This is a genomic window from Caballeronia sp. A2-2 (genome assembly GCF_057612605.2).
In genome coordinates this window covers 287,462-402,135 of sequence record NZ_CM172588.1, presented here as the reverse complement: position 1 = coordinate 402,135, position 114,674 = coordinate 287,462, and the positions used below count along the sequence as shown (strand labels likewise).

The 114,674-nt window shown below is 62.6% G+C and carries 97 protein-coding genes (2 of these 97 running past the window's edge); 38 read left to right on the top strand and 59 right to left on the bottom strand.

The genetic code is table 11. The annotated features are described in order from the left end of the window. On the bottom strand, window positions 1-1,190 hold the 5' portion of the coding sequence (locus ACZCWR_RS18060; protein WP_487304354.1) for an allantoate amidohydrolase. Its footprint begins 100 nt before the window's first position; only the first 1,190 of its 1,290 coding nucleotides appear in the window; its start codon is at window positions 1,188-1,190; the stop codon falls past the left edge of the window. 274 nt (window positions 1,191-1,464) lie between these two features. Here ACZCWR_RS18060 and ACZCWR_RS18055 point away from each other — a divergent pair, with 274 nt between their 5' ends. Further along, entirely contained in the window at window positions 1,465-2,157 is a 693-nt protein-coding gene (locus ACZCWR_RS18055) for a TetR family transcriptional regulator C-terminal domain-containing protein (RefSeq protein ID WP_487304353.1), read from the top strand. Window positions 2,158-2,288: 131 nt separating this feature from the next. Here ACZCWR_RS18055 and ACZCWR_RS18050 read toward each other — a convergent pair whose 3' ends face one another. From ACZCWR_RS18050 to ACZCWR_RS17995, 12 genes are all read right to left on the bottom strand, one after another. Continuing rightward, window positions 2,289-2,612 carry a DUF4148 domain-containing protein gene (locus ACZCWR_RS18050; protein WP_487304352.1) on the bottom strand — a complete coding sequence of 108 codons (324 nt, stop codon included), beginning with the start codon at window positions 2,610-2,612 and terminating at the stop codon, window positions 2,289-2,291. A gap of 400 nt (window positions 2,613-3,012) precedes the next feature. Beyond that, window positions 3,013-3,708 (bottom strand): histidine utilization transcriptional repressor HutC, encoded by a 696-nt coding sequence (gene hutC / locus ACZCWR_RS18045; RefSeq protein WP_487304351.1) that lies wholly within the window; start codon window positions 3,706-3,708, stop codon window positions 3,013-3,015. Next, window positions 3,705-5,243, bottom strand: a complete 1,539-nt coding sequence (gene hutH / locus ACZCWR_RS18040) for a histidine ammonia-lyase (protein ID WP_487304350.1) — start codon at window positions 5,241-5,243, stop codon at window positions 3,705-3,707. Before hutH ends, hutC begins: the two co-directional genes overlap by 4 nt. 125 nt (window positions 5,244-5,368) lie before the next feature. Continuing rightward, window positions 5,369-5,839 carry a GNAT family N-acetyltransferase gene (locus ACZCWR_RS18035; RefSeq protein ID WP_487304349.1) on the bottom strand — a complete coding sequence of 157 codons (471 nt, stop codon included), beginning with the start codon at window positions 5,837-5,839 and terminating at the stop codon, window positions 5,369-5,371. Between the two features lie 119 nt (window positions 5,840-5,958). Continuing rightward, window positions 5,959-6,336, bottom strand: coding sequence for a fluoride efflux transporter CrcB (gene crcB, locus ACZCWR_RS18030; protein WP_487304348.1), 378 nt, complete (start codon window positions 6,334-6,336; stop codon window positions 5,959-5,961). Window positions 6,337-6,373: 37 nt separating this feature from the next. Next, window positions 6,374-7,414, bottom strand: a complete 1,041-nt coding sequence (locus ACZCWR_RS18025) for a DmpA family aminopeptidase (RefSeq protein ID WP_487304347.1) — start codon at window positions 7,412-7,414, stop codon at window positions 6,374-6,376. After that, on the bottom strand, window positions 7,411-8,301 hold the full coding sequence (gsiD, locus tag ACZCWR_RS18020; protein ID WP_487304346.1) for a glutathione ABC transporter permease GsiD: 891 nt from the start codon (window positions 8,299-8,301) through the stop codon (window positions 7,411-7,413). Before gsiD ends, ACZCWR_RS18025 begins: the two co-directional genes overlap by 4 nt. A gap of 15 nt (window positions 8,302-8,316) precedes the next feature. Then, on the bottom strand, window positions 8,317-9,237 hold the full coding sequence (gsiC, locus tag ACZCWR_RS18015) for a glutathione ABC transporter permease GsiC (RefSeq protein ID WP_487304345.1): 921 nt from the start codon (window positions 9,235-9,237) through the stop codon (window positions 8,317-8,319). Between the two features lie 9 nt (window positions 9,238-9,246). Then, entirely contained in the window at window positions 9,247-10,788 is a 1,542-nt protein-coding gene (gene gsiB, locus ACZCWR_RS18010; protein ID WP_487304344.1) for a glutathione ABC transporter substrate-binding protein GsiB, read from the bottom strand. A 44-nt stretch (window positions 10,789-10,832) separates the two neighbouring features. After that, a complete protein-coding gene (locus tag ACZCWR_RS18005; RefSeq protein ID WP_487304343.1) occupies window positions 10,833-12,737 on the bottom strand; it encodes a dipeptide ABC transporter ATP-binding protein in 1,905 nt (634 codons plus the stop codon). Next, window positions 12,734-13,705, bottom strand: a complete 972-nt coding sequence (locus ACZCWR_RS18000) for an isoaspartyl peptidase/L-asparaginase family protein (RefSeq protein ID WP_487304342.1) — start codon at window positions 13,703-13,705, stop codon at window positions 12,734-12,736. The genes ACZCWR_RS18005 and ACZCWR_RS18000 overlap by 4 nt, the downstream gene beginning before the upstream one ends. Further along, entirely contained in the window at window positions 13,702-14,622 is a 921-nt protein-coding gene (locus ACZCWR_RS17995) for a MurR/RpiR family transcriptional regulator (RefSeq protein ID WP_487304341.1), read from the bottom strand. Before ACZCWR_RS17995 ends, ACZCWR_RS18000 begins: the two co-directional genes overlap by 4 nt. A gap of 190 nt (window positions 14,623-14,812) precedes the next feature. Between ACZCWR_RS17995 and ACZCWR_RS17990 the strand changes: the two genes are divergently transcribed. Next, window positions 14,813-16,078 carry a mechanosensitive ion channel family protein gene (locus tag ACZCWR_RS17990; RefSeq protein ID WP_487304340.1) on the top strand — a complete coding sequence of 422 codons (1,266 nt, stop codon included), beginning with the start codon at window positions 14,813-14,815 and terminating at the stop codon, window positions 16,076-16,078. A 162-nt stretch (window positions 16,079-16,240) separates the two neighbouring features. Then, entirely contained in the window at window positions 16,241-17,251 is a 1,011-nt protein-coding gene (locus ACZCWR_RS17985) for a LysR family transcriptional regulator (protein ID WP_487304339.1), read from the top strand. A 6-nt stretch (window positions 17,252-17,257) separates the two neighbouring features. Here the strand turns inward: ACZCWR_RS17985 and ACZCWR_RS17980 are convergent, their stop codons facing one another. After that, on the bottom strand, window positions 17,258-17,554 hold the full coding sequence (locus ACZCWR_RS17980) for a YciI-like protein (protein ID WP_487304338.1): 297 nt from the start codon (window positions 17,552-17,554) through the stop codon (window positions 17,258-17,260). A gap of 110 nt (window positions 17,555-17,664) precedes the next feature. On the opposite strand from ACZCWR_RS17980, the gene ACZCWR_RS17975 reads away from it, so the two are divergent. Then, entirely contained in the window at window positions 17,665-17,901 is a 237-nt protein-coding gene (locus tag ACZCWR_RS17975; RefSeq protein WP_487304337.1) for a hypothetical protein, read from the top strand. Window positions 17,902-18,071: 170 nt separating this feature from the next. Then, window positions 18,072-19,910: an OmpA family protein gene (locus ACZCWR_RS17970; RefSeq protein ID WP_487304336.1), complete on the top strand. Its 1,839-nt coding sequence runs from the start codon at window positions 18,072-18,074 to the stop codon at window positions 19,908-19,910. 72 nt (window positions 19,911-19,982) lie between these two features. Here the strand turns inward: ACZCWR_RS17970 and ACZCWR_RS17965 are convergent, their stop codons facing one another. Beyond that, window positions 19,983-20,471, bottom strand: coding sequence for a hypothetical protein (locus tag ACZCWR_RS17965; RefSeq protein WP_487304335.1), 489 nt, complete (start codon window positions 20,469-20,471; stop codon window positions 19,983-19,985). A gap of 130 nt (window positions 20,472-20,601) precedes the next feature. Between ACZCWR_RS17965 and ACZCWR_RS17960 the strand changes: the two genes are divergently transcribed. Continuing rightward, window positions 20,602-20,856, top strand: a complete 255-nt coding sequence (locus tag ACZCWR_RS17960; RefSeq protein ID WP_487304334.1) for a GlsB/YeaQ/YmgE family stress response membrane protein — start codon at window positions 20,602-20,604, stop codon at window positions 20,854-20,856. Between the two features lie 162 nt (window positions 20,857-21,018). On the opposite strand, the gene ACZCWR_RS17955 is transcribed toward ACZCWR_RS17960, so the two are convergent. Continuing rightward, window positions 21,019-22,233, bottom strand: a complete 1,215-nt coding sequence (locus ACZCWR_RS17955; RefSeq protein ID WP_487304333.1) for an ROK family protein — start codon at window positions 22,231-22,233, stop codon at window positions 21,019-21,021. A 243-nt stretch (window positions 22,234-22,476) separates the two neighbouring features. On the opposite strand from ACZCWR_RS17955, the gene ACZCWR_RS17950 reads away from it, so the two are divergent. Next, a complete protein-coding gene (locus ACZCWR_RS17950; protein ID WP_487304332.1) occupies window positions 22,477-22,692 on the top strand; it encodes a hypothetical protein in 216 nt (71 codons plus the stop codon). 13 nt (window positions 22,693-22,705) lie between these two features. On the opposite strand, the gene ACZCWR_RS17945 is transcribed toward ACZCWR_RS17950, so the two are convergent. From ACZCWR_RS17945 to ACZCWR_RS17935, 3 genes are all read right to left on the bottom strand, one after another. Continuing rightward, the gene (locus ACZCWR_RS17945; protein ID WP_487304331.1) at window positions 22,706-25,675 is read right to left on the bottom strand and encodes a putative bifunctional diguanylate cyclase/phosphodiesterase; all 2,970 of its coding nucleotides are present in this window, start codon (window positions 25,673-25,675) and stop codon (window positions 22,706-22,708) included. Between the two features lie 157 nt (window positions 25,676-25,832). Beyond that, a complete protein-coding gene (locus ACZCWR_RS17940; RefSeq protein ID WP_487304330.1) occupies window positions 25,833-26,618 on the bottom strand; it encodes an N-acyl amino acid synthase FeeM domain-containing protein in 786 nt (261 codons plus the stop codon). Window positions 26,619-27,149: 531 nt separating this feature from the next. Next, window positions 27,150-27,572, bottom strand: coding sequence for a hypothetical protein (locus ACZCWR_RS17935; RefSeq protein ID WP_487304329.1), 423 nt, complete (start codon window positions 27,570-27,572; stop codon window positions 27,150-27,152). Window positions 27,573-27,771: 199 nt separating this feature from the next. On the opposite strand from ACZCWR_RS17935, the gene ACZCWR_RS17930 reads away from it, so the two are divergent. Beyond that, on the top strand, window positions 27,772-29,076 hold the full coding sequence (locus ACZCWR_RS17930) for an EAL domain-containing protein (RefSeq protein WP_487304328.1): 1,305 nt from the start codon (window positions 27,772-27,774) through the stop codon (window positions 29,074-29,076). Between the two features lie 9 nt (window positions 29,077-29,085). On the opposite strand, the gene pip is transcribed toward ACZCWR_RS17930, so the two are convergent. Beyond that, window positions 29,086-30,084 carry a prolyl aminopeptidase gene (pip, locus tag ACZCWR_RS17925; protein WP_487304327.1) on the bottom strand — a complete coding sequence of 333 codons (999 nt, stop codon included), beginning with the start codon at window positions 30,082-30,084 and terminating at the stop codon, window positions 29,086-29,088. A gap of 169 nt (window positions 30,085-30,253) precedes the next feature. Here pip and ACZCWR_RS17920 point away from each other — a divergent pair, with 169 nt between their 5' ends. Further along, on the top strand, window positions 30,254-30,967 hold the full coding sequence (locus tag ACZCWR_RS17920) for a lysophospholipid acyltransferase family protein (protein ID WP_487304326.1): 714 nt from the start codon (window positions 30,254-30,256) through the stop codon (window positions 30,965-30,967). A gap of 10 nt (window positions 30,968-30,977) precedes the next feature. On the opposite strand, the gene ACZCWR_RS17915 is transcribed toward ACZCWR_RS17920, so the two are convergent. Continuing rightward, complete coding sequence (locus tag ACZCWR_RS17915; RefSeq protein ID WP_487304325.1) at window positions 30,978-31,757, bottom strand: SDR family NAD(P)-dependent oxidoreductase; 780 nt, start codon at window positions 31,755-31,757, stop codon at window positions 30,978-30,980. A gap of 104 nt (window positions 31,758-31,861) precedes the next feature. Here ACZCWR_RS17915 and gcvA point away from each other — a divergent pair, with 104 nt between their 5' ends. After that, complete coding sequence (gcvA, locus tag ACZCWR_RS17910) at window positions 31,862-32,773, top strand: transcriptional regulator GcvA (protein ID WP_487304324.1); 912 nt, start codon at window positions 31,862-31,864, stop codon at window positions 32,771-32,773. On the opposite strand, the gene ACZCWR_RS17905 is transcribed toward gcvA, so the two are convergent. Both ACZCWR_RS17905 and pcaQ read right to left on the bottom strand, forming a co-directional pair. After that, entirely contained in the window at window positions 32,767-33,123 is a 357-nt protein-coding gene (locus ACZCWR_RS17905; RefSeq protein ID WP_487304323.1) for a response regulator, read from the bottom strand. The genes gcvA and ACZCWR_RS17905 overlap by 7 nt on opposite strands. Before the next feature lie 241 nt (window positions 33,124-33,364). Continuing rightward, window positions 33,365-34,303 (bottom strand): pca operon transcription factor PcaQ, encoded by a 939-nt coding sequence (gene pcaQ / locus ACZCWR_RS17900; RefSeq protein ID WP_487304322.1) that lies wholly within the window; start codon window positions 34,301-34,303, stop codon window positions 33,365-33,367. Window positions 34,304-34,418: 115 nt separating this feature from the next. Between pcaQ and pcaH the strand changes: the two genes are divergently transcribed. The 3 genes from pcaH to ACZCWR_RS17885 all read left to right on the top strand — a co-directional run bounded on the left by pcaH (window position 34,419) and on the right by ACZCWR_RS17885 (window position 36,112). Then, entirely contained in the window at window positions 34,419-35,120 is a 702-nt protein-coding gene (gene pcaH / locus ACZCWR_RS17895) for a protocatechuate 3,4-dioxygenase subunit beta (RefSeq protein ID WP_487304321.1), read from the top strand. A gap of 5 nt (window positions 35,121-35,125) precedes the next feature. Next, entirely contained in the window at window positions 35,126-35,734 is a 609-nt protein-coding gene (gene pcaG / locus ACZCWR_RS17890) for a protocatechuate 3,4-dioxygenase subunit alpha (RefSeq protein WP_487304320.1), read from the top strand. Window positions 35,735-35,809: 75 nt separating this feature from the next. Next, window positions 35,810-36,112, top strand: a complete 303-nt coding sequence (locus tag ACZCWR_RS17885; protein WP_487304319.1) for a DUF2288 domain-containing protein — start codon at window positions 35,810-35,812, stop codon at window positions 36,110-36,112. Here ACZCWR_RS17885 and prpR read toward each other — a convergent pair whose 3' ends face one another. After that, window positions 36,113-37,996 carry a propionate catabolism operon regulatory protein PrpR gene (gene prpR, locus ACZCWR_RS17880; protein WP_487304318.1) on the bottom strand — a complete coding sequence of 628 codons (1,884 nt, stop codon included), beginning with the start codon at window positions 37,994-37,996 and terminating at the stop codon, window positions 36,113-36,115. Between the two features lie 148 nt (window positions 37,997-38,144). Here prpR and prpB point away from each other — a divergent pair, with 148 nt between their 5' ends. The 3 genes from prpB to ACZCWR_RS17865 are packed head-to-tail and all read left to right on the top strand — an operon-like array spanning window position 38,145 to window position 41,702. Next, window positions 38,145-39,026, top strand: a complete 882-nt coding sequence (gene prpB / locus ACZCWR_RS17875; protein WP_487304317.1) for a methylisocitrate lyase — start codon at window positions 38,145-38,147, stop codon at window positions 39,024-39,026. 22 nt (window positions 39,027-39,048) lie between these two features. Continuing rightward, window positions 39,049-40,218, top strand: coding sequence for a bifunctional 2-methylcitrate synthase/citrate synthase (gene prpC / locus ACZCWR_RS17870; protein WP_487304316.1), 1,170 nt, complete (start codon window positions 39,049-39,051; stop codon window positions 40,216-40,218). 32 nt (window positions 40,219-40,250) lie between these two features. Continuing rightward, complete coding sequence (locus ACZCWR_RS17865; protein WP_487304315.1) at window positions 40,251-41,702, top strand: bifunctional 2-methylcitrate dehydratase/aconitate hydratase; 1,452 nt, start codon at window positions 40,251-40,253, stop codon at window positions 41,700-41,702. A gap of 22 nt (window positions 41,703-41,724) precedes the next feature. On the opposite strand, the gene ACZCWR_RS17860 is transcribed toward ACZCWR_RS17865, so the two are convergent. Continuing rightward, window positions 41,725-42,813 (bottom strand): AI-2E family transporter, encoded by a 1,089-nt coding sequence (locus ACZCWR_RS17860; protein WP_487304314.1) that lies wholly within the window; start codon window positions 42,811-42,813, stop codon window positions 41,725-41,727. 191 nt (window positions 42,814-43,004) lie between these two features. On the opposite strand from ACZCWR_RS17860, the gene ACZCWR_RS17855 reads away from it, so the two are divergent. Beyond that, a complete protein-coding gene (locus ACZCWR_RS17855) occupies window positions 43,005-43,532 on the top strand; it encodes an OmpA family protein (RefSeq protein WP_487304313.1) in 528 nt (175 codons plus the stop codon). 1 nt (window position 43,533) lies between these two features. On the opposite strand, the gene ACZCWR_RS17850 is transcribed toward ACZCWR_RS17855, so the two are convergent. From ACZCWR_RS17850 to ACZCWR_RS17840, 3 genes are read right to left on the bottom strand one after another with little or no spacing between them, the layout of a single operon-like run. After that, window positions 43,534-45,528: an acetyl/propionyl/methylcrotonyl-CoA carboxylase subunit alpha gene (locus ACZCWR_RS17850; RefSeq protein WP_487304312.1), complete on the bottom strand. Its 1,995-nt coding sequence runs from the start codon at window positions 45,526-45,528 to the stop codon at window positions 43,534-43,536. 3 nt (window positions 45,529-45,531) lie between these two features. Continuing rightward, a complete protein-coding gene (locus ACZCWR_RS17845; protein WP_487304311.1) occupies window positions 45,532-47,139 on the bottom strand; it encodes a carboxyl transferase domain-containing protein in 1,608 nt (535 codons plus the stop codon). Between the two features lie 10 nt (window positions 47,140-47,149). Beyond that, on the bottom strand, window positions 47,150-48,331 hold the full coding sequence (locus ACZCWR_RS17840; RefSeq protein ID WP_487304310.1) for an isovaleryl-CoA dehydrogenase: 1,182 nt from the start codon (window positions 48,329-48,331) through the stop codon (window positions 47,150-47,152). Window positions 48,332-48,504: 173 nt separating this feature from the next. On the opposite strand from ACZCWR_RS17840, the gene ACZCWR_RS17835 reads away from it, so the two are divergent. Beyond that, entirely contained in the window at window positions 48,505-49,233 is a 729-nt protein-coding gene (locus tag ACZCWR_RS17835; protein ID WP_487304309.1) for a TetR/AcrR family transcriptional regulator, read from the top strand. A gap of 7 nt (window positions 49,234-49,240) precedes the next feature. Here ACZCWR_RS17835 and ACZCWR_RS17830 read toward each other — a convergent pair whose 3' ends face one another. Continuing rightward, window positions 49,241-50,137, bottom strand: a complete 897-nt coding sequence (locus ACZCWR_RS17830) for a ferritin-like domain-containing protein (protein ID WP_487304736.1) — start codon at window positions 50,135-50,137, stop codon at window positions 49,241-49,243. A gap of 120 nt (window positions 50,138-50,257) precedes the next feature. Continuing rightward, window positions 50,258-51,685 (bottom strand): MFS transporter, encoded by a 1,428-nt coding sequence (locus ACZCWR_RS17825; RefSeq protein WP_487304308.1) that lies wholly within the window; start codon window positions 51,683-51,685, stop codon window positions 50,258-50,260. Window positions 51,686-51,771: 86 nt separating this feature from the next. On the opposite strand from ACZCWR_RS17825, the gene ACZCWR_RS17820 reads away from it, so the two are divergent. Then, window positions 51,772-52,071 carry an XRE family transcriptional regulator gene (locus ACZCWR_RS17820; protein WP_487304307.1) on the top strand — a complete coding sequence of 100 codons (300 nt, stop codon included), beginning with the start codon at window positions 51,772-51,774 and terminating at the stop codon, window positions 52,069-52,071. Between the two features lie 892 nt (window positions 52,072-52,963). Here ACZCWR_RS17820 and ACZCWR_RS17815 read toward each other — a convergent pair. Continuing rightward, window positions 52,964-53,626 carry a TetR/AcrR family transcriptional regulator gene (locus ACZCWR_RS17815; RefSeq protein WP_487304306.1) on the bottom strand — a complete coding sequence of 221 codons (663 nt, stop codon included), beginning with the start codon at window positions 53,624-53,626 and terminating at the stop codon, window positions 52,964-52,966. Between the two features lie 123 nt (window positions 53,627-53,749). On the opposite strand from ACZCWR_RS17815, the gene ACZCWR_RS17810 reads away from it, so the two are divergent. From ACZCWR_RS17810 to ACZCWR_RS17800, 3 genes are all read left to right on the top strand, one after another. Continuing rightward, complete coding sequence (locus ACZCWR_RS17810) at window positions 53,750-55,255, top strand: MDR family MFS transporter (RefSeq protein WP_487304305.1); 1,506 nt, start codon at window positions 53,750-53,752, stop codon at window positions 55,253-55,255. A 244-nt stretch (window positions 55,256-55,499) separates the two neighbouring features. Continuing rightward, the gene (locus ACZCWR_RS17805; RefSeq protein ID WP_487304304.1) at window positions 55,500-56,294 is read left to right on the top strand and encodes an ABC transporter substrate-binding protein; all 795 of its coding nucleotides are present in this window, start codon (window positions 55,500-55,502) and stop codon (window positions 56,292-56,294) included. Window positions 56,295-56,495: 201 nt separating this feature from the next. After that, window positions 56,496-57,611 carry a succinylglutamate desuccinylase/aspartoacylase family protein gene (locus ACZCWR_RS17800; protein ID WP_487304303.1) on the top strand — a complete coding sequence of 372 codons (1,116 nt, stop codon included), beginning with the start codon at window positions 56,496-56,498 and terminating at the stop codon, window positions 57,609-57,611. A 7-nt stretch (window positions 57,612-57,618) separates the two neighbouring features. On the opposite strand, the gene ACZCWR_RS17795 is transcribed toward ACZCWR_RS17800, so the two are convergent. Then, window positions 57,619-57,987 carry a nuclear transport factor 2 family protein gene (locus tag ACZCWR_RS17795; RefSeq protein WP_487304302.1) on the bottom strand — a complete coding sequence of 123 codons (369 nt, stop codon included), beginning with the start codon at window positions 57,985-57,987 and terminating at the stop codon, window positions 57,619-57,621. 51 nt (window positions 57,988-58,038) lie between these two features. After that, window positions 58,039-59,331 carry a pyridoxal-dependent decarboxylase gene (locus tag ACZCWR_RS17790; RefSeq protein ID WP_487304301.1) on the bottom strand — a complete coding sequence of 431 codons (1,293 nt, stop codon included), beginning with the start codon at window positions 59,329-59,331 and terminating at the stop codon, window positions 58,039-58,041. A 463-nt stretch (window positions 59,332-59,794) separates the two neighbouring features. On the opposite strand from ACZCWR_RS17790, the gene ACZCWR_RS17785 reads away from it, so the two are divergent. Further along, on the top strand, window positions 59,795-60,958 hold the full coding sequence (locus ACZCWR_RS17785) for a porin (RefSeq protein ID WP_487304300.1): 1,164 nt from the start codon (window positions 59,795-59,797) through the stop codon (window positions 60,956-60,958). A 67-nt stretch (window positions 60,959-61,025) separates the two neighbouring features. On the opposite strand, the gene ACZCWR_RS17780 is transcribed toward ACZCWR_RS17785, so the two are convergent. The 6 genes from ACZCWR_RS17780 to ACZCWR_RS17755 all read right to left on the bottom strand — a co-directional run bounded on the left by ACZCWR_RS17780 (window position 61,026) and on the right by ACZCWR_RS17755 (window position 69,917). Then, window positions 61,026-62,669 (bottom strand): bifunctional aspartate transaminase/aspartate 4-decarboxylase, encoded by a 1,644-nt coding sequence (locus ACZCWR_RS17780; RefSeq protein WP_487304299.1) that lies wholly within the window; start codon window positions 62,667-62,669, stop codon window positions 61,026-61,028. 53 nt (window positions 62,670-62,722) lie between these two features. Continuing rightward, on the bottom strand, window positions 62,723-64,420 hold the full coding sequence (gene aspT / locus ACZCWR_RS17775; RefSeq protein WP_487304298.1) for an aspartate-alanine antiporter: 1,698 nt from the start codon (window positions 64,418-64,420) through the stop codon (window positions 62,723-62,725). Between the two features lie 395 nt (window positions 64,421-64,815). Further along, entirely contained in the window at window positions 64,816-66,579 is a 1,764-nt protein-coding gene (locus ACZCWR_RS17770; protein WP_487304735.1) for a type VI secretion system Vgr family protein, read from the bottom strand. A 37-nt stretch (window positions 66,580-66,616) separates the two neighbouring features. After that, the gene (tssF, locus tag ACZCWR_RS17765; RefSeq protein ID WP_487304734.1) at window positions 66,617-68,179 is read right to left on the bottom strand and encodes a type VI secretion system baseplate subunit TssF; all 1,563 of its coding nucleotides are present in this window, start codon (window positions 68,177-68,179) and stop codon (window positions 66,617-66,619) included. A 328-nt stretch (window positions 68,180-68,507) separates the two neighbouring features. After that, window positions 68,508-69,569 (bottom strand): alkene reductase, encoded by a 1,062-nt coding sequence (locus tag ACZCWR_RS17760; protein ID WP_487304297.1) that lies wholly within the window; start codon window positions 69,567-69,569, stop codon window positions 68,508-68,510. Between the two features lie 54 nt (window positions 69,570-69,623). Then, window positions 69,624-69,917: an ArsR/SmtB family transcription factor gene (locus tag ACZCWR_RS17755; protein WP_487304296.1), complete on the bottom strand. Its 294-nt coding sequence runs from the start codon at window positions 69,915-69,917 to the stop codon at window positions 69,624-69,626. Between the two features lie 186 nt (window positions 69,918-70,103). Between ACZCWR_RS17755 and ACZCWR_RS17750 the strand changes: the two genes are divergently transcribed. Further along, window positions 70,104-70,505, top strand: coding sequence for a DUF6232 family protein (locus ACZCWR_RS17750; protein WP_487304295.1), 402 nt, complete (start codon window positions 70,104-70,106; stop codon window positions 70,503-70,505). Window positions 70,506-70,553: 48 nt separating this feature from the next. On the opposite strand, the gene ACZCWR_RS17745 is transcribed toward ACZCWR_RS17750, so the two are convergent. The 5 genes from ACZCWR_RS17745 to phnS all read right to left on the bottom strand — a co-directional run bounded on the left by ACZCWR_RS17745 (window position 70,554) and on the right by phnS (window position 77,136). Further along, window positions 70,554-73,007: a glycogen/starch/alpha-glucan phosphorylase gene (locus ACZCWR_RS17745; RefSeq protein WP_487304294.1), complete on the bottom strand. Its 2,454-nt coding sequence runs from the start codon at window positions 73,005-73,007 to the stop codon at window positions 70,554-70,556. Between the two features lie 253 nt (window positions 73,008-73,260). Next, window positions 73,261-74,037 (bottom strand): 2-aminoethylphosphonate ABC transport system, membrane component PhnV, encoded by a 777-nt coding sequence (gene phnV / locus ACZCWR_RS17740; RefSeq protein WP_487304733.1) that lies wholly within the window; start codon window positions 74,035-74,037, stop codon window positions 73,261-73,263. A 37-nt stretch (window positions 74,038-74,074) separates the two neighbouring features. Beyond that, on the bottom strand, window positions 74,075-75,007 hold the full coding sequence (gene phnU / locus ACZCWR_RS17735; RefSeq protein ID WP_487304293.1) for a 2-aminoethylphosphonate ABC transporter permease subunit: 933 nt from the start codon (window positions 75,005-75,007) through the stop codon (window positions 74,075-74,077). After that, the gene (gene phnT / locus ACZCWR_RS17730) at window positions 74,985-76,055 is read right to left on the bottom strand and encodes a 2-aminoethylphosphonate ABC transport system ATP-binding subunit PhnT (RefSeq protein WP_487304292.1); all 1,071 of its coding nucleotides are present in this window, start codon (window positions 76,053-76,055) and stop codon (window positions 74,985-74,987) included. The genes phnU and phnT overlap by 23 nt, the downstream gene beginning before the upstream one ends. 1 nt (window position 76,056) lies before the next feature. Then, window positions 76,057-77,136 carry a 2-aminoethylphosphonate ABC transporter substrate-binding protein gene (gene phnS / locus ACZCWR_RS17725; RefSeq protein ID WP_487304291.1) on the bottom strand — a complete coding sequence of 360 codons (1,080 nt, stop codon included), beginning with the start codon at window positions 77,134-77,136 and terminating at the stop codon, window positions 76,057-76,059. Window positions 77,137-78,284: 1,148 nt separating this feature from the next. Between phnS and ACZCWR_RS17720 the strand changes: the two genes are divergently transcribed. Continuing rightward, the gene (locus ACZCWR_RS17720; RefSeq protein ID WP_487304290.1) at window positions 78,285-79,997 is read left to right on the top strand and encodes a SulP family inorganic anion transporter; all 1,713 of its coding nucleotides are present in this window, start codon (window positions 78,285-78,287) and stop codon (window positions 79,995-79,997) included. A 9-nt stretch (window positions 79,998-80,006) separates the two neighbouring features. On the opposite strand, the gene ACZCWR_RS17715 is transcribed toward ACZCWR_RS17720, so the two are convergent. Then, on the bottom strand, window positions 80,007-80,762 hold the full coding sequence (locus ACZCWR_RS17715) for a DeoR/GlpR family DNA-binding transcription regulator (protein ID WP_487304289.1): 756 nt from the start codon (window positions 80,760-80,762) through the stop codon (window positions 80,007-80,009). Between the two features lie 155 nt (window positions 80,763-80,917). Here ACZCWR_RS17715 and ACZCWR_RS17710 point away from each other — a divergent pair, with 155 nt between their 5' ends. Beyond that, window positions 80,918-81,802 (top strand): DMT family transporter, encoded by an 885-nt coding sequence (locus tag ACZCWR_RS17710; RefSeq protein WP_487304732.1) that lies wholly within the window; start codon window positions 80,918-80,920, stop codon window positions 81,800-81,802. 12 nt (window positions 81,803-81,814) lie between these two features. Here ACZCWR_RS17710 and ACZCWR_RS17705 read toward each other — a convergent pair whose 3' ends face one another. From ACZCWR_RS17705 to ACZCWR_RS17670, 8 genes are all read right to left on the bottom strand, one after another. Then, window positions 81,815-82,897 carry a L,D-transpeptidase gene (locus ACZCWR_RS17705; protein WP_487304288.1) on the bottom strand — a complete coding sequence of 361 codons (1,083 nt, stop codon included), beginning with the start codon at window positions 82,895-82,897 and terminating at the stop codon, window positions 81,815-81,817. A gap of 81 nt (window positions 82,898-82,978) precedes the next feature. After that, complete coding sequence (locus ACZCWR_RS17700; RefSeq protein WP_487304287.1) at window positions 82,979-83,245, bottom strand: RNA-binding protein; 267 nt, start codon at window positions 83,243-83,245, stop codon at window positions 82,979-82,981. 278 nt (window positions 83,246-83,523) lie between these two features. After that, window positions 83,524-84,003 carry a hypothetical protein gene (locus ACZCWR_RS17695; protein WP_487304286.1) on the bottom strand — a complete coding sequence of 160 codons (480 nt, stop codon included), beginning with the start codon at window positions 84,001-84,003 and terminating at the stop codon, window positions 83,524-83,526. 131 nt (window positions 84,004-84,134) lie between these two features. After that, window positions 84,135-87,164 (bottom strand): ATP-binding protein, encoded by a 3,030-nt coding sequence (locus tag ACZCWR_RS17690; RefSeq protein ID WP_487304285.1) that lies wholly within the window; start codon window positions 87,162-87,164, stop codon window positions 84,135-84,137. A 216-nt stretch (window positions 87,165-87,380) separates the two neighbouring features. Next, the gene (gene katE, locus ACZCWR_RS17685; RefSeq protein ID WP_487304284.1) at window positions 87,381-89,504 is read right to left on the bottom strand and encodes a catalase HPII; all 2,124 of its coding nucleotides are present in this window, start codon (window positions 89,502-89,504) and stop codon (window positions 87,381-87,383) included. A gap of 87 nt (window positions 89,505-89,591) precedes the next feature. Continuing rightward, window positions 89,592-91,376, bottom strand: coding sequence for a S10 family peptidase (locus tag ACZCWR_RS17680; protein WP_487304283.1), 1,785 nt, complete (start codon window positions 91,374-91,376; stop codon window positions 89,592-89,594). 55 nt (window positions 91,377-91,431) lie between these two features. After that, window positions 91,432-93,102 carry a S53 family peptidase gene (locus tag ACZCWR_RS17675; RefSeq protein ID WP_487304282.1) on the bottom strand — a complete coding sequence of 557 codons (1,671 nt, stop codon included), beginning with the start codon at window positions 93,100-93,102 and terminating at the stop codon, window positions 91,432-91,434. Between the two features lie 272 nt (window positions 93,103-93,374). Continuing rightward, window positions 93,375-93,779, bottom strand: a complete 405-nt coding sequence (locus ACZCWR_RS17670; protein ID WP_487304281.1) for a GFA family protein — start codon at window positions 93,777-93,779, stop codon at window positions 93,375-93,377. Window positions 93,780-93,866: 87 nt separating this feature from the next. On the opposite strand from ACZCWR_RS17670, the gene ACZCWR_RS17665 reads away from it, so the two are divergent. Further along, window positions 93,867-95,189 (top strand): inositol monophosphatase, encoded by a 1,323-nt coding sequence (locus tag ACZCWR_RS17665; protein WP_487304280.1) that lies wholly within the window; start codon window positions 93,867-93,869, stop codon window positions 95,187-95,189. A gap of 131 nt (window positions 95,190-95,320) precedes the next feature. Continuing rightward, window positions 95,321-96,103 carry a transporter substrate-binding domain-containing protein gene (locus ACZCWR_RS17660; protein WP_487304279.1) on the top strand — a complete coding sequence of 261 codons (783 nt, stop codon included), beginning with the start codon at window positions 95,321-95,323 and terminating at the stop codon, window positions 96,101-96,103. 49 nt (window positions 96,104-96,152) lie between these two features. Here ACZCWR_RS17660 and ACZCWR_RS17655 read toward each other — a convergent pair whose 3' ends face one another. Further along, window positions 96,153-98,219, bottom strand: coding sequence for a tetratricopeptide repeat protein (locus ACZCWR_RS17655; protein ID WP_487304278.1), 2,067 nt, complete (start codon window positions 98,217-98,219; stop codon window positions 96,153-96,155). Window positions 98,220-98,506: 287 nt separating this feature from the next. Between ACZCWR_RS17655 and ACZCWR_RS17650 the strand changes: the two genes are divergently transcribed. From ACZCWR_RS17650 to ACZCWR_RS17635, 4 genes are all read left to right on the top strand, one after another. After that, a complete protein-coding gene (locus ACZCWR_RS17650; RefSeq protein WP_487304277.1) occupies window positions 98,507-99,196 on the top strand; it encodes a 2Fe-2S iron-sulfur cluster-binding protein in 690 nt (229 codons plus the stop codon). A gap of 11 nt (window positions 99,197-99,207) precedes the next feature. After that, on the top strand, window positions 99,208-100,197 hold the full coding sequence (locus ACZCWR_RS17645; protein ID WP_487304276.1) for an FAD binding domain-containing protein: 990 nt from the start codon (window positions 99,208-99,210) through the stop codon (window positions 100,195-100,197). Then, window positions 100,194-102,419: a xanthine dehydrogenase family protein molybdopterin-binding subunit gene (locus ACZCWR_RS17640; protein ID WP_487304275.1), complete on the top strand. Its 2,226-nt coding sequence runs from the start codon at window positions 100,194-100,196 to the stop codon at window positions 102,417-102,419. The genes ACZCWR_RS17645 and ACZCWR_RS17640 overlap by 4 nt, the downstream gene beginning before the upstream one ends. Window positions 102,420-102,519: 100 nt before the next feature. Next, entirely contained in the window at window positions 102,520-103,107 is a 588-nt protein-coding gene (locus ACZCWR_RS17635; protein WP_487304274.1) for a nucleotidyltransferase family protein, read from the top strand. A gap of 832 nt (window positions 103,108-103,939) precedes the next feature. Here ACZCWR_RS17635 and ACZCWR_RS17630 read toward each other — a convergent pair. Continuing rightward, on the bottom strand, window positions 103,940-104,644 hold the full coding sequence (locus ACZCWR_RS17630) for a glycosyltransferase family 2 protein (protein ID WP_487304273.1): 705 nt from the start codon (window positions 104,642-104,644) through the stop codon (window positions 103,940-103,942). Window positions 104,645-104,885: 241 nt separating this feature from the next. Here ACZCWR_RS17630 and ACZCWR_RS17625 point away from each other — a divergent pair, with 241 nt between their 5' ends. The 5 genes from ACZCWR_RS17625 to ACZCWR_RS17605 all read left to right on the top strand — a co-directional run bounded on the left by ACZCWR_RS17625 (window position 104,886) and on the right by ACZCWR_RS17605 (window position 109,705). After that, complete coding sequence (locus ACZCWR_RS17625) at window positions 104,886-106,391, top strand: UdgX family uracil-DNA binding protein (protein WP_487304272.1); 1,506 nt, start codon at window positions 104,886-104,888, stop codon at window positions 106,389-106,391. Between the two features lie 142 nt (window positions 106,392-106,533). Next, window positions 106,534-107,019: a hypothetical protein gene (locus ACZCWR_RS17620; protein WP_487304271.1), complete on the top strand. Its 486-nt coding sequence runs from the start codon at window positions 106,534-106,536 to the stop codon at window positions 107,017-107,019. A 243-nt stretch (window positions 107,020-107,262) separates the two neighbouring features. Beyond that, window positions 107,263-107,832 (top strand): glycosyltransferase family 9 protein, encoded by a 570-nt coding sequence (locus ACZCWR_RS17615; RefSeq protein ID WP_487304270.1) that lies wholly within the window; start codon window positions 107,263-107,265, stop codon window positions 107,830-107,832. A 38-nt stretch (window positions 107,833-107,870) separates the two neighbouring features. Then, window positions 107,871-108,032: a hypothetical protein gene (locus ACZCWR_RS17610; protein ID WP_487304269.1), complete on the top strand. Its 162-nt coding sequence runs from the start codon at window positions 107,871-107,873 to the stop codon at window positions 108,030-108,032. 131 nt (window positions 108,033-108,163) lie between these two features. Next, entirely contained in the window at window positions 108,164-109,705 is a 1,542-nt protein-coding gene (locus tag ACZCWR_RS17605; RefSeq protein ID WP_487304731.1) for a methyl-accepting chemotaxis protein, read from the top strand. A gap of 55 nt (window positions 109,706-109,760) precedes the next feature. Here ACZCWR_RS17605 and ACZCWR_RS17600 read toward each other — a convergent pair whose 3' ends face one another. After that, window positions 109,761-110,948 carry a M20 aminoacylase family protein gene (locus tag ACZCWR_RS17600; protein WP_487304268.1) on the bottom strand — a complete coding sequence of 396 codons (1,188 nt, stop codon included), beginning with the start codon at window positions 110,946-110,948 and terminating at the stop codon, window positions 109,761-109,763. A gap of 278 nt (window positions 110,949-111,226) precedes the next feature. Here ACZCWR_RS17600 and ACZCWR_RS17595 point away from each other — a divergent pair, with 278 nt between their 5' ends. Further along, window positions 111,227-112,381, top strand: a complete 1,155-nt coding sequence (locus ACZCWR_RS17595) for a metallophosphoesterase (RefSeq protein WP_487304267.1) — start codon at window positions 111,227-111,229, stop codon at window positions 112,379-112,381. Window positions 112,382-112,581: 200 nt separating this feature from the next. On the opposite strand, the gene ACZCWR_RS17590 is transcribed toward ACZCWR_RS17595, so the two are convergent. From ACZCWR_RS17590 to ACZCWR_RS17580, 3 genes are all read right to left on the bottom strand, one after another. Continuing rightward, window positions 112,582-113,091, bottom strand: a complete 510-nt coding sequence (locus ACZCWR_RS17590) for a hypothetical protein (RefSeq protein ID WP_487304266.1) — start codon at window positions 113,089-113,091, stop codon at window positions 112,582-112,584. Window positions 113,092-113,220: 129 nt separating this feature from the next. Continuing rightward, entirely contained in the window at window positions 113,221-114,267 is a 1,047-nt protein-coding gene (locus tag ACZCWR_RS17585) for a patatin-like phospholipase family protein (protein ID WP_487304265.1), read from the bottom strand. Between the two features lie 52 nt (window positions 114,268-114,319). Beyond that, window positions 114,320-114,674 carry the 3' portion of a hydrolase gene (locus ACZCWR_RS17580; protein ID WP_487304264.1) on the bottom strand. 230 nt of this gene lie beyond the right edge of the window, so only the last 355 of its 585 coding nucleotides appear in the window; its start codon lies beyond the right edge, outside the window; its stop codon occupies window positions 114,320-114,322.

The following is a 114,674-nucleotide window of genomic DNA, read 5'->3' as shown; positions in this document are numbered from 1 at the left end:
CTGATGCCATCGACGCACGGCACGAACACCATCGACGTGGGCGCGACTTGCGAGAGATAGCACGCGTCATGGCCCGCACCGGACACCATGTCGCGATGCGAATAGCCAAAGCGCTGCGCCGCCGCCCGCACGGACGCAACGCACGCGCTATCGAACTTGATCGGCGCGTAATAGAAGATTTGTTCCAGTTCGGTCTGCAAACCAATCTCGCCTGCGATGCGCGCCACGCCATCACGCAAGGCGGCGTCCATCTGCGCGAGCACGGCATCGTCGGGATGACGGAAATCGACGGTGAAGAACACGCGGCCCGGAATCACGTTGCGCGAGTTCGGGTACACCTGCATCATGCCGACCGTCGCGCACGCGAGCGGCGCATGATTCAGCCCGATGCGATTCACCAGATCGACCACGCGCGATGCGCCAAGCAACGCGTCCTTGCGACGCGGCATGGGCGTGGGGCCCGCGTGCGCCTCTTGTCCGGTCAGCGTGATTTCATACCAGCGCTGACCCTGCGCATCTGTGACCACGCCGACCGTCTTGTCCTCGGCTTCGAGAATCGGCCCCTGCTCGATATGCAGTTCGAATGCCGCGTGTAACTTGCGTCCACCGCACGGCACATCGCCCGCATAGCCAATACGCTTGAGTTCCTCGCCGATGGTCTTGCCATCCACGTCCTTGCGCGAAAGGCCGTAATCGAGCGAGAACACGCCTGCGAATACGCCGGACGCCACCATCGCGGGCGCGAATCGCGAGCCTTCTTCGTTGGTCCAGATCACGACTTCCACCGGATGCTCGGTCTCGATGCCCTGATCGTTAAGCGTCCGAATCACTTCGAGACCGCCCAGCACGCCGTAGATGCCATCGAAACGTCCGCCCGTAGGCTGCGAATCCGCGTGCGATCCGGTCATGACGGGCAGCGCGTCGGGATTGCGTCCCGCGCGGCGCATGAACACGTTGCCCATCTGATCGACGCTCACCGTGCAACCCGCTTCCTTCGCCCAACTAACGATAAGATCGCGTCCGTCCCGATCCAGATCGGTCAGCGCCAGACGGCACACACCGCCTTTGGGCGTGGCGCCGATCTTCGCCATCGTCATGAGACTGTCCCACAGGCGCTGGCCATTGACCTTGAGAGCGGTATCGAGCCCAGCCTTCTCGATTTCCCTGAGTGCATCCGATGCCACGTTCATGCGTCTCGCTCCTTACAAAAGGACTTCGAGTGTGGGGGACTGCTTTTTAAGGTGCTTTTTATTTTTAGAGCGTCGTGCAAAACTTGTCCGACTGGACAGGTTTTAGCCGATCAAAATAAGCAAATCAATGACTTTTTGAATTCGCCGCGAACGAGCGCACGCAGGAACCGGCATGCCATTGCGATGCAGCATGACAGGCTCTCACGAACAAAGCCGCGTGCATAAAGCGCGCGATTCAGGCACGATGCGCCACACAAGGCATTCGGACGACACGATGAGACACGACGAAGCGGCGGCACGCATCGCCGAACATGAGAACGCTGCCCCGCCTTTGCGGCGGCGCAAGGCCCAGATTCGCGAGACCAACGAAGCGCAACTTCTCGCCTGCGCCGAAGCGGTTTTCGCGGAAAAAGGCCTCGAAGGCGCGAGCACCGCGTTGATTGCCGAACGCGCGGGACTGCCGAAAGCCAATCTGCATTACTACTTTCCGACGAAACTCGCGCTTTACCGGCGCGTGCTCGAAGACCTGTTCGAGGACTGGCATCGCGCGGCGGATACCTTCGAATGCAGCGACGATCCGGTGGAAGCGATCGGCGGTTATGTGCGCGCGAAGATGGAGTTGTCGCGGCGGCGTCCGCTCGGCTCGAAGGTGTGGGCGAGCGAGATCATCCAGGGCGCGAATCACATGCAGGACATTCTCACGGAACGCGTGAAGCCGTGGCTGGATACGCGCGTGATCGTCATCGAAAACTGGATCGTGCGCGGCCTGCTTGCCCCGGTCGATGCGCAGACCTTCATGTTCATGATCTGGGCGATCACGCAGCACTATGCCGATTTCGACGCGCAGATTCGCGCGATCAAGGGCAAGCGCGCGCTCACAAACAAGGCCTATGAAGCGCAAACGGAAGAGGTCGTGCGGCTGGTAATTCGTGCCTGTGGAGCCGTGTCGCCGCGCAAGGAGGGCTGATCGGCTCCATCGATCGCATAAAAAAACGCCAACTGCCCGAAGGCCGTTGGCGTTTTCTTTACTGCACACTGCGCTTCTCGCAACTTACTTCACTTCCTGCTGCACCTCTACTGCGCCCTGCCAAATATTGCTTAGTGGCCGAAGTAGACCGAGCCACGATCGGACATCGAGATATTCGAGCGCGCCGAACCCGAAGCCGACGAACCTGCCGTCGAACCGCCGTAGCTCGAATCGCCTTGCTGAGCATGCACGCGCGCTTCGGCGGCCTGAATGTTCTTTGGGTAATCCACGCGATCCGTCGACGGGTTGTAGCCCGCTTGTTCGAGTCGAACCAGATCCGCGCGCACTTCGGCGCGGGTCACCGGGCCGTTGTTGTCTTGCGACTGTGCGAAAGCGAAAGTCGGAGCGGCCAAAGCCGAAGCGATGACGAGTGCGGGAACGAATGCCTTGATCATGATGAACCTCCAGAAATCTTGTTTTGAGAGATCGAAGCCGGAATCGGGAATCGCTTTGTTTTTAAGCGCTTTCTGATTTCGCTTCGGTTGAAAACAAGTTTAGGAGGCGAAGGACATCGGGGAAACCCTAATTTGCACGAAACTTAATTGTTCCGGTTGCAATAATCAAATTCGCGGGGTAGGTGGATTTCGATCTGGTTGTTTTTTGCTTAACTTATTGTTTATACGCGATTTTTAACGCTCAGTGCGAGAGAAGTGGCTCCGCCGACCACCGTGGATTGCAGCTACGCCAGACAATTGTCATCGGCGCGTCAGAAACGACTCGTGCCGTTCGGCGCCCGCGCTTTCTCCCGCCGCACCATCACGTTGAAAATCGATCCGCCTCAAATAATCGTCGTCATCAAAAGTGGCCGGTGAACTGATAACGGTCGCCCGGATGCCAAAGATTGGCGACTGATGCCACCGCATCCCGCGACCATGTCCGACGATGCAGCAGCAGACACGGCGCATGTTCCTTCATGGCAAGCGCCTGGCGAATCGCGTCAGGCGGCACAGAAGCCTCGATCCGGTATTCGACGCGCTGCAACGGCGCGGCCACCATCAAATACTGATTCGGCGTGATGCTCGTGAAATCCTGCCGCGCATATTCCGGCGCGAGCGCGGGGTTCACGTGGCGATCTTCCATCTGCACCGGCTCATCGTTCTCGAAGTGCAGCACGCGCGAATGAAACACCGGACTGCCGAGCGCAAGTTGCATTTCGGCAGCCAGCGTTTCCTCGACGATGGTCGCGCCCAGAAGCAGCACCTCCGCGCGATAAACATGACCGCGTGCCGCGATTTCATCGGAAATGCTGCGAATTTCGACGAGCGTGGATGCGTATTTAGGCTGCGCGACGAACGTGCCCGCGCCTTGCACGCGTGTAAGCACTTGTTCGGCAGTCAACTCGCGTAGCGCGCGGTTCACGGTCATGCGCGCGACCTTGAACTCGCGCGACAGTTCGTTCTCGGAGGGCACCTGATCGCCCTCCTTCCACTCGCCACCGTGGATGCGTCGCAGGATGTAGTCCTTGATCTCCTGGTACGCGGGCGTGCTCATGCCTGCGCTTCCGACGCTTCCGACTCGAACGCGAACGGACTATGCCGCGCGATCTCGCCCTGTTGCACGAGCGTGGCGACAGCGGCGATATCCGGCGCGAAGTAGCGGTCCAGATCGTAATGCGGCACCTGCGCGCGCAGCGTCTCCATCACATTCGCGAGCGGCGCGCTGGTCCGGTGCGGCGCGCGCAAATCCACGCCCTGCGACGCAGCGAGCAATTCGATGGCGAGAATATTCGCCGTGTTGCTGGCGATGTCGCCGAGCTTGCGCGCCGCGAAGGTCGCCATCGACACGTGATCTTCCTGATTCGCCGAAGTCGGCAGCGAATCCACCGAGGCCGGATGCGCCAGCGTCTTGTTCTCGGAGGCCAGCGCCGCCGCCGTCACATGCGCGATCATGAAGCCCGAATTGACGCCGCCATCGCGCACGAGGAACGGCGGCAGACCGGAGAGCGTGGCATCGATCAGCAACGCGATGCGGCGCTCCGCCAGCGCGCCGATTTCCGCCGCCGCGAGCGCGAGATTGTCGGCGGCGAAAGCAACCGGCTCCGCATGAAAGTTGCCGCCGGACAGCACTTCGCCCGTGTCCGGGAAGATCAGCGGATTGTCGGACACGGCGTTCGCTTCGATCAGCAGCACGCTCGCCGCATGACGCATCTGGTCGAGGCATGCGCCCATGACTTGCGGCTGGCAACGCAGGCTGTACGGGTCCTGCACTTTCTCGCAATCGGCATGCGACAGATTGATGCCCGAGCCTTTCAACAACGCGCGGTAGGCAGCGGCGGCATCGATCTGACCGCGATGGCCGCGCAGTTCATGAATGCGCGCATCGAAAGGGACGACGGAACCGGCGGCGGCATCGACCGACAACGCGCCCGCGACCAGCCCGGTGCGGAACAGGTCTTCGATCGCGGAGAGGTTGTACAGCGCGAGCGCGGCCGATGCCTGCGTGCCGTTGAGCAGCGCCAGCCCTTCCTTCGCCTGCAAGGTGAGCGGCTTGAGGCCGGCGACAGCGAGCCCGTCCGATGCGCTGGCCCGTTCGCCGCGAATGGTGACTTCGCCGAGACCGAGCAGCACGGTGGACATATGCGCGAGCGGCGCAAGATCGCCGGATGCGCCGACCGAACCCTTGACCGGGATGATCGGCAGGACATCGGCATTGAACAGCGTGACGAGCGCGTCGATGACCTCGCGCCGGATGCCCGAATGACCGCGCCCGAGACTCGACAGCTTGAGCGCCATCAAAAGACGCACGACCGGACGCGACATCGGCTCGCCCACGCCCACCGCGTGCGAGAGCACCAGATTGCGCTGCAGGAGTTCGAGCTGGTCGGCCGGAATATGCGTATTGGCCAAACGCCCGAAACCCGTGTTGATGCCGTAGGCCGGATCACCCTTCGCGGCGATCGCGGCCACCGCCTGCGCGCTGGCATCGATGGCGGCGAAGCTGGCCGGGTCGAGCCGCAAGGAATCTGCGCCGCGCGCGATGCGGCGCAATTGCGGCAGCGTGAGCTTGCCGGGCGTGAGCGTGATCATGGTTCATCCTGTCTATACAAGTCAGACCTCAGTCTAAACGGGCAAGACAGCCGAAACAAGAGGCTTTAAGGGATTCTCCTAGGCCACGCATCACGACCTTGTCTAGACAAATCGAGGGTGGGACATCAGATCTTTTTCTCCATCACGAACTGGACAAACTGCTCGCCGCGCACCGTCACCGTCCGGCCCAGCAGCGTGATGTAACCGCACCGCTCGAAGAACGGTTGCGCGGTCGTGCTTGCGTAGGTGTGAAGCACGGTGACTTCCGCCTCGGCGGCCTCGGCCTCAAGTCGCGCAAGCAACGCGGTGGCCACGCCACGCCGCTGATGTTCCGGAAGCACATACAGCATGTCGATCAGTCCGTTGACGTGGAGATCGATAAAGCCCACCACCTTACCCTCGTGCATGGCGACCCAGGTCGGCCGGTTTTCACGTTCCTGCACCCATTTCTCGTAATCGATGTCTGCCCAGGCCTCGATCTGATCCGGATTGTATTGAGACTTCGTTTCGCGCACTGAACGAAGGAACACTTCCGTCACGCTGTCGAGGTCTTCGGGTTCATACAGCCTGACATCGTTAAACGGGAGTCCGCGCATTTCATCACCTTCTTTATTGCGTTGATGCATTGAGAATAGAACCGCGTGAAAAAGAAAGATTATGCGCGAAAGATGACCCGCGTCTTTCGGTATGCCAATGAATTAGGACAAAACCACATTCAGGTCAGGATAGCCACCGTCGCAATGCCGAGCGCCGTCATCAAAAGTGACGAGCAAACATGGATGGCGATTTCCCCGAGCGCCCAGCCGGTGCGGCCTTGCTGGAGGTGCGCGACCACTTCGGCGGAGAAAGTCGAGAAGGTCGAAAGACCGCCCATCAGGCCGGTGATGACGAACAGCCGCCATTCGACCGGCAGCGCCGGCATGCGCGCGAAGAACGCTACTGCCACGCCGATGATGTAACCGGCAATGATATTCGACGCCAATGTGCCGAGTGGCAAGTTTGGGAAGACGGCGTTCAGGCGCAACCCGAGCACCCATCTGAGCAGCGAGCCCAACCCGCCGCCGACGCCCACCGCGATGATCGACAAATACATGAATTCAGACCGTCTTCTTTTGAATTGAACGATGACCTCAGTTCGGCATTTTACCGGTATCGCCTGCGTTCACCACGGCTTGCGCGTCCTTGAGCGAAAGGCGCCGGTGCCCGTTGCGTCCCGTGACTGAACCCGCGCTATAAAGCGCATCGACGATGGCCTGTTCGACGCAATCCGCCGCCGACTGAAACACGGGATCGAGCCGCGCATCGGCGACGAGCGGCGGAAGTGTGACGAAGGCGGCATCGTGCGGCACGGTGTAGGCGGTCGAGAACGCCAGCGCGATATCGCCGCTGCCATGCCCGAAACACGAACCGGTGCGCGCGAGACCGGCGGCGGCGCGCATCGCGAGACGGCGAAGCTGACGCGCGTCGAGCGGCGCATCGGTGGCGAGGATCATGATGATGGAGCCTTGCTCGGGTGCGTGCGATTCGCGCGCGGCTTGCAGACGGCGGCCGATGGCATCGCCTGCGATCGTGAGTTGCGGCAAGCGCCCGAAGTTCGCCAGCACGAGCGCGCCCGTCATGTATGCATGTTCGCCGATGCGCGCCACACGCGAAGCCGTGCCGATCCCGCCTTTCAGTTCGAAGCACGACATGCCGCGCCCCGCGCCCACTGCGCCGCGTGCGAAGTCGGCGCTGCAAGCATCGAATGCTTCAGTGTAATGACGCGCTTCGACCGCGAACGCCTGCATGTCGTTTAGATAGCCATCGTTGCATTCGAACACGAGCGGATTGACGCTCGGCCAGTCGCGCCCGATCAGCGGGTTCGCATCGATGGCGGCGCGAATCTGCGCATTCGCCACCGTCCCCACAGCGAACGTATTGGTCAGCGCAATCGGCGTTTCCAGCACGCCGAGTTCATCGGTCTGCACCAGCCCCACGCTCTTGCCGAAGCCATTGATCACGCACGCGCCCGCAGGCACTTTCGCGCGATACACATCGTCGCCGTGCGGACGGATAACGGTGATGCCGGTCTGCACGTCATCGTGCGCGAGCGTGCAATGGCCGACCGTCACGCCCGCGATATCCGCGATGCTGCCGCGCGGACCGGCATCGAGCAAGCCGATATGCGTCATGGGCGGTCGAGTTTCGGGTCCAGCGCGTCGCGCAGGCCGTCGCCGAGCAGGTTGAAGGCAAGCACCGTGAAGAAGATCGCAAGGCTCGGAAAGATGGCGACGTGCGGCGCGGTCGCCATGTCGGCGCGCGCTTCGTTGAGCATGGCGCCCCACTCGGGCGTGGGCGGCTGCGCGCCGAGTCCGAGAAACGACAGGCTCGCCGCCGTGATGATCGAGGTGCCGATGCGCATCGTGAAGTACACCACGACCGACGAGATCGTTCCCGGCAGAATGTGCCGCGCGATGATCGTCCAGTCCGATGCCCCGATGCTGCGCGCCGCCTCGATATAGGTCAGATGCTTCAGCGCCAGCGTATTGCCGCGCACGAGCCGCGCAAAGGCAGGAATGCTGAAGATCGCCACCGCGCACACCACGTTGACCATGCCGTTGCCGAGAATCGCGACCACGCCGATGGCGAGCAAAATCCCCGGAAACGCGAACAGCACGTCCGAAATACGCATGACGATACGATCCCACCAGCCCTCGTAATAGCCCGCAAGCAATCCGAAGAACGTGCCAATCACCGCGCCGATCACGACCGATAACAGACCCGCCGAAAGCGAAATACGGCTGCCCACGAGTATGCGGCTCAAAATATCGCGGCCCAGCGAATCCACGCCGAACCAGTGCGCGGCGGATGGGCCTGCGTTGAGGGCATCGTAATCGAAGAAGTTTTCCGGATCGTACGGCGCGATATATGGTGCGATCACCGCGACGATAATCAGCAGTACGACGAACACGCCCGCCGCCAGCGCCACCGGTTGCTGCCTGAACTTGCGCCAGAACTCGGTCCACGGCGTGCGGATTTTGGGTGCATCGTCCACCGTGGTTTCTATTGTCGCGCTCATGACGTTCTCACTTTCTCACTTGAAGCGGATGGTGGGATTGATGACCGCATACAGCACATCCACGATCAGATTGATGACGATGAACTCCAGCGAGAACAACAGCACTTCCGCCTGAATCACCGGATAGTCGCGCATTTCGACGGCATCCACGAGCAGGCGGCCGAGGCCCGGCCAATTGAACACCTTCTCAACGACAATCGAGCCGCCGAGCAGAAAGCCGAACTGAAGGCCCATCATGGTGACGACGGGAATCATCGCGTTGCGCAGGCAATGCTTGAGAATGACCATCGGCTCATGCACGCCCTTGGCGCGCGCGGTGCGCACGAAGTCCTCGCCCAGCACTTCCACGAACGATGCTCGCGTGAAGCGCGCCATCACCGCCGCGACGGCCGCGCCCAACGTGAGCGAAGGCAGCACGTAACCCTTCCATGTGCCGTCGCTCACGATAGGCAGCCAGCCGAGCTTGACCGAAAATATCTCCATCAGCAGCATGCCGAGCGCGAAGGCGGGAAACGAAATACCCGACACCGCGAGCGTCATGCCGAGCCGGTCCGGCCAGCGGTTACGCCACACTGCAGAAGCGATCCCGATCGCCATGCCGAACACCACCGCCCACGCCATGCTCGCGAGCGTGAGCCACAGCGTCGGCATGAAGCGCTCGCCGATTTCGGTGGACACGGGCCGCTTGCTGCGCGTCGAATTGCCGAAGTCGAAGTGCAGCGCGTGGCCGAAGAAACTCACCAGTTGTTGCGGCAAGGGCTTGTCCAGTCCGAGATCGGCACGCACGAGCGCGACTGTTGCTTCGTCCGCTTCGGGACCGGCAGCCAGACGCGCGGGATCGCCCGGTAACAGATGCACGAACAGAAACACCAGCACCGCGACGATCACGAGCGTCGGTAAAAGGCCAAGCAGGCGTTTGGCGAGGAAGTTAAACATCGCGTCGATTTACTTGATGGCGATCTCGTCGAAATTGAAGGAGCCATCGGGCATGACGTAAGCGCCGGAAAGACGCTTGCTGCGCGCATACACGACCTTTTCCGTGACGAGGAAGATCCACGGTGCATCGGCCCAGATACGTTTTTGTGCGTCTGCGTAGAGCTGGGTCTTTTCGTTGCGGTCGGTCGTGGCGAGCGCTTTTTGAAGGTCGGCATCCACTTCATCGTTTTTGTAGTAGGCCGTATTAAACAGCTTCGGCGGGAACGATGCACCCGACAGCAAGGGCGAAAGCGCCCAGTCCGCTTCGCCCGTCGATGACGACCAGCCGATATAGAACATGCGCACCGGCGCGGTCTTCGGATCGGGCGCGCTTTCCACGCGTTGCACACGTTGCCCGGATTCGAGCGCTTCCACGCTTGCCTTGATACCGACTTGCGCCAGTTGTTGCTGCACGAACTGAATGATCTTCTGCGCCGTCGTGTAGTTATAGCCCGACCACAACACGGTCTCGAAGCCGTTCGGATAGCCCGCTTCCTTGAGCAGTTCGCGCGCCTTCGCGGGATCGTATTTCCACGGGCCGAGCTTGGTCGCGAAGTCCACGCCCGGCGGCACGACGCCTTCCGCTGGCGTCGCGTAGCCCGCGAATGCCACCTTCACCAGCGCCTCTTTGTTGACCGCGTAATTGAGCGCCTCGCGCACCTTCGGATTGTCGAACGGCTTCTGCTGCATGTTCAGGCTGATATAGCGCTGAATGATCGAAGGCGCGGCGATCAGATCGACCTTCGGACTGGATGCCAGCGTCGCGGCCTGTTCGAACGGCACCTGAAACGCGAAATCGGCTTCGCCGGTTTGCATCAAGGCCGCGCGCGTGTTGTTGTCCACCACCGGCTTCCAGTCGATCATGTCGATCCTCGGCAAGCCCTTTTGCCAGTAGCCCGCGAACTTCTTCACCTTCATGTCGTCCGTCTGCTTCCATTCGACGAACTCGAACGGACCCGTGCCCACCGGATGAAACGCGATGTCCTTGCCATACTTCTGCAACGCCGTGGGCGAGATCATCACCGCCGACGGATGCGCCAGCACATTGATGAACGCCGAGAACGGGAACTTGAGCGTGATCTTCACCGTGTACGGATCGATCACTTCGGTCTTCTCGATCTTGTTGAACAGGTTGTAGCGCTTGAGATGGTTATTCGGATCGGTCACGCGATCGAACACGGCTTTCACGGCGTCAGCGTTGAAGTCGGTGCCGTCGTGAAACTTCACGCCCTGGCGCAAGTGGATCGTGTAGACCTTGGCATCGGTGCTGGCTTCGTAACCCGTCGCGAGCACGGGATGAATCTTCATGTCCTTGTCGAAGCCATACAAGCCCTGATAGAACGACTTGCAGACGGCCTGCGAGAGCGTGTCGTTGGCGTCGTACGGGTCCATTGTCGTGAAGGTCGAGGCGACGGCCATCACGGCGGTGCTTTGTGCGAATGCAGCGACCGGCGACAGCGCGGCGATGGCGCTCGCCGCGATCAGCGCGCGCAGGGTGGAAGAAATCGGCATCGTTCAACTCCTTTGACGTTGTGGTTTCTTCTTCGGCTTCAATATCAATAAGCGCCGCCGACATGATGCTCGGCAACGTAATGGTCCGGTCCGACAGCAACGAGCTTCGCGACGACAGGCTCATCGCCGAGCATGCGAATGGGGCTCGGAATCTCGTCGGCAGCGAGCATGCGCGCGGCGTGACGGCGCGATGGATCGGCGACCGGCACGGCACTCATCAGCTTTCTCGTGTATGGATGACGCGGCGCTTCGAACACGGATGCACGCGGCCCGATCTCCACGATCTGCCCGAGATACATCACCGCCACGCGATGACTCACGCGCTCCACCACGGCCATGTCATGCGAGATGAACAGATACGCCACGCCCAGTTCGCTTTGCAAATCGAGCATGAGATTGACGATCTGCGCACGCACGGATACATCGAGCGCGGAGACGGATTCATCCGCGATCACGACCTTGGGATTCAACGCCAGCGCACGCGCAATCGCGATACGTTGCCGCTGTCCGCCCGAGAATTCATGTGGATAACGTTGCGCGGCTTCGGGCGGCAAGCCGACTTTATCGAGCAGCCAGTCCACGCGCGCCTGTGCTTCCTTGCCGCTTGCGACCTTGTGTACGAGCAGCGGTTCCATCACCGAAAATCCCACGGTCAAACGCGGATTGAGCGAGGCAAACGGGTCCTGAAAAATGAACTGGATATTGCGCCGCAACGCCTGCAATTCAGGGCCTTGCAACTTGCTGATATCGCGTCCGTCGAATTCGATGGAACCGCTCTGGCTTTCCACGAGCCTTAGCAACGAACGACCTGTCGTCGATTTGCCGCAACCTGATTCGCCAACGAGCGCAAGCGTTTCGCCGCGACGAAGATCGAAGCTCACTTGCTCGACCGCATGCACGGCAGCGGTCGTGCGTCCGAACAAGCCGCTTTTAACGGGAAAGCGCGTGACGAGATCGCGCACGCGCAGAATGGGCGCGCTGTTTTGATCGACCTCGGGCTGGCGCTCGTGCTCGACGGCTTCGGAGGGACGCAGGGCGCTGGCATCGTCGGGAGCCAGTACGGCAGGCTCTACTTCGAGGATGGGAAATTTCGCGGGAGACGCGGTGCCGCGCATCGCGCCGAGCGTGGGAACCGCGGCAAGCAGCGCCTTCGTATAGCTATGCTTCGGGTTCCCGAACAATTCGTCCGAGGCCGCTTCTTCCACCTTCTCCCCGCGATACATCACCAGCACGCGGTCTGCCACTTCGGCAACCACGCCCATGTCATGCGTGATGAAGATCACGCCCATGTTCATCTCGTTCTGCAAGCCGCGTATAAGCTGCAGAATCTGCGCCTGAATGGTCACATCGAGCGCGGTGGTCGGTTCGTCGGCGATCAGCAGCGCGGGCTTGCACGAGAGCGCCATCGCGATCATCACGCGTTGACGCATGCCGCCTGACAACTGATGCGGATAACGCCCGAACACGCGCCGCGCCTCGGGAATGCGCACGAGATCGAGCAGGCGCAGCACTTCGTTGCGTGCTTCCGCGCGGCTCTTGCCCTGATGCAGCGCGATCGCCTCGGCAATCTGATCGCCCACGGTGAAGACCGGATTCAACGATGTCATCGGCTCCTGAAAGATCATGGCGATGTCCGCGCCGCGCACGCCGCGCATCGTGGCCGTGGATGCGCGCGCGAGATCGAGCACCTGCCCGCCGCGTCGCCTGAACGCGATGCTGCCCGATGCAATCGCGCCGCCGCCGTGCTCGACGAGCCGCATCAATGCAAGCGAAGTCACGGACTTGCCCGACCCGGATTCGCCGACGATGGCGAGCGTCTCGCCGCGATCCACCGAAAACGACATGCCGCGCACGGCTTCCACGGTGCGAGAACGCGTGCGGAACGCGACCGACAGATCGCGCACGTCGATCACGCGGGATTCGGGCAGCGTGAGCGCGGAGTTCGTCATCGATAGATTGCGGTGACGGGGACTTCGCCCACGCGCGCGTAGCCGCGATACATGCCTTCGGTGTTGAACGGCAGCGCGATGTTGCCGCGCGCATCGACCGCGATCAACCCGCCGCGTCCCGCGATGCGCGGCAGCTTGTTCATCACGACATCGTTCGAGGCTTCTTCCAGCGGCACACCGCGATATTCCATCTGCGCGGAGACGTCATACGCGGCGAGCATGCGGATGAACATCTCGCCGGTGCCGGTGGTCGAGACGGCGCAGGTCGCATCGTTCGCGTAGCAGCCCGCGCCGATCAATGGCGCATCGCCGACGCGTCCGGCCTGCTTGTTGGTGATGCCGCCCGTCGATGTCGCGGCGGCGAGATGGCCGTGCGCATCGAGCGCGACGGCGCCTACGGTGCCGAATTTTTTCGTCGGATCCAAAGGGTCGTCTTCGCCTTTGAACGCGAAACGCGTCGCGGCATCGTGATCGAGGATGATCCCTTTCGTGCCGCGCGCATCGAGCCATTGCCGGTGACGCGCTTCGGTATGAAAGTACGATGGCTTTACTAATTCCAGCCCTTGCGCCTGCGCGAAGGCTTCCGCGCCCGCCGCCGTGAACATGACGTGTTCGCTTACGTCGAGCACGCGGCGCGCAGCCAGCACGGGGTTTTTCACGCGCATGACGCAGCAGACGGAACCGGCATCGAGCGTTGCGCCGTCCATCACTGAGGCGTCGAGTTCGTGCGTGCCTGCCGCCGTGTAGACCGCGCCGTGGCCCGCGTTGAACAGCGGGCAATCTTCGAGCAGACGCACGGCTTCGGTGACGGCATCGAGCGCGCTGCCGCCTTCGGCCAGCAAGCGCTCGCCCGCACGCAGAATGTCGGTGAGCGCGGTTTGATAGCGCGCTTCGGCATCCGCGCTCGACGCGCTTCGCAGGATGGTGCCCGCGCCGCCGTGAATGGCGATGACTGGCTTGATGCTCATTCGCGCGACTCCTTTTGATGTTTGCCATCCGTCACCGGCGCGACGAGCCACGGCAGCACGCATGCAGCGAGACCTGAAGCCGCTTCGACCGGAGCTTGCGCGCGATGCGCCACTGCATCGCACAGGGCTTCGATGACGGCGAGCACGGCGGTATCGCAATTCGCCGCGAGCCGGCGTTCGGCACGCACCGGCAACACGAGGTCCGCCACCTGCGCGAGCGGCGATTGCGCGCTGTCGGTCAGCGCCAGCACGCGCACGCCATGATCGCGCGCCTGCCGCGCCAGCGCGATGGTGTCATCGACATAACGCGGAAACGCAATCGCAATCAGCACATCGCCCGCCGATGCCGTGAACAAGCGCCGCGCCGCATGCGATGGCCCGCCCAGCAGCGCAAGCGATTGCACGTTGGAACAATACGGCGTCAGGCCGTGCTCCATGAGTCCCGCGAGATACGCGCTCGCGCCGTAGCCGAGCACGAACACGCGGCGCGCGGCCAGCACGGCATCGACGAGCGCTTCGGCCTTCGCGCCATGCACGGAGGTCTGCGCGAGTTGCAGATTGGCGCACGCCTGCGCCAGCGATGCATCGAACACTTCGGCACCGCTCGCCGGCGTTTCGAGCGCCGAACGCAGACGTTCGACCGGCGCGATGGTCGCCTCGAACCCGCGCACAAGCGCCTCGCGAAACGCCGGATAGCCCGAGAAACCGAGCGTGCGCGCGAAACGATTCGCCGTGGCGACGGACGCGCCGACCGCATCGGCCAGTTCGTCGATGCGCATGGTCGCCGAGCGGAACAGATTGGCGAGCACGAACGCGCCCATGCGCCGGTGGATCGGCGTGAGACGCGGCATGGCCGCCGCGATGCGCGCGGCGATCGGCACTTCATCGGCGAAAAGATTAGGCGTGGAACGGGACATGAACGCTTTCCGGCTCGCGAAGCCAATCGTAATGAAACTATATTTACTCAAAAGCCCCGCCAGAAAAAATTCATTTTCATGGTGTCCGGGTTTTCGATGATCCGGCGAACGTCCGGCCGATACGCACGATTCGGGTGCGCGTCATGCACAATACGATGCCCGCGAACTTTTCCGTCCCAACATTCCGAGCATGAATTTCGATTTTCTGGCCGACCAGTTGCAGGACCATCTGCCCACGCATGCATGGGCGCAACTGCTGCTCGGCCTGTTCACGCTGGCGCTCGTCGCGCTGTTCCTGCAATGGGTGGTCGCGCGCATCGTGCTCGGCTTCGCGCATCGGCTGCTGGTGCTGGCCGGTCATACGGCGTGGGATCAGGGCTTCATCCGGCGGCGCGCTTACCATCGCTTGTGGTACGCGGTGCCGTTCGCGACCGTGGCGCTGGGCATCGACGAAGTGCCGCATATCGGCCGCTGGGCCGAGCCGATCGAACGCGTGGCGCATGCGGCCGCTTGGATGTGCCTGTTCTTTGCGATCGGCAGCGTGTTGTCTGCGTGGCAGGACGTTTATGCATCGAGCAAGGAAGCGCAGACGCGTTCCATCAAAGGCTATATCCAGATCGGCAAGCTCGCGCTCGTGCTGGTGTGCAGCGTGCTCGTGCTGTCGATCCTCATCGACCGGTCGCCTTTATGGATGCTCTCGGGACTCGGCGCGCTGTCCGCGGTGCTGCTGCTCGTGTTCAAGGACACGCTGCTGTCGTTGGTCGCGAGCACGCAGTTGACTTCGAACGACATGCTGCGAATAGGCGACTGGATCGAGATGCCGCAGGCCAGCGCCGATGGCTTCGTGAAAGACATCGCGCTGCATACGGTGAAGGTGCAGAACTGGGACAACACGGTCACCACGGTGCCTACGTACAAGCTCTTTTCCGAGAGTTATCGCAACTATCGGCATATGTTCGAATCGGGCGGAAGACGCATCAAGCGCACGTTGCGCATCGACGCGCAATGCGTGCGTTTCTTAAGCGACGAAGAAACCGAACGGCTGATGCGCTTTCGCCTGCTGCACGATTATCTGGAGCAGAAGCAGACCGAAGTGGAACAGGCGAACCGCAATCTCGGCGAACTGGCGAACGAGCCGGCGAATCGTAGAAGGCTCACGAATATCGGCACGTTTCGCGCGTATGGGCTGGCTTATTTGCAGCGGCATCCCGAGATTCGGCAAGACATGGCGATCATGGTGCGCATGATGGAGCCGCAATCGGAAGGCATTCCGGTCGAGGTCTATTGCTTCACGGCCACCACGGCGTGGACACAATACGAACGCATTCAGGGCGATGTCTTCGATCATCTGCTGTCCATTCTTCCTGAGATGGGCCTGCGGCTTTATCAGGCGCCTTCGGGGACGGACTTTTCGGGCATCGCCGGGCGCTTGCGCGGTGACATGCCGACGCTGTGATTCGCAGCGTCGCACGAGCGCCAAAAAGAATCAGGCAAGAATCCGCCAGTTTTGTGTATTCACGTTGACACCTCCAGTCCTTACGATCTAACCATCGCCGATGCGCCTGTTATTCACGCGCCGCGCATCGCCTCTCATCGTCAGAACCAAGGAAAACTCAACGTGCTAGATCGCGTCCATGCCATGCGTGTCTTTACGCGTGTCGTCGATACGAACAGCTTCACGCGTGCAGCCGAATCGCTCGGCATGCCGCGTGCGAGTGTCTCGACGACCGTGCAGCAACTCGAAGCGCTGATCGGTGTGCAATTGCTCGCCCGCACCACGCGGCGTCTGAATCTCACTGTCGATGGCGCTGCTTACTATGAGCGCTGCTCGCAAATCCTCGCCGATATCGACGAGCTGGAATCCGGCTTCAGTGCGGGCGAGGAGCGCCTGCGCGGGCGCTTGCGCGTGGAAATGCCGGATACGGTGGCGACGAGCATCGTCGTGCCCGCGCTGCCGGAGTTTCACGCGCGTTATCCGCAGATCGAACTGTCGCTCGGAATCGGCAGCCGGAATATGGATCTCGTAGGCGAAGGCGTCGATTGCAGCGTGCAACTCGGCGAATTGCCCGATTCCGGTCTGATCGCGAGACGCCTCGGCGTGCTCGAACAAGTGACGTGCGCGAGTCCGGCGTATCTGGAAAAGCACGGCATGCCTGCATCGCTCGATGAACTGACGCAGCATGTCGCGGTGAATTGCGTATGCGAGAAAGGCGGCCGTCCCGCCGATTTCGAATTCGACGTGGACGGCGACCCCATCGCGATGCGCATGCGCGGCTTCGTGCAGGTCACCGACGAACACGCGTATCTCGCCTGCGGTCTCGAAGGACTCGGATTGATTCAGCCGCTACGGATCGCGGCGCAACCGTTCCTGCGTTCGGGGCAATTGCGCGAAGTGTTGCCGGAGTGGCAATCGCCGCCGCTCAAGGTATCGGTCGCGTTTCTGAAAAGCCGTCAGGCGACGCCGCGTGTTTCGGCGTTCGTCGACTGGCTGGCGGATCTGTTCGAGCGCTCGCAGCAGATGGACGACACGCTGGAGAGCTTTTACCGCGCGGCGCAACGCCGTGTGCCGACACAAGGCAAGCGTCCGTCCGACGATCAGCAGCCCACCGAGGAAACCGCCGACGCCTGAAGCCGCTCAGCGCACCGGCGTCGATGCGTCCTCGCCCACCACCGTGTTCCACTTGCGCACCTCCCAACGCGTGACGAGCCCGTTCGTCACGTAAGGGTCGGTGCGCGCGAAGGCTTCCGCGCGCTCGGGGGAATCGCCCGTGAAAAGGAGCATGGCGCGGTCGGCGGGCGAATCGAGCGCACCGGCCAGCACGATGTCCCCACGCTCGACGGCCTGCCACGCCAGCCCGAGATGCGCGTCGCGAAATTGCGCGCGGCGTTCGAGGTAATCGCTGCTCAGTTCGTAGATCAACAGATAGTGCATGCCGTCTCCTTCCATGTGCGACGCGAAATTAAGAATTCAATACGACTTGTCTGATCGTCTAAAACGGGCGGATCGAACATGATGCGCGGGTACTCACTGGACTCCCCACCATGCACCGCGATCAACCGCCCTGTAACACCTGCGCCCGGCACGACTGCCGCACTTGCGCCTGGACTTCCCCGCTCGATGCATCGTATCGCAACTTCATTCACTCGCAATCGCTGCTCACGCTGTTCGCCATGAGCGTGACGCGCCGTGAGCAAATGCCTGCGGAACCTTCGTGGTTCGTGCTTGCAGGCAAGCGTATCGCCAAATTCTTTGCTAACGCGACCGTGCGCGCGCGTTAAAAACTTGCCTTCGCGCAGCATCGACACCGCCGACATCGTGCGTTCGTTGATGCATCCGCGCTGAATTCGTCAATAAGTTTGTCACCGCCTTTTTAGGATAACTGTGCATATAGAATGCGCGGCAAACTTGCGCCCGCGTTCGGCGCATCTGTAATAAAGGATCAATAGCGATGAGTATCAATCTGGTCCAGGCGATCGAAGCCGCCATGTCGGACAAATCCGCGGAACATCTCGCGCAGCAATTCGGCATTCCGGCTCATATCGTCCGGCAACTTGCTTCACGTAGCGCGCCGGGCCTGGTTGCCGCGTTGATGGAACGGGCGTCGCTCTCCTCGGGTGCGCGTGCGCTGTACTCGATGGTGATGCTGCCCGAAACCAATGCCTATATCGTGGATCAGTTCGATAAGCTGATCTCGACCACGGGCGGCCTCAAGCATCTTGAATCGAACGGTCACGCGCTGTTCGCGCATGCCACCGGCCAGCGCATGGACATGCTGACCGATGCCGTCTCTGCCGAAACCGGCGTGCCGACGCAGGCCACTTCCGCGCTTGCGGGCATTGTCGCGGGCGTGCTGTTTGGTATCGTCAAGCGTCACTTCCTGCTGGCGCAGTGGACCACGCCGCAATTGCCTGCGCTGCTGCGCGATCAGATCGGCGAGATGAAGACATCGCTGACGAACGGCGTGGCGGCGGCGATCGGCGTCGGCAGCACGGAAGGTTTCGTCAACACCGTCGCCGCGCGTCTGGACGCCGTCACGGCCACGTTGGAAGAGCGCGATGAAACCACGGTGCTGAGCGCCGCCGCCGCAAGCGTCCCCGCTATCGGTGCACGTCCCGCGCCGGAACCAGCGCCCGCGCCCGCAGCACCTGCGCCGGCCAACGCGCCCCGGAAAGTGTCGCCGCCCATGCCGCCGCGTCCGCCTGCACGCAAGCCGGTGAAGAAGAAATCGAACAAGTGGATCTGGCTGCTGTTCGCGGTGCTCGCCGCCATTCTCGCAGCGGTCTACTACCGTGGGTTCACGCAACAAAACAATATCGATCTGAATCCGTCGGCTGCTACTTCGCCGGCGACCGCGCCGGTCGAGCCTGCATCGTCGGCGGCAGCGGAGCCGGTAATGGCATCCGATGCCGCCTTGCCGCTGACTGCTTCGGCGAGTTCGGCGGATGCATCGTCGGCGGCTTCGGCACCGGTTGCTTCGGCACCGGTCGCGTCAACGGCCGACTGGAAAGACGCGCAACTGCTGTTCAACGTGAGCGCGGCGGGCGTGCCGTCCGTTCAGGCGACCGTCGGCACGGAAGCGGAAAAGCAAAGCATCATCCAGGCGCTGGAACATCGTTTCGGCAAGGGCTACAGCGCGGACATTTCCGTGGTGCGTGAAACGCGTCCGGCCACGTGGCTTTCGCGTCTCAAGGACCTCATGCCGCTGATGTCCGTGCCCGGCGCGGAAGTCAAATTGAATGGTTCGAAGGTCGAACTGAGCGGCGCGGCGGCCGATGGCAAGCTCGGCTGGGTGGATCGCCTGAAGACGGCGTTCGGCGGTGCGTTCCAGGTCGGTTCGTTCGATGTCGATGGCGCCGTCGCCAGCGCCGCGCAATCGTTCCGCGCCAGCATGAAGACGCTGCTTGCCGCCGACGATGCCTGCTCGGGCGACAAGCTCACCAAGGTGCTGGACATGCAGGTCGTCAATTTCGCGCGTTCGAGTGCGACGGTTCCCGAAACGGCCTACTCCACGCTCGGCCAGACGGCTGAACTGCTGAAGAGCTGCGCGGCCAAGGGTTCGATGGTCAAGCTCGAAGTCGCTGGCTATTCGGATTCGACGGGTCAGGCGCCCGCGAAACTTGAAATGTCGAAGGAGCGTGCTCAGGCCGTGCGCGGCTTCCTGGTTCGCGAAGGCGTGCCGCCGCAATCGCTGACGGCCACGGGCTTCGGCGACGCCAACCCGATCGCCGACAACGCGACGGAAAGCGGCCGCTTCACCAATCGCCGGATCGCGTTCGTGGTCAGGTAAGCGCGCTTCATCGTCGCGAAAAAAATGCCGCCGTGTGAGAGCACGGCGGCATTTTTTATTTCCACGCCCGGATCAATTCGGCTTGGCGAAACCGTTCTCGGCCCATCGTTCGGCGCTGGCCTTGCTGAGCTTGAATGCAGGCGACACCCGCACGTGCGCGAGTTGCGTGCCGTAGGCATCGAAGGCCTTCAGGTCGGCGTAGGGATCGTCGTCATCGGGAACGATATCGAGCGTGACCGTTACATCGTCGCCATTCGTTTCGATGACGAGATTCTTGTGCAGCAACGCATGACGCTGCTGTTCATGACGGCGCAATACTTCGGACGCGGTCTTGACCAGCGTGCGAAACGCGTTGGCATCGAGCGGCTTGGGGTTCTTCTTGTCGCGGCCCATCGTCCACGGGCCGACCAGCGCGGGTTCCGCTTCGCCCGCCTGAATCATCTCGACGGCCCAGCCGTCGTCGTCCTCGTTCTTGATGACGCGCGCGGTCCAGCCGTCGTCGCGCCAGAGGCGGTCTTCGTGAATGGCGTCGTCGGGCGACGCGAGATCGGGTTCGGTCATCTGTAGCAGGAATGCGGGGGTGAAGGACTCGTCGATTCTACCTTGCGCGTCCGCGCGTTCGCCGTGTCACACCCAAACGCATCGCGGCGTGCTACTTTGCGCCTACGGAATAACGAGAAGGAGTGATCCCATGTTTTCATTCATCGGTACTTTGATCGTCGGCCTCGTCGTCGGGCTGATCGCGCGCGCCATCAAGCCGGGCGACGACAGCATGGGCTGGATCATGACGATCGTGCTGGGCATCGCGGGTTCGCTGATCGCGGGGTATGTCGGGCGCGCGCTCGGTTGGTATCAGCCGGGGCAGCCCGCAGGATGGATTGCGTCGGTCGTTGGAGCGATCGTGCTGCTGGTCATCGTGGGGATGATTCGCAAGCGGAGCGTGTAACGGTTGCGTCATCCGACGGAACATCGAAAAGCCTCGTTCTCATCGAACGAGGCTTTTTTTATCAACCTACATTCATCCTTCGCCATCTGACGGATGTTGTTGCCATAGTCGAAGGCCGGCACGCCCTCTCCTGGTTCCGCGCCTGTATGAACAGCGCGCGAATCAAGATTCCGGCGGCTTCAGGAACAACTCATGTTTCGGCGCGAAATGCGCGTACAGTGGGAGAATTGCGCCGCCCATCGCGCGGGCATCGGGGCCGATGCGGCCTTCCGCTAAACGCGGGCGCGCCATGCCTTGCCAGTCGTAGCCGCCGAGCGCATCGTCCGTTCGGCCGATGACTTCGTGCAGCAGCGCGCGATCGATCTCGCCATCGATGACGACCGCTTCCAGATCGAGCAACGCCGCCGCGCACGCGATGCTCATGGCAATGGCCGGACACGCATCGCTCATCCACGCTTCGGAGAGATGACGCCATTCCGGCGAGCACGCGCGCGCATCGTGTGCGGCGGCGGCGGGTGCGCCCGCTGCGGCCAGCGCCTTTTCCAGCACGTACACCGATGCGGTATTCAAAAGCTGGCCACGCTGACCGGAAAGCGGCAGCGATCCAATCGCGCCCGCGTTGCCGCCGGGACCAACGTGCAACCGTCCATCGACGACCAATCCACCGCCGATGAACGTCCCGATGAACACATAAAGAAAGTTGCGCAGCCCGCGCCCTTCGCCCATCACGAGTTCGGCGGCACAAGCGGCGGTCGTGTCCTTGGCGAACTCGACGGGCAAATCCGTCATCGCTTCGATGCGCGCGCGGATATCGATGTCGTTCCACGCGTCCAACACACCGGGCGGCGTATCGAAGAAATCGCGCCAGCCGCCGAGCCACAAAGGCGCGGCCACGCCGATGCCCGCGATCCTGCTCGCATCGTCGCCGAGCGCGGCAACCGCGCGCGCCAGCCGTTCTTCGAGCGCGGGAAACAGCGTGGCCGGATCGGGGTATGCATAGTCGAGCGTTTCGCGCGTGCGCACGCTGCCGGCGAAGTCCATCGCGAGCACATCGAGGCTGCGTCGTCCGACCTTCACGCCGATGGAAAACGCGCCATCCGCACGCAGCGAGATCGGCACCGATGGCTGACCGATACGCCCACGCACGCGCGTGCGTGGATCGCGCGCAAGCAGGCCATCCTCGATCAGATGATCGACGATCAGCGAAACGGTCTGCATGGACAGCCGCGTGTGCCGCGCGATATCGGCCTTGGGCAACGCGCCGTGCAAGCGGATGGCCTGAAGCACGATCCGCTCGTTGAATTGCCGCATGCCGAGTTGATTGGAACCGATGGAATGCGAATGCGGAGAAATGGCGCGTGCGGCTTTGTCAGTCATGCCGGCGCGCCCGTGAAGCGGCGTTCATGTTGCTCATCCCCGTGATTGGTCTGCCCGGACCGGAAGGCGATTAAATCCGGCGCTTTTATTTAGTAAAGACGTCCGCGCCGATTTTAGCAAGCTGCTTTCGCCCGCCTTTCGGCAGTTGATCACGAAGAAAAGATGCGCGACTCACGCAGTGCAATATTTTTCCGGATTTTTGGCGGCGTAAGTTTGCGGCTTCACTCCACGCCCATCCGCATCATGAGCACACTCGAAGCCCTTCACGCCATCGTCGCCGACGAACGAGCGCCGCAGATCATCCGCGATCACATCGTCGATTCGCTGCAGTTTGCGCTGCGCAATCATCCCGGCTATTTCACGCGCAAGGAGATCGAGTGGCTGGCGAAGTGGGACGACTCGCGCATCCCGATTGCGGCGGGCAAGATTCTGAAGGACATCAACACGACGCCGGTTTAAGTCCGGCAAACAGTCAATGCGTGCCCGCCGCGCGGGCGTGCCATTCGTAGTCGAACACGGTGGCCTGTTGCGGCTCGGAGAGCGCTTCCACGAAGCTCACCACTTCAGGATCGCTCACGAAACTCGCCGCCGAACGCGCGGTGAGAATGGCGGTCGAATCCTGCGGCCGCGCGACGAGATAACCCTGCACGTAGTCCACGCCGATTTCCTGCAACGCGCGCAGCGTGTCCACATCCTCGACCCATTCCGCGACGCTGCGCATGCCCAGATTGCGCGCCAGCGCGACGATGGCCTCGACAATGGCGATATCCGCCGGATGCGCGCACATCGACCGGACGAACTCGCCGTCGATCTTGAGCGCATCCGCCGACAACGCCTTCAGGTACTTGAACGACGAGTAACCTGCGCCGAAGTCGTCCAGCGCGATCTTGCCGCCCATATCGTGCACGCGGGCGATGAAGCGCTGCGTGTTTTCCAGATCGTGCAGCGCGACGCTCTCGGTGATTTCGAGGCAGAGGTAATGCACCACCGACTGATGCCGCGCGAACAACGCGAAGATGTCTTCCATGAACTGCTCGTCGTTGAGCGAGCCGCCCGAAAGGTTCACGCAGATGAACTGCGTATTGCCCAACTGCTGACGATGCGTCTCGATCCATTCGAGCAGCGTCGAGATCACCCAGCGATCGATCGCCGCGATATTGCCCGATTCCTCCGCCGCGACGATCACCTTGCCCGCGGGCAGCGTGGAGCCGTCCGGCGCGCGCATGCGCAACAGCACTTCGAAGTTGAGCGATTCAGTCGGCGCGGCGAGCGACATGATCGGCTGCATCACGAGGAACAGGCCGGGCGGCAGGCGATTGCGCCCGAGCGTCTCGACCAGCTTCAGCTCTTCCGCGCGTTCCTCGAACGCCGCCGCGCCCTTGCGATACGTGACCAGATGCGTATGCGCGACTTTCTTCGCTTCACGGCACGCGCGGTCCGCGTGTGAAAGCGCGTCCTGCACGCGCACGCCGCGCGTGCATTCCACCAATCCGATCGATGCCTTCACCTGGAACGCGCGGTTGCCGACCTGATACGGCGCATCCGAAAGGATCGAGATCAGTTCGCGGCATTGCGTGATGGCGTCTTCGATCGACGTGTCGTGCATGACGCAGACGAATTCATCGCCACCGATGCGCCCGACCGCGTAATTGCGCGCGAAGTGCGCCCGCGTGCGCGCCGCGACCTGACGCAGCACTTCGTCGCCGCTTCGGTGACCGAACAGATCGTTCACCAGCTTGAAGCGGTCGAGGTCGATATAGGCGAGCGCCCACGGCAAGGTTTCGTCGCTCTGTCCGGCAATGGCTTTTTCGATGCCGCGCCGGTTCAGCGAGCCGGTCAGCGGATCGTGCTCGGACAGAAAGCGCAGCCGTTCGACCGCTTTCGAGCGCTCGGTCGTGTCCTGCAACGAACCTTCGATCCAGCCGTTCGAGCGAATGGCCTTGAGCATGTAACGGCGCTCGCCGGTGCCGCGCTCGACCGAGCCGCCCATTTCCAGTTCGCCGTCGCTGCCTTTGGACGCCAGCGCCTGCAACGCGCCCCACGCGCCCGCTTCGAAATAATCGTTCCAGTGGCGAACCTTGTACTCGGCCTTCTGCAGATCGAGCATGGCGCGCAAGGCGGGATTGGCGCGCACAAAATGACCATCGGCATCGAGCGTGAAGAGGCCGATGGGTGTCACTTCGTAGGTATTGCGAAGTTCCATTTGCGCTTGTCGGCGGAAGTCGCGTTCGGCGCGCATTTGCTCGGCAATCGCGAAGGCCGCCATCATGCTCGACGACAGCGCGGCCATGACCGTGTTGACGCCGCCCACCAGCACCTTCAGCCCGAACGCCGCGCCGAGCACTTCGGAGAACGTGGCGAACAGCACCACCGCGAGCGACGCCACGTACCACATCACCGTGCGCGAGCGCGCCATCCACACGAGCCGCGTGAGGAAGAACAGCAGCACGAAGATGCCGATGCCCGCAATCACCCACAGCGTCGGGATGAACAGCGAATACGGCAGCGCGAAGGCCGCAATCAGCAGCACGATGCCGATGTATTGAATCGTGCGCAAAAGCCATCGGTAACCGACCACGCGCAACTCGCGTCTGAACAGTTGCGTGAACAGCGCGGCGGTCAGTAAGTAATAGGCCGCGAAGGTAAATTGCCGCAGCGGCATGAGAAATTCGGACGGCAGCATGCGGCCGAGCCACTGCATGTCCCAGCCCATCGCGTTGGCGCACAGGCGCAGATTGCCGACCAGCCACACCGCGAAAATAACGTACGTCCATTCGTGATTGATAAGCGCGGTCACGAACACGAACACCGCGAGCGTGAGCAAACCGCCCGCGATCAGTCCTGAGCTTTCCTGAAAGTCCAGCGACGAATTACGCAGCCCTTGCCAGTCCCACGCGAAGGCGTTCACCTGCGCGGGTCCGGAATACGTGCCACGGCAAAGGATATCGACGGGCTTCTGCAGCAGCCCGACCAAAATGAAGAAGCCCGCCTTCACGGGCCGCAGATCGCCGCTGACGGAATCGCGGTCGGCCTGTCCGAACGGCTGCAACGTGTCCGCGTTCCAGCATGCAAGCGTTTGCGCATGCCGCGACGGCAGTTCGACCACCGTCTGCGAAGTCGTGCTCATGGCGGGCGCGGAGAAGCGGAACCACACCGGGCGTTCCGAGAGATGCGTACCGTAAGTAGTCACGGATTTACCGTTATGAAGCGCGGCGAGGGCGTCGGCAGGACGGAAGGAATCGTTCTGATCGACGACCACCTGCATGGGCAGCGTGAGCGCGCCGCGCGATTCGTACTGACGCGGCAGGAACCACAGCGTCGCCAACGTGCCGAGCGCGATCAGAAAGGGCACGGCGTAGACCGCGACCGCGTACAGCGCGTCGTCGATCCACGAGCCCGAGCGTCTGAATCTCGATAAGGAAGCTGGAATAACCGACGCCATACCTGGAAAAACCCCCGTTTGCGCCGTCGACGCCAACCAGTGCCGGCGCCGGCGACGGCGGAGCCGCGAGAAACCCCGCCCTCACCGCTTTTGGCCAACCGGACCGCTTACGGGTCCGGCTTTTTTCTTCATAAGTTTGCAGCAACCAAACTGGGTGTTACCTGCCGTAAGCCATCAACGGAGCCTCAAGGCATCGTACCGGTTCCCAGTGAAAAGATAAATCTACAGATTTCAAATCGATGTCCGGATGATGCGTGTTCACCATGTAATTGAACAATGGATGATGCGCCTCTTCCCAACGCTGCCGCGCCACGGCCACTTCCTTGGCCAGCACGCGATGCGGCAAGCCGCCCACGTGCGACATCGGCAGGAATTCGCCCGGCCCGAACACGTCCTTGAACAGCATTGCTTCGTACTCCCGGTCGAGCGGCGCGCGCGCCGTGATGACCATGTAATCGATCCCGTGCTGCTCGCAGAACATCCACAAGGCCTTGCACAGCGCAACCTTCACCACGCGACCCACCATGCCGCCCGCAACGCCGAGCCGCGTGGCCTCGGCCAGACGCTTGCCCGCCAGATTCGACGGCAGATTCACCGAACGCTCCACGGCGAGCGACTCGCCGAACGCATTGGTCTGAATACGCATGGTCCCAAGCGGCGCGCCGTCGAGTTTCGATTCCGCCAGCAACACGACCGTGCCGCGGTCGAGATCGGCAGGCTCAACGCCCATTTTCTCGGCGAATTCAGGCAAATGACGTCCGTATGCGGAACGCCGGATACTGACTGCTTTATCGAAGCCCGCTTCATCGCGGACGATACGGATAGTAAACGGCATCCGCTCGCTTTTCTGAAGCGCGGGTACGACGGTCAGCGTGGGACGAGGAGCCGCGACATCTGCGAGTTGGGCGGCGGCTGCAAGCGTGGCAAAGTTAGGACGATCCATTTGTAAAACCCCATTTTTCTTGGCGATTGGAAAGTTGCCGCGTGATAGGGGCGAGTCAGGTTATGCCCTCACACGGCGAAACGAGCCTCTCACGAAGTCAAACGACGGGGTGCGCGCTTGCCACTGTTTCTCAGCAACTTCCGGGCTAAACGTATGGAAGGAAGCCTCTAATCAAAGCGCCAATCGCCGCGTAGCCGTTACAAAACTGAAAATGCATCGGACCTACAGGAATTAGCCAGGCAAGACAAAAGCGGAAAGAAACGAGGGCCAGCAGCCACCCGCGCGAGAGGCTTTCAGGAGAATAGCTGGCGGATTGGTCTGGCGGAATATGCCTTAAATGCTGGAATTCATTAAATAAATAGGGACACGGCAACGTTTGCGGTTCGCACAACAAATCAACTAATCCATGCACCGAAAGCGATCTTCAAAAGCGGTCGATAAACAAAAAACGGACGCCTTTTTCGAGGAGGCGTCCGTTCATCGAGTTAAAAAGACCAATATGTGAAACTCGGCGATATTCGCTGCTTTAAATCAGTCTTCCTCGTCCAGCCACGGAATGTCGACATCGGAAATGAAGGCGACCATGGCCAGCGGACGACCTTCCTGCCGGCCGATATTCCCATCGGCGCGTTGCCATTCGCAGCGGAAAATCGTCGCCGGGGTATCGGCGAGCAATAAAACCGTGCGGATTTCGTCGGGATCGTTTTCCTCGACGGGACCATCGAGCGAAATCAGCAATTGCTGCGGCCAGACGCCGTCCGCGGGATCGTAAATCTTGTCGCCGTCGTGAATGACGACATGCGCCTCCACGCCGATGGTCGCCGATGCCTCGACGATCATCTTGCCGAGCGCGCGCAATACCGCCGTGGCGCGCGCCGAATTGGCCTGGCGGATGGCGAGGTCGCCGCGTGTCAGCGCCTGCTCGAGTTTGGGATTCGTTTTCTGTTGCGCCATTGGCCTCTCTCTGGGTTGTCCTTGCCGTGTTCGACGTGATGCGCGTGCGTTAAGTTGCAGCCGCAATGAAAAGCGCGCCGCGTCGTGCTTTCAAGATAGTTCGCGCGGCACGGCCAGGCAATGCCAAACCGCCCGCTCAAGTTTGCGCACGACCGGCCGATAATTTCGTCATTGCAATCCGACTCGTGCTCCCACTGCCGTGCCGTTCATCGAATCGAGTGCTTCTCTTGCCGTCCGATCGCCCGCCGACGATGGTGCCCGCGTGCTGACCGCCGCCGCGCCACCGGCGGAGATGGTCGACGGCATCGCGCTGTCGACGCATCTCCAGCCGATCTTCAGCCTGCCGCATCAGCGCGAAGTCGGCTACGAAGCGCTGCTGCGCGGCCATGCGCCCGACGGCGCGCTCGTGCCGCCGTTCGATCTGTTCGGCCGCGCGATTGTATCCGGACGGCTCACGGAACTCGACCGCCTGAGCCATCTCACGCATCTGCGCAATGCCTCGGCGTGCCTGCCGCCCGCGCAATGGCTGTTCGTCAACATCAATCCGGGCACGTTTACCGATGCGGGTTACGCCGCGCGTCTGGCCGCGCTCGCGCGTGAGGTGGGACTCGCGCCGGAGCAGATCGTGATCGAAGTGCTGGAGTCGGGCGGCACGGATGTCGCCGACATTGCCCGCGCCACACGCTCGTTTCGCGCGCAGGGCTTTCTCGTCGCGGTGGACGATTTCGGCGCGGGGCATTCGAACATCGACCGGTTGCTGACGTTGAAGCCCGATATCGTCAAGCTCGACCGCAGTCTCGTGCGCGCTCAGCAGGCGCAGTCGCACACGCACTTGCGCGATTCGCTGATGCCCAAGCTCGTCGATCTGCTGCACGAGTCGGGCATGTTCGTGGTCGCGGAAGGCATCGAGACGACAGACGATCTGATGCTCGCCGCGCGCGCCAACGTGGACTTCGTGCAGGGCTATCTGTTCGGCAAACCGGCGGCAAATCTCGCGCCGCGCGGCGTGGCGACGCCCTTGTTCGAGCACGTCTTCGACACGCTGGCGCACATGCGCCGCACCGAACGTCTCGCCAGCGACCTTTTGCTGATGCCTTACCGCTCCGCGCTGATTCAGGCCGCGCGCCGGATCACGGCGGGCGACTCCGCGCCCATGGCGTGCAGTCCGCTGCTCGCGATGCCCTTCACCCTGAGTTGCTTTTTTCTCGATGCCGCCGGCCGCGAGTGCCTGTCCGCGCTGCCCGGCGCCGCCGCGAAAGCACCGAGCGGACGTTTCGCGCCCATCGCGGATTCGTCGAGCGGACGCTGGGACAATCGCCCCTACTTCTTCGATGCCCATAACAACCCGCAGCAAGTCGTCGTGAGCGCGCCGTATCTGTCGGTGACGGGTTCGTCGCTGTGCGTGACGCTGACCATCGGCATTCAGCGCGGCGGGCGCGCCGTGGTGGTCGGCGCGGATCTCGACTGGCGGCAACTCATCAAGGCCGCGCCCGCGATTCTGTAAGACGCTGCGTCACGCTGTCTTTTCGATGGCACGTGCCAACGCCTGCGCCCCCACGCGCAACGCCGCGATGTTCCCCGGCTCGAAGGTCCAGTGCCCCGCGCCATTCACCACGCTCAACGTCGCGCCCGGCCAGCGCGCCGCCAGCGCGACCGCCTGATCCGCCGGACACACCATGTCGAAGCGTCCGTGCACGATATGGCAAGGCAGATGCGCGATCCGCGCGACGAGCGGAAGCAGCGGCACCGGCGGCAATTCGTTCGCCATGTAGTGCCGTTCGAGCAGCGCCATGGAAATGGCGGCGGAATTGGCTTCGGCGCTCGGGCGTTTCTCTTTTTCTTCTTCCTGCGGTTTGCTTTCCGCCGGTTCTTTGTCGGGCGGCCTCACGACGGACAACGTGGTTTCGTAATGCGTCCAGGCGCGCGCGAGTTGGGTGCCTGCATCGTCGAAGCGCGCGAGCGGCGCTTCGGTCAGCGTGAGAATTTCTTGCGCGTTCGACGGCCGCTTGCCGCACGCCGTCTCGATCGCATCGAGAAACGCGCGATGCGCTTCGGGAAACACGCGCTGCACATCCCACAGGAACCAGTCGATGTCTTCCTTGCGCGCCAGAAACACGCCGCGCAGCAGGAAGCCCGTGCATCGCTCGGGATGCGCGACGCCGTAGGCCAGCCCGAGCGTCGTGCCCCACGAACCGCCGAAAATGGCCCAGCGCTCGATCTTCAACGCCTCGCGCAACTTTTCCATGTCGCCGACGAGCGCATCGATGCCGTTGTGCTCCAGCTTGCCGAACGGCGTGGACTTGCCGCAGCCGCGCTGATCGAAGAAGACCACGCGCCATTTTTCCGGTTCGAGCGCCTCGGCCCATTTGAGGTTCATCGCGCCGCCGGGGCCGCCGTGCACGACCAGCATGACGGGCGCATCGCGCGGACCTTGCGCGCGCCAGTAGATCGAATGCCCGTCGCCTACGTCGAGCATGCCTTCATCGAAAGTGTGCGTTGCCTGAGATTCCATCGAGCGTGTGATGTCGAGTCGCAATGGGCGTCATTGTTGCATTGCTCGAAGGCGCGCGCAGAATCGCTTACAGTCGATGCGCAATAAGGACGCGTGCCCGCGATACGTTAAGCTTGCGGGTTGCTGCCCGTTGTCAATCAATCATCGCCATTGCTTAATTTTCAGACGCATGCGCCGCACCTTCATCAAATATCTCTTTGCTACTTATCTGCTCGGCAGCGGTCTCGTCTGGTCGATTCTGATCCTGCCTCTGTTCCCTTTCGTCGGTCGCAACGGGCGCTACACGCTCGCGAAAATCTGGTGCCGCGCCATGGTCACGATGATGCGCGTCATCACCGGCGTGTCGTGCTCGGTCGAAGGTCTTGAACATCTGCCGGACGGACCGTGCGTGGTGCTGAGCCGGCACGAATCGACGTGGGAGACACTGTCGTTCATGGCGCTCTTTCCGCGCCGCATCAGCTTCGTGTTCAAGCATGAGTTGATGAACATTCCGTTCTTCGGCTGGGTGTTGCGCGGTCTGGACATGGTGAGCCTCGATCGCGGGTCGATCCGGCAGGCGCATCAGGCCGTGACGCGCGAATGCACGGCGCGGCTCAAACTCGGCGATGTCGTCGTGATCTTCCCCGAAGGCACCCGCGTGGCCCACGATGCGCCGCTCAAGCTCGCCTCGGGCGGCGTGCGGCTCGCCTGCGCGGCGAAGGTGCCGGTCGTGCCCGTGGTGCACGACGCGGGCAAGGTCTGGCCGGCCAAGGGATGGCCGGATCGCGGCGGGCATATTCGCGTGATCGTCACGCCGTGTCTGCCGAGCGAATGCGAAGTGCCGCAGGAGTTGAACCGGCTCGCTCAGACGCAGATGGACGAAGCGCTCGCCGAACTGCGCTGAGCGCTGGTGGTTATGCGTGGCGGCCCGCCATCACGCCGCCATCGACGGGCAGCACGGTGCCGGTGATCCATGAAGCACGCTCCGACGCGAGGAACAGAATCGCTTCGGCGATATCGGCGGGCTGACCGTTGCGGCCCAGCGGATGGAACGCGTTGAAGGTCGGCAAGACATCCTTCACTTGCTCCTCGGACATGAACGTGCCGTAGACGGGCGTTTCCACCACGGCAGGCGCCACCGTATTGATGCGGATATTCGCCGATGCAAGCTCGATCGCGAGATTGCGCGTGAGCGCATGCACGCCTGCGTTCGCGGCGGAATACGCGGCGGATGGCGTCGCGCCAATCGCCTGCAACGCCCACAGCGATCCGGTCTGCACGATCGCGCCGCCACCGCGTTCGCGCATTGCGCGGGCCGCGGCTTGCGCCATGAAGAACTTGCCCTTGAGGATGGTGTCGAGAAAGCCGTCGTATTCGGCTTCGTTCACATCGAGGAAGGCTTTCGGGCGAAAGATGCCCGCGTTGTTCACGAGAATATCGACGCCGCCGAATGCCTGCGTCGCGAGTTCGGTCAGCGCGGATGCCGTGGCGGGCAACGCGATATCGCCCGCGAGAAACCGCACCTTCGCACCCGACGGGTCGATCTCGCTGGCCGCTTGCCGCAGCTTCGCTTCATCGCGCCCGCCGATCACGACGCTTGCGCCCGCGCGGACGAGCCGCATCGCCACTTCCTTGCCGATGCCTGAACCGCCGCCGGTGACGATCGCTACCTTGGAAGAAAAACTATCGTTCATGATGAATTGCCTGAATGAGTTGGGACAGGCGAATTTTCGGCTTCAGCGCGAAGACGAGCAAATCAGATATTCTTCCGCGCATCGAAAGAAAAACTTTCCCTGCGATGAAATCACCCGTCTATCTCAACGCCTTGCGCGCCTTCGAAGCCAGCGCCCGGCATCAAAGCTTCTCCGCCGCCGCCGACGAGCTGAACGTGACGCCCGCCGCAGTCGGCCAACTCGTGCGTGGGCTGGAACAATGGCTCGGCGTGACGCTGTTTCGCCGCGCGCCAGGCGGACGCGCGCGCCTCGTTCCGACCGATGCCGCCGAGCGCGCGCTACCGGAAATCCGCGCCGGTTTCGACCGGTTGATGCTCGGCCTCGAACGTCTCCGGGAAGGTTCCGCGAATGGCGTGCTGACGGTGACCGTCAGCCCGGCGTTCGCGGCGAAGTGGCTGCTGCCGCGCATCGAACGTTTCCACGATGCTTACCCCGCGATGGACGTGCGGCTCGATACGAGCCTCAAGCCGCTCGATTTCGTGGCGCGTGGCATCGATATCGGCGTGCGTTACGGCGCAGGAACATGGCCAGGACTCGTGGCCGAAAAGTTGATGGACGAGGAAATCTATCCGGTATGCGCGCCGCGTCTTTTGAAGCATGGCAAATGGCGAACGCCCGCCGAGCTGACGAACGAAACGCTCATCCACGATCTTTCCATGGATGCCCAAGCCGGCTTCGCAACGTGGCAAGCGTGGTTCGAGCGCGCGGGCGTCGAAGGCGTGTCGGTGAATCGCGGATTGAAGATCAACAATTCCGCCGCCGTGCTTCAGGCAGCCATCGATGGAAACGGAATCGCGCTGGCGAGAAGCGTCATGGCGCGCGACGACGTCGCGGCCGGAAGACTCGTGCGGTTGTTCGCGGAGATCGAATTCGATTCACCGCTGGCGTATTACGTGGTGTATCGCGCCGAATCGGCGGACTTGCCGAAGCTCGGCGCGTTCAGAACGTGGCTCCTGAACGAAGCCACCGCTCAATAAAGCGGCCGCTTCTTTGCCGCACACAAGCGGTTGATCGCCGAGAGCAGCGTTTCCATTTCCACCGGCTTGCGCAAATACCCGTCGTAGCTGACGAACGCGGGCGGATTCGGGTGGCCTGAAATCATCAGGAAAGGAATGTGGGCCAGCGCCGAATCGTTCTTCATGGTCTGGCAGAGCAGCGCGCCGCCTAAACCCGGCATCATCCAGTCCGATACGACGATGTCCACCGTGTGCGCGCTCAGGAGCGACAAGGCGCCGTTGCCGTCGAAGGCGCACAGGATCTGGCAGTCCTCGCCTTGCATGCAGAGGGTCCAGGCTTCGATGGTCTCGGGGTCGTCATCGACGAGCAATACGGTCTTCATCTTGCGGGCGGGTTCGAATAGCGATGCATGCTTGAAAGACCTAGGGTAGATCATGGCGGCGAAAAGCGTGTAAATGCGCGTTGAATGAGACCCGTGTCATGCGCAATCGTTTCCAAGTCTGTTGCATGCTTCTCGCCGGCACACGGAGTTTCCTCATAGTATTGGTTTCGCGCCAAGTCTGCGCAGTAAATACTCCCTCAGCAAATCACGCGCCGCGCCCAACCGGCGGTCATTTGCTCGCGGCGCGTGAGCGGCCCGCCTCGCGCAAGGCATCGACAAGCGATTCTTCGACCGGCGTGCGGGCGGCATCGTTGCGGCGCATCAGGCCGATGGGTTCATCGGTGCCCGCGAACGGCATGGGAAGCGCGGCCAGCAAGCCGAGTTCGATGTCATGCTCCACCGCGCCCGCAGGCACGAACCACACGGCATCGTTCTTGAGCGCCAGCGAGCGCCCGAGCGACACCGACAGGGTTTCCACCAATGCCGTGAGCGCATGTGCGCCGAACGCGGTCAGCACGCTCTCGGCGGATTGCCGGATCAACGTGCCGAACGGCGGCACGACCACCGCGAAGCGCGCGAGCAAGGCAGGCGTCAACGGCGACTCGAAAGTCAGCGGATGCTCGCGCCGCACCACGACCGCCAGCGGTTCACGATAGATCTGCTCGAAGGACAGCGCGTGCATCCTTTCCGGTTCGGACAGGCGACCTACGACGAGATCCACTTCGCCTCCCTTCAGACGTTCCAGCAATTGCGCGTTCGAATCCGTCCAGACCGACAGCGACACCGCCGGCCATTGCTGCCGGAACGATGCCAACGCCACCGGCAACAACACCGTCGCGACCGTCGGCAAAACGCCGATGGCGATCGTCCCCGGCACCTCGCCCCGCTCGCGCAACAGCACATCCACACCCTCACGCAACGACGCCACGCAGGCGCTTGCATGCGGCGCGAACAGCCGCCCTTCGCGCGTCGGCACCGCGCCGCGCCGTCCGCGCTCGAACAGACGCACGCCCAGAATCGATTCCAGTTCGCCGATGGTCTTCGACACCGCCGGCTGCGTGATCGAAAGACTGTCCGCCGCACGCTGCACGCTGCCTAGCTGCGTGACGGCCAAAAAACATTGAAGATGGCGAAACTTGACGCGGGTGTTGGTGAAGTCGGTATCCATGACCATCCGTTATGCAAGAGCGCACGAAACATCATTTTCCATAACTTGGCGTCTTGATTAAAGTAGTCGTCAGAAACATCCTATTCAACCCACACAAAAACAGGAGACAGTCGCCATGACTTCCCCCATCCTTACGCCGCGTGACTGGAATTCCCATCCGCCGTATCTGTCGCCGGGTTATCGCTCGTCCCTGTTGCGCAGTCCGGGTCTGCCGCTCATCCCGCTGAAAGAGAACTTGAAGAACCGGCGCGTGCCGGTGTACGGCGCGGAAGATTTGGGCGTGCTCGACAACGACCTCACGCGCAATGCCGCGCGCAATGGCGAGCCGCTGGGCGAGCGCATCATCGTGACGGGACGCGTGTTGGACGAAGGCGGCCGCCCGGTGCGCAACACGCTGGTGGAAGTGTGGCAGGCGAACGCGGCGGGCCGTTACGTGCATAAAGCCGATCAGCACGATGCCCCGCTCGACCCGAATTTTCTCGGCGCGGGCCGCTGCATGACCGACGACGAAGGCCGTTATCGCTTCATGACCATCAAGCCGGGCGCGTATCCGTGGGGGAATCACCCGAACGCGTGGCGGCCGAATCACATCCACTTTTCGCTGTTCGGCGATTACTTCGGCTCGCGTCTTGTCACGCAGATGTACTTCCCCGGCGATCCGCTGCTCGATTTCGATCCGATCTTCCAGGGCATTCCGGAGCATGCGCGGCATCTCCTGATCTCGAAGTTCTCGATCGACACGACGCAGGAAAACTACGCGCTCGGCTACGAATTCAATATCGTGCTGCGCGGCCCGGATCAAACGCCGACGGAGTAAGACACATGACCACGTACAAGCAAACCCCTTCGCAGACCGTCGGACCGTACTTCGCCTACGGTCTCGTGCCGGAGCAGTACAACTTCGACCTCAAGAGCCTGTTCACCGCGTCCGCGGCCGACCGTGAAGTGCCGGGCGAGCATATCGCCGTGGTCGGCAACGTGTTCGACGCGGAAGGCAAGCCCATCGGCGATGCGCTGATCGAAGTCGCGCAGGCGGACTCGCAAGGCCGTTACGTGCAGAGCGCACAGGAAGCGCGCGAGACGGGCTTTCGCGGTTTCGCGCGGGTCGGCACGGGCACGGACCCGAAGCTGCGCTTTATCGTCGATACGGTGAAGCCCGGCAAGACCGCCGACGACGAAGCGCCGCATCTCGACGTGATCGTGCTGATGCGCGGCATGCTGCTGCACAGCTACACGCGCATTTATTTCGATGACGAAGCCGACGCCAACGCGCGCGATGCCGTTTTGCAAAGCGTGCCGGCCGAGCGCCGCGCCACGCTGATTGCGAAGCGCGAACCGGGCACGACGGCCAAGCCGGGCGTCGCGGGCACGACGTACCGCTTCGACATTCATCTGCGCGGGCCGAACGAGACCGTCTTTTTCGATCTGTAACGGTTTGCGCTGTCTCGAAGGGCGTCCGACGCTGCGTTATAGTGTCGGACGCCTTTCGTTTTTTATCTTGCCGCCATGACCGACGCATCCAGCCCCAGCCCTCTTTACGCCAAGCTCATCGGCGAAACCGCGCAGATAGGCTGGCCGGAACTGGAGCGCTTCTTCGCCAAGGGCGTGCTGATCTGGGTCCGGCGCGATCTCGACCTCGTGAGCGTGGCCGAAGCCGTCGCCAACGACGATACCAAGCAGGTCGCGCAATGGCTTTCCTCCGGGCTGATCGAGCGCATGCAGGCGGAAACCGCCGCCGATCTCGCCGCGCGCAATCCTGAACTGTGGGCTGTCGTGACCTCGCCCTGGGTGTGCGTGCAGGAGCGTTGATCAACGCGCGCCGTTCAGCTTGCGCCAGAGCGTGGTCTTGCTGATGCCGAGCGCGGCGCAGGTCTTGTCGCGGTCGCCGTCGAAACGGTCGAGCATCGCGCGGATTTCATCGGCCTGAGTGCGGCGTACGCGGGCTTTCAAGTTCTCCGCCGGTCCTTCCGCTTTCACTTCCGGCGCGACTTCGTTTATCAAATCACGCGTGACGCGTTTTGACGGCGCATCCGCCAGTTCCACGCTTATTCGTTCGATCACGTTCTGAAGCTCGCGCACGTTGCCGGGCCATGCGTGGGCGCTCAGAAGCGCGAGCGCATCTTTGTCGATTGATGCGTTCGTCGGCGCGATGAAATGCCGCGCGAGCAGCGCGATATCGGCCTCCCGTTCGCGCAATGAAGGCAGCGTCAGATTCAAAATGTTCAGCCGATAGTAAAGATCAGCGCGAAACGCCCCCGCCTCGACGCTTTCGATCAACGCCCGATGCGTCGCCGCGACGATGCGCACATCGACCTGAAGCGGTTCCGTCGAACCGAGCCGCACCACTTCGCGCTCCTGCAACACGCGCAGCAAACGGCTTTGCAATGGCAACGGCATCTCGCCGATTTCATCGAGAAAGAGCGTGCCACGATGCGCCGTTTCGATCAGCCCCGCCTTGCCGCCACGCCGCGCGCCCGTGAACGCGCCTTCCTCATAGCCGAACAGTTCGCTCTCCAGAAGCGTTTCCGGAAACGCGCCGCAATTGAGCGCGACGAAGGCAAACTCCCGCCGCGCGCTCGCGTTGTGGATGCCCTGCGCCGCCAGTTCCTTGCCGGTGCCGCTTTCGCCGCGAATCAGCACGGTCGCGTCCGAGCGCGCATAGCGGCGCATGCGGGCGCGCGCGGCATCGATGGCGGGGCTTTCGCCCAGCAAGTCTTCGATCACATAGCGCGCCGTCTGCGACGCGCGTTGACGCGTGCGCACCGAGCGGTCCATGCGCTGCAACGCGACCGACTCCTGAAACGTGACGATGGCCCCTTCGCTCGATGCCTCGCCCCACGCGTTCCGATGCACGACATAACTCGCGCCCCGCACCGTTTCCAGCGATTCGCCCGGCAGCGATGGCACTGCCGCCGCCACATCCGGCGCGATCTCGGCGAGCCTGCGCCCGACCGCCTGCGACGGACTGCGCCGCAAGAGCGCGGCCATCTTCCCCGACAGCGCCTCGATGCGCCCTTGCGCGTCCAGCGCGATCACGCCATCGCGCAGGCTTTGCAGTACTTGATCCAGCCGACGTCGGCGGAACGTGGCGGCGAGCGTGGCGTGCGCGACTTCCAGCGCCGTATCGAACGCGGCTTGCACGGAAGCGCGCGAGTATAGGAACACCGATTTCAGCCCCGCTTTCTCCGCCAATTCCGTGACGAGGCCCGGCCCGACGATCGCCTGCACGCCGCGGTCGCGCAGATCGAGCACGCAGGTTTCGGCGTCCTCGGCGGCGGTGTAGGACGCGGTTTCCACGTTGACATCGAAAGCAGCGAAAAAGCGCCGGAGTTCGGGCGGCGTGTCGCCGTGGGTGACGAGCGCGACCGTGTGGGCGTCGGCGTCGCGGCGGGCGCGGGCGAGTGCGTGCATGACGTCGAAGCCTGTCGGCGTGACGAGCACGACCGGCACGCCGGTGCGCGCTTTCAGGAAGCTGCCGTTCGATCCCGCCGCGACGATCACGTCCGGCCGGTCCGCGCCCGCTTGTTCGATGTCGTTGAGCGCATCTTCATAACCGCGCGCGACGATGTGCAACTCCGCGAGTTCGTCGTACTCGGAAGCGATATCGCGATAAAGATCGCGCAACTTGCTGATGCCGATGGCCCAGATGCGCGGGCGCGAGCGCGGTGTTTGAAGAATATCCATGCGGCTCATGATATTCCAATTTGAAACGCCTATTTCAAATTTGAAATCATCGCGCGTTCGGACGTAGGCTGGAACACATAAGAATCAAGCACTTGGCGCAGACGCAAACCATGGCCTGCAACTTGCCTCGAAAGCAGCGTTCTTTCGGAGACGATCAATGAGCCAGACAACCCCCGGCGCGCGCTTCCGCGATGCCGTCGCTACCGAGTCGCCGTTGCAGGTCGTCGGCGCGATCAACGCCTATGCCGCTAAGATGGCCGAAGCCGTCGGCTTCAAGGCACTCTATCTGTCGGGCGGCGGCGTCGCGGCCAATTCGCTCGGCATGCCGGACTTAGGCATCAGCACGATGGAGGATGTGCTCACCGATGCGCGCCGCATCACCGATGCTTCATCGCTGCCGCTGTTCGTCGATATCGATACGGGCTGGGGCGGCGCGTTCAACATCGCGCGCACGGTGCGTTCGTTCATCAAGGCGGGCGTGGCGGCGGTGCATATCGAGGATCAGGTCGGGCAGAAGCGCTGCGGGCATCGGCCGGGCAAGGAAGTGGTCTCGACGGGCGAGATGGCGGATCGCGTGAAGGCTGCCGTCGATGCGCGCACCGACGACACCTTCGTCATCATGGCGCGCACGGATGCCGCTGCCGCCGAAGGCATCGATGCCGCCATTGAGCGCGCGATGGCGTACGTCGAAGCAGGCGCGGACATGATCTTCCCCGAAGCCATGAAAACGCTCGACGACTATCGCCGTTTCAAGGCTGCCGTGCGCGTGCCGATTCTCGCCAACCTGACCGAGTTCGGTTCGACGCCTTTCTTCACCGTCGAAGAACTCAAAAGCGCGAACGTCGATATCGCGCTGTACTGCTGCGGCGCGTATCGCGCGATGAACGCCGCCGCGCTGAATTTCTACGAGACTGTGAAGCGCGACGGCACGCAAAAAGCCGCCGTCGAAACCATGCAGACGCGCGCGGACCTGTACAAGTATCTGGGCTATCACGCGTACGAAGACAAGCTGGATCAGCTTTTCGCCGCGCAAAAATAACCGTGTGAAGGAGACGAAAACAATGAGCGAAGCCGACAACAGCACCGCGACGAGCGGTGCATTCAAGCCGAAGAAATCCGTCGCGCTGTCAGGCGTGACGGCGGGCAATACCGCGCTGTGCACCGTGGGGCGAACGGGCAACGATCTGCACTACCGCGGATATGACATTCTCGATATCGCGACGACGAGCGAGTTCGAGGAGATTGCGTATTTGCTGGTGCATGGCAAGTTGCCGAATGTCGCCGAACTCAAGGCGTACAAAGCGAAGCTCAAGGCGTTGCGCGGTTTGCCTGCGAATCTGAAAGCCGCGCTCGAATGGATTCCGGCGTCCGCGCATCCCATGGACGTGATGCGTACCGGCGTTTCCGTGCTCGGCACCTTGCTGCCCGAGAAGGACGATCACAACATTCCGGGCGCGAAAGACATCGCCGATAAGTTGATGGCTTCGCTCGGCTCGATGCTGCTCTACTGGTATCACTATTCGCACAATGGCAAGCGCATCGAAGTCGAAACCGATGACGATTCCATCGGCGGCCACTTCCTGCATCTGCTGCATGGCGTGGAACCGTCGAAGTCATGGGTCGATGCGATGCACGTTTCGCTCAACCTCTACGCAGAACACGAGTTCAACGCATCGACGTTCACGACGCGCGTGATTGCAGGGACCGGCTCCGATATGTATTCCGCGCTGACGGGTGGCATCGGCGCATTGCGCGGTCCGAAGCATGGCGGCGCAAACGAAGTCGCGTTCGAAATCCAGTCGCGCTATTTGAACGCCGACGAAGCGGAAACGGATATCAAACGCCGCGTCGAGAACAAGGAAGTGGTAATCGGCTTCGGTCATCCGGTCTATACCATTTCCGATCCGCGCAACAAAGTCATCAAGGACGTCGCGAAAAAGCTGTCGAAAGAAGCAGGCGATACGAAACTTTTCGATATCGCCGAACGACTCGAAACAGTCATGTGGAATGCGAAGAAAATGTTCCCCAATCTCGACTGGTTCAGCGCCGTCTCATATCACATGATGGGCGTGCCCACCGCCATGTTCACGCCGCTGTTCGTGATCTCGCGCACGGCGGGCTGGAGCGCGCACATCATCGAGCAGCGAATCGACAACAAGATCATCCGGCCGAGCGCGAATTACACAGGCCCGGAAAATTTGAAGTTCACGTCGCTCGCCAAGCGCGCCTGATTCACGTTTCAACGCAACTATTCAAACACGACATGAGCAGCCCTATTTCCAACGTCCGGCCTGACCCGGACCGCGTACTCGTCGACATAGTCGACTATGTTCTCAACTATCAGGTCGACAGCACCCTTGCGCTCGAAACGGCGCGCAACTGTTTGATCGACACGCTCGGCTGCGGACTCGAAGCCCTCTCCTATCCCGCCTGCACCAAGCTGATGGGACCGATCGTGCCCGGCACGATCGTCCCCAACGGCGCGAAGGTGCCCGGCACTCAGTTTCAGCTCGACCCGGTTCAGGCCGCCTTCAACATCGGCGCGATGATCCGCTGGCTCGATTTCAACGATACGTGGCTGGCGGCTGAATGGGGTCATCCTTCGGATAACCTCGGTGGCATTCTGGCTACTGCGGACTGGCTTTCGCGTAATGCCATCGCGTCTGGCAAAAAGCCGTTGAGCATGAAGGATGTGCTCGTCGCGATGGTGAAGGCGCATGAGATTCAAGGCTGCATCGCGTTGGAGAATTCGTTCAACAAGGTTGGGCTCGATCATGTGCTGCTGGTGAAGCTGGCGTCGACGGCTGTGGTCGGACAGATGATCGGCTTGACGCGCGATGAACTCATCAACGCGGTGTCGCTTGCTTTCGTGGATGGTCATTCGCTGCGCACGTATCGTCATGCGCCGAACACTGGATCACGCAAGTCGTGGGCGGCAGGCGATGCCACCTCGCGCGCCGTGCGTCTCGCGCTGATCGCGAAGACTGGTGAAATGGGTTATCCGTCTGTGTTGAGCGCGAAAACATGGGGCTTTTACGATGTGCTCTTTAAGGGCAACGAGTTTAAGTTCCAACGCCCGTACGGCTCGTATGTGATGGAGAACGTGCTCTTCAAAATCTCGTTCCCCGCCGAGTTCCATTCGCAAACCGCAGTCGAAGCGGCGATGACGATTCACGACAAGCTGAAAGATGCTGGCAAGCGCGTCGAAGACATCAAGAAGATCACGATTCGCACGCACGAAGCGGCGATTCGCATCATCGATAAGAAGGGGCCGTTGAATAACCCGGCGGACCGCGATCACTGCATTCAGTACATGATCGCCGTGCCGCTGATTCACGGTCGCTTAACCGCTGCCGATTACGAAGATTCCATCGCGCAAGACCCGCGCATCGACACATTGCGCGCGAAGATGGAATGCGTGGAAGACACGCAATACACGAAGGATTATCACGACCCGGATAAACGCTCGATTGCCAACGCGCTCACCGTCGAATTCAACGACGGAAGCAAGCTCGATGAAATCGCGGTCGAATATCCGATCGGTCACAAGCGCCGCCGTGAAGACGGCATTCCGCTGCTCGTCGAGAAGTTTAAAACCAACCTCGCGCGGCGCTTTCCGCAGAAGCAACAGCAAGCGATCCTTTCGGTATCGCTGGATCAGGCACGGCTCGAAGCCATGCCGGTCAATGAATACGTCGATCTGTACGTGATTTAGCCGGAGTCAGGCGACCGGTGCATCACGTCCGGTCGCCGACCCAGAACGTCCACAGGACCACGAGAATCGTCATCAGCGCGGGACCGATGAACAGCCCGATCAGGCCGAACGTCTCCGCGCCGCCCAGAATCCCGAACAGCACCAGCAAAAACGGCAACCGCGACGATCCGCCGATCAACACCGGCCGCACGAAATGCTCGGCGACAAACACCACGATCAGCCCGAACGCGGCCACGCACGCCGCCGCGATCATCGAACCTTGCGCGGCCAGCCACAGCGCCGAGCCGAGAAAAACGAGCGGCGCGCAAAACGGCAACATGGCCGCGACCGCCGTCAGCATGCCGAGCAAGGTCGCGTGCGGCACGCCCGCGATGGCATACGCAATACCGAGCAGCAAGCCTTCGCCCAAACCCACGACGACCAGCCCCACCACCGTCGCGCGCACCGCAGCGGCCATGCGGCGCAGCAGTTGCGCGCCATCGGCACCGAACGCGCGACGCGAGCCAGACAGCAATTGCTCGCCGAGCGTCGAACCGGCCTGAAACATGAAGAACAGCGTCATCAACATGAACGCGAAGATGACGAAGCCATGCACCACGCGCCCGCCGAAGTGACGCGTCATGGCGACCACGGTCGCGCTATGCAGCTTCTTGACCGCGGGCGACGATTCGAGCGGCGTCGCCAGATTGTCGTGCCACCAACTCGAGATTTGCTGGCCGCCCATCGGCAAGCGATCAACGAAGGCAGGCAAGTCGATGCCGTTCCTCAACACATCATGGAACCAGCCAATCATGTCGTGCGCTTCCTTGGCCGTCTGCGCCGCGCCGATGGCGAACGGCACCACGAACAGCAGCGCGAGCAACGTGGTCAGCACGAACGCGAGCAGCGTGTTGTGCCGATGAAACAGCGGCCGATGTTCAAGCCAGCAGAACGCCGGCCATAGCGCGATGGCGATCACGATGGCCCACACCACCGCGGGAATGAACGTGCGCGCCGTATAAAGCGCCAACAGCACGAGCACGGTATAGAGCGCGGCAGACGCAATGCGCTGCGCCTTGAAGCGCGGATCGGACGGATGCGGCGCGGAGTCGTCGCGCGAAGAATTCGGCATGGTGATCGGATCTCGAAGCGATCGAAAAACATTGAAAGGATGCGCTGAAGCAATGGAACGCAGATCGAACATTGTACTGACGCACGAATCGTTCCGGCTCCTGTGCTTCAGGATGAACAACGTTCTACACATCGACACGCTTCGCGGTCCCTATAATCGAGACATCGGCATTTGAATGCAGGGATTCGAGAATGACGTCGAGGGCTTTGAACAAGTGGGTAGCAGCGAGCGCATCGATCACGCTTTTCGCGGGCTGTTCGTCGGGGCTGAACCGGTCGAAGGAAGAACAACTGAACGCGCAGTACGGCATCTCCATGCAACAGGTGAAGGGCGGCGTGGAAATGCGTCTGCCGGAAACCCCCTTGTTCGATGCCGATGAATCGAAGGTGCGTGCGGCCAGTGTGCCGACGCTCAACCGCGCGGCGGAAGTGCTCAAGCGCAGCATGCGGCCGATCTTGATCGAAGGCCATACCGACAACGACGGCTCGCTCGACTACAACCAGGAACTGTCGAAGGCACGCGCCGAGGCCGTGGCGCGCGCGCTCGTCGCGCGGGGCGTGCCGGCCGAACGCATCACGACGAAGGGCATGGCGTATCTGCGGCCCATCGCCAGCAACGACACGGCGCAAGGCCGCGCGTTGAACCGGCGCGTGGAGATTCTCGTGCGTACCGAGAGCGAGGACACGCTGCTCGGCAAGCCGAAGAAGGTCAAGCGCTGATTCAGGCCTGAAGCGCTTCGAGCACGAGCAGTTGCGAGCCGTCCGTTACCTGATCGCCCACTTCGAAAAGAATCTCGCTGACCTTGCCCGATGACGGCGCGAGTATCGTGTGCTCCATCTTCATGGCTTCCATCACCATGAGCGGCGTGCCCTTTTCAACGGATGCACCGGCTTCCACCAGCACCGCGATCACCTTGCCGGGCATCGGCGCGGTGAGCCGCCCTTCGTGCTCGGCATCGCCCGCGTGGGCCATCAGGTTCTGCCACTCGAACGCGAACGCCGCGCCTTCATGGAAGACGTGAAAGATATCGCCATCGATGAAAACGTGGCCCTTGACGCGTGCATCGTCCAGTTGCACGGCGAACGAGGTGTCGCCGGTGTGTGACCAGTCGAATCGCGCGCTTGTATCGTCAACTTGAAGGCGCTTGTCGGCAGCTTTCGTGAACACGGCTTTGAGCGTGGCATCAATATCGAGCGCGCGCCAGTTCAAATCCTGACTGTAGCCGCCGGCCATGCGCCAGTGCGAGAGCGCATCCCACGGTGAATGGCCGTGCGCCTCGCCGCCTTCGCGTGTCAGCAATGCGGCGCATGCGAGCGCCAGCGCCTTGTCGCGCGAGACGGATGACGGTGCGAACAACGTATCGCGATGCCGCTCGATCAGCCCCGTATCCAGTTCGCCCGATGCAAACGGCGCGCTTTTCACGATCCGTTGCAGGAACTCCACGTTCGTATGCAGTCCGACGATCTCGCACGCCGCCAACGCGCGCGCCATGCGGGCCAGCGCGTCGGCGCGGTCGCTGCCGTGCACGATCAGCTTGGCGATCATCGGATCGTAGAACGGCGTGATGGCGTCGCCCTGACGCACGCCGCTGTCCACGCGTACAGCGCCATCGATGGAAAATTCCACCGCTTCCGGCATGCGCAGATGCCTGAGCGTGCCCGTCGAAGGCAAAAAGCCGCGCGACGGATTTTCCGCATAAATGCGCGCTTCGATGGCGTGGCCGTTCACCTTCAATTGCTGCTGCGAAAGCGGCAACGGCTCGCCCGCCGCCACGCGCAACTGCCATTCGACGAGATCGAGGCCCGCCACCATTTCGGTGACCGGATGTTCGACCTGAAGGCGCGTGTTCATCTCCATGAAGTAGAACTGGCCGTCCTGCGTCATGATGAATTCGACCGTGCCCGCGCCGACGTAATTCACCGCGCGCGCGGCAGCGACGGCGGCTTCGCCCATCGCGCGGCGGGTTTCGTCTGCGAGTCCGGGCGCGGGCGCTTCTTCCAGCACCTTTTGATGGCGGCGCTGCACGGAACAATCGCGATCGAACAAATACACCGCGTTGCCGTGCGTGTCCGCGAATACCTGCACTTCGACGTGACGCGGGCGCTGAAGATATTTCTCGATCAGCACGCGATCGTTGCCGAAGCTCGACGCCGCCTCGCGCTTGCACGATGCCAGCGCAGCCACGAAATCTTCACTGCGCTCGACCACGCGCATGCCCTTCCCGCCGCCGCCCGCGCTTGCCTTCAGCAACACCGGATAACCGATGCGATCCGCCTCGCGCTGAAGCAATTCGGGCGTCTGATCGTCGCCGTGATAACCCGGCACGAGCGGCACGTCCGCGGACTGCATCAAGGCCTTGGCGGCGGCTTTCGAACCCATCGCGCGGATGGCATCCACCGGCGGCCCGATAAACACGATGCCCGCCTGTTCGCACGCGTTGGCGAACGCTTCGTTCTCCGACAAAAACCCGTAGCCCGGATGCACCGCCTGCGCGCCCGTGCGCTTCGCGGCATCGACGATCCGCTCGATGCGCAGATAACTTTCCGCCGCCGCCGGACCGCCGACATGCACGGCTTCGTCGCAGACATCGACGTGTTTGGCGTGTGCATCGGCATCCGAATAGACGGCGACGCTGCCGATATTCATGCGCTTCGCCGTCGCGGCCACGCGGCACGCGATCTCGCCGCGATTGGCGATCAAAATTTTGTCGAACATGGCTTACATCCGGAACACGCCGAAGCGCGTTTCTTCAATCGGTGCGTTCATCGTCGCGGCGAGACCTAGACCCAGCACGTCGCGCGTTTGCGCGGGATCGATCACGCCGTCGTCCCACAGGCGCGCGCTGGCGTAGTACGGGTGCCCTTGCGCCTCGTATTGATCGCGGATCGGCGCTTTAAACGCCTCTTCCTCTTCCTTCGACCACGCGCCGCCCTTCTTCTCGATGCCATCGCGCCGCACCGTCGCGAGCACGGACGCGGCTTGTTCGCCGCCCATCACCGAGATGCGCGCGTTCGGCCACATCCACAGAAAGCGCGGCGAATACGCGCGTCCGCACATGCCGTAATTGCCCGCGCCGAACGACCCGCCGATGATGACCGTGAACTTCGGCACCTTCGCGGTGGCGACCGCCGTCACCATCTTCGCGCCGTTGCGCGCGATGCCTTCGTTCTCGTACTTGCGGCCCACCATGAAGCCCGTGATGTTCTGCAAGAACACGAGTGGAATCTTGCGCTGAGCGCACAGTTCGATGAAGTGCGCGCCCTTCAAGGCCGACTCGGAAAACAGAATGCCGTTGTTCGCGACGATGCCGACCGGATGCCCCCAGATATGCGCGAAGCCGCACACGAGCGTGGTGCCGTAGCGCGCCTTGAACTCGTCGAACGCGGAATCGTCGACGATGCGCGCGATCACTTCGCGCACGTCGAAGGGCTTGCGCGTATCGACGGGAATCACGCCGTAGACGCTCTGCGGATCGTGACGCGGCGGCATGGGTTCTTTAAGCGCCAGCGGCGGCGTCTTCACGCGATTGAGATTGCCGACAATGCTGCGCGCAATGCCGAGCGCGTGGGCATCGTTCTGCGCGAGATGATCGACGACGCCGGACAGGCGCGTGTGGACATCGCCGCCACCGAGGTCTTCCGCGCTCACTTCCTCGCCGGTCGCCGCCTTCACCAGCGGCGGGCCGCCGAGAAAGATCGTCCCTTGATTCTTCACGATGATCGATTCGTCGCTCATGGCGGGCACGTACGCGCCGCCCGCCGTGCACGAACCCATGACCACCGCGATCTGCGCGATGCCCTGCGCCGACATGTTCGCCTGGTTATAAAAGATGCGGCCGAAGTGATCGCGGTCGGGGAACACATCGTCCTGATTCGGCAGATTCGCGCCGCCGGAATCGACCAGATACACGCACGGCAGGCGGTTCTGCTCCGCGATTTCCTGCGCCCGCAGATGCTTCTTCACCGTGACGGGATAGTACGTGCCGCCTTTCACGGTGGCATCGTTGCAGACGATCACGCACTCCTGCCCCGCAACACGCCCGATGCCGGTGATGATGCCCGCGCCCGGCGCATCGTCGTTATACATGCCGTAGGCCGCGAGTTGCGACAACTCCAGAAAGGGCGTGCCCGGATCGAGCAGTTGCGCGATGCGGTCGCGCGGCAGCAGCTTGTTGCGCGACACATGCCGGTCGCGCGCCGCCTGTCCGCCGCCTTCAGCGAGCTTCGCGACCTTCGCCTTTAGGTCCGCGACGAGCGCGTCCAGCGCCGCCACGTTCGTGCGAAATTCTTCGCTGCGCGGGTTCAGTTTCGTTTCGATGATCGCCATGTCGCGCCCTTCAAGCCGTCTCGGCGAACAGTTCGCGGCCAATCAGCATGCGGCGAATTTCACTCGTGCCCGCGCCGATTTCGTAGAGCTTGGCATCGCGCCACAGACGGCCGACGGGATACTCGTTGATATAGCCGTTGCCGCCGAGAATCTGAATGGCTTCGCCGGCCATCCACGTGGCCTTTTCGGCGGTATAGAGAATGACGCCCGCGCAGTCCTTGCGCACTTGCCGGACGTGTTCGCGGCCCAAGGTATCGAGCTGACGGCCCACCGCGAACAGATACGCGCGGCACGCCTGCAAGGTCGTGTACATGTCCGCGACCTTGCCTTGAATCAACTGGAATTCGCCGATGGATTGCCCGAATTGCTTGCGGTCGTGGATGTACGGCACGACTGCATCCATGCACGCGAGCATGATGCCGGTCGGCCCGCCCGCGAGCACGGCGCGTTCGTAATCGAGGCCGCTCATCAAAACCTTCGTGCCGCCGTTCAGCGCGCCGAGAATGTTTTCCTTAGGCACCTCCACGTTCTCGAACACGAGTTCGCCCGTATGCGAGCCGCGCATGCCGAGCTTGTCGAGCTTCTGCGCGACGGAAAAGCCCTTCATGCCCTTCTCGACGATGAACGCGGTGATGCCTTTCGCGCCCGCTTCGGGATTCGTCTTGGCATAAACGACGAGCGTATCGCAGTCGGGACCGTTCGTAATCCACATCTTCGTGCCGTTGAGCACAAAACGGTCGCCCTTTTCTTCCGCGCGCAGCTTCATGCTCACCACGTCCGAACCGGCGTTCGGTTCGCTCATGGCAAGCGCGCCGATGTGTTCGCCGGAGACGAGCTTCGGCAGATACTTTTCCTTCTGCGCAGGCGTGCCGTTGCGATGAATCTGGTTCACGCACAGATTCGAATGCGCGCCATACGACAGCCCGACCGATGCCGACGCCCGCGAGATTTCCTCCATCGCGACCATGTGCGCGACGTAGCCCATGTTCGCGCCGCCGTATTCTTCGGAGACCGTCATGCCGAGCACACCTAAGTCTCCGAACTTTTTCCAGAGGTCCATTGGAAACTGGTCGGTCTGGTCGATTTCCCCGGCGCGCGGCGCGATTTCCTTCGCGGCGAAGTTCATCAGCGAATCGCGCAGCATTTCGATGTCTTCGCCCAGCGCGAAACTCAAGGACGGAATCTGGCTCATGGAACGTCTCCTCCAGTGCTCGTACGGTTTTCGGCGATGCCTGTGATTTGAGTCACACTCACACAGCACGAATCGCCAGAATATCGCGCCATTTCACGCCTAAAATGCCTGGCCGTCAATAGGGTTTTGAGCTACGCTCACATTTATCGTTCGCGTTTCGGTTGCTTGCCGCCATGTCCACTCATACTTCGAACCGCCGCACGCCCGCCGGGATCAAATCGCAGCAGCGCGTGAAGGAAATCCTGCAAGCGGGCCGCGATGTCTTCGCCGAGAAAGGTTACGACGCCGCGACGAGCGCCGAGATCGCGCAGCGCGCGGGCATTTCGGAAGCCACGGTGTTCAGCTATTTCAGCGGCAAGCGGGAACTGTGCGCGCGCGTGATCGCGGACTGGTACGACGAGATCATCGATGCCTTCGAAAGCGGCCTGCCGCGCGATGGTTCCGTGCGTCAGCAATTCGCGTTCATCGTGCGCACGCATCTTCGGCTGATGCTCATGAATGGCACAGGGCTGTGCGCGCTGGTGCTGTCGGAAGGACGCACGAAGCGGCACGATCTGTCGGAAACGCTCACGGAGCTTCAACGCCGCTATACCGCGCCGCTCATGGACGTGCTGGCGCGCGGACAAACGCTCGGGCATGTGCGGCGCGACATGCCGCTGCGTCTTTTGCGTTCGCTTGTGTTCGGGCCGATGGAACACGTTCTCTGGGATGCCACGCTGGCCAAGCGTCGCCTGAGTCAGACTCAGATCGACACGACCGCGAACGAACTCATTGATGTGCTGTGGGCCGCGTTGCAGCCGCCCGAAGCGCAGCTTGCCGCGCTCGTGCAGTTTCGTCAGGAAGTGGAGGAAGCGTCGCGTAGGTTTGAAGCGGCATCGGCGGGAAAGGCGCCTGCCGCTTGAGTTGTGCTTACTTTTTGATGAAGCGCAATGCGAGCCGCGCAAGTCGCGGCACCGTGACGGGACGCAGCAGGCGCGCATCGTAACCATTCATGCGGCGGTCGTTCTCGGTCAGACACATTTGGATGAGCGCGCGCACGGAGACTTCGCCTGCCACCGAATCACCGACATTCGCCGGGAAGTTGGCGTCCTGCGCCGCGCCGCTCTTGTCGAAACCGCGCGCCAGCGATATACGGTCGCGGATAAGCGAGAACCACACGCCCGCGGTTTTCAACAGAAACCACGGTTTGCGATACCACGGCAAACCGCGCCGATACCACGCAACCCAGTTCGCGAAAAAGAGGATATGACGCGCTTCTTCCTGAATGACCGGCTCGAAAGTCTCGACCAGTTCTTCCGGAAAGAAACCCGATTGCCGCGCCGCTTCGAACAGCCCGAACGCAAAGAAACTGTCGATGCACTCGCTATAACCGGTCAGCATCCACGCGCGCAGCGGATCGGCGGGCGCAGGATACGGCGGCTCCGGCGCGAGGTCGATGCCATACGCCTCGACCAGCTTCGACAACACCAGCTTGTGGCGCGCTTCCTCGCCGCCATTCATGCGCAACGCCTCGCGCAGTTGCGGATCTTCGATGGTGTTCGCGTAAGTCGCCACGCGAATCGACGCCCGCCCTTCCGTCTGCACCGCGATATCCCAGATCGGCAGCGACGTCACCCGTCTGAGCGCGGCGGGTTCGAGCTTCGGCCATTCGATCACGGCCGGTTTGTAGGGATTGTGCGTGGTGAGCAGCATCTCGCAGAACATGCGCAAATGCTGCGCGGACCCGATCGGAATCCTGCCTTCCGAGCGGTAGGTCCAGTTGCGCATCGCATGATCTGCTTCCAGGGGAGTCAGCGTGTCGGACATATTCGAATTTTGGCCGAGTATCAAGTGCGTCATGCGGATTCTGGCATATGACACGCAAAGATGCTCGGCAGCCACGCATTTTCTCGCGCGTGAACGCGAATCTGTCACGCGTTTTCGCTATCAGCGCGAGATTTGCTCCAGCGCGATGTCGCGCGTTTTCGGCCCCATCAGACCGATGGCCGCCATGACGACCAGCATCGCCCCCGCGATAAAGATGAACACGCCCGTCGTCCCGAATCCTTTCAGCACGCTCGCGATGATGAACGACGTGAAGATCGCGGAAAACCGGCTCCACGAATAGACGAAGCCCACCGCGCGCGCCCGGATATTGGTCGGAAAAAGCTCCGACTGATACGCGTGAAAGCTGTACGACATGATGTTCGACGACAGCGTGAGCCCGACACCCATCGCGATCAGAAAGCCCGCGTTCCCCGACTGGCTGAACAGCAGCCCGCAGACGATATTCGCCGCCGCCATCAGCACGATGGCCGTTTTGCGCTCGATGCGATCCGCGATGAACAGCCCGATGATCGGCCCGATCGGCGCCGCAATCGCGATGATGCTCGAATACATGAGGCTCGACGTCACCGTCACGCCCTGCTTGATGAGCAGCGTCGGCACCCAGTTGGCGAAGCCGTAGAAACCCACGGTCTGGAAGATGTTGAAGATGACCATCATCGTGGCGCGGCGGCCGTAGGGCGGCTTCCACATATCGGCGAAGGCGCCGCGCGCGATGGCGTGATCGGCGTGATCTTGCGCGAGCACCGGCGGCGGCAGCGGCTTGCCGTATTCGCGCTCCACTTTCGCTTCGAGATCGCGCATGACGCGGTCGGCGACATCGAGCTGGCCTTTTTGCGCGAGCCAGCGCGGGCTTTCCGGCAGCGTGCGGCGAATCCACCAGACGCACAGCGCACCATGCGCGCCGATGATGACCACCCAGCGCCAGCCATCCAGCCCGAACGGCGCGCGCGGCACCAGCAGATACGCGAGAAACGCGACCACCGGCACCGCCATGAAGCCGACCGCCTGCTCGCACGCGAACGCGCGGCCGCGAATGTGCTTGGGCGCGAGTTCCGAGATATACGTGCCGATCGTCACCAGTTCCACGCCGATGCCCACGCCCGCGACGAAGCGCCAGAGGTTGAGGCCGGTGGCCGTTTCCTGGAACGCCATCACGAGATTCGCGGCCGTGTACCAGAGCAGCGAATACGTGAAGATGGCGCGGCGTCCGAACTTGTCGGCGAGAAAGCCGCACGCGATGGTGCCGACGAACAGTCCCGCGAACAAGGTTGCGATGAAGCTCGCCACGCCGGTGAGGCCGAAGAAGCTGACCGTCGTCGATGTGAGGATGCCGCTCTTCACCAGACCCGGCGCGATGTAGCCGGAGTACAGCAGATCATAGAGTTCAAAGAAGAACCCGAGACTCAGCAGTGCGATGAGTTTCCAGATGGTGCGCGTGGCGGGGAGGCGGTCGAGGCGTGCGGAAATGCTGGCGGCGGTGAGTTCGAGCGTGGCCGGCGGGCGGATCGCAGCGTGGGGTGATGCCATCGGGTGTCTCCTGGCCGGCTTTTTTTCGGGCGCGGCTGGTGGGTTCGTTGAATTGCGACGAATTTTAACTGTGGTGGAGAGGGAGGATGGAAAATCGAACGCCCTGCACGTCGTTATCGTCAAATCGGAGGTTGATCGATGAACGAACCTGTCATTCCATCAAGCGGCAACGTGTTCGAAGACCTCGGCTTTTATCGCCTCGGCAAGCCATCGATGCGCGCGGCTGGACGCAGGCGCAGGACGGGCAGAATCTGGGTATTAGTCGATCGCGTGTATCTGATCTTACGCGTGGGAAGCGGGACCGCTTCGGCCTCGACATATTGGTAGACAGCAGCACTCGACCTGACAGACAGGGTTTGGTTTCGCTGTGGTTGCTCTGCGTTTGATTTTGTTGTTCTGTCGTGCAAAGCGCTTCTCTTTTTTGGGCTGTTTATTCAGTAGCCGCCTCCCCGGCGGGGGGGTAACTTTCTTTGCTGCTGCAAAGAAAGTCACCAAAGAAAGCAGCTTTTTACCCCTCCGCACGCTGGCTGGAAAGTGTGGTCTGAATTAACGATGCAGTGGCCGCGTTAGGATGTCCCACGTTCCGTTAAACGCGTGGGCAACCTGGCGATTACGCGCTCGAATACTTCGGTCTTGGTGGACCGCATTCATTCCTTCGGCCATGCGCTGCGCGCGCCGAGAGCTTTAGAACGGAATCCCGCAGCGTATGAGCGCCCAGTCATATCACACCGCATCGCACCTCTCCCATTGGGCCCTACCTTGGTAAGCGCTTCTGGGCAAAGCGCACACACCAACGCAAGTCAGATTTTAGTCGGAGCACTAATCAAGGTAGGACCGAATAGCAATTTTGCGGGGAAGTGTGATGTGGCTGGGCGCTTATAGGCTGCGGGATTCCGTTCTTACTTTCTCGGCGCGCGCAGCGCATGGCCGAATGGATGACTGCGGGCCACTAAGAGAAGATTTTTCGAGCGCGAAATCGCTAGGTTGCCTAAGTGCTTGTTAAGCGAGGGAAGTCGTATTGCGGCCACTGCATCGTTTAATCCAGACCAACCCTCTCCCGCCATCGTGCATGGGGGTAAAAGCTGCTTTCTTTGGTGACTTTCTTTGCAGCAGCAAAGAAAGTTACCCCCCCGCCGGGGAGGCGGCTACTGCAATATAGACACAAACAAGAGAAGCCCCTTGCATGACAAAAGCGCAACACGTCACCCGACGCTCTCCTGATAGTTCGAGTATCAACTAACCCACGACATATTGCTGCCACTCGCGCTTTGCGCGGGCTCACCCCCGCACCCCCCGCATCAACAACGCCACCGCATGCTTCGCGATCTGCTCCGTCGTCACCGCCCAATCGCCGCCATCGCGATGTCTCGCGGTGGCAAGCGGCAACACCGTCAGCCCGAATAACGACGAAAACACCAGCGACGGTTCCAGATCCGGGTTGAGCTTCCCTTCCCGCTGCCACTCCGCGATGCGTTCCACAGCGCGTTCCTTGTGCGTCTCGCCGAAGCGCTCGGCCATGCGCTGGCGCAGCAAGCCACCTTCGCCAAGTTGCTCGCGCACCCACAGCGCCGCGAACCACGGATAACGCGACACCGTCGCCGCAAGCGTCTCCACAAACGCACGCAGCGTATCGGCGGGCTCGGTATCGGGATTGGTGAACACGCGCGACAACTCGATCCGCAACGGCGCGAAACGCTCATCGATCAACATATCCAGCAGTTGCTCGCGCGTCTTGAAGTAGTAGTGAACCATGGCCGGCGTCACACCCGCCTCACGCGCGATGGCCCCGAGCGTCGTCTCGCCGATACCCTGCCGCGCGAACAATTCGAGCGCCACGTCCAGCAAGTGCTCACGCGCTTCCGCGCCATGACCGCCGCTCGGACGGCCCGGCTTGCGACGCAACTTCCCCGCTTCCGCGTTGTTATTTGTCTCGTTACTCATGATGGCATTGACCTGCGAACGTCCAGCGTCTATATTAACTTTCATGTTAATTAATTTCAACCGATCTGGCGGGAAATTTAAAAACACCGCCGCAGTCGATTTGGCCTTGCCCTGGAATCACCTATGACCACTTTGCACCAAACCACGCTTGCCGGCGCGGATACGGAAAAGCCGCGCATCGGCATGCTGTTCGCGGCGCTGCTGCTCGTCATGCTGCTCGGCGCGCTGGATCAGACCATCGTGTCCACGGCGCTGCCGACCATCGTCGGGGAACTGGGCGGTCTGGACAACCTTTCGTGGGTCGTCACGTCCTATCTGCTGAGTTCGACCATCGTCGTGCCTTTGTACGGCAAGTTCGGCGATCAGTTCGGCCGCAAGATCGTGTTGCAGGCGTCGATCCTCATTTTTCTGGCGGGGTCGGTGCTTTGCGGCATCGCGCAGAACATGACGCAGCTCATCGCGTTGCGCGCGCTGCAAGGGCTGGGCGGCGGCGGGCTGATGGTCGTCACCATGGCCGCCATCGCGGATGTCATCCCGCCCGCCGAACGCGGCCGCTTCCAAGGCCTGTTCGGCGGCGTGTTCGGGCTGGCGACCGTCGTCGGCCCGTTGCTCGGCGGCTTTCTGGTCGAGCATCTGTCGTGGCGCTGGATTTTCTACATCAACTTGCCGCTCGGCGTGATCGCGCTCGCCGTCATTCAGATGGTGTTCAAGCCGCACACGGCGCATGTGAACCATCGCGTGGACTTCATGGGCGCGGGGTTTCTGGCGGCGGCGCTGACCTGCATCATCCTGTTCACGAGCGAAGGCGGCTCGCTGCTGCCGTGGAGTTCGCCGCAACTGTGGTGCACGCTGCTGCTCGGGCTGATCTGCATCGGCGGATTCGTGTATGAAGAGCGCATCGCGGCGGAACCGATCATGCCGCTCTCGTTGTTCAAGGAACGCACTTTCGTGCTCGCGGGGCTGATCGGTTTTATCGTCGGATGCGCGCTATTCGGGGCGGTGACGTTCCTGCCGCTCTATCTGCAAGTGGCCAAAGGCGCGACGCCCTCGCAAGCCGGCCTGCAAATCACGCCGATGATGGGCGGCGTACTGCTCTCGTCGATCGTGAGCGGGCGCGTCATCAGCAAGATCGGCAAGTACCGGTTCTTCCCGATCGCGGGCACGGGGCTCGTGACTGTCGCGATGCTGCTGCTTTCCACGCTCACGCTCGATACCCCGCTCATCGTCATGCAGGGTTACATGGCGCTGCTCGGCCTCGGGCTCGGCATGGTCATGCAGGTGTTGGTGCTGGCGGTGCAGAACGTCGTCGAGTTTCGGATGATCGGCGTGGCGACTTCGTCGGCGACGCTCTTTCGCTCGATTGGCGGTTCGGTCGGCGTGGCGGCCTTCGGCGCGGTGTTTTCCAACGGCCTGCGCACGCGTCTGGATGCGCTGATTCCGCCCGGCACGGAACTGCCGCGTTCGTTCGGGCCGCAGGCCATCGCGCATTTGCCGGCCGCGTTGCGCGCCGACTATTTGCAGGCGTTCGCCGCGTCCATGCACACGGTTTATCTGGTCGCCGCGTGCATCGCGTGTCTCGCGTTCGGGCTTTCGTGGATGCTCAAGGATCATCCGTTGCGCAAACATTGATCTCCAACACTCCGGAAATCGAGCAAATTCAGACATAATCACTTGTCCGGCAGATGAGGACACGCTCTAAAAGCGGCGCTATACGGGCTTTTACTAGGTGCCCGGCATTTTTGGCTTGGTAACCTTCTGCCGGTTCTGAACGGACACAATCCTCGGAATGCCAAACCCGGCGCGCGACGATGCGCCGGCAGCCCGGACACTCGACCGTCCGGGCGGAAACTGACCACCTTCTGGAGTTAAAACAGTGAAGAAACTGCTCGCGGCCCTTACGATGTCCCTGCTCGCCGCCACGTCGCTCACCGCCGTCACCGCCGCCCAGGCGAAGGACTATTCGACGATTCGCTTCGGTGTGGACGCCAGCTACCCGCCGTTCGAATCGAAAGGTTCCGACGGCAAGCTGGTCGGTTTCGACATCGATCTCGGCAACGAGATCTGCAAGCGCATGAACGCCAAGTGCGTGTGGGTGGAGAACGATTTCGACGGCATGATCCCCGCGCTCAAGGCCAAGAAGTTCGACGGCGTGCTCTCGTCGATGTCGATGACGCCGCAACGCGCCGAACAGATCGCCTTCTCCAGCAAGCTGTTCAACACGCCGACGCGTCTGGTCGCGAAGAAGGGCAGCGGCATCCTGCCGACGGCTGACAGCCTGAAGGGCAAGAACGTCGGCGTCGAGCAAGGCACGATTCAGGAAACGTACGCCAAGACCTACTGGGCCCCGAAGGGCGCGACGGTCACGCCGTATCAGAACCAGGATCAGGTCTACGCCGACTTGGCTTCGGGCCGTCTGGACGCCACGCTGCAGGATGCCGTGCAAGCTGAAATCGGCTTCCTGAAGACGCCGCGCGGCGCGGGTTATGACTTCGCGGGCAAGGATATCGTCGACGAGAAGATCCTCGGCAATGGCGCGGGTATTGGCCTGCGCAAGGAAGACACCGATCTCAAGACGAAGATCGACAAGGCGATTGCCGACATCATCAAGGACGGCACGTACAAGAAGCTGGAGAAGAAGTACTTCGACTTCGACGTGTACGGCAGCTAAAGCCGTCTGGCTGGTCAAAACGGGCTTCGCGCTTCACGGCGCGAAGCCCGTTTTCTTTTGATGCACGGCCCGCCCGGGCTTGCCGTTCGCCATTTTCGGCTAAGATCGAAGGTCCGACACACCTCGCCGCGGACCCGAGACACCGTGGCGCAAACAAGCAATCTCCGAGGAAACCCGCGCATCCGCGTGCGGGCGACGAACATGCAAACCAAGACCCATCCGCTTATCTCGCCGACACTCGGCACTTCACGCAGCATCACCAGCTTTCATTACGGCCCCGGCGGCGGCCAGAAAATCTATATCCAGTCGTCGCTGCATGCGGACGAACTGCCCGGCATGCTGACCGCGTGGCGTCTGCGCCGTCATCTGGCCGAACTGGAAGCCGCGGGCAAGCTGCGCGGCGAAGTGGTGATCGTGCCGGTGCCCAATCCCATCGGGCTGAATCAGAACTTGCACGGCAATCTGCTGGGCCGCTTCGAGACCAACAGCGGGCATAACTTCAACCGCAATTTCTACGATCTCGCCGCGCTGATCGCCCCGAAAATCGAAGCCCGCCTGACGAACGATGCCGACGCCAATCGCCTCGCCGTGCGCGCCGCCATGAAGGAAGCGCTCGACGAGCAGAAGCCGCAAACGGAACTGGAATCGCTGCGCCTCGCGCTGCAGCGTCTTTCCTACGATGCCGATGTCGTGCTCGATCTTCACTGCGATCTGGATGCCGCGCTGCATCTCTACACGAATCCGGACATCTGGGAAGAAGTCGAGCCGCTCGCGCGCTATCTCGATGCGCAAGCCTCGCTGCTCGCGCTGAATTCGGTCGGCAATCCGTTCGACGAGATTCACAGCTTCTGCTGGTCGGACTTGCGCGCGCGTCACGGCGAACGCTTTCCGATTCCGAACGGCGGCATTTCGGTGACGGTCGAACTGCGCAGCCAGCATGATGTGTCCTACGAGTTCGCGGATAAGGACGCGCAAGGCATCGTCGATTATCTGAAGCATCGCGGCGTGATCGACGAACCCGCGCCCGCCATGCCGCCGCTCACGCATCCGGCCACGCCGCTCGCGGGTGCGGAGCCGATTGTGGCGCCGGCTTCCGGCGTGCTCGTGTTTCGCGCGAAAGTGGGCGCGTATGTCGAAGCGGGCGAAGCCATTGCCGACGTGGTGGACCCGATCGCCGATACCGTGGTGACGCTGAAAGCCACGACTTCCGGCGTGATGTACGCGCGGCATATCACGCGCTTCGCCACCGCCGGGCTGGAAGTGGCGCGCATCGCGGGTGCGAAGGCTTATCGCACGGGGTCGTTGTTGTCGGCTTGACGTTGGTTTAGAAGGTTGCGAGGCCGCATTGCGCGGCCACGACTTTCCACGCGCCGTCTATCTCGCCCCACGTTCGCGTGTAGCGCAGGCTGCCCGCGAACGGCGTGCCGGCAAACGTGCCGCTGATCGACACGCGCGTCACGGTCACGGCAAACGTGCCGTACACGCGCACGCTCTGCTCCTCCGTCTCCAGCCGGTCGATACGCTGCACGCCGTAGCGATGGCCGTTCAGATCGTCGGCCTTGCTCCACACCTTGCCGGTTGCATCGACGAAAGTGAGGTCGTCGGCGAGGAGCGCATCGAGCGCGTCTACGTTCGATGCGGTCATTGCCTCCTTCAAGCGCTGTTCCAGTGCGCGGATGCCTTGTTCGTCCATGTCGGTCTCGCTCGCTCGGATTGAAGCCCGAGCATAACGCGGCCAAAGGACTCACGCTTTCGCCGCGACGCGCGACGAAGGCGCAGCCGCCCCGTGCTCCTCCAGAAACTTGCACGAGCCGATGATGTCGCGCGCGAGGATCATCGCCGTGCCGGAGTTGATGTGCGAGCGCACGGCGACGCGCAGGCTGCGGGCATCGTCGACATCGGGGGGAAGCGAATAGGCCGACAGGTTCGTGGCACGCTCGCCCAGCAGATCCGCCGAGGGACCGAATGCGTCCGCCGCCGCGAGACCGGCATCGAGCGTCACCGCGACCGGCGCGATACGCTGCGTCTCCTGCACGATCCTGAAGTAACCGCTCTCGGCCAGCATGTCGCGCAACCTTCCGGCGTTGCGCAGCGTGTGCGTCATCACGCGGGTTTGTCCGTCGAAATCGAGCCGCAGGAATTGATAGCACTGGACCGTGAGCGCCGAAGTATTGCGCGCCGTGGACGGCATCTCGCCGCCGAGGTACTGCACCTGAAGGCGCAGGTTTTCGTTGAACACCGTGGAATCGCGGAACACGACCCAGCCGCTTCCCTGCGGCGTCAACCCGAACTTGTGGCCGGACGCGTTGATCGACTGCACGCGCGACAGGCTGAAATCCCACTGATAACCGGGATACAGAAACGGATTGACGAAGCCGCCCGATGCGCCATCCAGATGCATCGGCACGGAAATACCGGAGTGCTTTTCGTAGGCGTCGAGCCAGTCGTGCAAGCCTGCGACGTCGTCGTCCTCGCCGGTGAAGGTCTGGCCCGCGATCGCCACCACGGCGATGGTGTTTTCATCGACATACTTATCGAGCTGTTCCGCCGTGAAGCGGCGGCTACCATCTTTCAGCGGCACGATGCGCGGCTCCACGCCGAACTGCCGCATGAACTTGCGCCACGCAATCTGCACGTTGCCGCCCGTCACCAGATTCGGACGCGAACTGTCCTTGCCCGCACGCTCGCGCGCTTCCCGCCAGTTCAGCTTGTGCGCGAGCCCCGCGAGCATGCACGCCTCCGCCGCGCCGATGGTCGCAACGCCGTGCGGCTCGGCCTGCTTCGGGCCGCGCCACGCGTCATGCAGCCAGCTCACCATGCGACGCTCCATCGCGTGCAACTGCGGATGCATGTCGTGGGCGGCAGGATCGTGGGTCATTCGACGCGCGGTGTCGTTCTCGCGTGTGGAGGCGTTTCGGTTGAAAGGCAGGACGTTGATCGTCCGCCATGAATCTTCGTAGGCCGAACGAATATCGTTCGATGCACCGCCGGCGAATGCGGCGCCCGTGGCGGTGGTTTCCGCTTCACTGTGTGACATGTCCATCCCTGCTCCTTCTCGACTGCTGTCTTTCTGTCGAACTACACGGCCCGCTCCGCCCACGAGCCGCACGCTTCGCTTACCTTCCCGTCGCGAAGTGCTTTTAGTCTATCTCGAAATTAGGAAAAAACGTAGAAAGCCTACTTTTCAGCATTCCGAATGATTGGTCTTAAACGTGTCTGATTGCCGCTGGTCTTTCACTACTCAAATGTAGTTGCCTTGAGGCAATCGATTAACGATTTGTCGGCTCAATGCATAAGCTCGCGTGCTTCGCTAGCCCTGTTGCACGAGCGACACACAGAAAGCCCATTGAAAGCACTGTCACATTTCTTTCTTCAGCAATCGCTACATTTGCGCCCGTCGCTGCCACGCGCCATGAGAGCGCGACGCAATGCGTCCATTCGCTGCCGACACAGCGATCAATACCGCGCACACACGCGAACCAACACTCACGGAGCTTGTTTTGAAGAAGAATCTTTTGGCCACCGGCGCGCTCGCCACTTTTGCCGCCCTCGCCGCTTCCTCCGCGCACGCACAGAGCAGCGTCACGCTGTACGGCATCATCGATGCCGGTATCAGCTACACCAACCACAGCGCCACGCGCACCGGCGGCGACAAGCTGTTCAAGTACGACGACGGCGTGGCGCAAGGCAGCCGCTGGGGCCTCAAAGGCGCAGAAGATCTGGGCGGCGGTCTGAAGGCCATCTTCACGTTGGAGAACGGCTTCAACAGCGGCAACGGCACGCTTGGTCAGGGCGGCGCGCTGTTTGGCCGTCAGGCGTATGTCGGTCTGGCGAAGAACGATATCGGCTCGGTGACGTTCGGCCGTCAATACTCGTTCTCGACCGATTATCTCGGCTCGAACTACGCGCTCGGCGGCCAGACCGTCGGCGGCAACTACGCGTATCACATCAACGACGTGGATCAGCTCACGTCGAGCCGCATCAACAATTCGGTGAAGTTCAGCAGCGCGAGTTTCTACGGCGTGACGTTCGGCGCGATGTACGGCTTCTCGAACCAGGCAGGCGCGTTCGCCGGTGCGCCGACGGTCGGCACGACGACGGGTTCATCGCGCGCATACAGCTTCGGCCTGAACTACAAGGCCGGTTCGTTCGGCGTCGGCGCGGCGTACACGGACATCCATTATCCGGGCGCGGCAACGCCTGCCTTCAGCACGACGCTCGCGAACGTCGCGACGGGCGGCACGAAGGACCTGCGCACGTTCGGCGTCGGCGCGAACTACACGTATGGCCCGGCCGTGGTCTTCGCACTGTGGACGAACACGCGCTTCGAGCCGATCACGGGCGCAAGCTCCAAGCTCAACGCGTTCGATGTCGGCGGCAAGTACGCGATCACGCCGGCGATCACTGGCAGCCTCGGCTACACGTACATGGGTCTGTCCGACAACGCGAAGGCGCACTGGAACCAGTTCGACGCCAGCGTCGATTACGCGCTCTCCAAGCGTACGGACGTGTACGCGCTCGGCATCTACCAGAAGGCATCCGGTTCGAACGCCGGTGTCGCGGCGCAGGCGGAAATCGGTTCGTCGTCGAGCTACTTCGGCAACTCGGGCCTGGGCGAGAACAACCAGCTCGCGTTCCGCGTGGGCGTTCGCCACAAGTTCTAAGCTGGTCACGCAACACAAAGCAACGGGCCGCGATTCGTCGCGGCCCGTTGTGTTTTGTTCGAGCGTGTTATTTGGCCTTCTTGCCTGTTTCCTTGTGATAGCGCTCGACGTAGCTATCCATCAGCTTGCGTATCGCGCGGCCGATCTCCATGTAATCGCTCTCGTTGAGATTGGCGAGCGACACACGCCCTGACGGATGCGCCGTGCCGAACCCACGTCCCGGCAGCAGCACCACGCGCGCTTCCTTCGCCAGTTCGAATAATATTTCGGATGGCTTGGTATTGTTCATCACCCATTCGACGAACTCGCGCCCGTGCTGACGTCCACCGAGATATTCGAGGTCGAGGATCGCGTAGTAATCGACCTGATTCGGGTCTTCCTTCTCGTCTAGCGCGACGCCCACTTCGCGATACAGAGCTTGCTTGCGGTTGCGGATCAGGCGTTTTAGCGCGTTCTTGTACGCGTCGGGTGTGTCCATCAAAGAGAAGAGCGAGAACAGCACCATTTGCACTTGCTGCGGCGTGGAAAGACCCGCTGTGTGATTCAACGCGACCGTGCGGCTATCCGCGACGAGACGATCGATGAACTTGAGCTTGTCCGGCTCCGTGGTGATGGATTCATAACGTTCGTGCAGGATCGCGCGCTGCTCCTTCGGCAAGGCAGCAAGCTGCCGGTCGAACACGTTCGTCTTGTGCGTGGCAATGGCCCCAAGCCGCCAGCCTGTCGCGCCGAAATACTTCGAATACGAATACACGAGGATGGTGTTCTCGGGACATAGCGCGAACAGCGACACGAAATCGTCGGCGAAAGTGCCGTACACGTCATCGGTCAAAAGAATGAGATCGGGCCGTTCCTTCACGATATCCGCGATGTATTGCAGGCTTTCATCGTCCATCTTGACCGAGGGCGGATTGCTCGGATTCACAAGGAAGAACGCCTTCACTTTGGGGTCGCGCAGCTTGTCCAGTTCGGCCTTCGAGTATTGCCAGTTGTTCTCGACATCCGCATCCAGATTCACGACATTGAGCTTGTAATCGTTCAGATGCGGAATCTCGATATACGGCGTGAAAATAGGCCTGCCCAGCGCAATGGTGTCGCCTTCCTTGATGAGAAAGTTCTCGCGCATGGTGTTGAAGATGTACGTCATCGCGGCCGTGCCGCCTTCGACCGCGAAGGTATCGAACTCACCGACGAACGGATGCTTGCCGATCATCTCGCGCCTCAGATAATGCGCGACGATGATCTCCGATAGCTTCAGCATGCGGTCCGGCACAGGATAGTTGCACGCGAGAATGCCTTCGCACATTTCATAGAGAAAGTCGCTTGCATTAAGGCCGAGTTGGTCGCGCACATACGACACCACGCCCGTGAGAAACGCAATGCCCGGCACGCCCTTGTTCTCGCGCGCGAAAATCTCAAAGCGTTCTTCCAAACCTTCATGCTTCGGGAAACCGCCCACGCCTTCCGGCATGTACGCGAAGGAGCGTTCGGACTCGCGCATCGCAAAGAGTCCAAGCTGCCAGAAGCCATGACGCGGAATGGTCGCGAGGAAGTTGGGATTGCCGCGTCCCGCGTTGAGCATCGCGACATTCGCGGGCCGTTCGACCACGCCGCCGCCCGCTGCCTTGATGAGTTCGTCCTTCAGTTCGAACGGGCTGAGCGATGACATCGCGGCGCGGTCGTCGGAAGCGGATTTCGAGGATTTGGCCATCCGGCACCTCCATGAATGATTCGGAAAACGAAATGGTGTGAGTGTGGCGTGCGTCAACTCAGGAGCATGACCATGACCATGCCCCAGATCGTGAGCAGCGTGTTGCCGACTGCGTAGGTCACCGTGTAGCCGAGCCCGGGCACCTGACTTTTCGCGGCATCGCACAACATGCCGAGCGCCGCGGTCGTGGTGCGCGCGCCGGCACAGATACCCAAAAGCAACGCCGGGTCGAACTTGAACACATACTTGGCGAGATACATGCCGATGATGAGCGGCACCGACGACGCAAAAATGCCCCATAAAAACAGGCTCACGCCGAGCTTTTGCAGTCCCGCGACGAAGCCCGGCCCCGCCGTGATGCCCACCACCGCGATGAACACGTTCAGCCCGACCGAGTTCATGAACCACAACGTGGGCGACGGAATGCGCCCGAAGGTCGGATGGATCGCACGCAGCCAGCCGAACACGATGCCCGCGATCAGCGCCCCGCCCGCCGTCGATAGCGTGATGGGAATGCCGCCCGCGTGAATCACGATGGCGCCGATCAGCGCGCCCAGCGTGATGGCCAGGCCCGTGAACGCCATGTCGGCGACATCGGTCGGACGGTCGATCACGCCGAGCACTTTTGCCGCCGCTGTCGTGTCCTGCGTGCGCCCGACCAGCGTGATGGTGTCGCCGCGATAGAGCTTGGTGCTGGGCAGCACGGGAATCGGCGTTTCGGTCGCGCCGCGTTTGATCTTGCGCAAGAACACGCCGCGCGCGCCCGGTTGCTGCGCGAGTTCCTGCAGCGTCTTGCCTTCGACTGCCTTGCTCGTTACGTAGATATCGACGCCTTCGTCGAGCGGCACGGCGAGCAGTTCGGCATCGTCCACTTCGTTTGCGACACCGCCGCCGAGGATATCGACGAGCTGCTCGCGGCGGCCCGCGATTGCCACGACGTCGCCGGCTTTGAGTACATCGTCGATCTTTGCTTCCTGGATCTGGCCGTCGCGCCGAATTCGTTCGATGAACAGCCGCACGCCCGCGGGTTCGAGCGCTTCCGCTTGCCCGACCGTAAGGCCCGCGACCCGCCCGCCTGCCTGCACGCGGTATGCGCGCAAGGTGAACTGATGCCACGCGAGTCCCGCCCCGCCGACTTCCGCGCCGCCGCCCATGCGCGCTTCGTAGTCCTTGCACGCCTGCACGAGATCGATGTTCAGCAGCTTCGGCCCGACCATGGCGAGAATCAGCGCGGAGCCGATGGTGCCGTAGATATACGTGACCGCGTACGCCGTGGGCATGGCGTCGAGCAGCACCTTGGCTTGATCGGGTGGAAGGCCGAGGCGGTTGATCGCGTCGGTGGCGAGGCCCATCGAGGCGGAAATGGTTTGTGAGCCCGCGAACAGACCCGCCGCCGAGCCGACGTCATAACCCGCGATTTTCGCGGCGATATACGACGTCGCCAGACACAACACGCAGAGGATCACAGAGAAAAGCGCCTGCGGCAGCCCGTCCTTGGCGATGCCGCGCACGAATTGCGGTCCGACGCCGTAGCCGACTGCGAACAGGAACATCAGGAAGAACACGGATTTGACGTTGGGCGAAATGACGATGCCCAGTTGCCCGATGGCGATGGCCGCGAGCAAGGTCGAAGTGACCGCGCCGAGACTGAAGCCCTTGAAACTTTTTCCGCCGAACCAATAACCGACGCCCAACGATAGAAACACGGCAATCTCAGGATAACTGCGCAGCGTTGCGGTGAGCCACGACATATGCACTCCTTTCCGGAAACGAACTCGTACGCTGGAAGGCGTCGCGAGGACGAAACGTAGAACGGGAACCTGAAACCATGAAGCCCGAGGCGGGCGTTTTTTTATGTAGTCGAGAACGGATGGCGGCGGTGCGGCGTGCGCGCGGACTGATCGGCCTCTGGGGTCATCAATACACTATTTTGGGCGGGGGGAGAGGGCAAAAAGTGATTGTTTAGGGAGCGGGGGAAACTATGACGATTGTTTCGGGAAATGGATGAATTTCCGAGAAGTAGAGCTGGGATTGAAACGGAGGGTTTCAGGAAGATATCGATTATGCGATACGACATGCAAGTCACCGCGCGTCTGTGCGCTGTAAGCAAAATGCGCGAAGACTTGCCTGTTCGAATTGCTATCTGCTAACAGCGGGTCAACGAACCCGTGAGCGCCATGTTCTTCGGCAGCGCGAACGGCGGCGCATTGAACTGATTGACCTTGCTCGATGCCACGAACGGCTTGTCCGGATCGCCCTCGTGATAGCCGATGGTGAGTTCATCCCCGATACGCGGCACCGCGATGAAACTGTGCGGCCCGCCATGCCACGGCAACGACACGCGCACCCAGCAGCTCGAATCCTGATCGTGCTGGCCGAGCCGGTCCCATTTGAACTGCACCCGCACGCGCGCGTAGCCATCGAGCCATAACGGCTGATTCTCCGGCCCCACGACCACCGCCGTCTCCGCATGCGCACGCGGTTTGGGTTGCGCGCGCAGCTTGAAGAACGCATTGGCCGGTTGCAGCACGAAATCCGTCGTGCAGTGATAGTGCGCATCGGTGTCCTTGAGCGCGTTGAGTTCGATGTCCCCCGACATCGCCACCAGCTTCCACCCCGCCGACTGCACCAGCGTGCGCACCCCGCGCGCGACGCTCATCAGCAGGCGCTTGCCCACCGACATGCCCACGTGCCCGCCCGCGCTCAGCGCCATGTGCTCGCCCGAGGCCAGATGCAGTGAAGCCGGCGTCACGCCCACCAGCCCCGCCTCACCGTTGAGCACGAGGTGCGCGCTCGCCAACTCGGGAAACACGCCGCCTGGCGCGTTGGCCGTGCCTTGTCCGCGAATCTCGTCGTGCTGGCTTTGCAGGGCTTGCGCGACGTCGTCCTGATCGCCGCTCTCCTGCGCCATTTGCTCGCGCGCGAGCGTGGCGAACGTGTCCTGCTGATCGTGCGCGACCGCCAGACGCTCGAGTGTCTCGCCCATGTCCTTCGCAGGCGCGGAGGCCCCATCGCGCGATGCCGTCGTCACCAGCATGCCGCTGTTCGCGCGCAACACGCCATGACTGTGCGTGGCCAGTTCGAACCCTTCGCCGCGTCGATCCTGACGTCCGTCGCCATAAACGATTCGTGTGTTGGCGCCCAGCACCAGCCGCGAATTCGCCTGATCGCTCGCCACCTGCACTTGCTGCTGGCCGGGCGTGTCATCGGTGACGACGTAGTTGTGGCCCTGACCTTCAAGCGCATGACTCACCAGACCCGTGAGCGCCATGTTCTTCGGCAACGCGAACGGCGGCGCATTGAACTGATTGACCTTGCTCGATGCCACGAACGGCTTGTCCGGATCGCCCTCGTGATAGCCGATGGTCAATTCATCGCCAATGCGCGGCACCGCGATGAAACTGTGCGGCCCGCCATGCCACGGCAACGACACGCGCACCCAGCAGCTCGAATCCTGATCGTGCTGGCCGAGCCGGTCCCATTTGAACTGCACCCGCACGCGCGCGTAGCCATCGAGCCATAACGGCTGATTCTCCGGCCCCACGACCACCGCCGTCTCCGCATGCGCACGCGGTTTCGGTTGCGCGCGCAGCTTGAAGAACGCATTGGCCGGTTGCAGGACGAAGTCCGTCGTGCAGTGATAGTGCGCATCGGTGCCGGGGCGAATGGTCAGTTCGTCGGCATTGCGCACATCGAGCGAGGTCGAGACCACCAGATACGATTGATTGACCTCCTTCTGCGGATGCCCCTCCAGCACGAATGTCTTGCCGGTGGTCAGCCCGCGCAGGTTGCCCGTGCCGTACGCGCGCAGCCCCTCGCAGCGCAGCGCCTCCACGCGCACGCGTGCGAGATAGTCGCCTTCATTGTCGTAATCGTTGGGCGTGCCCGACAGACCCATCGCGCCCGCCAGCGGCTGCGTGTAATCGCCCCAGTGATACTGCTCGATGTTATCGAACGAGGCCCCACTCGCTCCAGAGCTGACTCAGGAACCCTTCGCCCGGATTGGCTTCGTCGTGACTGTCATCGAAGATGGAATAGTCGAGGTCCAGTTGCGCGAACAGTTGCCATGCCTTGATACCCAATGCAAGCGGCGGCCGCGACCGGCTCGGCGCGCGCACGAGACCGATGCTCGCGATCGACGCCGACCTGCGCATGTCGAGATCCCGCACGCCGTTACAGTGCAGCAAGCCCGGCAGATCGCGATTGGTCAGCCAGACATCGACGGACAAGTAATTGATCTGGCCTTTGTCGCCATGCTCGTAAGGCGTGCCGTCGCGCGTGACCAGCGAGAGAAACGATTCGGTGCTGACGTAAGGCGCACGCGTGCCATACGAACGCCGCTTCGCCGTCGACAGATGCTGTTCGCGATGCACCGTGAAGTAGCCCGCGTGCGAGTCCTCATCCGCAAGCATGGCCTGATGCAACGCATGAAACGGCAGTTCCTCCGAATCCTCGTTGACCTGACCGATGGCCCGTTCCACCGAGTGGACTTCGTAATCGAGCGGCGTTTCCTCGAACGGCACGAGATGGACCCGGCTTCCGCCATTGCTGATCTGCCTGGCCGCGGTCCGGGCGCGAAACAGATTGACGACCGGTGCGCAGAACAGCGCGAACATGGATGCGTCCACGTGCTCGGCCAGCTCCCCGGTCGGGCGACTCAACAGCACGATGATCTCGACTTCACAACTGTCTATGCGCGCGAAACCCTTCTGAAGCCCCGTCAACGTGAAGAAGAAGAACCGGCTCGGGCAAGAAAAATACTCTTGAAGCAGGTTGTGTCCCAGAAACTTCGACGAAGCGAGCGGCAGTACCGTCTCGTCGGGGCCGAGCCCTTCCTGAATGACCGCGTCCGATTCGACCACATGCGGCACATAGCCCGGTTCACTGAAACGTCCCGGCTCGCCGATGATCGACACCAGCGCGCCGGCATGAATGAGTTCGTGCAGATGCGAGGCGATTTTGTCGTCGCCGGCCAGATAGAGCGGTAGCCGGTCGAGTCCGGCCAATGAAGACAGAGGCGCGCCATCCATCGTGCCGAGTCGCAGACGCAGGGCGCCGCGCACGCGCTGATCGGGCGTCACATAGCGGTCTTGTCCCCGGACATCGGGCGGCGCGTGAGTCAGCCGCGCCTCCTTCAGAACGAGCGGATACAGCGTCACATCCTGAGTCGTGCGAAACCGGCACGCGGTCTTCTCTTCGTCGGAGATGACGGACGTGAGTTCGGTTCCTCGTGCGATGGTATGACCCGTCACAAAGCCCGCCGTCTTCTCGCCCGGAAAGAAGCGCGCGACCGCGATGGCCGGCGTGGGCGCGAGATAGTTCGGATAAACGCAGGACAGCAGCGCCTGAGTGAGCAGCGGGAATTCGTCGTCGAAGCGTTGTTGAAGGCGCGCGTTGACGAACGCGGACGATTCGAGCAGGCGGCGCACATAAGGGTCGCTCGTTTCGTCATTCAACATGCCCAGTCGCCGGGCAATTTTAGGGTGCTCTGCGGCGAACTCCCCACCCATGGACTGCATGAAACGGAGTTCGTCGAGGTAGAGGCCAAGCAGACGCGGATCCACGTTCGATCCGCCTTATTTTTTTCGACGCCGAAGCAGCCGGCAGTTCGGGCGGAAGCGGCACGCGATGGAGGCGCGCGGCATGCAGGATGATTGCATTCCAATATCGATAGAACGACGGGGCCCGGAATTTACCTTCCGGCCCTTTGAAGCGATATCGGATATATCTGAAGGCTATTGAAATGCCGGCGTCGGCATATCGAGCCGGGGCTCATTGCGTCAGGTCAAAAAAAACAGCGGCCGAAGCCGCTGTTTTCTCTACTGCATCATGCGTCGGTCATTCCGCCGTCTCAAGCAACGGATAATCCGTATACCCCTCCGCCCCCGGCGCATAGAACGTCGCCGAATTCCACTCGTTGAGCGGCGCGTTCAGCTCGAAGCGTCGCACCAGATCGGCATTCGCGATGAACGGCTTGCCCCACGCCACCGCATCTGCATCACCGCGTTCGATGATCGCTTCGGCGCTGTCCTTCGTGAAGTTTTCGTTGACGATATAGACGCCGCCGAACGCCTTCTTCAATTGCGGTCCGAGGCTGTCCGCTGCTTCATGCTCGCGCGCCGCGATGAACGCGATCTTGCGCTTGCCAAGCTCACGCGCGACATAACCGAAGGTCGCGGCGCGATCGCTGTCGCCCATGGTGTGCGAATCCGCGCGCGGCGCGAGATGCACGCCCACACGGTCCGCGCCCCACACGTCGATACACGCATCGACGACTTCGAGCATGAGACGCGCGCGGTTTTCGATGGCGCCGCCGTACGCATCCGTGCGCGTGTTGGTGCTGTCCTGCAGGAACTGGTCGAGCAGATAGCCGTTCGCGCCATGCACTTCCACGCCGTCGAAGCCCGCGCGTTTCGCGTTTTCCGCGCCGGTGCGATACGCCGCCACCACGCCCGCGAGTTCGTCGAGTTCGAGCGCGCGCGGCGTCACGAACGGACGTTGCGGACGCACGAGGCTCACGTGTCCGCCCGCCGCGATCGCGCTCGGCGCCACCGGCAATTCGCCGTTCAAAAAGATGGGATCGGAGACGCGGCCGACGTGCCACAGTTGCAGCATGATCTTGCCGCCTGCCTCGTGCACGGCCTTCGTCACGAGCTTCCAGCCTTCGACCTGTTCGTCGGACCAGATGCCCGGCGTATCCGCGTAACCCACGCCTTGCGGAATGACCGAAGTCGCCTCGCTCAGAATCAGACCCGCCGATGCGCGGTCCGCATAATACTTCGCCATCAGCGCGTTCGGCACACGTTCGACGCCCGCGCGTTGACGCGTGAGCGGCGCCATGATGACGCGGTTTTTCAGCGTGAGCGCGCCGACCTGAAGCGGTTCAAAGAGAATCGACATGAAAAGGTATCCTGAACAAATATAAAGGTAAGTGATGTGGCATCGCGCATGTACTCAGAGATGCTCCACGGCATCGCGAAACGCCTGAATCACCGCTTCGTCGCGCTTGAAGAACACCCATTGCCCGACGCGTCGCGTGGTGACCAGTCCGGCCTTGTGCAAAGTCGCGAGATGCGCGGAGACAGTGGATTGCGACATGCCGCAGCGATCTTCGAACTGGCCCGCGCAAACGCCATGCGAGTGCGGCAATTCCTGATCCGGAAAATGCCGCTCCGGCTCCTTCAGCCATTCGAGAATCTCACGGCGAAGCGGGTTGGCGAGGGCTTTGTGGATTGCGTCGATGTCCATTTCGTTGCATTGAGCGTCCGACGCCGGCAGTCCCGATGATCGAGCCGTCCGAATCGTCTTGTGGCGAAGTATATATCGTTAAAACGCGATATGCAAGAACGGGCGGCGGGTCGCGTTGACCCGCGTCATGCCGGACACATCCGCCGTCTGGTAACCTGCCCCGTTTATGTCCTGATACACGCATACATGGAAACACCCTTCAACGAACGCGGCGTCACGCTTTCGCGCGCCGGCCTGTCGGCCTCGGGCCAGATGATTCCCTTGCGCGATTTGCGCGCGGCGCGGGTCATCAAGATCGAGCGCAAGAAACCGTTGCCCGTCATTCTCGCGCTGCTGGGCGCTGTCGGTCTTGCCGCGGGCATCGTCACGGGTTCGGGGGCGGCGCTCGTGATCGGCGTGATGGTCATCGTCGTCGGCTATCTGACGTGGATCACGCAGGATGTGATCTTTCAGCTCATGGTGAATACGCCGAGTGGAGAGCGTGAAGTGCTCATCACCAAGGATCAGGAATTTGCCGACCGCGTGGCCGCGCTTGTGGCGGATGCGGTCGTGAAACACGCGCAAGCAACGCGTCCCGCGCAGGCATGAAAAAGCCGCGTGACGTTGCGTCACGCGGCTTGTACAACCTATCGAGCGTCAAGTGATCTGCAACGGCTCTACGTGCCAGATATCGCGCGCATATTCCGCGATCGTGCGATCCGACGAGAAAATCCCCATGCCCGCGACGTTCTCGATCACACTGCGCGTCCACGCTTCCTTGTCGCGATACTTCAGGTCCACTTCGGTCTGCGTCTTGTCGAAGCTGTCGAAGTCGGCCAGCACCATGTAGTGATCGCCCCAATCCACCAGCGTGTGAAAAATATCGTAGAAGCGATGCGGTTCTTCCGGCGAGAAATGCCCAAGCCGAATCTGATCGAGCGCGAGCTTCAGTTCCGGGTTCTCATCGTAAATCTGCCGTGGACGATAACCCGCCGCGCGCAGCGATTCGATTTCATCCGTGGTATTGCCGAAGATGAAGATATTCTCGCGCCCCACCGCGTCGCAAATTTCGATATTCGCGCCATCCAGCGTGCCGATGGTCAGCGCACCGTTCAACGCCAGCTTCATGTTGCCCGTGCCCGATGCCTCCGTGCCCGCCATCGAAATTTGCTCGGAAAGATCGGCCGCCGGAATGATGAGTTCCGCCACGCTCACGCCGTAGTTCGGAATGAAACCCACCTTCAGCCGGTCGCCGATCAGCGGGTCCGAGTTGATCTTCTTCGCCACATCGTTGATGAGCTTGATGATGCTCTTCGCCATCTTGTAGGCCGACGCCGCCTTGCCCGCGAACATCACCACGCGCGGCGTCCAGTCCTGCTGCGGATTCTCGCGGATGCGGTTATAACGCACGATCACATACAGGATGTTGAGCAACTGCCGCTTGTATTCGTGAATGCGCTTCACCTGCAAATCGAACAGCGCTTCCGGATTGATGATCGAATTGGCCTCGCGTTTGGCGCGTTCGACAAGCCGCAGCTTGTTGGCGAACTTCGCTTCATAAAAGGCTTTCTGAAACTCGGGATCATCGCGCCATTCGCGCAGGCGGCCGAGTTCGAACAAATCGGTGCGCCAGCGCGGTCCGAGCCGCTGATCGATCAGCTTCGACAGCGACGGGCTCGCCTGCGCCAGCCAGCGGCGCGGCGTGATGCCGTTCGTCACATTGGTGAAGCGCTCGGGATACATGCGCGCAAAGTCCGAGAAAATGTTCTGCGTCATCAACTGCGAATGCAGCTTGGACACGCCATTCACCTTGTGACTCGCGACGATCGCCAGATGCGCCATGCGCACGCGGCGCTGACCGTATTCATCGACCAGCGAGATGCGGCGGATCAGTTCAGTATCGCGGCCGAATTTCTCAGTCACTTGCTTCAGGAACTGCGCGTTGATCTCGAAGATGATTTCGAGGTGACGCGGCAGCAAACGCGCGAGCATCTCGACATCCCACGTTTCCAGCGCTTCCGGCATGAGCGTGTGGTTGGTGTACGAGAACATCTGCTGGATGAGCTTCCACGCCTTGTCCCACGGCAGATGGTGACGATCCACCAACAAGCGCATGAGTTCGGGAATGGCCAGCACCGGATGCGTGTCGTTCAGATGCACCGCGACCTTTTCCGCGAGCCGCCCGAAATGCGTGTGCGTGCGCTGATAGCGGCGGATCAAGTCCTGCATCGTCGCGGAGACGAAGAAGTATTCCTGACGCAGACGCAACTCGCGCCCGGCTTGCGTCGAGTCATCGGGATAAAGCAGCCGCGAGACGTGCTCGGACGTGTTCTTCGCTTCCACCGAACGGCGATAGTCGCCCTGATTGAACGCGGAGAGATCGAATTCGTCCGTCGCGCGCGCGGACCACAAACGTAGCGTGTTGGTCGCCGTCGTCGCGAAACCGGGGATGACCGTGTCGTAGGCCATCGCGTTCACGTGCTCGGTGTCGATCCATTCGGTGCGGTCGTCGTGCTGCACGGTGCGTCCGCCGAAGTGAACCGTGTACACCACTTCGGGGCGCGGAAACTCCCACGGATTGCCCGCGCGCAGCCAGTAATCGGGCATTTCGACCTGATTGCCATCGACGATGGTCTGCCGGAACATGCCGTACTCGTAGCGGATGCCGTAGCCGAAACCCGGCACGCCGACGGTCGCCATCGAATCCAGGAAACACGCGGCGAGACGCCCGAGACCGCCGTTGCCGAGCGCGGCGTCCGGCTCCAGATCTTCGAGCGAGGCCAGATCAATGCCGAGTTGATTGAGCGCGTCCTTCACCTCGTCATAGATGCCGAGCGCGAGCAGCGCATTGCTGAAGGTCCGGCCGATGAGAAACTCCATCGACAAGTAATAGACGCGCTTCACGTCCTGTTCGTACTGCATGCGCGTGGTGCGCATCCAGCGTGCGACGAGGCGGTCGCGCACCGCGAGTTCCACCGCATGGAGCCAGTCGCGCGGCTGCGCGGTGACCGCGTCCTTGCCGACGCCGTACATCAGGCGGTTGGAGATGGAGCGCCTGAGCGCATCGACGGTGCTGTTGAGATGTTCGAATTCGAGATCGACCGATGTCATCGAAGCCTCCGGTATTTGCGACGTATGCAACGACCGCGAAGATGCGTCATGGTTCGGCAGCCCGAAGACGCGTCGATGCGGTGTGCGTGAAGGTGCAGATTACGCCAGTTTTATTTTTTTTGGTATGACGGCACGAACGTGCGGAACGTGCCGTGGCAGCTTATACACGGATCGTATGCCGGACAAAAACCGGTAATAATTATTTCGTGATCCGTATGATTCGTCTGCGAAATCGATGAGGAATTTTTCTTGCTCAGGTGACGCGTTTGGGTACGCGAACGGCAATAAGCAGCAACGCTGCGAGCGATACGCCAAGCAGAATCAACGACAGCGCCGAAGCCGGCAGATAGTACCCGCGATTGACCTGTCCCACCACGACGATCGGCACCGTTGCAAAACCCGGCGGATACACCGTGAGCGTCGCGCCGAGTTCGCCGAGCGAGATCGCGAAACCCAGCGCCAGACTCGCGCGGATGGCGGGCACGAGTTGCGGCAACACCACACGCAGCAACACCATGCGCGGCGGCGCGCCGAGACTTGCTGCCGCTTCGCGCAGTATGGTCAGTTCCGGGCGCAGACCAGCCGCTGCGCAGCGGTAACAGAACGGCAGCACCAGCGCCAGTTGCACCAGCACGACGATGGCCGCCGACCCGGACAGATCGAGCGGCCGCTTGTGATAGGCGATCAGCACCGCCAGCCCAAGCACCACCGAGGGCACGCCGTTGCCGAGCATCGCGACGCCATCGACGAGTGCGCCGAGCCCGCGCCGGTCGCGTCCTTCCAGCGCGAGCGCGAGCCACAACCCCAGCGCCGTGCCGATGATCGCCACGCCGAAGCCCACTTGCAGGCTCGTCGTGATGGCGTCCAGATCGCTCGAACCGAGGCGTTCGAACCAGCGCATGCTGAAGCCATCGGGGAAGATCGTGCCGGACCAGTGCGAAGCCACGCTCGACAGCGCGACCACGATCACCGGCAGCACGAACAGCCAGAAGCACACGAAGGCCATCAGGCCCGTGAACACGTGGCGCATCAGCGCATGCAATCTGAAGGAAGACGAAAGCTGCATGTCAGCGTGAACCCGTTCGACGATCGACGCGCCGGTACAGCGCGTACAGAGACAAGGACATCAGCAGCATCACCACGGAACCGGCAGCGGCGGTCGGCAGATCGAGATCGACGGTTGCCGCGCTATAGATCGCGATCGGCAAGGTGATGAGATGCGCGCTGCCAAGTACCAGCAGAATGCCGAATTCGTTCAGCGTGAGCAGAAAGCACAGCACCGTGCCCGCCGCGATGCCCGGCCACGCGAGCGGCAGAATGACTTTGTTCGCGACCATCCAGCCGTTCGCGCCGAGACTCTTTGCAGCTTCCACGAGCCGCATGTCCAACGTTGCATACGATGCAAGCGTCGGCCGCACGACGAACGGCGCATAGAACACGACTTCCGCGAGAATCACGCCGCCGATGCCGAACAGGAAATCGATCGGCGGGGCATCGAGCGAAAAAAGTCTTTGCAGGCCGATGCTGACCGACCCTTGCGAGCCATACAGAAAGATCAGCGTGAAGGCGACCAGAAACGACGGAAACGCCACGAACAATTCCAGGAAGCGGGTGAGCAATCGCGCGCCCGCGAACGGCCGGAAGAACAGTAGCGACGCCAGCGCCACGCCAAGCAACGAAGCGAGACTCGCGCTTGCAAACAGAATGCCAAGCGTCGTGCCGATCACGCCGCGCGTTTCCGGATTGCCGAAGAACGCGATATACGGTTGCAACGTGAGACCGTGCGGACCGGTGACGCTCAAGGTGACGAGCCGCACGAGCGGATACACCACCAGCGGCCCCAGCACGATCACCAGAATGAACAGCAGATGCCAGTTCGCCGCGCGTTCGCGACGCTTCGCGGCCTGCGCGTGCGCGGCGAATTGCGCGTCGAGTTCGGCATCGGTGACGATGCTTTCGCGCGCGACATCGATATCGTCAGGGACGGACAAGGACGACATCGTCAGCCTCGAAGCGAAGTGATACGCGCGAGCCCTTTTCGGGCAGGCGATGATGGCCGCGTTGCGCGGAAACGATCACCGGCTCGTTGGGCACGGCATCGAGCGAAACGGAGACGGACAACACCGAGCCGTACCATTCGATCGATGCAATCGTGCCGTGCAATTGCCCTTCGCCCAGCGGCACGATGGTGAAACGCTCGGGCCGAATGCACGCGAGCTTGTCGCGTTCTTCGTGACGCGCATCGCCGACGGGATAGACCACGCGCGGCGGCAGCAGATTAGCCGCGCCGAGATAGCGCGCGACGAAGCTGTCGTTGGGCGCATCGTAGAGTTCGCGCGGCGGCCCGAGTTGCGCGATACGGCCATCGCGCATCAAAAGCGTGCGGTCGGAGAGCACGAGCGCATCGTCCTGATCGTGCGTCACGCAGACGATGGTCAGGTTCGGCAAACGCTCGTGCAGCGCCTTCAGTTCGCTGCGCACGGAGGCGCGAAGATTGGCATCGAGCGCGGAGAGCGGTTCGTCGAGCAGAAGCACGTCCGGTTCGATCACCAGCGCACGCGCCAGCGCCACGCGCTGCTGCATGCCGCCCGACAATTGCGCGGGCATGACGTGGCCGGATTCGCCCAGTTGCACGAGCTTCAACGCATCTGCGACGCGCCGCGCGATATCCGCCGCCTTCAGCTTGCGCGCACGCAAACCGAACGCGACGTTATCGAACACGGAAAGATGCGGAAACAGCGCATAGCTCTGAAACAACAACCCGAGATTGCGCTGATGCGGCGGCACATGCGTGAGATCGCGGCCCGCGACGTTGAGCTTGCCCGCGAGCGCATCGGCGGAAATAAAACCCGCGATGAAACGCAGCAGCGTGGTCTTGCCGCAGCCGCTTCGGCCCAGCACGGTGAGGAACTCGCCGCGCCGGATCTTGAGCGAGAGATCGTCGAGCACCGTGCGCGTGCCGAAGCGCACCGTCAGGCGATCGACATGCACGCCCGGCGTGTGCGCTTCGGCGTCGAGCGCGCCTCGTTCGATGGCGAGCGTGCTCACTTCAGGACTTCGGCTTGACGACGTCGGTCTGCTTACCCGAGTTGCCGATCACCTCGGACTTCCAGCGCTCCGTCCAGCCCGCCTTCTTTTCCATGACCTGATTCCAGTCCACCGGAATCAGCTTGACGCCGCTAATCGCCTGCTTGACGGCCTCGCCGTTCTTGCCGGCGAGCGGCACGTCCGTGCGGCCCGGAATGCCGTAGATGTCCGGCACCTTCGCCTGCACTTCCGGCGACATCAGATAGTCGATCAGCTTCTTGCCTTCGTCCTGATTCGGGCCACTCTTGATGAGGCCGATGGCGTACGGCAACTGGAACGTCGTGGGCGCGTCGCCCGCCTTGCCCGAGAGGAACAGCGGCTTGATGGACAGACCGCCGTTCGCGGCATCGTCGAGGTCCATTTGCAGGTCGCCGTTCGCGAAGGCGATTTCGTTACGCGAGAGCAGCACGTCGAGGTAGCCCGTGCCCTTCGTGTGGAACTTCGCGCTCTTTTCCAGCGAGCCGAGATACTTGAACGCCGCATCTTCGCCCATCAGCGCGGACGTCAGGATGATGACGGCCATGCCATCGCCCGCCGTCGCCGGGTTCGAATACGCGATCTTGCCCGAGTAGTCGGGATGCAGCAGGTCCGCGAAGGTCTTCGGCGCGGTCTTGGTCGTGTCGGGGTTGATCGCGAACGAGAAGTAGTTGTTCACGAAGGTCGCCCACGAACCATCCGTGGCTTTCGCGATGGCCGGGACGTTTTTGTAGTTGGCGCTGGCATACGTCTGCAACAGGCCGCTTTGCTGCGCCTGCTGGATGAACGGCGGCAGCGTCACGAGCACGTCGGCTTTCGGCGAATCTTTTTCGACGGTCGCGCGGTTCACGACTTCCCCACTGCCTGCCGTGACGATGTTGACTTTCACGCCTTCTTTCTTCTCGAAGGCGGGCAGCACGTCCTTGTAGAGATTTTCGAGGCCATCGGCGGTGTAGAGCACGACGGCGTCGGCGGCGTGCGCGGGCATCGGCAGCGTGGCGAACAGCGTCATGGCGGCGGCGACGGCCGGCAACAGGCGGCGCGCGAAGCGAGTATCGCGAATCATGGTGGTCTCTCTGGTTTCTCTGGTCGGGAAAGCGGTGGCGTCATGCGAACGCCGCGGGCGGGCGTCGTCGACTTTCAGGCAGAAGGATTGCAAAGGTTCGTGACATGGGGATGACGCGCCACGGGTTGCCAAGGAATGGCACAAAAAGCAAAGGGGATTTTTGGGCCCCGTGCGGGGCGGGTGGCGGACGGGTTTTGTTTTTTGCTGTCGTTGGCGGTGTGGTTTTGTTGTTGGTTTCGTGCAAGGGGCTTCTGGTTCTTGTGCTTTATATTCAGTAGCCGCCTCCCCGGCGGGGGGGTAACTTTCTTTGCTGCTGCAAAGAAAGTCACCAAAGAAAGCAGCTTTTTACCCCATGCTCGCTGGCTGGAAAGGGTTGGTCTGGATTAACTGATGCAGTGGCCGCAATAGGATGTCCTTCGGTTGGTTACGTGCATTGGCAACCTCACGATTGCGCGCTCCAATCACCAACGCTAAGTGGACCGCGCTCATTCATTCGGCCATGCGCTGCGCGCGCCGAGAGCTTTAGAACGGAATCCCGCAGCGTATCAGCGCCCAGCCACCTCATACTTCCCCACAAGATTGCTATTCGGTCCTACCTTGGTTAGTGCTCCGACTAAAAGGTGACTTGCGTTGGTGTGTGCGCTTTGCCCAGAAGTGCTTACCAAGGTAGGGCCGAATAACGACATAGCGGTGACGTTTGAGGTGGCTGGGCGCTGATACGCTGCGGGATTCCGTTCTTACGCTCTCGGCGCGCGCAGCGCATGGCCGAATGAATGACTGCGGTCCACTAAGTGTTGTTTATTCGAGCGCGTGATCGCCAGGTTGCCTAAGCGGCTTGTTATGCGTGGAAAGTCCTATCGCGGCCACTGTATCGTTAATCCAGACCAACCCTTTCCAGCCAGCGTGCATGGGGTAAAAAGCTGCTTTCTTTGGTGACTTTCTTTGCAGCAGCAAAGAAAGTTACCCCCCCGCCGGGGAGGCGGCTACTGAATAAACAACACAAACAACAGCAGCCCCTTGCACGACAACCTAATAGACAGAGAAAGCGAAATCTCACCCGACACTGTCTGAAACCTCAAGTATCGGCAGATACAATTCACGGCAGGCGGCCACCGCATTGTTAAGATGCCCCATCCACGGGCCATATCATGAACAACAAATCACCCAACCCACGCCCAGCCTTCCTCAAAGGCATCCTCCCCCTAACCCGCGCCACCGCCCTGCGCGACTCCCTCGCCGGCCTCTCCCTCGCCGCGATGGACATCCCGCAAGTCCTGGGCTACGCACGCATCGCCGGTATGCCGACGGTCACGGGCCTCTACACCGCGTTGTTCCCCCTCGCCGCCTTCGCGCTCATAGGCGCATCGCGACATCTCGTAGTCGCCGCCGATTCCGCGACCGCCACCATCTTCGCAAGCCGCGTCTCGACGATGGCGCCCATGGCCAGCGCCGAATACGTCACGCTCGCCAGCATGGTCGCGCTGCTCACCGCCGTGATGCTCCTCTGCGCGCGCATCTTCCGGTTAGGCTTTCTCGCGGACTTTCTCTCGCGCACCGTGCTCACAGGCTTTCTCGCAGGCGTCGGCATGCAAGTCTCGATCGCGATGCTCGGCGACATGCTCGGCATGACCGTGCCCTATCCGTCCTCACGCAGTCTCGCGCAACTGTTCTACGTCATCGCCCACGCGACGCAAGCGCACGCGCCCACGCTCGCACTGACCGCGCTCGTGGTCGCCGGCATTCTTCTGGCGAAGCGGTTTGCACCGCGCCTGCCGGTGCCGCTCGTCGCGGTGATCGGCAGTATCGCGGCGAGCAGGACGATGGATTTCACCGCGCACGGCATCGCGATTCTCGGGCCGGTCGCGGGCGGTCTGCCGGCCATCGAGTTTCCCGCCGTGACATGGCAACAGGCGCTCGATCTCGTCCCGGTCGCGGCATCGTGCTTCGTGATGATCATCGCGCAGAGCGCCGCCGCCGCGCGCGTGTTCGCGCAGAAGCACGACGAAGCAGTCGATACCAACGCCGATATCCTCGGCCTCGCCGCCGCCAATGCCGCCGCCGCGTTCAGTGGAACCTTCGTCGTGAACGGCAGTCCGACGCAGACCGCGATGGCCGACCGCGCCGGCACGCAAAGTCAGTTCGGGCAGCTTACTTTCGCGGTGGTCGTGGTCGTCGTGTTGCTGTTTCTGAGCGGCTTTCTGCAATACCTGCCGCATTGCGTGCTGGCGGGCATCGTCTTCACCATCGCGCTCGGGCTGGTCGATATCAAAAGCCTGCGCGAGATCCGCGCGGAAAGTCCCGGCGAGTTCAATCTCGCGCTGATCACCGCCGCCGCTGTCGTGATGATCGGCGTCGAGCAAGGCATTCTGCTGGCGGTTGCGCTCTCGCTGATGCGCCACGTCCGCCACAGCTATCGCCCGCACACGATGATGCTCACGCCTACCGCGCCCTCGTCCCGCTGGCAGTTCGCGCCGGTGCAGACGGGCACGATCACCGCGCCCGGCCTGATCGTGTATCGCTTCGGCGCGGACTTGTTCTATGCCAACGATCACTTCTTCTGCGAGGAAATCATTCAGCTCGCGGAGCGCGCGCCGGGCGGTTTGCGCTGGTTTATCGTGGATGCCGGGGCTATCACCGATCTCGATTATTCGGCGGCGCGCAGCGTGAGCGATCTCATTCGCCGCTTGCAGGCGCTAAACATCACCGTGTTGTTCGGCCGCGTGAACCGCTATCTGCGCGCGGACATGGACCGGCATGGGCTGACGGGCATCGTCGGGGCGGAGCGGATTTTTTCGACGCTGCACGAAGCGCTGGAAGCGGCGGGCGTGAACGCGGCCACACCCGAACCGGGCGCGCTCTGACCGAACGATTCAGGCGACGATCAACTCCGGCCCACGCGCCGCCAGCGCGCGCCGCAAGCTCTTGTCCGGCGCGCCTTCGCTGACGAGATAGCGCACCGACTCGAATCCGTGGATGCGCACCGGCGTCACCATGCCGAACTTCGAGCGGTCGGCGAGCACGATCGCGCACGCCGCCGCCGCGATCATGCGCGCGCGCACCTCGGCGGCGAGCCGCGAGTAATCGGTCAGATGCGCCTCGCTGGTAATCCCGCCCGCCCCGACGAACGCAAAATCCGCGTGATATTGCGAAAGCTGCTGCACGGTATCGAGACCGAAAGCGGCATCTTCGAGATCGGCCAGTTCGCCGCCGAGCAAGGTCACGCGGTTGCCGTTGCGCCGTCCGAGCAACGACGCAATGCGCCAGTCGTTCGTGTACACCGTCAGCCGATGCCGGTCCTGCAAGGCACGCGCGAGCGCCTGCGTCGTGCTGCCCGAATCGATGATGACGGACGCGCCATCCGGCACGAACGCCGCCGCGCGCACACCGATCGAACGCTTGGCGCCCGCATTCGCGCCTTCGCGCACATCGACATGCGGCTCGCGACGATCGACCGACAGCGCGCCGCCATGCGTCATCGTCAAAAGACCGCGTTGCGCGAGCACGTTGAGGTCGCGCCGCACCGTCTCGCGCGACACGTCGAGCGCACGCACCAGGTCCGCCACCGCGAGCGCGCCGTGACGGTCCAGTTCGGCCAGGATGTATTGATGACGTTGTTCGGCGAGCATCGGCGGACCGGGAAGTTGAGCGTGTGGAGTTTAGCGGCCTTATGTGGCAAAAAGTTGGCAGCCTCAACATCGACCCGGGATTGCACTTCTGGACAAGACTCAAGAAGGAAATTCGCCGATACTCGCGCGTTTTCCACTCGTCGGCGTCATCGTTCATGGGGTCTTTTATCGTCGCATCGATGTTCGTGGTGCTCTGGTCGACAGGCTTCATCGTCGCGCGGGCGATCACGCCTTATGTCGATCCGAATCTCTATCTGCTCGCGCGCTTCTCGGGCACGGTGCTGCTGTTCTGCATCGTCGCGCTCGTGGCGCGCGCGAAATGGCCGCGTCCGCGCGATGCCGTTCGTCACCTGTTCGCGGGTGCGCTGTTGCAGGGCGTGTATCTCGGCGCGGGGTACTGGGCCGTCGCGCAAGGCATGGGCGCGGGCGTCATGGCGCTGCTCGGCGCGCTTCAGCCGCTCATGACGGCGGCGGTGGCATCGCGTTTGTTCGGCGAGAAACTTTCGCCGCGCGCGTGGGGCGGTTTCGTGCTCGGATTGATCGGCGTGGCGCTCGTGCTCGCGCCAAAGATTCTGGCGAGCGGCGCGCATGCGATGCCGAACGCGACGTCATCCTCGCCGCCGTGGTTCGTCGTGACGGTCGCGCTGCTGGCGGTCGTCGCGATCACGGCGGGCACGCTGTATCAGAAGACTTCGCTGGCGGGCGCGGATTTGCGCAGCGCAAGCGCGGTGCAGAACATGGGCGCGGCGCTGGTCGCGGCGACGCTTGCGTTTTCGCTTGGCGAGCATCGCTTCGTGCCATCGACGACGACATGGCTTTCGCTCGCGTGGGGCATCGTCATGTTGTCGGGCGTGGCGACGACGCTGCTCGTCTGGATGGTCCGGCGCGGCGATGCCTCGCGCGCCACGGCGCTGCTGTTTCTCGCACCGCCGCTCGCCGCGCTGGAAAGCTACATCGGCTTCGGCGAGACGCTCGACGCGATGCAACTGGCGGGCTTCGGCGTGGCGCTCGCGGGCGTGTTGTTGGCGCGGGGAAAATAACCGCTCGAGCGCTCAATCCGCCGTATCCGCGCCCGCCGGAATCTTCGCGCGCACAGAAGCGCCCGGTCCCGGCGACCACGCCGGACGGCTCTTGCGGTCCGAATCGATCGTGACCAGATAATGGCCCGCCCACGGCGTGGTCTGACGCGTCGGCTTGAGAATCCACATCGAATCGCCGTCGGCGGCGCGCGCTTCGTATTGCGCATCCAGAATGCCGTGATGATCGAAGAACACATTCAGCGATGCCGGTATGCGCACGCATCCCTTCGAATGACGCATGCCGAGCAGCGGTTCGAGCTTCGTGGGATCGGTCGCGTGCATCTGAAAGCGCATCGGCGAGACGCCGCCACGGCCCCAGCCGCGTTCGGCATCCGCCCAGCCGAAGTCGTAGATGCGCATGTCGCGTGCGCCGTAGCCGCGAATCTTGAACTCGTTGAGCGTGCCTTCGGCGCGATAGTCCATGTTGCCCGGCACATGCTGGAACACGCCCAGCGGCGTGACGAAGTGATCGTAAGTGCCGGGCCGTCCGGTCGATACCGGAGACGCGCCGATCATCGACCACGCATCGTTTGATGCCGCGCGGAAGTACAGGAAGATGGCCTGCATGTCGGCATCGCGATCCACGAGCACGACGAACTCGTTGGCCAGATCGGCATGGCCGTTTTTGTCGAGCGCCTGTTGCAGAAGACGGCCGTAAGCCTGTTGATCCGCGAGCGGCACGTTGAGCCTTCGCGTGACTTCCTTCGCGAAAGTCTGGCGCATGGCGAACGCGCCTGCGGGCGGCATGTTCGTGCGTTGCGCAAGATTCGGTTCGGGAGATTCGGGCGGAAGCGGGACTTCGGGCGCTTGTGCCTCTGAAGCAGGAACCGCTTCCGAAGCCGCAGAAGCCGGTAACGCCTCGCTTGCCGGACGCTCGGGCATTGGCAGCGGCGAAGGCATTCCGGGAAGCCCCGGCGCAAGCAAAGGCGGCACGCCCACACCTGAGGCCGGCTGTTGCGCCGCCACCGGCGTCATGAAAGAAATCAGCGCCGCCACAACAGCGCCCCCGATGATGCTCGCGCCGATTGGCGTCTCGTTCTTGCCTGCCTGCTGCATTGAGTTTTCGTCTTGCGTCCTGATTCACATCACGACGGCGAAGCAGCAAGCCTCATTCCAAGGAAGACGGATTAGAACGCGTCAATGCAGACGCGTGGACGCGTCGCCCGATGCGGATGCGCGAGCGCGCACCGGTTCATCGTGCAAACGACGCTGACAGAGTTGTTGCGCGATGGCTTCGCCGATATACGGCACTTCGGTCGCCAGCTTTGCAATGGCATAAACCTGCGACGTGCCCGCGCCGTGAACTTCGATATCGCTGACGTAATCGCCGAGTTCGCTTTCGAGAAAGCGCCGCACATCGCGCGCGGAAGAACGGCGTGGAAGATTCCAGACCAGCAGGTTCATGGGCTCACCTCCGCATGCCGTGGCGGACGCGCGCGAGCGGGGTCTTCCGAGGCGCTTGCGCCACATGAAGACCGAACACGCCCATCAAGAAAACGGCTGCGAAAACGAACGTCATGTCGGCTCCTATCAATAGCACGATGAATAATGAGACAACTTCATCATAGTACCGATTGCCGTTCACGTCCTGCGACATTCCGCCGTTTGCAATAGATTTTCCAGATCGGAAAAATCGAATCCATCCGGGACAAAAGACAGGAAAAACTTGCCCCGAATAACGCTCAGTTCCCCTGACAAGACATGCTGGAAAGATTCGGATAGTTAGTTGACCAGTCGCCTGCCATGGCGGCCTGCGCGGCTTTGAGCGTGAGGTCGCCGGTACACACGCAGCGCTTCAGAAACACCGCGAGCCGTTCCTTGCGGCGTTGTCCCGCGCGCCCTTCCCAGCGGCGCAGATCGAGATTGGCGGCAGCGGTCGGCGAGCCGCCGAGCAGCACCGGCATCCGATGATCGAGCGCGTATTCTGCCGCGAACGAATCGTCGATGCTGCGCTGCTTGAGCAGCTTGTCCTTCTGATGCATCTGCGTCTCGAACGATGGCAGCACGCGATCGAGATACCCCGGCACGCAGATCGTCTCGACGATGGTCGATTGAGTGACGTGCGGATCGAGCCATTCCGCCTTCTGCCCGCGCGAGGCGAGCGGCCAGAGCGAAATCGCGACGCACAGGGCGGCGGTGGCGAACGTTTCCCTTCGTATCATGCCAATCGAGCAATCCGTCGCGCGGCCTTCGACTTCGAGACCGCCTGTTTTTGGGATGACCGGAGCTTCAATTAGACCACACGTGACGATTCAACGAATGAAGCACTGACTGAATCGGGGTCTTGTCGGCTTTATGTCGATGGATGCGTCGCCGCTTCGAGCGCCGCGTCCAGTTCGCGGGCGGCAGCATCGAACGCGGCGAACGATGCGCCGATCTGCGCGTCGTCCTCGCCGTTGCGGTCTTCGTCCACCGCGCAATCGCAATCGCGCTGCAAATCGACGCACGCCTGCATGAACGACGTCGCGCCGACCACCGCCGCCGCACCCTTCATACGATGCGCGATGTCGCGCAGGCGCGCGTGGTCGCAGTCTTCGTGCGCCGCGCGCGCATCCGCGAGATCCTGCGTGTTGGCAACCTTCAGCGTGTCGATGAGCGTGGCGCGCTGATCGCCGAATGCGGCGAGCGAGGCGGCGTCAAGCGCGTCGTGTGTCGAGGCGGATCTGGCAAAGCTGAACGATGCCAGCACATTGCGCAGCGCATCCAGTCCGATCGGTTTCACGAGGCACGCCGTCATGCCCGCCGCGACCGCGCGCCGCGCCGCTTCGGGCTGCGCGTTCGCCGTCAGGCCGATCACCGGCATCGTTCGCGAATGAGCGCGGATGGCGCCTGCCAGTTCCTCGCCGCTCATGACGGGCATCGAGCAATCGGTGAGGATGACGTCGAAGGCATCGGGCGCGGCGTGCCATTTGGCGAGCGCCGAGCGCCCGTCTTCCGCGAGATGCGCCGTCGCGCCGAGCAAACGCAATTGCCCTTCCAGCACGATGCGGTTCGCCGGGTGATCGTCGACCACGAGCACGCGCATGCCGGAGAGCGCATCGCGCGGCGCGGCATGGACGTGAGCTTCGGACGCTTGCACGGCTTCGGCCTGCGCCTCGGGCAAGGTCACGTGCACGGTAAAGCGCGTGCCGCGTCCCGGTTCGCTCTCGAAGCCAATATCCCCGCCCATCATCTCGACAATTCGCTTGCAGATGGTCAGCCCCAAGCCCGTGCCGCCGAAGCGCCGCGCGCCGCCATCGTGGGCCTGCACGAACGGCGTGAACAGCGATGCTTGCCGCTCAGGCGGAATGCCGACGCCGCTGTCCGTGACCATCAGCATCAACGCGCGCATGCCCGCTTGCGATGGTCCGACGCTGCATTCCAGCGTCACGTTGCCTTTGTCGGTGAACTTGATCGCGTTCGACAGCAGGTTGCCGACCACCTGACGTAGACGCGGGGCATCGCCATCGAGCCAGCGCGCGGCATAGTGGTCGCCCGAACGCGTCAGCACGAGCCCGATGCCCTTCGCGCGCGCCGCCGGCTCGTAGATCGACACGATGCTGGCCATCCACGCATCGACATCGAATGGCGCGAAAACGAGCACCAACCGCTCCGCTTCGATCTTCGCGACATCGAGCAGATCGTCGATCATGCCGAGCAGATCGCGCGCCGCGCCATGCGCCGTGGTCAGCGCGCGCACGCTCGCGGCACGTTCGCCCGGCGCGCGCAGTTCGAGTTCGAGCAAGCCGAGCACGGCGTTCATCGGCGTGCGAATTTCGTGGCTCATGGTCGCGAGAAAGGTCGATTTCGCGCGGTTCGCGGTCTCGGCGTCTTCCTTGGCGGCACGCATCGCGCGTTCGGCCTCGATGCGCCGCCTGATCTGCACGCGCAAGGTCAACGCCCAGCCGGCCAGCGCGAGCACGAGCGCCGCGCTCAGCAACGCGCCGAGTTCGACTTGCGGACGCCTGCGTTCCCACAGCACTTCGGGATGTTCCGTCAGCCGCCAGCGCGTGCGGATGGCTTCGAGTTCCGGCGGCGGCAAACTCAGAATCGCGCGGTTCATGATGCCCAGTAGCACCGGTTCGTTCGATGCCACCAGCATGTCGCGCGCGATCGGTTTGGTCGAGAGCACGCCGCTCGTCGTCAGCACGCCGCGATACGGATTGCCCGTCACGTAATTCGCCAGCGACAGATCAATGACCGCCGCATCCGCGTGGCCTTCGGTGACGGCGCGCAGTTGTGCATCGAGCGCGCGCGTCTTGACGATGCGCGCAAGCGGCGACGCCGTATGCAAAAGCGTTTCCAGCGCCGCATTCGCCGATACCGCGACGCGCTTGCCCGCGAGCGCGGCGGCATCGCGCAGCGGCGGCGCACCGACCGTGGTGAGGATTGCTATCAGCGTCCGGCCGATCGGCACCGTCTGCACGCCCAAGGTGCTATCGAGCGAGTACGGCAGTATCGCGGACTCGCCGTGTTTGATATCCGCACGCGCCTGTTCCGCCGACTCGCGGATGCGCGCCTCGAAGCGCAGACCGGTGACGCGCGAGATCGCATCGAGTTCATCGACGACGATGCCCGCCGCCTGACCACGCGAATCGCGGAACATGAACGGCGCGCCGCGAGACAGGATCGAATAACGCACGACGGGATGCGCGCGCACCCACGCGGCTTCGTCCGGCGTGAGCGCGATCCGCTCGTTCGACGTGATCGCCGATGCACCCGCGTTCCAGCGTTGATGCTCAAGAAGCACGAAACTGGGCGGCAATTGCGCGAGCGCCGCATCCACGCGATCACGGAGCGCATCGGCCTTGGCGAAAGCGAACGCATACCCGCCTTCGGGCAGATTCGCGAGCGCGCTGACCGTCAGGTTCGGCAGATCGAAACGCGCGATGCTGTAACCGACTGCGTTCATGTCGCCGACGAACGCGTCGGCATCGCCGAAAGACACGGCGAGCAGCGCGCCGATGAGATCAGGGTAAGGCGCGAGTTCTAATTTTGGATAGGCATGCCGAAGATCGCCGGGCGAGGTTTGGCCTTCGACATATGCCAGCCGATTCGTGAGCGCGTGTTTGATCAGCGGCTCGACGTAGATGTGCCTGATCGGCAGATACGCGTGGCTCAGTGTCAATTGCGCGTTCGAGTCCGCGCCGGTCGCGCCCGTCGCCATGTCGATGTCGCCACGCGTGAGCGCCGCGATCATCGTGGGACGGTCGGGAAAGACGCGCCATTGCACTTGCGCGCCGAGTTGCTTCGCTATCGCATCGGTGACGTCGGGTGAGATGCCGCGCGGCATGGTGTACATCATGTCGAGCGGCGGCGTCACGTCCGGCGCTGTGCCGACCACGATTGTTTCGCCCGCGTGCACGTTTATCGCATGCAGGCACATCGCACACACAAGCAGCACGCGAATGCACGCTTCACCGATTCGAACTGCACACGCAAACAAGCCGGACCTCCTTGACAGAGCGTCCGGCTAGTGTCTCAAAAAGAACGGCGCGGGAGAATCACCGGCGCGCGGCATCAAGCCGCGCGCGGTTGCATCGCGTGAAACGATGGTCGCTTACGCAGGCACCGTATCGGCCTTGGCAGAACGCGACCACACGCGATGCTTGCTCATCGCATCGATGAAGCTCTCCATCACCTTGTCGATGTCGCTGCCGACCGCAACGCCATCATCGCCGCTCGGCAGATGCGCCGCTGCGAGCACATCTTCGCCATCGCCGATCGCGCCAATCGCCTTCAGATGCTTGAACGCTTCCAGCACGAAGTGACGCGCATCGCCCGATTGCGCCAGCGCCTTCGCGCTTTCCGCACCGCCCGCGACGATCACGCCATCGAACATGATCGAGGGCATGCCGAGAATCGTGGCATCCGGCTCGACACCTTCGGCGGGCGGCGCGAGCGTCGGCGAGATCACCTTGGCGTGCGCGCCTTGCGCGGCGAGTGCATCCTTGACGGCCTGAATGCTCGCGGCATCCGCGCCCTTCGCGGCGAGAATCGCGACCTTGCGCGTTTTGACCGATGGCACCGCTTTCGCGACGATCGACAACGCAGGCGATTCCTTAAGCGACGACTTGCCGAGTTCGTCGGCATCGGCGCTTGCCTGCGGTGCGGGCAAGCCGATGTTCTCCGCCACGCGCGCGGCGAGCGTCGCATCGATATTGGCGAGAATGCCGAGTTGCCGTTCGCGAATGGGCTTGCGCTCCACCTTCGACAACTCGAACGAATATCCGCCGACGATGTGATCCTTTTCCGGGTCCGTCATGCTGTTCCAGAACAGCGTGGCTTGCGAATAGTGGTCCTTGAACGACGGACTGCGCACGCGGATCTTCGAGCCTTCCACGCGTTCGGTGTACGTTTCGAAACCGCCGCCGGAAGCCGCCGGTTCCGTTTCCTTCGGCCATCCGCCATCGATGGAATTCGGCTCGTATGAAGCCTGTCCCTTGTCGATAGTCTGGCGATGCATGGCATCGCGCTGACCGTTATGCAGCGGCGCGAGCGGACGATTGATCGGAATCTCGTGGAAGTTCGGACCGCCCAGGCGGCTGATCTGCGTGTCCGTGTACGAGAACAAACGCCCCTGCAACAGCGGATCGTTCGTGAAGTCGATGCCCGGCACGATATGCCCCGGACAGAACGCCACCTGCTCCGTTTCCGCGAAGAAGTTGGTCGGATTGCGATTGAGCGTGAGCTTGCCGATCATCTTGAGCGGCACGAGTTCTTCGGGAATGAGCTTGGTCGGATCGAGCAAATCGAAGTCGAACTTGTGCTCGTCTTCTTCCTCGACAATCTGCACGCCCAGTTCCCATTCGGGATAGTCGCCGTTGTCGATCGCTTCCCACAGATCGCGGCGATGATAATCCGCATCCTTGCCCGCGAGTTTCTGCGCTTCGTCCCAAAGCAACGATGCAGAACCGATCGTCGGCCGCCAGTGGAACTTCACGAAGCGTCCCTTGCCCTGCGCATTGACAAAGCGGAACGTATGGATACCGAAGCCTTCCATCGTGCGAAAGCTCTTGGGCAGCGCGCGGTCCGACATGGTCCACAGCACCATGTGGGCCGATTCCGGCACCAGCGAGACGAAATCCCAGAACGTGTCGTGCGCCGAGCCGCCTTGCGGAATCTCGTTGTGCGGTTCGGGTTTAACCGCATGCACGAAGTCGGGAAACTTGATCGCGTCCTGAATGAAAAAGACCGGCATGTTGTTGCCGACCATATCGAAGTTGCCTTCCTCGGTGTAGAACTTCACCGCGAAACCGCGCACGTCGCGCACTGTGTCGGCGGAACCGCGCGAGCCTTGCACGGTGGAAAAACGCAGATAAACCGGCGTTTCTTTCGACGGGTCCTGAAGGAACGCGGCCTTGGTCAGTTCTGCCTGACTTTCATAGACCTTGAACACGCCATGCGCCGCCGCGCCGCGCGCGTGCACGATCCGTTCGGGAATGCGCTCGTGGTCGAAGTGCGTGATTTTTTCACGCATGATGAAATCTTCGAGCAGCGACGGGCCGCGCTCGCCTGCGCGCAAACTGTTCTGATTATCGGAAACCTTGACGCCCTGATTGGTCGTCAGAGCTTGTCCGGTGGCATCGGTACTGGAGGATTCGAGCGCCTGAGTCTTGGCGTTGGTGTTGCTCTGGGACGGCGTGCTGGCGACGCCGCCCGCGGCTTGCTTCTTCGTGGGCATGTGCGGGAACTCCTGTTGTGAATCGCAACGAATGTTTCCGTTGCTGTCCGCAAACGATGTTCCCGCCTCATGTCTCCGGTTATTGCCTTACGTCGGATCGAGCGCCTTCTTCTTCGCAAGCGTGGTCTGCTGCAGCGCGACGATCCGGCTCATCGCGGCATGGTTGGTGGTGGCTTCCTCGTACATCTTCGCGAGATCGGCCTTGAGCGCGGTACGCGATCCGCCATCGAGATAAACCATGTGACCGGACGGATAGAACGCCGCCGAGAGGTTCTGCCGCACGGTCTTGTCGATCAGCGGCATCTGCTGCAAATCGATGATCGTCTGATAGAACGGCGTCACGAAGTCATACATGCCGTTGGCCGACAGCACTTTCAGATCGACGTTGAGCGCCATCACCGCCGCCAGATCGCCCGCCGTGTACAGGATGATGTTGCCCTTCGCATCCACGCCCACTTGCTTGCCGGTCGGGTCGGTGTGCTTGAAGTCCCAGTTGGCGAAAGCCTGATCGTTCAGATCGGTGAACGACGAAGTGGATGTGAACTTCAACTGCTCGTTGAGGTAGCTGTTCCACATCGACGTATAGACGCCGGTCACCGCCGTCATGGTCGGATCGTTGCCGCCCGAGTTCGGGTCGATCTTGCCCGCGATGCCGCTCGAAATGCCGGTCACGCGGCCGTCATATTCGCCGAGCGCTTCGCCTTTCGACTTGAGCAGCGTCGTCAGGAACAACGAATTGCCACGGCTGTCGTACGCGGCGACATCCAGACTCCACGCGAGCAGCGTCGCCCGGTCGATGCCGGTGTATTCGGCGAGTTTCTCCACCACATCGTCATCCGTCTGCGGAAACTTGCGCAGCGCGTTCAGGTAATCCGTGCGCGAAAACTCCGCGACTTCCTCGACGAAATTCAGCAAGTTGGTCGGCGTGGGATGCACGCCGAGCTTCTTGTGATACCACGCGTCGGCGGCGGCGGTGGGCAGCGAACCGACCGGGTTGCCCGATTGCCGGTAATCGAGAATCGACGATTGCAGCGTGACGCCGTTCAGATCGACGCCATCCTCGTGCAGCTTGTACGCGAGCACGCAACTGCGCGCCGTGCCGTAGGATTCGCCGAACAGGAACTTGGGCGAATTCCAGCGGTTGTTCTTCGTCAGATAGCGTTTGACGAATTGCGCGATGGAACCGGCGTCCTCGTCCACGCCCCAGAAATCGCGGTTCTTGTTCGGCGCGATGGCCGCCGAATAACCCGTGCCGACCGGGTTCACGAAGATCAGGTCGCTCTTGTCGAGCAGACTGTCCGGGTTGTCCTCCATCTGATACGGCGCGGGCGGCGTGAAGCTCGGCATCGACGTTTTGATGCGGCGCGGCGCGAACGAACCGAGCAGCACGAACACCGACGACGAACCCGGCCCGCCGTTATAGAAGAACGTGAGCGGGCGCCTGTCTTCCTTCGCGCCGTCCTTCGTGAACGCCACATAGAACATCTTCGCGGCGGGCTTCGAACTGCTCGGATCGACCGTGACGAGATGGCCGACCGTCGCCGTGTAGGCGATCCGCTGCCCGCCGATCACCACCGAATGATGCGTGACGGCGGCGCTTTCGTCGGCCTGCGTGGCGTCCACGGAGTCGTCGGGGCCGTTGCCGTAGGGCGTCGGGTCGAAGTAAGGCTGGTCCTTCTTGGCGGATGGCGGCGCGGCTTTCTTGGCAGGCGCCTTCTTCGCCGGGGCTTTTTTCGCGGCGGCGGATGTTTCGGGAAGCGTCGCCGTGGCGGCCTGCGTCGCGCTGGCGGCGTTGGGCGCGGTCGTCGCGGCGTTGGCTGCGTTGCCGTTCGGGTTCAGCGGATCGGAGTTCATCGCGGAAGTCATCTTCATGGCTCCAGAATCGTCATTGTGATTGTGATTGTTGTGCACTGTCGTTCCTCACTGCTTACTGCGGATGCTTCTTGTCCGTCTCCGGCGGATGCTTCTTGCCGCCGCCGGGCGCGTGCTTCGCGGGCGGCTTTTTCTCGGAGCCCGAACCCGAACCTGACGCGCTTCCGAGCGCCGCGGCGACTGCTGCACCGTTCGGACTGCCGAGACCCGTGCAGGCATCCCATCCCGCCGCTGCCGCGAAGCTGCCGTTATTGCCCTGCGTGATGTCGTTGCACGCGCCCTTCGCCGCATAGAGCTTCGCGTTGACGAAGCCGCACGGCGCACCGTTGATCCCGTTGATGCGCGCAATCAGCGCGGCCCACAGCGGCGCGACGGCGCTGGTGCCGCCGACCACCGTGCTCTGGCCATCGATCAGGACTTCGTAGCCGGTTTGCGGCGATGCATCGCCCGCGACATCGGGCACGCCGCGCTTGGCGAGCGCCGACGACTGACCGCCCGCGCGCGTCACCGATAAACCTTTCTGCCACACCGGCAACGCGAAAACCGTGCTCACCCCGCCGCCGCCCGCGCCGCCCTGATCGCCGTCGTTCCAGACGACTTCGCGCGCGATGCGCTGTCCCGACGCCGACAGATTCGTCCCGCCGCAGCCGAGCACATACGGGCTGGATGCCGGAAAGTCCACGTGATCCGCGCCGTCGCTCGCGCCATCCGACGAACCGCTGTCGCCCGATGCCGCGCACACCGTCACGCCGAGCGCGGCGGCGCTTTGCAGCACATCGTTGAAGGCAGTCAGCGATTGCTGCGTCCAGTTTGCTTCCGGTCCGCCCCAACTGATGGACACCACGGACGGCTTGTTCGTCGCGTCGTGGATGGCGCGGCTGACGGCATCGATGAAACCGGCGTCGCTGTTCGGCGAGAAATACACCGCGAGCGTCGATGCAGGCGCGATCGCCCCGGCAATCTCGATATCGAGCGTCACTTCGCCGTCCGGCCCGTTCGGGTTGCCGCTCGGCGCGTTCTTGCCCTCATCCACGCCGACCGACACGACCTTCGGCGGCTTCACGCCGAGCTGAGAGAAATATGCGGAGAGATCGCTCGTCTTGTACCCGCCGCCCAGTTCGATGATGCCGATGCATTGCCCCGCGCCATCGCCTTCGGGGAAACCGTAAAGCTGCGCGAGATCGAGCGGTGAAAACGAGGTGGGCGCGGTCGTGCGCGCCGGCTGAAACGGCGGCCGGAACCGCAAATGCGGACGCGCCTGCGGCCGGTCATCGAGACCGAGCACGGCGGTGACGACATCGTGTACTTCGTCGGGCACGTAGACTTCGCCGGTGCGCCCGCGATAATCGCCAATCGCGTGATGCTGATAGCGTTCGAGCTTCACGTCGAACGCCTTCTGAAACTGTTCGATGCTGCCCTTGAGCACGACGCTGCGCGTATCGGGCTGCGCACGCACGACGCTCAGGCCATTGTTCTTCGCGAACGCCTCGACCTTCGCCACGTCTTCCTGCGATGCGCCGAAGCGCTGGGCAAACTCTTCGCGCGACACAGGTTCGCCGGAGACATCGCCCGAATCGATCTTCGCCATGAGTTGTTTGAAGCCCGCCTCGTCCTTGCGGCGCAGCATCACGACTACTTCGATCTGCTCACCGAGGTCGCACTGGCCGACACACCGCGCGCCTTCGGGCTGAGTCTTGTTGCTGCCGCTTACCGGTTGCTTCGCCATAAATCGATGCTCCTAAGCAATAAAGTACAGAGGTTCTCGATCCTGCTTTTCGCGTGTCGGGCGAGCGCGCAACCGTTTTCGTCGCGACGCGCACCGATAATCGTATTTTCTGGACGCGAATGCAATTGTTCGGACCTTGGTGACGAGAATGCGGTTCCGGCGGGACAGTTTGTGTCCCGTTCCGCCGGGGTTTGCTGCGGGACTTTCAGGTTAAGTATGGGCGAAACATCATACGCCGCGCACCATGCAAAAGAAGGGTGTGCGGACCCGCATCAATGCTGGCGCTCTTCGGGGTATTCGGGCCGCGCGCCTTGTTGAAGCCATGGCTCGCGATGCCGGCACCACAGTTCGTAGTCCGGTTCGAACAAACCGGCTTCATCGAATGCGCCGAGCGGCAGGTCGAGTTCGTCGCGCGAGACGTATTCCATGTACGCGACCGAGCCGCATTGCGGGCAGAAGTGGCGGCGTCCTTCGTCGGAACTGCGCCAGGTCGATACCGCGCCGGTCATCTCCACGGCATCGCGCGGATAGATGACATAGGCCCCGAACGCCGAACCGTGCACGCGGCGGCAGGTGAAGCAATGGCACATGCCCACGCGCTTGTGCCGCCCTTTCGCGCGAAAACGAAAAGCGCCGCATGCGCAGCCGCCTTCGCGAAGCTCGTCTTGCTCGTTCATCGCTGTCTCTCCCTTTTGACGATGCGGGCGCAGTACGCATGCCCGGGGTTTGTTACGATACCCCGTCAAGTCCCGGAGATGGCACTCATGAGCTTATCGAGCACGGCAGGCACCCTCGGCATCGAGCCGGTATCCCTGCTGAAACTGCTGCCTCAGGCGGGCTCGGAATCCGGTCCCGCCGCGACCGATCTCGTGGCTCACGTCCTGTCGCACGATCGCTTCGATGCGGCCGCCGAGTCGGTCGCGCCGCGCGAAACCTTTCATGGCGTGAAAGTCGACGACGTGATGTCCGACGAATACGTCTTCCCGCTCGGGCGCACCGGTCAGTCGATCGTGCTGTCGGGCTATCGGATCGCGGCGGGGTTCATCGCCGAGCGCGCGGCGGACGAATGGCTCGAACTCGCGCATCGCGCACGCGTGACGCGCGGCCTGCCGCCGCTGCCGGGCGCGGGCGAGCCGCATCTCGCGCCCGCGCCCGCCGAAGCCGATCAACTGCTGGATCGCGCGGCCGAATGCGCCCAGCGCATCCTCGATCCGGTGGCGAACGAGCCCATTCTGTCGCTGTTCGAAACGCATTACCGGGGCGGACGCGAATTCTTGCGTCTGTCGTGGGAAGGTTTGCCTGAAAACCTCGTCCCCGAATCGCGTCGGCCGCTCGCCGCGCTGACATCGGGCAACGGCGAGCGCCGCGAGAAGCGCGATTACGATCCCTACGGTCTCGAAGGCACCGATGTGTACGACGTGGACCGCCCGCTTGCCTATCGCGAGAAGATCGGGCCGTTTCTGTTCACCATGGTTTATCGCCACGAATATCCGCAAGTGGACGACGAGCGTCTGGGCACCGCCTTCGCCGTGTTTCACGAAGCGGGCAGCGATATCGTGGCGGCGGCGGTGGAACTGAAGCTCGTGAAAGTGCCGCCGCTCACCAGCAGCGCGGACCTCGTCTACACGCTCGATACGTATTCGGGCGAAATGCTTTCGCTCGCGCTCGCCGCCACCGAAGCGCTCGGGCCGGAGCAGTTGTGCGATGTGTTCAACGCGCATCGCGTGATTTACATCAGTTTGTGGGAAGTCAGAAAGCCGTGGCGCGGCGAAGGGCTGGGTGTCGCGTTGCTGCATCAGGCGCTCGAACGTCTTCCAGTGGATGTCGATGGCCGGCCGAACGCGCTATGCGTCGCGCCCGAGCCGTATCAAACGGAGATGAAGCACTTCGAAACGCTGCCCGCTGTACTGCGCGAGGAACTGAAAGCGCCCGCGCGACGGCTGCAGACGCATCTGACGAACTGGCTGGAGCGCTCGAAGCTGCCGATCGCCATGCACTTTTTCGTGCCGATGGCCAAGCACGCGGGCATCGGCTCGGCGGGCGAGAACGCGCGGCTGATCGACCGGATCATGGAAAGCGGCGCGTAGCCATGCATCGGTAGCCATGCGTTGGACGCATGGCTGACATGCGCAGATTTCGATTGTTGCGGCTTTTTGGCGTGCCTAAATTGCGTCGGTTCCTTTGTTCTCCCACCGACCGCGCGCCCTGGAGGCCCATCATGATTGTCAGCCTGCGTCGTATCCTGTCCTGCTCGTTGTTCATCGCGGCGGCGTCGGCGCTGCCCGCTCACGCCGACGCGCTCGATACCATCCACAAGAATGGCGTGGTGCGCATCGGCGTGTTCATGGATTACCCGCCGTTCGGTGTCATCGGACCGGACATGAAGCCGCAGGGTTATGACATCGACATGGGCGAGTATCTGGGCCGCGCGCTCAAGGCGAAGGCCGAGTTCGTGCCGATCACCGGCGAGAACCGCATGGCCTATCTCGCCACCAACAAGGTGGATTTGCTGCTGTCGGTCGGCCAGACGCCCGAGCGCGAGAAGGTGATCGATTTTTCGCGGCCTTATGCGCCGTACTATCTGGCCGTGTTCGGGCCGAAAGACGTCGCCGTCAAAAGCACCGCCGATCTGGCGGGCAAGTCCGTGGCAGTGGCGCGCGGAACGCTGGAAGATTTGAGCGTGACGAAAGTCGCGCCGCCTTCCGCCGATATCAAACGCTTCGAAGACCCGAACGGCGCGATCTCCGCGTTTCTTTCGGGACAGGCGCAATTGCTCGTGGTCGGGAACGACGTGGGCGCGACCATCATCGCGAAGAATCCGCCGGTGAAGCCCGAGCAGAAGTTCCAGTTATTCAGTTCGCCGGACCATGTCGGATTGGGCAAGAACGAACCGCGTTTGCTCAAGGAAGTCGATGCGGCCATCGCTCAGGCGAAGAAAGACGGCACGCTCAATACGCTTTCAACCAAGTGGCTGAAGGCGCCTTATCCTTCGGACCTTTGATGATTTTGCGCCCGCTTTTTTGTTCGCGGGCACGTGGTGAGATCGACAGTTAGTCGCGTTGTAGGAAGTCTTCGAGCGCGCGCCTGACCTCTTCGATCACCGGCTTCCAGTCGCCTGCTTCCTTCTGCCTGAACAGCCTCGCCGATGGATACCACGGCGAGTCATCGCGCGCGTCGTGCCAGCGCCAGTCGGCGCTGGAGCACAGCACAATCCACACGGGCTTGCCGAGCGCGCCCGCCAGATGCGCCACCGATGTATCCACGCTGATGACCAGATCGAGCGATTCCATGATCGCGGCGGTGTCCTCGAAATCGGCGGCATCGTTCATGGGATCGAACGGGCGCAGCGATGCGGGCAACGTGTCGATCTGCGCCCGCGCGGCCGGACCATGCTGCAGGCTGACGAAGGTCACGCCAGGCGTTTGAAACAGCGGCGCGAGCAGCGACGGATGCACATGACGCCGGCTGAAGTGAGAGGCAGATTCGAGCGCCCACGTGCGCGGCTCGCCGCCCCACACTATCCCGACACGACGCACGTTCGAAGGCAGGACCGCGCGCCACTTCTGCACGCGCGCTTCGCTCGCTGCAAGATAACGCACGGGCGCGGGAATGCTGTCCAGCGTCGTGCCGAGCAGCATCGGAAGACTGAGCAGCAGACACCAATAGTCCGCGCGCGGCGGTCCGTTCAGTTCGGCGGGCGTGAGGCAGACATCCACGCCATCGACCGTGCGCAATAGCGATTGCAGCGCCGGTGAGCACAGCATCGTCAGCTTGGTGAGGCCCATGCGTTTGAGCATCGGCAGATAACGGCAGAACTGGATGACATCGCCGAAACCTTGCTCGGCGAGCACGATCAGCGACTTGCCATGCAGCGGCTCGCCGCGCCAGAACGGATCGGGCCATGTTTGCGCGCTGAGCGGAACGCCCTGCACCGTGGCGTGGTAGCGCGCTTCGAGCAGCGGCCAACCCTCCGCGTAGTGGCCCGTATGAAGCAACAGCGTCGCGAGATTGATCTTGGCAATGTTCGATGCCGGGTCGCGGCTCAATGCATCGCGGAACAGCGCTTCCGCTTCGGCGAACCGTCCGCGCTCCTTGCACAGCAGCCCGAGATTCTGCCGAACATCCGCGTGATCCGGCCTGAGTTCGAGCACCGCGCGATACACGCGTTCGGCTTCATCGAACCGATTGCCGTGTCCGAGCACGGACGCCCGGAACAGCACATTGCCAAGACCCATCAGGTCATCCACGTTCGATGGCGTCAGCGCGAGCGCGTCGCGATACCGCGCTTCGGCGTCATCGAAGCGATCCAGCCGATGCAGCAGGTCCGCCAGATTGCGATGCGCGCCGTCATGCGCGCCGTTCAACGCCACTGCACGAAGATACGCGGCTTCGGCGTCGGTCAGCCGATCGGCGTCGCGCAGGACGTTGGCGACGTTGAAGTGAGCATCGGCGCTATCCGGCCGCGCGGCAACGACGTGCATGAGATGCATGAGCGCTTCATCGACATGACCGTGTTCGCGCAGCAGATTGCCGAGGTTGGTGCGCGCATCCGTATAGTCGTGACGCGCCGAGAGCGCTGCGCGATACGCCATTTCGGCTTCGACGGGACGGCGGGCGCGCAACAGCAGACTGCCGAGGTTGTAGTGCGCTTCGGCGAGGTTCGGCTCGATCTCGATAGCGCGACGGAAGCCTCGTTCCGCGTCGTCGTCGCGCGCCTGTGACGCATGAATGTTCGCCAGGTTGTAATGCGCTTGCGAGAAGTCCGGACGCAGTTCGATCGCGCGTCGATAAGCCTGCGCCGCCTCGTCGATGCGTCCCAGCGCATTGAGCAGATTGCCGAGATTGTTCACCGGCCCCGCTTCCCGCGGATGCTCGGCCGTGGCGCGACGCCAGTACGCTTGCGCATCGTCCGGGCGGTTCAGGTTGTACGCGCAAATGGCGGCGAGATCGAGCGCATCGACGCTGGCGGGAACGTGCGCGAGCAAGGGCTGCAACATCGCCAGCGCGCCCGTGAAATCGCCGTTCGAATAACGCATCGCGGCGAGCTGAAGGCAAGCGGAATCCGGGTTCGACATCGATTGGAGAAAGGAGTGACGAGCCTGCCATTTTGCGGCCATGCCGGCGTTGGAAACGTCACAAAGTGAGCTGTCCCGATGCTCGTCGATTGAAACGATCTGCGCGTTGGAGTTACCGGTAAAGGCAGCTTTTTTTACCAACAATGTGCCGAACCATACAGGCATCGCGCTTGCTCACCTTCGATTCGCGCGGGCAAGTCGAACGTTCGGTTGTCTTACAAACCGCGAACGCGCGCCCACCGCTTCATGCACCGCCCGACAGGCAACGCGTATCCAGACTCAGGCCACCGGCGGCGCCCTTCCGAACGAGCGAGGAGTCCACGATCGCCATGTCCCCTGTCATCACGCATCCCGAAGAAGAACACGCGGACGCCGCGAAGAAGCCATCGCGCCGGCGTTTTCTGCAATCCGCTGCTGCTGCCGCTGCCGTGAGCGCGGCACCGCTTGCACGCGCGCAAAGTGCGCCTTTACCCACACCATCATCTTCACCCGCCGCATTGCCGACGATGCCCGTGAAGCTCATCATCAATGGCCAGCCTCACGAGCTTCAGGTCGAAGCACGCACGACCTTGCTCGATGCACTACGCGAATACGCCGAACTCACCGGCACGAAGAAAGGCTGCGACCGCGGCCAGTGCGGCGCGTGCACGGTGATCGTCTCAGGGCGGCGCATCAACTCGTGTCTGACGCTCGCGGTCATGCACGATGGCGAGACCATCACCACGGTCGAAGGCCTCGCGCCCGGCGGCGACACGCTCTCGCCGATCCAGCGCGCGTTCATCGAAAAGGATGCTTTTCAGTGTGGCTACTGTACGCCCGGGCAGCTCTGTTCCGCGACGGCGCTGCTCGACGAATACCGCGCGGGCGATGCCAGCGCCGCCACCGCCGACGTGCGCTTCCGTCCCGCGCAACTCTCGGACGATGAAATCCGCGAACGCATGAGCGGCAACATCTGCCGCTGCGGCGCGTATTCGAACATCGTCGCGGCGGTGAAGTCGGTCGCCTCCTCGAACAGCTAAGGGAGACGATCATGGATGCGATTTCCTACCAGCGCGCGACCGATATCGGCGCGGCGATCAACGCCATCGATCAGCCGGGCGCGATGTTCATCGGCGGCGGCACGAACCTGATCGACCTCATGAAAGGCGGCGTGATGCGGCCGATGAAGCTCATCGACATCACGCATATCGACGCGTTGAACGGCATCAGCGCGACGCCGGATGGCGGGCTGCGCATCGGCGCGCTCGTGCGCAACAGCGATGCCGCGAATCACGCGTGGGTGCGCGAGCGTTATCCGCTGCTGTCGCAGGCCTTGCTCGCGGGTGCATCGGCGCAGTTGCGCAACATGGCGACGGTCGGCGGCAACCTCATGCAGCGCACGCGATGCTCGTACTTCTACGACCCCGGCTTTCCTCAATGCAACAAGCGCACGCCAGGCAGCGGATGCGCGGCCATCGGCGGCAACACGCGCATGCATGCGATTTTGGGCGCGAGCAGCCAATGCATCGCGACGAACCCGTCCGACATGAACGTGGCGCTCGCCGCGCTCGATGCCGTGGTGCGCGTGACCGGCCCGCAAGGCGAGCGGACCATTCCGTTCGCGGCGTTTCATCGTCTGCCGGGCGATCATCCCGAACTGGATACGACGCTCATGCCCGGCGAACTCATCACGGCGGTCGATCTGCCGCCGCCGGTTTTCGCGCAGCATTCGAAGTATCTGAAGGTGCGGGACCGCGCGAGTTACGCGTTCGCGCTGGTATCGGTCGCGGCCGCCTTGCAAATGGATGGCGATACCGTGAAGGATGCGCGCATCGCGCTGGGCGGCGTGGCGCATAAGCCGTGGCGCGCGAACGCGACGGAACGGGCGCTTATCGGTAAGCGCATCGACCGGACGACGCTGCAAAGCGCCGCTGCGCTCGCCGTGCAGGGCGCGCAAGCGCAGCGCGACAACGCGTTCAAGATCGCGCTGGCGCAGCGGGCCATCGTGCGTGCGGTTCAACAGGCCGGAGGTGTCGCATGAGCGAGATCGGAAAACCCTATGACCGTACCGACGGCATCCTCAAAGTCACCGGTCAGGCGCGCTATTCCGCCGACAACTCGGACGCCAAGCTCGCGCATGCGGTGTTGGTCACGAGCACGGTGGCGAGCGGGCGGATTGCATCGATCGATACGAGTGCGGCGCGCGCCATGCCCGGCGTGTTGCTCGTGATGACGCACGAAAACGCCATGCAACTGCCCAACGGCGGCGTGCCGGATGCGCAACCGCCCGCCGTGCGCAAGCTCACGCTGCTGCAAACCGACACGGTGCGTTATAGCAACGAGCCGGTCGCGGTCGTCGTCGCGGATACGCTGGAGCATGCGCAAGGCGCGGCGCGTTTCGTCGCCATTCGCTATGAAGCCGCGCTCGCGCCGAACACGGATTACACGCGCGCGCGGTCGCAGGCGTATCAACCTGAAAAGATGATGGGACGCCCCATCACCACGCAACGCGGCGATGTCGCGGCCGGTCTGCGCCAAGGTCCGACGCGCCTCGACGCGGTCTACACGACGCCTTACGAGCATCACAATCCGATGGAACCGCACGCGACGCTCGCTCGCTGGGACGGCCCCAACCTCACGCTCTACGACGCGACACAAGGCGTCTCCGGCGCACGCAGCGCGGTCGCGAAATTCTTCGGCATTCCCGACAACAACGTGCGCGTGATCTGCCCGTTCGTCGGCGGCGGCTTCGGCTGCAAGGGTTCGGTATGGTCGCATGTCGTGCTGGCGGCGATGGCCTCGAAGCAGACCGGCCGGCCCGTGAAGCTCGTGCTCGAACGTCCGCAGATGTTCGGCATGGTCGGGCATCGGCCTTACACGGAGCAGCGCATTCAGGTGAGCGCGCGCGACGACGGCATCATGACCGGCATGCGGCACGATGTGATCGCGACGACTTCGACCTTCGAGGACTGGACCGAAAGCTCGGCCATCGTCACGCGCATGCTGTACGCCGTGCCGAATCAGGCGACGACGCACAAGCTCGTCAAGCTCGATATCGGCACGCCGACCTTCATGCGCGCGCCCGGCGAGACGAGCGGATGTTTCGCGCTGGAGACGGCCATCGACGAAATGGCTTATCAACTGCGCATGGACCCGCTCGCGTTTCGCCTGAAGAACTATGCGGAGATGGAACCGCAGGAGAAAAAGCCGTGGTCGGAGAAGGCGCTTAAGTCATGTTACGAGCGCGGCGCGGAGAAGTTCGGCTGGGCGCGGCGCAATCCCGCGCCGCGTTCCATGCGCGAGGGCAACACGCTGATCGGCTGGGGCATGGCGACGGCGACGTATCCGGCGAACCGGAGCGAAGCCTCGGCGATCGCGCGCATCTTGCCCGATGGCACGGCGATGGTCGCTTCCGGCACGCAGGATCTGGGCACCGGCACTTACACGGTGATGACGCAGGTCGCCGCCGAAGCGCTCGGCTTCCCGCCCGATTACGTGCGCTTCGCGCTTGGCGATTCGTCGCTGCCGAAAGCGCCGGTGTCGGGCGGATCACAATCGGCGGCGAGCGTGTCGCCTGCGGTGCGCATGGCGTCGTTGCAGGCGCGCGATCAGTTGATTGCGATGGCGCTCGCGGACAACGGCTCGCCGCTCGCCGGATTGCCGCGCGAGGATGTGACCGTCGCGAGCGGCTGGGTCGTGAGTCTGTCGCAGCCGGACAAGCGCGATCCGGCGGCTGCTGTCATCGCGAGAAACGGCGGCAAGGCGATCGAGGCCGTCGCCACCGCGCGCCCCGGCGATGAAAAGAAGCAGTACGCGTTTCACTCGTTCGGCGCGGTGTTCGCGGAGGTTCACGTCGATGCGGATCTTGGAATCATCCGCGTGCCGCGCATCGTCGGCGTGTATGACGTCGGAACATTGCTCAACGAGAAGACCGCGCACAGTCAGTTGATGGGCGGCATCGTGTGGGGCGTGGGTTCGGCGCTGTTCGAGAAGACCGAACTCGATCCGCGTTACGGGCGCTATACCAACGCCAATCTCGCGGAGTATCACGTGCCGGTAAATGCGGACATCGGCATGCTGGATATCTCGTTCGTCGGCGAGCCGGACCCGCAGATCGGCGGGCACGGGGCGCGGGGCATCGGCGAGATCGGGATCACGGGCGTGTCGGGCGCGCTCGGCAATGCGGTGTACCACGCAACCGGCGTGCGCGTGCGCGATTTGCCGATCACGCTCGATAAAGTCCTGCCGCAGACGATGGTGTGATGTTTGTCGACTGACCTCAGGCGCGGCAAGCAGTTTTTTTGCGCTTGCCGCGCCCTCCGACGCGCTGCACAATCCAGCTTTCTTTCCCGACGAGCCCGCGATGACCTATTCGTCCAGCGCGACCGGCATTTTGCTGGCGGCGGGTCTTGGCACTCGCTTCGATCCTTCCGGTATCCATAACAAGTTGCTTGCGCCGTTGCCCAATGGCGTGCCGGTCGTGTTTCAGTCTGCGCGACGGTTGCTCGCGGTGGCGACGGAGGTGGTGGCCATCGTGCGGCCCGGTGCCGAAAAACTCGCGGATGTGTTGAACGAAGCGGGCTGCAAGGTCATCTTCAGCGTGGATGCCGAACGCGGTATGGGCGCGACGCTCGCCGCTGCCGTGCGGGCTACTTCCGAAGCGGATGGCTGGCTGGTGGCGCTCGGGGACATGCCGTGGATCGAGCCGTCGAGTATCGAAGCGGTGGCGCGTGCGCTCGATGGCGGGCAGGGGCTTGTGGCGCCTTCTTATCGCGGTAAGCGGGGGCATCCGGCGGGGTTTGGCATGACGCATCGCGAGAGTCTTGCTGCGCTTGATGGTGATGCGGGGGCGCGTGCGTTGTTTGCGTTGCAGACGGCGTTTTTGGTTGAGGTCGAGGATCCTAATGTGCTAAGGGATGTGGATTTGCCGGGGGATTTGCAGGTTGAGTGAGCGTGTTTCGATGTTGTTCTTTCGTGCAAAGCGCTGCTCTTTTTTGGGCTTTTTCTGCAGTAGCCGCCTCCCCGGCGGGGGGGTAACTTTCTTTGCTGCTGCAAAGAAAGTCACCAAAGAAAGCAGCTTTTTACCCCATGCACGATGGCTGGAGAGGGTTGGTCTGGATTAACGATACAGTGGCCGCGTTAGGACGTCCCCCGTTTGGTTAAGCGTATTGGCAACCTAGCGATTTCGCGCTCGAATCCTTAAGCCTTAGTGGTCCGCGATCATTCTTTCGGCCATGCGCTTCGCGCGCCGAGAACTTTAGAACGGAATCCCGCAGCGCATCAGCGCCCAGCCACCTCACACCTCGCCGTTATGTCGTTATTCGGCCCTACCTTGGTAAGCGCTTCTGGGCAAAGCGCACACACCAACGCAAGTCATCTTTTAGTCGGAGCACTAACCAAGGTAGGACCGAATAGCAATCTTGTGGGGAGGTGTGAGGTGGCTGGGCGCTGATAGGCTGCGGGATTCCGTTCTTACTGTCTCGGCGCGCGCAGCGCATGGCCGAATGAATGAGCGCGATCCACTAAGCGTTGATTACTCAAGCGCGCAATCGCCAGGTTGCCTAAGCGACTCGTTATGCGTGGCAAGTCCTATTGCGGCCACTGCATCCGTTAATCCAGACCAACCCTTTCCAGCCAGCGTGCATGGGGTAAAAAGCTGCTTTCTTTGGTGACTTTCTTTGCAGCAGCAAAGAAAGTTACCCCCCCGCCGGGGAGGCGGCTACTGCAATAAAAACACCACCAACAGAAGCCCTTTGCACGACATAAAGACAACACCCCAACCCTCACGCCGCAATCGCCGCCTCATCCCCCGCCTCAGGCGACTCCACAACCAAATAACGCCGACTCATATCCATCAACGTCGCACCAAACCCCTTCTTGGCGCGAAAGTCAGTGCGCGCACTCGTCACCACCCTCGGCGCAGCGCTCCACTCAATCCGCGCCCCAATACGAACAAGCGCATCGACAAGCGCAACATCCTCGCTGGTTTCCAGCGGCGGAAACCCGCCCGCCTCCAAATACGCCCGCGCCGACACGCCCAGATTCGCTCCATGAATATGCCGATGCCCATCCGCATCGACATAAATACGGCCGAAGTGCTCGCGCACCGCGCCGATATGCGGCGACCAGTCGTGCACGCCGATCACGCCGCACACCGCGTCGGCGCAGCAGTCGAGCTGACGCGTGAGCCAGTCGTCGGCGACCACGCTGTCGGCGTCAGTAAAGGCGAGCCAGCGCGCGCCGAGCGCCAAAGCCCGTTGCGCACCGTGCGCGCGAGCCACGCCGACGTTGCGCGCGTCGATGTTCATCACATCCGCGCCGAGCACGCGGGCAATCGCGGCGGTGTCGTCGGTGCAACTGTCGGCCACGACGATCACGCGCGTGTGCTCGCCCAGCAGTTGATGATGGTCCGCCGCGCGCCGCGCCGCCGCGACGCACGCGGCAATGTGATCGGCTTCGTTATGAGCAGGGATGACGATGGCAAGCATGGCAACTCCGTTTTGGTCTTGTTCTAGGCGATGCAACCCGCGATGCCTCGATGCTCGTTTTCAGCAAGCGCTATACCACTATTGAAAAGACGAAACGGATTGACTCGGCCCTCACTGCGGAGCGGGCGGCGTCAAAGGGCGCGACCATCGTTAAAAGGTTGCCTCAAAGCAGCGAGGATCGCTAAAATCACTGTATGGATATACAGTACTTTTACGCCCTTGCCCTCGCCCGTGCCCGCTGATGAAAAGCATCGTCCTCGATCCGTCCTTTGCCGCCTGGCGTGCCGCCGCGCGCTCGCTGCTCTTGGAAAACGTCCATCCGCAGGAGGTGGCGTGGATGGAATCGGGCGCATCGGCGACGGTGTTCGGCCGGGTCGAACCAACGCCACCCGACCCGGCCGCCCCGGCCGCGCCCGCGCCGCCGAAAATCGCGCGCGAATTCCTCACCATGCTGGAAACGGCCGCGTGCTTTCGCGCGCCGGACCGCTGGCCGTTTCTCTACAAGGCGCTGTGGCGCTGGACGCAGGGCGACCGCGCGGTGGCATCGACGGAGGACGAGGATGGGCGCCGCCTGCATCGGATGATCGAAATCGTCGAGGCCGAGGAGCGCGACATGCAGCGCGTGCTGCGCTTCAGGCATCGCGATTCGTCGCTCGGACCGCCCGAGTTCATCAGTTGGTGCGAACCGGTGCATGACCTGCTGGAGCACGCCGCCATGCACTTCGCCCGGCGCATGGGCAACGCCACGTGGATGATCGCCACGCCGCACGGCGCGGCCTTCTGGGACGGCGCGCTCTTGCGCGTGGACCGCACCAGCGAGCCGGAAGAAAAGCCCGCCGACTTCGGCGAGAGCGCGGGCGGCATGAACGGCGAGGCGGTGAGCGGCGACGCCATCGAGGCGCTGTGGCTCGCCTATTACGAAAGCACTTTCACGGACGCGCTGGAAAACGCGGCGGAAATGGCGTCGCACATGCGCGTGCGTTACTGGAAAAGCCCGCCGGACGGGCGTGTCGATCCGACGCTGATCTCGCGCGCGGACCCGTATGCGCGGCGCGACCGCCATCCGCGCAACGTGCCGTCGGACATGGAAGTGCCCATCAACACGGATCTGGAACCGCTCAAGGGCACTTCGCTCAAGGAACCGCCTTCGCTCGATGCGTGCAGACGCTGTTCGCTCTGGCGCAACGCGACGCAGGCCGTGGCCGGCACCGGTCCCGCCGATGCGCGCGTGATGATCGTCGGCGAGCAGCCCGGCGATCAGGAGGACCGCGAAGGGAAACCGTTCATCGGGCCATCGGGGCAATTGCTGGACGAAGTGTTCGCCGATGCCGGGCTGGATCGCGCATCGTTCTATCTGACCAACGCGGTGAAGCACTTCAAGTGGGAAACGCGCGGCCAGGACGACGAACGCCTGCATAGCACGCCCACGCAGCGCGAGCGCGAAGCCTGCCGTTACTGGCTGGAAGAAGAGATGACGCGGATCGCGCCGAAAGTGGTCGTGGCGCTCGGGGCGTCCGCGCTCAAGGCGTTGACGGGGCATCGCACGGCGCTGTCGGAGTATCTGGGCAAGACCATCGAGCACAAGGGGCGCGTGATCGTGCCGACGTACCACCCTTCGTATCTGATGCGGCTGACCGACGAGAAGATACGCGCCGAAGTGTTCGGGACCATCGTGGAGGCGCTCGTGTTCGCCCAGCAGATCGCGGACGGCACCGCGACCATCCGCACGCCGGTAAAGGCGCGCTGAATATCAGCCCAAATGCAACAGGACGCAACCGAAGCAACAAGAAGAAACAAGACGAAAGTGCCGTCAACGATCTTGTAAGCCATGCGTTATTACCGGTGTCGCGCCGCTTTGGCGCTTACCGATGGTCTCGACGAACACTTCCATGGCCGCTCTCCCGTTCCACGAACTTCGCCGTCAACAGTCCCACACCGCCCTCGTGCCGAAGACCGCGAGCCAGCTCGACGCCGAGCGCGCGCGCATGGTCTCGCGCGCGGGCTTGCTGCTCAACGTGACCATCGCGCTGGCGCTGGCGGGCGCGATGGTCATCGCGTGGCTGCCGTTTTCGGCGGTGCCTCACGAATTCCGTTTCGGCGTGCAGGAAGTGATGGGCGTCGCGGTGTTCGCGTCCTGCCTGTTCCTCTTGCACGAGCGCGCCGAACTCTCGCTCGGCCTGCATGCTTACGAACCGGTCGAGCAAACCACGCAGGGCGAACTGCGCGCGCTGCTGCATCATGTGCCGGAAGGCGCGTCGTATCAGGAAGTGCTGGCAGCGGACAACCGCACGTTCACCACCGGCGAAGTCGATGACATCCGCCGCCGCGCCGAAGCCTTCACGCCGAAGACGCTGCCTGCGGGCGAAGACGCCTGACCTTCGACCCCACCGAAAAAACCGCCGGCCCTCGAAAGCCGGCGGTTTTTTCATTTTGCGTATCGAATTCTTCTCTCGTTCCGCGACCTTGACGAGTGCATCGCTTCTCCAGTTCAATGGCGATGCGGCATCCGGCCCGACCATCACCACATGGTGATGCGGGCACGCCGGCTGCTTGCCCCTACGTCCGTGCCGCCGTTCTGGCGGAAACCGCCCAAGGTCACGCCACGCGCAGGAACCACGATGCGACCCATTTCCCTGTCTTACCTGACCGATGAACTGACGTCCGCGCTGATTCCGGACGCGCCCTCCGCACCGCGCGACGACAACTACGACGAACTTGTCGCTTTCCACGGCATCGAGCGGGAGCGGCTGGTGTTGATCCATCCCGGCAGCCACAAGCCAGCGCCCGCCTGGTCGCCCGAGTGTTACGCCGATGTCGCCGACGCGCTCGCCGCCGATGGCTGGCAGATCGCGATCGTCGGCGACGCACCCGATCCCGAACGCACCGCAGGCGTGCTCGGCGCGATGCAAACCGCCGCGCTCTTTCTGGCGGGCGCGGTCATGCCGCGCACGTTGCCGCGCCTGATCGCCGACGCCCGTCTTCTCCTCTCCGACGATGCCGCGCCGCCCTCGCCCGTCGCGCAGGCGCGCGCGCTCGGGACGCCGCATATCGTGCTCGACGAACATCCGCGCGACACGGGCAGCGCCGCGATCATCGAACGCGCCCGCGCCGAGTTGTCCGACGCACGCCGCGCGCATCCGGGACGGCCGTTCACGCTGCACATGCCCGCCGAACACGATACGGTCTAGCATCAGATGATGGCTCAACATTCAAGCAAGGTCAGATCATGAACTTCGAGATGCAGACCAGTCCCGTGCCGGACCCCATCGCGGACCCGAATCGCGATCCGGAAGCCGATCCGCTTACGCCGCCTTCGCCGGGACATCGCCCGGACGAACCGCAGCATCCCGACGCGCCGCCGGATAAAGATCCGATTCACCGCACCTGAATCTTCGGGTTTTCCCGCATCGCCCTTCATTCGTCATGCCGTTTGCCGTAATTCGGGCATACGGCGGCGACTCATTGCCGCGTGTCAACAAAAACACCACGACCACACGACGGCAACACGACATGAACGGAATGACGTTGAACAGGAAGCTCGGCTCGCTGATCGCCGTGCTTTGGATCGGCCTGATCGCGATTGGCATCATCGGCGCGTGGCAAAACCGCGCGTCGATGATCGAGGATCGCAAGGAACAACTGAAGACGCTGGTCGGCGAGGCGTACGCGATCACCACGCACTACGCGGCGCTCGCGGACAACAAGACGCTCTCGCAGGACGAAGCCAAGAAGCAGGCGCTGGAGGTGATCGGCGCGATCCGCTATGGCAAGGACGGCTATCTGTCCATCAACGATTCGCATCCGACCATGGTGATGCATCCGATCAAGCCCAAGATGAACGGGCAGGATTTGTCAGGCTATACCGACCCGGCGGGCAATCGCTTGTTCGTCGATATCGTCAAGGCGGGCGATCAGCCGGGCGGCGGTTTCATCAGCTATCTCTGGTCGAAGCCGGGCAGCGATGCGCCGGTCGCGAAGCTCTCCTATTCGCAGAAATTCGCGCCGTGGGACTGGTATCTCGTCACCGGCATGTACATGGACGATGTGCAGAGCGCGTTCTGGGCCAGCGCGTTGCGCTGGCTTGCGATCACCACCATGCTCGGTGCGGTCGCGACGGCGGCGATGCTCGTCGTGTTGCGCAGTATCAAGCGGCATCTGGGCGGCGAGCTGGAACTGGCGGTGCGCGCGGCGCATCGCATCGCGAACGGCGATCTGACGGCGACGGTCGACGTGCGTCCCGGCGACACGACAAGCCTGCTTCACGCGCTCTCGACCATGCAGCGCGGTCTGGTCGAAACGGTCGGACGCGTGCGCAACGGCACCGAGAACATCAACGTGGGTGCATCGGAAATTGCGGCGGGCAACACGGATCTGTCGCAGCGCACCGAGGAACAGGCGGCGGCGCTGGTCCAAACCGCATCGAGCATGGACGAGATGACCGCCAACGTGAAAAGCAACGCGGACAGCGCAGCCCAGGCCGCGCGCCTCGCAAGCCAGGCGGCGGATGTCGCGACGCGCGGCAGCGGCGTGGTCGGCGACGTGATCGACACGATGACGCGCATCACCGAAAGCTCGCGGCAGATTGGCGACATCATCGGCGTGATCGACGGCATTGCCTTCCAGACGAACATTCTGGCGCTGAACGCGGCCGTGGAAGCGGCGCGCGCAGGCGAACAGGGACGCGGATTCGCGGTCGTCGCGGCGGAAGTGCGCAGCCTCGCGCAGCGCTCGGCCACGGCGGCGAAGGAAATCAAGGCGCTGATCGAGACATCGACGCATACCGTGCAGGAAGGCGCGTCGCTCGTGTCGAACGCGGGCACGACGATGAGCGAGATCGTGCAATCGGTGCGGCGCGTGAACGAGATTCTGGACGAGATCAGCCACGCGTCGAGCGAGCAGAGCGCGGGTATCGAACAGGTGAATCGCGCGGTGGTCGAGATGGATCAGGTCACGCAGCAGAACGCGGCGCTGGTCGAAGAAGCTGCCGCCGCCGCGCATTCGCTGAAGGATCAGGTGGATGCATTGCGCGAGGCGATCGGGAGTTTCCGCTTGCCTGCCTGAGGTTCGATGGCTCCTGAGAAATGCGCATGTCTTGTTCGGCATGCGCATTTTTCTTTTAAGCCGCGAGATAACGCTCCACCAGGCGCGCCCAGAACGCCGCACCAATCGGCAAGTTCTTGTCGTTGAAATCGTAATGCGGGTTATGGACCATGCAGCCATCTTCGCCCGCACCATTGCCGATGCGCAGGAACGTGCCCGGCCGCTTCTGCAGCATGAACGCGAAGTCCTCGCTGCCCATCAGCAAATCCGTATGCGCGACGACGTTGTCCTCGCCGACCAACTCGCGCGCGACTTGTGTGGCGAATTCCGTTTCCGCATCCGAATTCACGACGACCGGATAGCCTTCCTGATACTTGACCGTCGCGCTCGCGCCATAGCTCGCGGCTTGCGCTTCCACCAGTTCAGTGATGCGGCGCTTGAGCAACTCGCGCACTTGCGGGCTGAACGAGCGCACCGACAATTCCAGCGTCGCGCGATTCGGGATGACGTTGTTGACCGTGCCCGCGTGCATCGAGCCGACGGTGACGACGGCGGGCTGCGCGGGATCGACATTGCGCGCGACGATGGTCTGCAACGCCATCACGACGCTCGCCGCCACCACCACCGGATCGACACTCAGATGCGGACGCGCCGCATGGCCACCCACGCCTTCGATCGCGATGGACACCTGATCGCCCGCCGCCATGAACGGGCCGCGCCGGAACAGGAACGTGCCCGGCTGCGCGCCCGGATGATTGTGGACGCCGAACACGGCATCGCAATGAAAGCGTTCGAACAGCCCTTCCTCGATCATGTGTTGCGCGCCGCTCGGCACGCCGTGCTCCTCGGCCGGCTGAAAGTACAGATGCACCATGCCGCTGAAATTGCGCGTGCGCGCGAGATGACGCGCCGCGCCGAGCAGCATGGTGGTGTGGCCGTCGTGGCCGCATGCGTGCATCTTGCCGGGCGTCTGGCTGGCGTAGGGCTTGCCGGTTTGTTCGAGGATCGGCAGCGCGTCCATGTCGGCGCGCAGGCCGATGCTTTTCGTTCCCGTGCCCGCGCGCAGCGTGCCGACCACGCCCGTTCCGCCGACTCCGCGCGTCACCGTCCAGCCCCATTCTTCGAGCCGCTCGGCGACCAGCGCGGCGGTGCGCGTCTCCTCGTACGAGAGTTCGGGATGGCTGTGGATGTCGTGGCGGATCGCGCGCAACGCGGGGGCGTCGTCGGCGAGATCGGCGATTTCGGTGAGGCGGGACTGGGTCATGGTGGAACCTTGCTGTTGAAAGCTTTCGCCGGCGTGCATCGTGCAGCCGCGCGGGGGAGATTTTAACGGGACAAAAAGGTTGGACTCTCGCAGGCGCGAGGGTTCCGCCCGATTACATTCTTTGGCGATGTCGAAAGCGCTCACATTCGCACTACCAAGTATCCGCCGACCGTTCCGCCAAAAGCGCGCCCGTGCACTAACCGGTAGAATTCGTCGATACCAACCGCAGGCGCAATCCGCCTTCTACGCGCCGCACATCCCTCTCTTTCAAGGCCGCCATGCGACGTTCCGCGTTCTTTATTCGCTTCATCGGCATCGGGGTTTTGTTTCACATCTACGTCGGCATGCGGCTCATTCCGGACGCACCGGTCGCCCTGCCGTGGAAAGTGTTCGCGGCGGTGTTATTGGCCGCGTCGGTCGTGCTGATTCCGCTGGGCATGTCGGCGCGCAACATCGAGCAACAACCGCTTTCGGACCGTCTCGCGTGGTTTGGACTGACTGCGCTTGGCTTGTTCTCCTCGCTACTGCTGCTGACCTTCGCGCGTGATCTGATGCTGCTCGTCGTGCATGTGACGGACTGGGCGCAGCATAGGCCGGTCGGGTCGCCGAGACTGGTGGCATCGAGCGCGCTGGCGGTGCCGTTGCTCGCGGTGCTGCTATCGGCCATCGGGTTCTACAATGCGCGGCGGCGTGCGCCGGTGGTTAGCGTGGATGTACCCATCGCCAATTTGCCCGCCGCGCTGAACGGCTTCACCATCGTGCAGATCAGCGATATTCATGTCGGCCCGACCATCAAGCGACACTACGTCGAGCGCATTGTCGCGGCGGTGAATGGATTGCAAGCCGATGTGATTGCCGTGACCGGCGATGTAGTGGATGGCTCCGTGCCGCATCTGGCCGATCACACGCGTCCGCTGTCGGGCCTGAGCGCGCGGCATGGCGCGTTTCTCGTCACGGGCAATCACGAGTATTACTCGGGCGCGGACAAGTGGATCGCGGAATTCCGCCGGCTCGGGCTGACGGTATTGCTCAATCAACACGTGGTGTTGAACCACGACGGCGCGCAGGCCGTGATTGCGGGCGTGACGGATTACAGCGCGGGCAGCTTCGATCCCGAACAACGCAGCGATCCCGCCAAGGCGATCAGCGGCGCACCCGCCGATGCCACCGTTCGCGTGCTGCTCGCTCATCAACCACGCAGCGCACCCGCCGCAGCGGATGCCGGTTTCACGCTTCAGCTTTCCGGCCACACGCACGGCGGACAATTCCTGCCGTGGAATTTCTTCGTGCGCCTTCAGCAACCGTTTGTCTCGGGGCTCGTGAAGTTCAACGGGCTTTGGGTCTATACGAGCCGTGGCACAGGTTACTGGGGGCCACCGAAACGACTCGGCGCGCCTTCCGAGATCACCCGCGTACGACTGGTCGCCACCTGAACGCAAGCGTCGAGCGAAGTGGACGCGCGCCTCGAAAGCCGCGCGTCCTGCGCTCGGGGAAAAGCGCGATGACCGCACAGGGGGATGCACGGACACCCCTCGCCGCCGAACGGGGATTCGTCGACGAGTGATATGACCTTAACGGATTGCCCTGCCTCGACACCACACGATCCGTCCTAACTTTGATTGCCCAAAAGCCGCTACTTCGCGACCGGTGACTTCTTCACCAGCTTGACTTCGACAGAAGCACCCGGCGCAAGCGCTGTGGCGGCGCGCGGATCTTGCGTGCGCACTTCGATCGGCAGATCGTCGGCGTCCTTGAGCATGACGACGCCTGCCGCGCCATCCACACTCGCCACGCGCACCACGAATTGCCGGTCGCCGGGAATCATCGCCTGGGGCGGCGCGGACTTGACGGGCGTGAGCATCACGGGCTGAAGCACGGTGCTCTTGATGCGCGTGCCGATCGGCAACTTGTCGAGATCGCGGACTTCCTGACCGACGTTCATCTGCATGACGTGTCCCTGCGCATCGGCAACGGTCACGCGATGAGCGTCTGCATCGACGGAACGAACTTCGCCGATCACCTGCACGAGCATCGCGCCTTCTATGGGCGACGCGCGCGCTTTCCCGTTTTGCTGTGCGATTGCGCCGTGGCTCGCCAAGGCCAAAGTCAGCATCAGAACGCCTTTGAGTCCTCTCGTTTTCATCTTGTCTAGCTCGTTCGTTCCAGGAAGATTCTTCGTGGATTATGCGCTATCGAACGGCGTCCGGATATTATGTCGTTATCCGAAATGTCAGAAGCGCGCGGCGTATGCCGAGAAACAATAAATCGATGATTATCGCTGCCGATACACACTCAAAGGCCGTGTCGCATACACGGTCCGATGCGGCGCGGTGCCATCGCGCGGCCAGTCGGAACGGGCATCGAAAAACCATTCCGCGCGCTCGCGTCCCTTGCGCAGTAACGCGTGAATCAGCGCGGGATTGCGGTCGAACTTGGACGCGTAATCGAGCGTCCCTGGATAATCCCGCGCTTCGAGATGCATCTGCACCACGCGCAGTTTGATGGACTTATAGCGTTGCGCCAGCGTCGGGTCCTGTTGAAGCAGCGCGTTGATGCGCGTCGCGAAGTAAAGCTCCTGACCAAGCGCAAGATTGCCAGACAGTTCATTGCGCCGGTCGATGATCTCGTTCGCCGACTCAGGTATCTCATGGCGACGCTGCGGATTGATCTGCACGACCCAGATTTCATCGGGCCGCATGGCGAGATCGAAATCGGTGAATTCGCGCACGGGCGGATTGCTGCTGAACAAGCCATCCCAGCACAGATGCCCGCTCGCCTCCACCGCGCGATACAGCGGCGGCACGGCAGCGGACGCCACCAGTTGATCCTGTGTGAGATGCTCGCCCGCGAAAATCAGCCGGTCGCCGGAGCGCACGTCCGTCGCGCCGATCAACAACGTGGGATGCGCCCGCTGCGCCGGATCGGCAGGCAGCGCGGCAAATGGAAGATGCTTGTCGAGCAACTGGCGAAGTTTGTCTTCGGCAATCGGCGGATAGAGATACGGGCTGATGTCCGCGTTCACCGGCAGCCGCGTGTACCAGACACCGAGCGCGTTCGCGACAATATCGGGCGGCTCGCGCGCTTCCAGATCACGCCAGAACGCGCCGAGGCGACGCGTGGCATCCGCCGGACCGCCGAGCAGCAAACCCGCCCACGCGAGCGCGCTGCACATCGCGCCGCCGGACGTGCCGGACAATCCGACGAGTTCGAATCGCCCGAAAAACTCGTCGCTCAACAGACGTTGCAACACGCCCGCCGCGAAGGCCGCGTGACTGCCGCCGCCCTGACAGGCGATGGCAACTTTCGGTTTGTCCGGCATCGTCGCACCTCGCCCAGGCTGGGAACACCTGAAGCATAGGCGACGCGCGCCGCTATTTCAGCGCGCTCAATACTTGCGCGGTCGTGCGCACCCGGCCGATGCGCGGAAAGATATAGCGGACCGTCGCCGCGTGCATCTCAGCGTGAAGGTCGCTCATGGCATCTTCGACGAACACTTGCTGATAGCCGCGCTCGTTCGCGCCGCGCGCGGTCGTATCCACGCCGATGGACGTCGCGATGCCCGCCATCACCAGCGTGCTGATACCGCGCCGACGCAATTGCAGATCGAGATCGGTGCCGTAGAACGCGCCCCACTGCCGCTTGAGCACGACGATATCCGACGCCTCCACGCCCAGTTGCGGGCAGAACTCGGACCAGCCGGGCGGCTCGGCGGATACGGCGGACGGC

What these genes read in the sequence shown, in the direction of transcription:
- ACZCWR_RS17935 (WP_487304329.1), bottom strand. Translation starts at nt 27,572, where the DNA reads ATGGCGCAACAGAAAACGAATCCCAAACTCGAGCAGGCGCTGACACGC.
- pcaG (WP_487304320.1), top strand. Translation starts at nt 35,126, where the DNA reads ATGACCACGTACAAGCAAACCCCTTCGCAGACCGTCGGACCGTACTTC.
- ACZCWR_RS17790 (WP_487304301.1), bottom strand. Translation starts at nt 59,331, where the DNA reads ATGTCACACAGTGAAGCGGAAACCACCGCCACGGGCGCCGCATTCGCC.
- ACZCWR_RS17995 (WP_487304341.1), bottom strand. Translation starts at nt 14,622, where the DNA reads ATGTCCCGTTCCACGCCTAATCTTTTCGCCGATGAAGTGCCGATCGCC.
- hutH (WP_487304350.1), bottom strand. Translation starts at nt 5,243, where the DNA reads ATGATCACGCTCACGCCCGGCAAGCTCACGCTGCCGCAATTGCGCCGC.
- prpB (WP_487304317.1), top strand. Translation starts at nt 38,145, where the DNA reads ATGAGCCAGACAACCCCCGGCGCGCGCTTCCGCGATGCCGTCGCTACC.
- ACZCWR_RS17595 (WP_487304267.1), top strand. Translation starts at nt 111,227, where the DNA reads ATGCGACGTTCCGCGTTCTTTATTCGCTTCATCGGCATCGGGGTTTTG.
- ACZCWR_RS17850 (WP_487304312.1), bottom strand. Translation starts at nt 45,528, where the DNA reads ATGTTCGACAAAATTTTGATCGCCAATCGCGGCGAGATCGCGTGCCGC.
- ACZCWR_RS18050 (WP_487304352.1), bottom strand. Translation starts at nt 2,612, where the DNA reads ATGATCAAGGCATTCGTTCCCGCACTCGTCATCGCTTCGGCTTTGGCC.
- ACZCWR_RS17675 (WP_487304282.1), bottom strand. Translation starts at nt 93,102, where the DNA reads ATGGCGAAGCAACCGGTAAGCGGCAGCAACAAGACTCAGCCCGAAGGC.
- ACZCWR_RS17965 (WP_487304335.1), bottom strand. Translation starts at nt 20,471, where the DNA reads ATGACCGAACCCGATCTCGCGTCGCCCGACGACGCCATTCACGAAGAC.
- ACZCWR_RS17915 (WP_487304325.1), bottom strand. Translation starts at nt 31,757, where the DNA reads ATGAACGATAGTTTTTCTTCCAAGGTAGCGATCGTCACCGGCGGCGGT.
- ACZCWR_RS17885 (WP_487304319.1), top strand. Translation starts at nt 35,810, where the DNA reads ATGACCGACGCATCCAGCCCCAGCCCTCTTTACGCCAAGCTCATCGGC.
- ACZCWR_RS17615 (WP_487304270.1), top strand. Translation starts at nt 107,263, where the DNA reads ATGCGACCCATTTCCCTGTCTTACCTGACCGATGAACTGACGTCCGCG.
- aspT (WP_487304298.1), bottom strand. Translation starts at nt 64,420, where the DNA reads ATGTCGTGGCTCACCGCAACGCTGCGCAGTTATCCTGAGATTGCCGTG.
- ACZCWR_RS17665 (WP_487304280.1), top strand. Translation starts at nt 93,867, where the DNA reads ATGAGCTTATCGAGCACGGCAGGCACCCTCGGCATCGAGCCGGTATCC.
- ACZCWR_RS18000 (WP_487304342.1), bottom strand. Translation starts at nt 13,705, where the DNA reads ATGAGCATCAAGCCAGTCATCGCCATTCACGGCGGCGCGGGCACCATC.
- pip (WP_487304327.1), bottom strand. Translation starts at nt 30,084, where the DNA reads ATGGAATCTCAGGCAACGCACACTTTCGATGAAGGCATGCTCGACGTA.
- ACZCWR_RS17705 (WP_487304288.1), bottom strand. Translation starts at nt 82,897, where the DNA reads ATGCAGCAGGCAGGCAAGAACGAGACGCCAATCGGCGCGAGCATCATC.
- pcaH (WP_487304321.1), top strand. Translation starts at nt 34,419, where the DNA reads ATGACTTCCCCCATCCTTACGCCGCGTGACTGGAATTCCCATCCGCCG.
- katE (WP_487304284.1), bottom strand. Translation starts at nt 89,504, where the DNA reads ATGCCCACGAAGAAGCAAGCCGCGGGCGGCGTCGCCAGCACGCCGTCC.
- ACZCWR_RS17955 (WP_487304333.1), bottom strand. Translation starts at nt 22,233, where the DNA reads ATGACTGACAAAGCCGCACGCGCCATTTCTCCGCATTCGCATTCCATC.
- ACZCWR_RS17750 (WP_487304295.1), top strand. Translation starts at nt 70,104, where the DNA reads ATGGAAACACCCTTCAACGAACGCGGCGTCACGCTTTCGCGCGCCGGC.
- phnV (WP_487304733.1), bottom strand. Translation starts at nt 74,037, where the DNA reads ATGCGCCACGTGTTCACGGGCCTGATGGCCTTCGTGTGCTTCTGGCTG.
- ACZCWR_RS18025 (WP_487304347.1), bottom strand. Translation starts at nt 7,414, where the DNA reads ATGACGCATATCGGCTTGCTCGATGCCGGTCCGCGCGGCAGCATCGCG.
- ACZCWR_RS18035 (WP_487304349.1), bottom strand. Translation starts at nt 5,839, where the DNA reads ATGCGCGGACTCCCGTTTAACGATGTCAGGCTGTATGAACCCGAAGAC.
- gsiC (WP_487304345.1), bottom strand. Translation starts at nt 9,237, where the DNA reads ATGTTTAACTTCCTCGCCAAACGCCTGCTTGGCCTTTTACCGACGCTC.
- ACZCWR_RS17600 (WP_487304268.1), bottom strand. Translation starts at nt 110,948, where the DNA reads ATGACCCAGTCCCGCCTCACCGAAATCGCCGATCTCGCCGACGACGCC.
- ACZCWR_RS17970 (WP_487304336.1), top strand. Translation starts at nt 18,072, where the DNA reads ATGAGTATCAATCTGGTCCAGGCGATCGAAGCCGCCATGTCGGACAAA.
- ACZCWR_RS17760 (WP_487304297.1), bottom strand. Translation starts at nt 69,569, where the DNA reads ATGTCGATTCTCTTTGAACCGCTTCAGGTCGGCGCGCTCACGCTGAAA.
- ACZCWR_RS17660 (WP_487304279.1), top strand. Translation starts at nt 95,321, where the DNA reads ATGATTGTCAGCCTGCGTCGTATCCTGTCCTGCTCGTTGTTCATCGCG.
- ACZCWR_RS17865 (WP_487304315.1), top strand. Translation starts at nt 40,251, where the DNA reads ATGAGCAGCCCTATTTCCAACGTCCGGCCTGACCCGGACCGCGTACTC.
- ACZCWR_RS17630 (WP_487304273.1), bottom strand. Translation starts at nt 104,644, where the DNA reads ATGCTTGCCATCGTCATCCCTGCTCATAACGAAGCCGATCACATTGCC.
- ACZCWR_RS17695 (WP_487304286.1), bottom strand. Translation starts at nt 84,003, where the DNA reads ATGATACGAAGGGAAACGTTCGCCACCGCCGCCCTGTGCGTCGCGATT.
- gsiB (WP_487304344.1), bottom strand. Translation starts at nt 10,788, where the DNA reads ATGCCGATTTCTTCCACCCTGCGCGCGCTGATCGCGGCGAGCGCCATC.
- phnS (WP_487304291.1), bottom strand. Translation starts at nt 77,136, where the DNA reads ATGATTCGCGATACTCGCTTCGCGCGCCGCCTGTTGCCGGCCGTCGCC.
- ACZCWR_RS17610 (WP_487304269.1), top strand. Translation starts at nt 107,871, where the DNA reads ATGAACTTCGAGATGCAGACCAGTCCCGTGCCGGACCCCATCGCGGAC.
- crcB (WP_487304348.1), bottom strand. Translation starts at nt 6,336, where the DNA reads ATGTATTTGTCGATCATCGCGGTGGGCGTCGGCGGCGGGTTGGGCTCG.
- ACZCWR_RS17755 (WP_487304296.1), bottom strand. Translation starts at nt 69,917, where the DNA reads ATGGACATCGACGCAATCCACAAAGCCCTCGCCAACCCGCTTCGCCGT.
- ACZCWR_RS17855 (WP_487304313.1), top strand. Translation starts at nt 43,005, where the DNA reads ATGACGTCGAGGGCTTTGAACAAGTGGGTAGCAGCGAGCGCATCGATC.
- ACZCWR_RS17670 (WP_487304281.1), bottom strand. Translation starts at nt 93,779, where the DNA reads ATGAACGAGCAAGACGAGCTTCGCGAAGGCGGCTGCGCATGCGGCGCT.
- prpR (WP_487304318.1), bottom strand. Translation starts at nt 37,996, where the DNA reads ATGAGCCGCATGGATATTCTTCAAACACCGCGCTCGCGCCCGCGCATC.
- ACZCWR_RS17620 (WP_487304271.1), top strand. Translation starts at nt 106,534, where the DNA reads ATGGCCGCTCTCCCGTTCCACGAACTTCGCCGTCAACAGTCCCACACC.
- ACZCWR_RS17810 (WP_487304305.1), top strand. Translation starts at nt 53,750, where the DNA reads ATGACCACTTTGCACCAAACCACGCTTGCCGGCGCGGATACGGAAAAG.
- ACZCWR_RS17835 (WP_487304309.1), top strand. Translation starts at nt 48,505, where the DNA reads ATGTCCACTCATACTTCGAACCGCCGCACGCCCGCCGGGATCAAATCG.
- ACZCWR_RS17990 (WP_487304340.1), top strand. Translation starts at nt 14,813, where the DNA reads ATGAATTTCGATTTTCTGGCCGACCAGTTGCAGGACCATCTGCCCACG.
- ACZCWR_RS17975 (WP_487304337.1), top strand. Translation starts at nt 17,665, where the DNA reads ATGCACCGCGATCAACCGCCCTGTAACACCTGCGCCCGGCACGACTGC.
- ACZCWR_RS17945 (WP_487304331.1), bottom strand. Translation starts at nt 25,675, where the DNA reads ATGGCGTCGGTTATTCCAGCTTCCTTATCGAGATTCAGACGCTCGGGC.
- ACZCWR_RS17680 (WP_487304283.1), bottom strand. Translation starts at nt 91,376, where the DNA reads ATGAAGATGACTTCCGCGATGAACTCCGATCCGCTGAACCCGAACGGC.
- ACZCWR_RS17845 (WP_487304311.1), bottom strand. Translation starts at nt 47,139, where the DNA reads ATGGCGATCATCGAAACGAAACTGAACCCGCGCAGCGAAGAATTTCGC.
- ACZCWR_RS17715 (WP_487304289.1), bottom strand. Translation starts at nt 80,762, where the DNA reads ATGCTCGCCGAACAACGTCATCAATACATCCTGGCCGAACTGGACCGT.
- ACZCWR_RS17920 (WP_487304326.1), top strand. Translation starts at nt 30,254, where the DNA reads ATGCGCCGCACCTTCATCAAATATCTCTTTGCTACTTATCTGCTCGGC.
- ACZCWR_RS17720 (WP_487304290.1), top strand. Translation starts at nt 78,285, where the DNA reads ATGAACAACAAATCACCCAACCCACGCCCAGCCTTCCTCAAAGGCATC.
- pcaQ (WP_487304322.1), bottom strand. Translation starts at nt 34,303, where the DNA reads ATGGATACCGACTTCACCAACACCCGCGTCAAGTTTCGCCATCTTCAA.
- ACZCWR_RS18055 (WP_487304353.1), top strand. Translation starts at nt 1,465, where the DNA reads ATGAGACACGACGAAGCGGCGGCACGCATCGCCGAACATGAGAACGCT.
- ACZCWR_RS17830 (WP_487304736.1), bottom strand. Translation starts at nt 50,137, where the DNA reads ATGTCCGACACGCTGACTCCCCTGGAAGCAGATCATGCGATGCGCAAC.
- tssF (WP_487304734.1), bottom strand. Translation starts at nt 68,179, where the DNA reads ATGGGTGGGGAGTTCGCCGCAGAGCACCCTAAAATTGCCCGGCGACTG.
- ACZCWR_RS17640 (WP_487304275.1), top strand. Translation starts at nt 100,194, where the DNA reads ATGAGCGAGATCGGAAAACCCTATGACCGTACCGACGGCATCCTCAAA.
- ACZCWR_RS17645 (WP_487304276.1), top strand. Translation starts at nt 99,208, where the DNA reads ATGGATGCGATTTCCTACCAGCGCGCGACCGATATCGGCGCGGCGATC.
- phnU (WP_487304293.1), bottom strand. Translation starts at nt 75,007, where the DNA reads ATGTCGTCCTTGTCCGTCCCTGACGATATCGATGTCGCGCGCGAAAGC.
- ACZCWR_RS17980 (WP_487304338.1), bottom strand. Translation starts at nt 17,554, where the DNA reads ATGCACTATCTGTTGATCTACGAACTGAGCAGCGATTACCTCGAACGC.
- ACZCWR_RS17940 (WP_487304330.1), bottom strand. Translation starts at nt 26,618, where the DNA reads ATGGATCGTCCTAACTTTGCCACGCTTGCAGCCGCCGCCCAACTCGCA.
- ACZCWR_RS17960 (WP_487304334.1), top strand. Translation starts at nt 20,602, where the DNA reads ATGTTTTCATTCATCGGTACTTTGATCGTCGGCCTCGTCGTCGGGCTG.
- ACZCWR_RS17635 (WP_487304274.1), top strand. Translation starts at nt 102,520, where the DNA reads ATGACCTATTCGTCCAGCGCGACCGGCATTTTGCTGGCGGCGGGTCTT.
- ACZCWR_RS17820 (WP_487304307.1), top strand. Translation starts at nt 51,772, where the DNA reads ATGGAAAATCGAACGCCCTGCACGTCGTTATCGTCAAATCGGAGGTTG.
- ACZCWR_RS17585 (WP_487304265.1), bottom strand. Translation starts at nt 114,267, where the DNA reads ATGCCGGACAAACCGAAAGTTGCCATCGCCTGTCAGGGCGGCGGCAGT.
- ACZCWR_RS17860 (WP_487304314.1), bottom strand. Translation starts at nt 42,813, where the DNA reads ATGCCGAATTCTTCGCGCGACGACTCCGCGCCGCATCCGTCCGATCCG.
- ACZCWR_RS17815 (WP_487304306.1), bottom strand. Translation starts at nt 53,626, where the DNA reads ATGAGTAACGAGACAAATAACAACGCGGAAGCGGGGAAGTTGCGTCGC.
- ACZCWR_RS17710 (WP_487304732.1), top strand. Translation starts at nt 80,918, where the DNA reads ATGGGGTCTTTTATCGTCGCATCGATGTTCGTGGTGCTCTGGTCGACA.
- ACZCWR_RS17780 (WP_487304299.1), bottom strand. Translation starts at nt 62,669, where the DNA reads ATGGCCAAATCCTCGAAATCCGCTTCCGACGACCGCGCCGCGATGTCA.
- ACZCWR_RS17655 (WP_487304278.1), bottom strand. Translation starts at nt 98,219, where the DNA reads ATGGCCGCAAAATGGCAGGCTCGTCACTCCTTTCTCCAATCGATGTCG.
- gsiD (WP_487304346.1), bottom strand. Translation starts at nt 8,301, where the DNA reads ATGAGCGCGACAATAGAAACCACGGTGGACGATGCACCCAAAATCCGC.
- ACZCWR_RS17745 (WP_487304294.1), bottom strand. Translation starts at nt 73,007, where the DNA reads ATGACATCGGTCGATCTCGAATTCGAACATCTCAACAGCACCGTCGAT.
- ACZCWR_RS17605 (WP_487304731.1), top strand. Translation starts at nt 108,164, where the DNA reads ATGACGTTGAACAGGAAGCTCGGCTCGCTGATCGCCGTGCTTTGGATC.
- ACZCWR_RS17625 (WP_487304272.1), top strand. Translation starts at nt 104,886, where the DNA reads ATGAAAAGCATCGTCCTCGATCCGTCCTTTGCCGCCTGGCGTGCCGCC.
- hutC (WP_487304351.1), bottom strand. Translation starts at nt 3,708, where the DNA reads ATGAGCACGCCCGCGTACCAGGAGATCAAGGACTACATCCTGCGACGC.
- ACZCWR_RS17825 (WP_487304308.1), bottom strand. Translation starts at nt 51,685, where the DNA reads ATGGCATCACCCCACGCTGCGATCCGCCCGCCGGCCACGCTCGAACTC.
- ACZCWR_RS17950 (WP_487304332.1), top strand. Translation starts at nt 22,477, where the DNA reads ATGAGCACACTCGAAGCCCTTCACGCCATCGTCGCCGACGAACGAGCG.
- ACZCWR_RS17700 (WP_487304287.1), bottom strand. Translation starts at nt 83,245, where the DNA reads ATGAACCTGCTGGTCTGGAATCTTCCACGCCGTTCTTCCGCGCGCGAT.
- ACZCWR_RS17800 (WP_487304303.1), top strand. Translation starts at nt 56,496, where the DNA reads ATGCAAACCAAGACCCATCCGCTTATCTCGCCGACACTCGGCACTTCA.
- ACZCWR_RS17650 (WP_487304277.1), top strand. Translation starts at nt 98,507, where the DNA reads ATGTCCCCTGTCATCACGCATCCCGAAGAAGAACACGCGGACGCCGCG.
- ACZCWR_RS17590 (WP_487304266.1), bottom strand. Translation starts at nt 113,091, where the DNA reads ATGAAAACGAGAGGACTCAAAGGCGTTCTGATGCTGACTTTGGCCTTG.
- ACZCWR_RS17840 (WP_487304310.1), bottom strand. Translation starts at nt 48,331, where the DNA reads ATGAGCCAGATTCCGTCCTTGAGTTTCGCGCTGGGCGAAGACATCGAA.
- prpC (WP_487304316.1), top strand. Translation starts at nt 39,049, where the DNA reads ATGAGCGAAGCCGACAACAGCACCGCGACGAGCGGTGCATTCAAGCCG.
- ACZCWR_RS17795 (WP_487304302.1), bottom strand. Translation starts at nt 57,987, where the DNA reads ATGGACGAACAAGGCATCCGCGCACTGGAACAGCGCTTGAAGGAGGCA.
- gcvA (WP_487304324.1), top strand. Translation starts at nt 31,862, where the DNA reads ATGAAATCACCCGTCTATCTCAACGCCTTGCGCGCCTTCGAAGCCAGC.
- ACZCWR_RS18005 (WP_487304343.1), bottom strand. Translation starts at nt 12,737, where the DNA reads ATGACGAACTCCGCGCTCACGCTGCCCGAATCCCGCGTGATCGACGTG.